Source organism: Pseudomonas sp. SCT (genome assembly GCF_003864275.1).
In the GTDB taxonomy this organism is placed as follows: Bacteria; Pseudomonadota; Gammaproteobacteria; order Pseudomonadales; family Pseudomonadaceae; genus Stutzerimonas; species Stutzerimonas stutzeri_AE.
This window is the reverse complement of record NZ_BDJA01000003.1, coordinates 112,581-221,478: the sequence shown is the minus strand read 5'-3', so window position 1 is coordinate 221,478 and position 108,898 is coordinate 112,581. Positions and strand designations below refer to the sequence as shown.

120 protein-coding genes, 1 tRNA gene, 5 pseudogenes and 2 riboswitches (2 of these 128 only partly in view) are annotated in these 108,898 nt (G+C 63.2%); of the genes and pseudogenes, 69 read left to right on the top strand and 57 right to left on the bottom strand.

What is annotated here, in order from left to right; all coding sequences use genetic code 11:
- Both nosP and nahK read left to right on the top strand, forming a co-directional pair.
- Positions 1-1,162: the 3' portion of a nitric oxide-sensing protein NosP gene (nosP, locus tag BHD08_RS09595; protein WP_015277164.1), read on the top strand. Its footprint begins 2 nt before the window's first position; the window shows 1,162 of its 1,164 coding nt (coding positions 3-1,164); the start codon is cut by the window's left edge — 1 of its three bases falls inside, at position 1; it ends in the stop codon at positions 1,160-1,162.
- On the top strand, positions 1,092-3,731 hold the full coding sequence (gene nahK / locus BHD08_RS09590; protein ID WP_177412662.1) for a hybrid sensor histidine kinase/response regulator NahK/ErcS': 2,640 nt from the start codon (positions 1,092-1,094) through the stop codon (positions 3,729-3,731). The genes nosP and nahK overlap by 71 nt, the downstream gene beginning before the upstream one ends.
- Positions 3,732-3,758: 27 nt before the next feature.
- Here the strand turns inward: nahK and BHD08_RS09585 are convergent, their stop codons facing one another.
- From BHD08_RS09585 to BHD08_RS09555, 7 genes are all read right to left on the bottom strand, one after another.
- Positions 3,759-4,778, bottom strand: coding sequence for a glutathione S-transferase family protein (locus BHD08_RS09585; RefSeq protein WP_125021821.1), 1,020 nt, complete (start codon positions 4,776-4,778; stop codon positions 3,759-3,761).
- Positions 4,779-4,860: 82 nt separating this feature from the next.
- Positions 4,861-5,844, bottom strand: coding sequence for a glycosyl transferase family protein (locus BHD08_RS09580; RefSeq protein ID WP_125021819.1), 984 nt, complete (start codon positions 5,842-5,844; stop codon positions 4,861-4,863).
- Entirely contained in the window at positions 5,841-6,173 is a 333-nt protein-coding gene (locus tag BHD08_RS09575; protein ID WP_125021817.1) for a TusE/DsrC/DsvC family sulfur relay protein, read from the bottom strand. Before BHD08_RS09575 ends, BHD08_RS09580 begins: the two co-directional genes overlap by 4 nt.
- Positions 6,170-6,472 carry a sulfurtransferase complex subunit TusB gene (gene tusB, locus BHD08_RS09570; RefSeq protein WP_125021815.1) on the bottom strand — a complete coding sequence of 101 codons (303 nt, stop codon included), beginning with the start codon at positions 6,470-6,472 and terminating at the stop codon, positions 6,170-6,172. Before tusB ends, BHD08_RS09575 begins: the two co-directional genes overlap by 4 nt.
- On the bottom strand, positions 6,472-6,831 hold the full coding sequence (gene tusC, locus BHD08_RS09565) for a sulfurtransferase complex subunit TusC (RefSeq protein WP_015277158.1): 360 nt from the start codon (positions 6,829-6,831) through the stop codon (positions 6,472-6,474). The genes tusB and tusC overlap by 1 nt, the downstream gene beginning before the upstream one ends.
- On the bottom strand, positions 6,831-7,223 hold the full coding sequence (gene tusD / locus BHD08_RS09560; RefSeq protein WP_125021813.1) for a sulfurtransferase complex subunit TusD: 393 nt from the start codon (positions 7,221-7,223) through the stop codon (positions 6,831-6,833). The genes tusC and tusD overlap by 1 nt, the downstream gene beginning before the upstream one ends.
- A gap of 90 nt (positions 7,224-7,313) precedes the next feature.
- Complete coding sequence (locus BHD08_RS09555; protein WP_015277156.1) at positions 7,314-7,982, bottom strand: Bax inhibitor-1/YccA family protein; 669 nt, start codon at positions 7,980-7,982, stop codon at positions 7,314-7,316.
- Positions 7,983-8,110: 128 nt separating this feature from the next.
- Between BHD08_RS09555 and BHD08_RS09550 the strand changes: the two genes are divergently transcribed.
- Positions 8,111-8,200 (top strand) — tRNA-Ser (locus tag BHD08_RS09550).
- Positions 8,201-9,121: 921 nt separating this feature from the next.
- Here the strand turns inward: BHD08_RS09550 and BHD08_RS09545 are convergent.
- Positions 9,122-10,123 (bottom strand): phage portal protein, encoded by a 1,002-nt coding sequence (locus BHD08_RS09545; protein WP_125021811.1) that lies wholly within the window; start codon positions 10,121-10,123, stop codon positions 9,122-9,124.
- A complete protein-coding gene (locus BHD08_RS09540) occupies positions 10,123-11,886 on the bottom strand; it encodes a terminase ATPase subunit family protein (protein ID WP_125021808.1) in 1,764 nt (587 codons plus the stop codon). The genes BHD08_RS09545 and BHD08_RS09540 overlap by 1 nt, the downstream gene beginning before the upstream one ends.
- A 154-nt stretch (positions 11,887-12,040) precedes the next feature.
- Between BHD08_RS09540 and BHD08_RS09535 the strand changes: the two genes are divergently transcribed.
- From BHD08_RS09535 to BHD08_RS23200, 27 genes and pseudogenes are all read left to right on the top strand, one after another.
- The gene (locus BHD08_RS09535; RefSeq protein ID WP_125021806.1) at positions 12,041-12,880 is read left to right on the top strand and encodes a GPO family capsid scaffolding protein; all 840 of its coding nucleotides are present in this window, start codon (positions 12,041-12,043) and stop codon (positions 12,878-12,880) included.
- Positions 12,881-12,898: 18 nt separating this feature from the next.
- Positions 12,899-13,909 (top strand): phage major capsid protein, P2 family, encoded by a 1,011-nt coding sequence (locus BHD08_RS09530; protein WP_125021804.1) that lies wholly within the window; start codon positions 12,899-12,901, stop codon positions 13,907-13,909.
- 3 nt (positions 13,910-13,912) lie between these two features.
- A pseudogene (gene gpM / locus BHD08_RS09525) lies at positions 13,913-14,593 on the top strand (phage terminase small subunit); the annotation flags it as partial.
- Positions 14,594-14,829: 236 nt separating this feature from the next.
- Positions 14,830-15,294 carry a head completion/stabilization protein gene (locus BHD08_RS09520; protein WP_125021800.1) on the top strand — a complete coding sequence of 155 codons (465 nt, stop codon included), beginning with the start codon at positions 14,830-14,832 and terminating at the stop codon, positions 15,292-15,294.
- Positions 15,294-15,482 carry a hypothetical protein gene (locus tag BHD08_RS09515; RefSeq protein WP_125021798.1) on the top strand — a complete coding sequence of 63 codons (189 nt, stop codon included), beginning with the start codon at positions 15,294-15,296 and terminating at the stop codon, positions 15,480-15,482. Before BHD08_RS09520 ends, BHD08_RS09515 begins: the two co-directional genes overlap by 1 nt.
- Positions 15,482-15,691, top strand: coding sequence for a tail protein X (locus tag BHD08_RS09510; RefSeq protein ID WP_125021796.1), 210 nt, complete (start codon positions 15,482-15,484; stop codon positions 15,689-15,691). The genes BHD08_RS09515 and BHD08_RS09510 overlap by 1 nt, the downstream gene beginning before the upstream one ends.
- Positions 15,682-16,140 (top strand): hypothetical protein, encoded by a 459-nt coding sequence (locus BHD08_RS09505; RefSeq protein WP_218567506.1) that lies wholly within the window; start codon positions 15,682-15,684, stop codon positions 16,138-16,140. Before BHD08_RS09510 ends, BHD08_RS09505 begins: the two co-directional genes overlap by 10 nt.
- Positions 16,133-16,447 (top strand): phage holin, lambda family, encoded by a 315-nt coding sequence (locus BHD08_RS09500; protein ID WP_125021794.1) that lies wholly within the window; start codon positions 16,133-16,135, stop codon positions 16,445-16,447. Before BHD08_RS09505 ends, BHD08_RS09500 begins: the two co-directional genes overlap by 8 nt.
- On the top strand, positions 16,444-17,265 hold the full coding sequence (locus BHD08_RS09495; RefSeq protein ID WP_125021792.1) for an N-acetylmuramidase family protein: 822 nt from the start codon (positions 16,444-16,446) through the stop codon (positions 17,263-17,265). Before BHD08_RS09500 ends, BHD08_RS09495 begins: the two co-directional genes overlap by 4 nt.
- A pseudogene (locus BHD08_RS23210) lies at positions 17,262-17,624 on the top strand (DUF2570 domain-containing protein); the annotation flags it as partial. The gene BHD08_RS09495 and the pseudogene BHD08_RS23210, both read left to right, overlap by 4 nt.
- On the top strand, positions 17,548-17,811 hold the full coding sequence (gene lysC, locus BHD08_RS23125) for an Rz1-like lysis system protein LysC (protein ID WP_218567505.1): 264 nt from the start codon (positions 17,548-17,550) through the stop codon (positions 17,809-17,811). The pseudogene BHD08_RS23210 and the gene lysC, both read left to right, overlap by 77 nt.
- Positions 17,808-18,293 carry a phage tail protein gene (locus BHD08_RS09485; protein WP_125021788.1) on the top strand — a complete coding sequence of 162 codons (486 nt, stop codon included), beginning with the start codon at positions 17,808-17,810 and terminating at the stop codon, positions 18,291-18,293. The genes lysC and BHD08_RS09485 overlap by 4 nt, the downstream gene beginning before the upstream one ends.
- Positions 18,286-18,747, top strand: a complete 462-nt coding sequence (locus tag BHD08_RS09480; protein ID WP_125021786.1) for a phage virion morphogenesis protein — start codon at positions 18,286-18,288, stop codon at positions 18,745-18,747. Before BHD08_RS09485 ends, BHD08_RS09480 begins: the two co-directional genes overlap by 8 nt.
- 68 nt (positions 18,748-18,815) lie before the next feature.
- A complete protein-coding gene (locus BHD08_RS09475) occupies positions 18,816-19,349 on the top strand; it encodes a phage baseplate assembly protein V (RefSeq protein WP_125021784.1) in 534 nt (177 codons plus the stop codon).
- Positions 19,346-19,699: a GPW/gp25 family protein gene (locus BHD08_RS09470; RefSeq protein ID WP_125021782.1), complete on the top strand. Its 354-nt coding sequence runs from the start codon at positions 19,346-19,348 to the stop codon at positions 19,697-19,699. Before BHD08_RS09475 ends, BHD08_RS09470 begins: the two co-directional genes overlap by 4 nt.
- Complete coding sequence (locus tag BHD08_RS09465) at positions 19,696-20,607, top strand: baseplate J/gp47 family protein (RefSeq protein ID WP_125021780.1); 912 nt, start codon at positions 19,696-19,698, stop codon at positions 20,605-20,607. The genes BHD08_RS09470 and BHD08_RS09465 overlap by 4 nt, the downstream gene beginning before the upstream one ends.
- Positions 20,607-21,221, top strand: a complete 615-nt coding sequence (locus tag BHD08_RS09460) for a phage tail protein I (RefSeq protein WP_125021778.1) — start codon at positions 20,607-20,609, stop codon at positions 21,219-21,221. Before BHD08_RS09465 ends, BHD08_RS09460 begins: the two co-directional genes overlap by 1 nt.
- 1 nt (position 21,222) lies before the next feature.
- Positions 21,223-21,690, top strand: a pseudogene (locus BHD08_RS23205) (phage tail protein); the annotation flags it as partial.
- Positions 21,691-22,303: 613 nt separating this feature from the next.
- Positions 22,304-22,885 carry a hypothetical protein gene (locus BHD08_RS09450; RefSeq protein WP_256678645.1) on the top strand — a complete coding sequence of 194 codons (582 nt, stop codon included), beginning with the start codon at positions 22,304-22,306 and terminating at the stop codon, positions 22,883-22,885.
- A gap of 152 nt (positions 22,886-23,037) precedes the next feature.
- Complete coding sequence (locus BHD08_RS09445; protein WP_125021774.1) at positions 23,038-24,228, top strand: phage tail sheath protein; 1,191 nt, start codon at positions 23,038-23,040, stop codon at positions 24,226-24,228.
- A 47-nt stretch (positions 24,229-24,275) separates the two neighbouring features.
- Complete coding sequence (locus BHD08_RS09440; RefSeq protein WP_125021772.1) at positions 24,276-24,791, top strand: phage major tail tube protein; 516 nt, start codon at positions 24,276-24,278, stop codon at positions 24,789-24,791.
- A gap of 84 nt (positions 24,792-24,875) precedes the next feature.
- On the top strand, positions 24,876-25,175 hold the full coding sequence (locus BHD08_RS09435; RefSeq protein ID WP_125021770.1) for a phage tail assembly protein: 300 nt from the start codon (positions 24,876-24,878) through the stop codon (positions 25,173-25,175).
- Positions 25,176-25,183: 8 nt separating this feature from the next.
- Positions 25,184-25,306, top strand: coding sequence for a GpE family phage tail protein (locus BHD08_RS09430; RefSeq protein ID WP_155550519.1), 123 nt, complete (start codon positions 25,184-25,186; stop codon positions 25,304-25,306).
- On the top strand, positions 25,296-27,875 hold the full coding sequence (locus BHD08_RS09425) for a phage tail tape measure protein (protein WP_125021768.1): 2,580 nt from the start codon (positions 25,296-25,298) through the stop codon (positions 27,873-27,875). Before BHD08_RS09430 ends, BHD08_RS09425 begins: the two co-directional genes overlap by 11 nt.
- Before the next feature lie 19 nt (positions 27,876-27,894).
- The gene (locus BHD08_RS09420) at positions 27,895-28,338 is read left to right on the top strand and encodes a phage tail protein (RefSeq protein WP_125021766.1); all 444 of its coding nucleotides are present in this window, start codon (positions 27,895-27,897) and stop codon (positions 28,336-28,338) included.
- Positions 28,335-29,597 carry a phage late control D family protein gene (locus BHD08_RS09415; RefSeq protein WP_177412660.1) on the top strand — a complete coding sequence of 421 codons (1,263 nt, stop codon included), beginning with the start codon at positions 28,335-28,337 and terminating at the stop codon, positions 29,595-29,597. Before BHD08_RS09420 ends, BHD08_RS09415 begins: the two co-directional genes overlap by 4 nt.
- A complete protein-coding gene (locus tag BHD08_RS23200) occupies positions 29,567-29,695 on the top strand; it encodes a hypothetical protein (protein WP_256678644.1) in 129 nt (42 codons plus the stop codon). The genes BHD08_RS09415 and BHD08_RS23200 overlap by 31 nt, the downstream gene beginning before the upstream one ends.
- A 94-nt stretch (positions 29,696-29,789) precedes the next feature.
- Here the strand turns inward: BHD08_RS23200 and BHD08_RS09410 are convergent, their stop codons facing one another.
- Positions 29,790-30,215 carry a hypothetical protein gene (locus tag BHD08_RS09410; RefSeq protein WP_125021764.1) on the bottom strand — a complete coding sequence of 142 codons (426 nt, stop codon included), beginning with the start codon at positions 30,213-30,215 and terminating at the stop codon, positions 29,790-29,792.
- On the opposite strand from BHD08_RS09410, the gene BHD08_RS09405 reads away from it, so the two are divergent.
- Positions 30,214-30,456 carry a hypothetical protein gene (locus BHD08_RS09405; protein WP_125021762.1) on the top strand — a complete coding sequence of 81 codons (243 nt, stop codon included), beginning with the start codon at positions 30,214-30,216 and terminating at the stop codon, positions 30,454-30,456. The genes BHD08_RS09410 and BHD08_RS09405 overlap by 2 nt on opposite strands.
- Positions 30,457-30,462: 6 nt before the next feature.
- On the opposite strand, the gene BHD08_RS09400 is transcribed toward BHD08_RS09405, so the two are convergent.
- The 5 genes and pseudogenes from BHD08_RS09400 to BHD08_RS23485 form a co-directional block, all read right to left on the bottom strand.
- Entirely contained in the window at positions 30,463-30,696 is a 234-nt protein-coding gene (locus BHD08_RS09400) for a helix-turn-helix domain-containing protein (RefSeq protein ID WP_003294380.1), read from the bottom strand.
- A 60-nt stretch (positions 30,697-30,756) separates the two neighbouring features.
- A complete protein-coding gene (locus BHD08_RS09395; protein WP_125021760.1) occupies positions 30,757-31,176 on the bottom strand; it encodes a WYL domain-containing protein in 420 nt (139 codons plus the stop codon).
- Between the two features lie 18 nt (positions 31,177-31,194).
- Positions 31,195-31,707: a hypothetical protein gene (locus BHD08_RS09390; RefSeq protein ID WP_031323579.1), complete on the bottom strand. Its 513-nt coding sequence runs from the start codon at positions 31,705-31,707 to the stop codon at positions 31,195-31,197.
- Between the two features lie 79 nt (positions 31,708-31,786).
- Entirely contained in the window at positions 31,787-31,930 is a 144-nt protein-coding gene (locus BHD08_RS23195) for a hypothetical protein (RefSeq protein ID WP_256678643.1), read from the bottom strand.
- An 81-nt stretch (positions 31,931-32,011) separates the two neighbouring features.
- Positions 32,012-32,230 (bottom strand): annotated as a pseudogene (locus BHD08_RS23485) (helix-turn-helix transcriptional regulator); the annotation flags it as partial.
- A gap of 74 nt (positions 32,231-32,304) precedes the next feature.
- Between BHD08_RS23485 and BHD08_RS09380 the strand changes: the two are divergent.
- The 18 genes from BHD08_RS09380 to BHD08_RS09300 all read left to right on the top strand — a co-directional run bounded on the left by BHD08_RS09380 (position 32,305) and on the right by BHD08_RS09300 (position 42,252).
- Positions 32,305-32,541, top strand: a complete 237-nt coding sequence (locus tag BHD08_RS09380; protein ID WP_003294388.1) for a hypothetical protein — start codon at positions 32,305-32,307, stop codon at positions 32,539-32,541.
- 36 nt (positions 32,542-32,577) lie between these two features.
- Positions 32,578-33,060: a YmfL family putative regulatory protein gene (locus BHD08_RS09375; RefSeq protein ID WP_177412659.1), complete on the top strand. Its 483-nt coding sequence runs from the start codon at positions 32,578-32,580 to the stop codon at positions 33,058-33,060.
- A complete protein-coding gene (locus tag BHD08_RS09370; protein WP_125021756.1) occupies positions 33,057-33,599 on the top strand; it encodes an antA/AntB antirepressor family protein in 543 nt (180 codons plus the stop codon). Before BHD08_RS09375 ends, BHD08_RS09370 begins: the two co-directional genes overlap by 4 nt.
- Positions 33,600-33,727: 128 nt before the next feature.
- A complete protein-coding gene (locus tag BHD08_RS09365; RefSeq protein ID WP_125021754.1) occupies positions 33,728-34,045 on the top strand; it encodes an ogr/Delta-like zinc finger family protein in 318 nt (105 codons plus the stop codon).
- Positions 34,042-34,410 carry a hypothetical protein gene (locus tag BHD08_RS09360; protein WP_125021752.1) on the top strand — a complete coding sequence of 123 codons (369 nt, stop codon included), beginning with the start codon at positions 34,042-34,044 and terminating at the stop codon, positions 34,408-34,410. Before BHD08_RS09365 ends, BHD08_RS09360 begins: the two co-directional genes overlap by 4 nt.
- Before the next feature lie 75 nt (positions 34,411-34,485).
- Positions 34,486-34,722: a hypothetical protein gene (locus tag BHD08_RS09355; protein ID WP_125021750.1), complete on the top strand. Its 237-nt coding sequence runs from the start codon at positions 34,486-34,488 to the stop codon at positions 34,720-34,722.
- Positions 34,719-34,955: a hypothetical protein gene (locus tag BHD08_RS09350; RefSeq protein WP_125021748.1), complete on the top strand. Its 237-nt coding sequence runs from the start codon at positions 34,719-34,721 to the stop codon at positions 34,953-34,955. The genes BHD08_RS09355 and BHD08_RS09350 overlap by 4 nt, the downstream gene beginning before the upstream one ends.
- Positions 34,952-37,708, top strand: a complete 2,757-nt coding sequence (locus BHD08_RS09345) for a toprim domain-containing protein (protein WP_125021746.1) — start codon at positions 34,952-34,954, stop codon at positions 37,706-37,708. Before BHD08_RS09350 ends, BHD08_RS09345 begins: the two co-directional genes overlap by 4 nt.
- 36 nt (positions 37,709-37,744) lie before the next feature.
- Positions 37,745-38,014, top strand: coding sequence for a hypothetical protein (locus BHD08_RS09340; protein ID WP_125021744.1), 270 nt, complete (start codon positions 37,745-37,747; stop codon positions 38,012-38,014).
- 21 nt (positions 38,015-38,035) lie between these two features.
- Entirely contained in the window at positions 38,036-38,647 is a 612-nt protein-coding gene (locus tag BHD08_RS09335; RefSeq protein WP_125021742.1) for a hypothetical protein, read from the top strand.
- Between the two features lie 2 nt (positions 38,648-38,649).
- Positions 38,650-38,790 (top strand): hypothetical protein, encoded by a 141-nt coding sequence (locus tag BHD08_RS22950; RefSeq protein WP_160128645.1) that lies wholly within the window; start codon positions 38,650-38,652, stop codon positions 38,788-38,790.
- Between the two features lie 62 nt (positions 38,791-38,852).
- Positions 38,853-39,149 carry a hypothetical protein gene (locus BHD08_RS09330; RefSeq protein ID WP_125021740.1) on the top strand — a complete coding sequence of 99 codons (297 nt, stop codon included), beginning with the start codon at positions 38,853-38,855 and terminating at the stop codon, positions 39,147-39,149.
- Positions 39,136-39,369 (top strand): hypothetical protein, encoded by a 234-nt coding sequence (locus tag BHD08_RS09325; RefSeq protein ID WP_003294399.1) that lies wholly within the window; start codon positions 39,136-39,138, stop codon positions 39,367-39,369. The genes BHD08_RS09330 and BHD08_RS09325 overlap by 14 nt, the downstream gene beginning before the upstream one ends.
- Positions 39,359-39,568 carry a hypothetical protein gene (locus BHD08_RS09320; RefSeq protein ID WP_125021738.1) on the top strand — a complete coding sequence of 70 codons (210 nt, stop codon included), beginning with the start codon at positions 39,359-39,361 and terminating at the stop codon, positions 39,566-39,568. The genes BHD08_RS09325 and BHD08_RS09320 overlap by 11 nt, the downstream gene beginning before the upstream one ends.
- Entirely contained in the window at positions 39,558-39,794 is a 237-nt protein-coding gene (locus BHD08_RS09315; protein ID WP_125021736.1) for a hypothetical protein, read from the top strand. The genes BHD08_RS09320 and BHD08_RS09315 overlap by 11 nt, the downstream gene beginning before the upstream one ends.
- Positions 39,787-40,179: a hypothetical protein gene (locus BHD08_RS09310; protein ID WP_125021733.1), complete on the top strand. Its 393-nt coding sequence runs from the start codon at positions 39,787-39,789 to the stop codon at positions 40,177-40,179. Before BHD08_RS09315 ends, BHD08_RS09310 begins: the two co-directional genes overlap by 8 nt.
- A 101-nt stretch (positions 40,180-40,280) precedes the next feature.
- A complete protein-coding gene (locus BHD08_RS09305; protein ID WP_307719193.1) occupies positions 40,281-41,462 on the top strand; it encodes an Arm DNA-binding domain-containing protein in 1,182 nt (393 codons plus the stop codon).
- A gap of 517 nt (positions 41,463-41,979) precedes the next feature.
- A complete protein-coding gene (locus BHD08_RS09300; protein ID WP_125021731.1) occupies positions 41,980-42,252 on the top strand; it encodes a DUF1652 domain-containing protein in 273 nt (90 codons plus the stop codon).
- Here BHD08_RS09300 and BHD08_RS09295 read toward each other — a convergent pair.
- The 3 genes from BHD08_RS09295 to glnT all read right to left on the bottom strand — a co-directional run bounded on the left by BHD08_RS09295 (position 42,241) and on the right by glnT (position 45,373).
- On the bottom strand, positions 42,241-42,861 hold the full coding sequence (locus tag BHD08_RS09295; RefSeq protein WP_125021729.1) for a TetR family transcriptional regulator: 621 nt from the start codon (positions 42,859-42,861) through the stop codon (positions 42,241-42,243). The two genes, BHD08_RS09300 and BHD08_RS09295, sit on opposite strands and share 12 nt — an antisense overlap.
- A gap of 64 nt (positions 42,862-42,925) precedes the next feature.
- Positions 42,926-43,993 (bottom strand): putative urea ABC transporter substrate-binding protein, encoded by a 1,068-nt coding sequence (locus tag BHD08_RS09290; protein WP_125021727.1) that lies wholly within the window; start codon positions 43,991-43,993, stop codon positions 42,926-42,928.
- Between the two features lie 15 nt (positions 43,994-44,008).
- Positions 44,009-45,373: a type III glutamate--ammonia ligase gene (glnT, locus tag BHD08_RS09285; protein ID WP_125021725.1), complete on the bottom strand. Its 1,365-nt coding sequence runs from the start codon at positions 45,371-45,373 to the stop codon at positions 44,009-44,011.
- A gap of 142 nt (positions 45,374-45,515) precedes the next feature.
- Between glnT and BHD08_RS09280 the strand changes: the two genes are divergently transcribed.
- Positions 45,516-46,538: an alpha/beta fold hydrolase gene (locus BHD08_RS09280; RefSeq protein WP_125021723.1), complete on the top strand. Its 1,023-nt coding sequence runs from the start codon at positions 45,516-45,518 to the stop codon at positions 46,536-46,538.
- Positions 46,539-46,540: 2 nt separating this feature from the next.
- Here BHD08_RS09280 and BHD08_RS09275 read toward each other — a convergent pair whose 3' ends face one another.
- The 20 genes from BHD08_RS09275 to BHD08_RS09180 form a co-directional block, all read right to left on the bottom strand.
- Positions 46,541-47,380, bottom strand: coding sequence for an ABC transporter ATP-binding protein (locus tag BHD08_RS09275; RefSeq protein ID WP_177412658.1), 840 nt, complete (start codon positions 47,378-47,380; stop codon positions 46,541-46,543).
- 2 nt (positions 47,381-47,382) lie between these two features.
- The gene (locus BHD08_RS09270) at positions 47,383-48,261 is read right to left on the bottom strand and encodes an ABC transporter permease (RefSeq protein WP_125021719.1); all 879 of its coding nucleotides are present in this window, start codon (positions 48,259-48,261) and stop codon (positions 47,383-47,385) included.
- The gene (locus BHD08_RS09265; RefSeq protein WP_125021717.1) at positions 48,258-49,067 is read right to left on the bottom strand and encodes a hypothetical protein; all 810 of its coding nucleotides are present in this window, start codon (positions 49,065-49,067) and stop codon (positions 48,258-48,260) included. The genes BHD08_RS09270 and BHD08_RS09265 overlap by 4 nt, the downstream gene beginning before the upstream one ends.
- Positions 49,064-49,846, bottom strand: a complete 783-nt coding sequence (locus BHD08_RS09260) for an N-acyl homoserine lactonase family protein (RefSeq protein ID WP_125021715.1) — start codon at positions 49,844-49,846, stop codon at positions 49,064-49,066. The genes BHD08_RS09265 and BHD08_RS09260 overlap by 4 nt, the downstream gene beginning before the upstream one ends.
- Complete coding sequence (locus BHD08_RS09255) at positions 49,843-50,496, bottom strand: cysteine hydrolase family protein (RefSeq protein ID WP_125021713.1); 654 nt, start codon at positions 50,494-50,496, stop codon at positions 49,843-49,845. The genes BHD08_RS09260 and BHD08_RS09255 overlap by 4 nt, the downstream gene beginning before the upstream one ends.
- On the bottom strand, positions 50,493-51,254 hold the full coding sequence (locus tag BHD08_RS09250) for a creatininase (protein ID WP_125021711.1): 762 nt from the start codon (positions 51,252-51,254) through the stop codon (positions 50,493-50,495). Before BHD08_RS09250 ends, BHD08_RS09255 begins: the two co-directional genes overlap by 4 nt.
- Entirely contained in the window at positions 51,251-52,135 is an 885-nt protein-coding gene (locus tag BHD08_RS09245) for a DMT family transporter (RefSeq protein ID WP_125021709.1), read from the bottom strand. Before BHD08_RS09245 ends, BHD08_RS09250 begins: the two co-directional genes overlap by 4 nt.
- The gene (locus tag BHD08_RS09240; protein WP_125021706.1) at positions 52,132-52,887 is read right to left on the bottom strand and encodes an SDR family NAD(P)-dependent oxidoreductase; all 756 of its coding nucleotides are present in this window, start codon (positions 52,885-52,887) and stop codon (positions 52,132-52,134) included. The genes BHD08_RS09245 and BHD08_RS09240 overlap by 4 nt, the downstream gene beginning before the upstream one ends.
- Positions 52,887-53,675, bottom strand: a complete 789-nt coding sequence (locus BHD08_RS09235) for an SDR family NAD(P)-dependent oxidoreductase (protein WP_125021704.1) — start codon at positions 53,673-53,675, stop codon at positions 52,887-52,889. Before BHD08_RS09235 ends, BHD08_RS09240 begins: the two co-directional genes overlap by 1 nt.
- Before the next feature lies 1 nt (position 53,676).
- On the bottom strand, positions 53,677-54,699 hold the full coding sequence (locus BHD08_RS09230; protein ID WP_125021702.1) for a fatty acid desaturase: 1,023 nt from the start codon (positions 54,697-54,699) through the stop codon (positions 53,677-53,679).
- A gap of 45 nt (positions 54,700-54,744) precedes the next feature.
- Positions 54,745-55,746 carry an ABC transporter substrate-binding protein gene (locus BHD08_RS09225; protein WP_125021700.1) on the bottom strand — a complete coding sequence of 334 codons (1,002 nt, stop codon included), beginning with the start codon at positions 55,744-55,746 and terminating at the stop codon, positions 54,745-54,747.
- 48 nt (positions 55,747-55,794) lie between these two features.
- Positions 55,795-55,897, bottom strand: a riboswitch (guanidine-I (ykkC/yxkD leader).
- 246 nt (positions 55,898-56,143) lie between these two features.
- Positions 56,144-57,115, bottom strand: a complete 972-nt coding sequence (locus BHD08_RS09220) for an aldo/keto reductase (protein WP_125021698.1) — start codon at positions 57,113-57,115, stop codon at positions 56,144-56,146.
- Between the two features lie 182 nt (positions 57,116-57,297).
- Entirely contained in the window at positions 57,298-59,100 is a 1,803-nt protein-coding gene (atzF, locus tag BHD08_RS09215; protein ID WP_125021696.1) for an allophanate hydrolase, read from the bottom strand.
- Between the two features lie 98 nt (positions 59,101-59,198).
- On the bottom strand, positions 59,199-62,798 hold the full coding sequence (gene uca / locus BHD08_RS09210) for an urea carboxylase (protein ID WP_125021694.1): 3,600 nt from the start codon (positions 62,796-62,798) through the stop codon (positions 59,199-59,201).
- A 158-nt stretch (positions 62,799-62,956) separates the two neighbouring features.
- Entirely contained in the window at positions 62,957-63,592 is a 636-nt protein-coding gene (locus BHD08_RS09205; RefSeq protein WP_015277136.1) for an urea amidolyase associated protein UAAP2, read from the bottom strand.
- 11 nt (positions 63,593-63,603) lie between these two features.
- Positions 63,604-64,332 (bottom strand): urea amidolyase associated protein UAAP1, encoded by a 729-nt coding sequence (locus tag BHD08_RS09200; protein ID WP_125021691.1) that lies wholly within the window; start codon positions 64,330-64,332, stop codon positions 63,604-63,606.
- A gap of 1 nt (position 64,333) precedes the next feature.
- Complete coding sequence (locus BHD08_RS09195) at positions 64,334-65,221, bottom strand: ABC transporter ATP-binding protein (protein WP_256678642.1); 888 nt, start codon at positions 65,219-65,221, stop codon at positions 64,334-64,336.
- Entirely contained in the window at positions 65,218-66,033 is an 816-nt protein-coding gene (locus BHD08_RS09190; RefSeq protein ID WP_125021689.1) for an ABC transporter permease, read from the bottom strand. The genes BHD08_RS09195 and BHD08_RS09190 overlap by 4 nt, the downstream gene beginning before the upstream one ends.
- Positions 66,034-66,162: 129 nt before the next feature.
- Positions 66,163-66,260: riboswitch (guanidine-I (ykkC/yxkD leader) on the bottom strand.
- A gap of 193 nt (positions 66,261-66,453) precedes the next feature.
- The gene (locus BHD08_RS09185) at positions 66,454-67,923 is read right to left on the bottom strand and encodes a methyl-accepting chemotaxis protein (RefSeq protein WP_125021687.1); all 1,470 of its coding nucleotides are present in this window, start codon (positions 67,921-67,923) and stop codon (positions 66,454-66,456) included.
- Between the two features lie 107 nt (positions 67,924-68,030).
- On the bottom strand, positions 68,031-68,837 hold the full coding sequence (locus tag BHD08_RS09180) for a TatD family hydrolase (RefSeq protein ID WP_015277131.1): 807 nt from the start codon (positions 68,835-68,837) through the stop codon (positions 68,031-68,033).
- 172 nt (positions 68,838-69,009) lie between these two features.
- Here BHD08_RS09180 and BHD08_RS09175 point away from each other — a divergent pair, with 172 nt between their 5' ends.
- Entirely contained in the window at positions 69,010-70,425 is a 1,416-nt protein-coding gene (locus BHD08_RS09175; protein ID WP_015277130.1) for a transglycosylase SLT domain-containing protein, read from the top strand.
- Here BHD08_RS09175 and BHD08_RS09170 read toward each other — a convergent pair.
- The 5 genes from BHD08_RS09170 to BHD08_RS09150 form a co-directional block, all read right to left on the bottom strand.
- The gene (locus BHD08_RS09170) at positions 70,422-71,444 is read right to left on the bottom strand and encodes a lipase secretion chaperone (protein ID WP_125021685.1); all 1,023 of its coding nucleotides are present in this window, start codon (positions 71,442-71,444) and stop codon (positions 70,422-70,424) included. The two genes, BHD08_RS09175 and BHD08_RS09170, sit on opposite strands and share 4 nt — an antisense overlap.
- Positions 71,445-71,509: 65 nt before the next feature.
- Positions 71,510-72,445 carry a triacylglycerol lipase gene (locus tag BHD08_RS09165; RefSeq protein ID WP_125021683.1) on the bottom strand — a complete coding sequence of 312 codons (936 nt, stop codon included), beginning with the start codon at positions 72,443-72,445 and terminating at the stop codon, positions 71,510-71,512.
- A gap of 310 nt (positions 72,446-72,755) precedes the next feature.
- Complete coding sequence (gene greB, locus BHD08_RS09160) at positions 72,756-73,253, bottom strand: transcription elongation factor GreB (protein WP_015277127.1); 498 nt, start codon at positions 73,251-73,253, stop codon at positions 72,756-72,758.
- Between the two features lie 39 nt (positions 73,254-73,292).
- Entirely contained in the window at positions 73,293-75,797 is a 2,505-nt protein-coding gene (locus tag BHD08_RS09155) for an ABC transporter permease (RefSeq protein WP_125021681.1), read from the bottom strand.
- Entirely contained in the window at positions 75,794-76,480 is a 687-nt protein-coding gene (locus tag BHD08_RS09150; RefSeq protein WP_102825805.1) for an ABC transporter ATP-binding protein, read from the bottom strand. The genes BHD08_RS09155 and BHD08_RS09150 overlap by 4 nt, the downstream gene beginning before the upstream one ends.
- A gap of 11 nt (positions 76,481-76,491) precedes the next feature.
- Between BHD08_RS09150 and BHD08_RS09145 the strand changes: the two genes are divergently transcribed.
- On the top strand, positions 76,492-77,097 hold the full coding sequence (locus BHD08_RS09145; protein ID WP_125021679.1) for an arylesterase: 606 nt from the start codon (positions 76,492-76,494) through the stop codon (positions 77,095-77,097).
- Between the two features lie 550 nt (positions 77,098-77,647).
- Here BHD08_RS09145 and BHD08_RS09140 read toward each other — a convergent pair.
- The 6 genes from BHD08_RS09140 to BHD08_RS09120 form a co-directional block, all read right to left on the bottom strand.
- On the bottom strand, positions 77,648-78,676 hold the full coding sequence (locus tag BHD08_RS09140) for a hypothetical protein (RefSeq protein WP_125021677.1): 1,029 nt from the start codon (positions 78,674-78,676) through the stop codon (positions 77,648-77,650).
- Positions 78,677-78,700: 24 nt separating this feature from the next.
- Positions 78,701-79,084, bottom strand: a complete 384-nt coding sequence (locus BHD08_RS09135) for a hypothetical protein (protein ID WP_125021674.1) — start codon at positions 79,082-79,084, stop codon at positions 78,701-78,703.
- 471 nt (positions 79,085-79,555) lie between these two features.
- Complete coding sequence (locus BHD08_RS09130) at positions 79,556-80,101, bottom strand: hypothetical protein (RefSeq protein WP_125021672.1); 546 nt, start codon at positions 80,099-80,101, stop codon at positions 79,556-79,558.
- A 639-nt stretch (positions 80,102-80,740) separates the two neighbouring features.
- On the bottom strand, positions 80,741-80,992 hold the full coding sequence (locus BHD08_RS22925) for a hypothetical protein (RefSeq protein WP_148098506.1): 252 nt from the start codon (positions 80,990-80,992) through the stop codon (positions 80,741-80,743).
- Between the two features lie 266 nt (positions 80,993-81,258).
- A complete protein-coding gene (locus BHD08_RS23480; protein WP_375708246.1) occupies positions 81,259-81,735 on the bottom strand; it encodes a Bro-N domain-containing protein in 477 nt (158 codons plus the stop codon).
- A gap of 147 nt (positions 81,736-81,882) precedes the next feature.
- Positions 81,883-83,205, bottom strand: a complete 1,323-nt coding sequence (locus BHD08_RS09120) for a tyrosine-type recombinase/integrase (RefSeq protein ID WP_160128639.1) — start codon at positions 83,203-83,205, stop codon at positions 81,883-81,885.
- Between the two features lie 208 nt (positions 83,206-83,413).
- Between BHD08_RS09120 and BHD08_RS09115 the strand changes: the two are divergent.
- From BHD08_RS09115 to BHD08_RS09105, 3 genes and pseudogenes are all read left to right on the top strand, one after another.
- Positions 83,414-83,704, top strand: a pseudogene (locus BHD08_RS09115) (SGNH/GDSL hydrolase family protein); the annotation flags it as partial.
- A 43-nt stretch (positions 83,705-83,747) separates the two neighbouring features.
- Positions 83,748-84,029: a hypothetical protein gene (locus tag BHD08_RS09110; protein ID WP_015277123.1), complete on the top strand. Its 282-nt coding sequence runs from the start codon at positions 83,748-83,750 to the stop codon at positions 84,027-84,029.
- Positions 84,030-84,095: 66 nt separating this feature from the next.
- A complete protein-coding gene (locus BHD08_RS09105) occupies positions 84,096-85,061 on the top strand; it encodes a L,D-transpeptidase family protein (protein WP_015277122.1) in 966 nt (321 codons plus the stop codon).
- Positions 85,062-85,124: 63 nt separating this feature from the next.
- On the opposite strand, the gene BHD08_RS09100 is transcribed toward BHD08_RS09105, so the two are convergent.
- Positions 85,125-85,379 (bottom strand): Lpp/OprI family alanine-zipper lipoprotein, encoded by a 255-nt coding sequence (locus tag BHD08_RS09100; RefSeq protein ID WP_003294452.1) that lies wholly within the window; start codon positions 85,377-85,379, stop codon positions 85,125-85,127.
- Positions 85,380-85,769: 390 nt separating this feature from the next.
- Here BHD08_RS09100 and BHD08_RS09095 point away from each other — a divergent pair, with 390 nt between their 5' ends.
- Entirely contained in the window at positions 85,770-86,063 is a 294-nt protein-coding gene (locus BHD08_RS09095) for a GNAT family N-acetyltransferase (RefSeq protein WP_015277121.1), read from the top strand.
- A 30-nt stretch (positions 86,064-86,093) separates the two neighbouring features.
- Here the strand turns inward: BHD08_RS09095 and BHD08_RS09090 are convergent, their stop codons facing one another.
- Positions 86,094-87,170: a 3-deoxy-7-phosphoheptulonate synthase gene (locus tag BHD08_RS09090; protein WP_015277120.1), complete on the bottom strand. Its 1,077-nt coding sequence runs from the start codon at positions 87,168-87,170 to the stop codon at positions 86,094-86,096.
- A gap of 261 nt (positions 87,171-87,431) precedes the next feature.
- On the opposite strand from BHD08_RS09090, the gene BHD08_RS09085 reads away from it, so the two are divergent.
- Positions 87,432-88,388 (top strand): putative 2-dehydropantoate 2-reductase, encoded by a 957-nt coding sequence (locus BHD08_RS09085; protein ID WP_125021668.1) that lies wholly within the window; start codon positions 87,432-87,434, stop codon positions 88,386-88,388.
- A 169-nt stretch (positions 88,389-88,557) separates the two neighbouring features.
- Positions 88,558-89,532, top strand: a complete 975-nt coding sequence (cysB, locus tag BHD08_RS09080) for an HTH-type transcriptional regulator CysB (RefSeq protein WP_125021666.1) — start codon at positions 88,558-88,560, stop codon at positions 89,530-89,532.
- 81 nt (positions 89,533-89,613) lie between these two features.
- Here the strand turns inward: cysB and BHD08_RS09075 are convergent, their stop codons facing one another.
- Entirely contained in the window at positions 89,614-90,348 is a 735-nt protein-coding gene (locus BHD08_RS09075) for a phosphoadenylyl-sulfate reductase (RefSeq protein WP_125021664.1), read from the bottom strand.
- Between the two features lie 190 nt (positions 90,349-90,538).
- Here BHD08_RS09075 and thrH point away from each other — a divergent pair, with 190 nt between their 5' ends.
- Positions 90,539-91,156, top strand: a complete 618-nt coding sequence (thrH, locus tag BHD08_RS09070; RefSeq protein WP_015277116.1) for a bifunctional phosphoserine phosphatase/homoserine phosphotransferase ThrH — start codon at positions 90,539-90,541, stop codon at positions 91,154-91,156.
- A gap of 37 nt (positions 91,157-91,193) precedes the next feature.
- Here the strand turns inward: thrH and pabB are convergent, their stop codons facing one another.
- The 4 genes from pabB to BHD08_RS09050 are packed head-to-tail and all read right to left on the bottom strand — an operon-like array spanning position 91,194 to position 95,654.
- The gene (gene pabB / locus BHD08_RS09065; protein ID WP_125021662.1) at positions 91,194-92,540 is read right to left on the bottom strand and encodes an aminodeoxychorismate synthase component I; all 1,347 of its coding nucleotides are present in this window, start codon (positions 92,538-92,540) and stop codon (positions 91,194-91,196) included.
- 58 nt (positions 92,541-92,598) lie between these two features.
- Entirely contained in the window at positions 92,599-93,582 is a 984-nt protein-coding gene (locus BHD08_RS09060; protein WP_015277114.1) for an alpha-L-glutamate ligase-like protein, read from the bottom strand.
- Between the two features lie 3 nt (positions 93,583-93,585).
- Positions 93,586-95,112, bottom strand: coding sequence for an inactive transglutaminase family protein (locus tag BHD08_RS09055; protein WP_015277113.1), 1,527 nt, complete (start codon positions 95,110-95,112; stop codon positions 93,586-93,588).
- A gap of 5 nt (positions 95,113-95,117) precedes the next feature.
- Complete coding sequence (locus tag BHD08_RS09050) at positions 95,118-95,654, bottom strand: ATP-dependent zinc protease (protein WP_041756639.1); 537 nt, start codon at positions 95,652-95,654, stop codon at positions 95,118-95,120.
- 266 nt (positions 95,655-95,920) lie between these two features.
- Between BHD08_RS09050 and BHD08_RS09045 the strand changes: the two genes are divergently transcribed.
- The 5 genes from BHD08_RS09045 to prpF all read left to right on the top strand — a co-directional run bounded on the left by BHD08_RS09045 (position 95,921) and on the right by prpF (position 102,738).
- Positions 95,921-96,646, top strand: coding sequence for a GntR family transcriptional regulator (locus BHD08_RS09045; protein WP_015277111.1), 726 nt, complete (start codon positions 95,921-95,923; stop codon positions 96,644-96,646).
- Positions 96,643-97,530 carry a methylisocitrate lyase gene (gene prpB / locus BHD08_RS09040; RefSeq protein ID WP_125021660.1) on the top strand — a complete coding sequence of 296 codons (888 nt, stop codon included), beginning with the start codon at positions 96,643-96,645 and terminating at the stop codon, positions 97,528-97,530. The genes BHD08_RS09045 and prpB overlap by 4 nt, the downstream gene beginning before the upstream one ends.
- A gap of 96 nt (positions 97,531-97,626) precedes the next feature.
- Entirely contained in the window at positions 97,627-98,754 is a 1,128-nt protein-coding gene (gene prpC, locus BHD08_RS09035) for a 2-methylcitrate synthase (protein WP_015277109.1), read from the top strand.
- Positions 98,755-98,828: 74 nt separating this feature from the next.
- Entirely contained in the window at positions 98,829-101,432 is a 2,604-nt protein-coding gene (gene acnD / locus BHD08_RS09030) for a Fe/S-dependent 2-methylisocitrate dehydratase AcnD (RefSeq protein ID WP_015277108.1), read from the top strand.
- 118 nt (positions 101,433-101,550) lie between these two features.
- Complete coding sequence (gene prpF, locus BHD08_RS09025) at positions 101,551-102,738, top strand: 2-methylaconitate cis-trans isomerase PrpF (RefSeq protein WP_015277107.1); 1,188 nt, start codon at positions 101,551-101,553, stop codon at positions 102,736-102,738.
- A 93-nt stretch (positions 102,739-102,831) separates the two neighbouring features.
- Here the strand turns inward: prpF and BHD08_RS09020 are convergent, their stop codons facing one another.
- Positions 102,832-103,650 carry a pyruvate, water dikinase regulatory protein gene (locus tag BHD08_RS09020; protein ID WP_015277106.1) on the bottom strand — a complete coding sequence of 273 codons (819 nt, stop codon included), beginning with the start codon at positions 103,648-103,650 and terminating at the stop codon, positions 102,832-102,834.
- A gap of 154 nt (positions 103,651-103,804) precedes the next feature.
- Here BHD08_RS09020 and ppsA point away from each other — a divergent pair, with 154 nt between their 5' ends.
- The 5 genes from ppsA to BHD08_RS08990 all read left to right on the top strand — a co-directional run.
- Positions 103,805-106,174 carry a phosphoenolpyruvate synthase gene (ppsA, locus tag BHD08_RS09010; RefSeq protein ID WP_015277105.1) on the top strand — a complete coding sequence of 790 codons (2,370 nt, stop codon included), beginning with the start codon at positions 103,805-103,807 and terminating at the stop codon, positions 106,172-106,174.
- Between the two features lie 165 nt (positions 106,175-106,339).
- Positions 106,340-106,828 carry a ribonuclease E activity regulator RraA gene (rraA, locus tag BHD08_RS09005; protein WP_125021658.1) on the top strand — a complete coding sequence of 163 codons (489 nt, stop codon included), beginning with the start codon at positions 106,340-106,342 and terminating at the stop codon, positions 106,826-106,828.
- 83 nt (positions 106,829-106,911) lie between these two features.
- Complete coding sequence (locus BHD08_RS09000) at positions 106,912-107,907, top strand: zinc transporter ZntB (RefSeq protein WP_125021656.1); 996 nt, start codon at positions 106,912-106,914, stop codon at positions 107,905-107,907.
- Between the two features lie 56 nt (positions 107,908-107,963).
- Positions 107,964-108,206 (top strand): hypothetical protein, encoded by a 243-nt coding sequence (locus BHD08_RS08995; protein ID WP_015277102.1) that lies wholly within the window; start codon positions 107,964-107,966, stop codon positions 108,204-108,206.
- 2 nt (positions 108,207-108,208) lie between these two features.
- Positions 108,209-108,898, top strand: the 5' portion of a protein-coding gene (locus tag BHD08_RS08990; RefSeq protein ID WP_015277101.1) for a mechanosensitive ion channel domain-containing protein. It continues 135 nt past the right edge of the window; 690 of the gene's 825 nt are visible here — the first part of the coding sequence; the start codon lies at positions 108,209-108,211; its stop codon lies off the right edge, out of view.

The following is a 108,898-nucleotide window of genomic DNA, read 5'->3' as shown; positions in this document are numbered from 1 at the left end:
GACCGATGAACAAGGCGAAGTAATCCGCACCGCGATGTCCGAGGCCCGGCTGCCCGAGACGGTGGCACAGGACCTGGCGCGCCAGCTGATGCATCCGCATCTGGGTTTCGTGCTGTTCTTCTGTTCGGCGGAATACGACCTGCCCGCGCTGGGCGATGCGCTGCGCCAGTACTTCGGTGGTGTACGCCTGGTTGGCTGCACCTCGGCGGGCGAAATCACCTCCCAGGGCTATGGCCGCAGCTGCGTGACGGCAGTCGGCTTCGACCATCGCAACTTTTCCATCGCCTGCGAGCTTATCGACGAGATGGACCGCTTCAGCCTGATCGAGGCCCAGCAGCTGGTCGAGCGGCTGGGTAGCGATTGCCGCAGCAACTCGTTGGCGCCGATCAAGGATCACAGCTTTGCGCTGACCCTGCTAGACGGGCTGTCCAGTCGCGAGGAGGTGGTGCTCTCGGCACTGAGCGCCGCCTTCGGCAGCATCCCTCATTTCGGTGGCTCAGCCGGCGACGACAACCACTTGAGCGATACCTATGTGTATTACGACGGCCGTTTCTACAGTGGCGCGGCGATCGTGGTACTGATCAATACCTGGCTGGATTTCGAGGTGTTCACCACCCATCACATCCTGCCCCTCGAAGACAAACTGGTGGTGACTCGCGCCGATAGCAACAGCCGTCGGGTCTACGAACTGAACGCCGAGCCGGCCGCCGAGGAATACGCACGGCTGATCGGTGTGCCGGTCAGCGATCTCGACCACCGCCTGTTCGCAGCCCATCCGCTGGCGGTGCGGATCAACGAGCACTACTACGTGCGCTCGATCCAGAAGGTCAACGAGGACATGAGCCTGACCTTCTATTGCGCGGTGGAGAACGGCATCGTGCTGACGGCCATGGAGCCGGGGCCATTGATGCCGAATCTGGAAGCCTTGTTCGAACGGCTGGAGCAGCGCCTTGGCCCGCCGCTGCTCACGATCGGCTGCGACTGCTTCCTGCGCCGCCTGGAAATCGAGGCCAACGATACCAGCGAGGAAACCTCGGCTTTTCTCCGACGCCAGCAGGTGATCGGCTTCAACACCTACGGAGAGCAGTTCAATGGCATGCACATCAACCAGACCTTCACCGGTGTCGCCATTGGCCGACCCGGAGGCCGGGCAGGTCGCTGAGCTGCTGGCACGGCAGGCCGAACTCGAGCGCGAAAACCACAAGCTCAAACGCATCAACGCTGCGCTGATCGAACGTGTCGAATCCAGCGGCGCGGGGCGGGATGCCTCCTATGCAGCCTTCCAGCATTCGGTTGAACTGGCCGAGCAGGTCCGCGAGCGCACCGACGCCCTGAATCAGGCGATGGCCGAGCTCAAGGGCAGCAATCAGCTGCTCAGCGATGCGCGGCTGCGCGCGGAAACCGCGCACCAGCACCTGGTCGACGCCATCGAGAGCATTTCCGATGCATTCGTGTTGTTCGACCGCGACCAGCGCATCGTCCTCTTCAACCGTCGTTTCAAGTCGCTGTGGACACGCACGCGCGCGCGTATCAACGCCGGCACACGGCTAGCGGAAGTGCGGCGGCTGGCCGAAAGTACCGGGCTGATTGTCGAGGAGCACCGCGGCAAGGGCGATGAACCCACGGTGTATCGCCTGAACAACGGGCGCTGGGTGCAGGTCAGTGAGCGCCCGACCCGCGAAGGCGGTCTGGTCATCCTCTACACCGACATCACCGAGGTGAAGGTCAGCGAAACCATGCGCCGCGAGCAGGCGCTGGCGCAGAAGTCGCGACTGTTGCAGCGCGCCGTGGACAACCTGTCCCAAGGCGTGGCGATGGTCAGCGCCGAAGGCGCGCTGGAACTGTGGAACCGGCGCTTTCTCGAGCTCTGCGGGTTGGCGCCGATCGAGGCGCACCGGCCGTTCGAGGAGGTCATGGCCGACAGCGAGCTGACCCTGCTCACACCCAATAGCCGTGACGCCCGCGGCCGGCCGATTCGCGAGCTGGAACAGCGCCTGTTCGATGGCCGGGTGCTGGAAATCCGTACCCACGCGCTGCCCACCGGTGGCTTCGTCAACACCTTCACCGATATCACCGAGCGCTACCGCCATGCCGAGGCGTTGCGTGAGAGCGAGCGCTGGATTCGCCTGATCACTGACCATGTTCCGGCGCTGATCGCCTATGTCTCGGCCGATCTTACCTACGAGTTCACCAACAAGGTCTACGAGGAATGGTATCGCTGGCCCAGCGACGGCATGCTCGGCCAGTCTCTGCGCGAAGTCCACAGCGGCGAGCATTGGCGGCAACTGGAGCCGTACATCGACCGGGCGCTGTCGGGCGAAAGCGTCAGTTTCGAGATGGCCGAGCGCAACCATGCGGGGCAGCAGCGCTATATGCTGCGCTCGTACGTACCGAACCGGCAGGCCAATGGTGAAGTGGCCGGTATCTTCGTGCTGATCCAGGACATCACCGATCGCCGCCGCACCGCCGAGGCGCTGCATCAGGCCTACCAGAACCTTGAGCAGCGGGTGCGCGAGCGCACTGCCGAGTTGACCAGCCTCAACGGCCAGCTGTTGCGCGAGATCGACGAGCGCAGTCATGCCGAGGCGCGTCTGCGCGAGGCCAAGCGCGAAGCGGAACTGGCCAACCTGTCCAAGACCAAGTTCCTCGCGGCCGTCAGCCACGATCTGTTGCAGCCGCTAAACGCTGCACGGTTGTTCACCAGCGCCTTGCTCGAACAGCCGGGCGCGCTCAATGGCGGGTTGATCCGCAATATCAGCAATTCGCTGGAAGACGTGGAAAACCTGCTTGGCACCCTGGTCGATATTTCCAAGCTGGATGCCGGCGTGATCAAGCCGGATATCGCCCCGTTCGCCGTCAGCGAGCTGTTGGAAAATCTCGCCATGGAGTTTCGCCAGATCGCCGGGGCCGAGCAGCTGCAGCTGGATTTCATTCCCTGTTCGGCACTGGTGCGCAGCGATATCCAGCTGCTGGCGCGCATCCTGCGCAATCTGCTGACCAATGCTATTCGCTACACGCCCAAGGGGCGCGTGCTGTTGGGCTGCCGCCGGCATCGGCAGAGCCTGTCCATCGAAGTGTGGGATACCGGCGTCGGCATCGCCTCGGACAAGCTCGAGGAGATCTTCCAGGAATTCAAACGCGGGGAGGGCGTACGTCCGAATCAGGATCGCGGGCTGGGCCTAGGCCTCGCCATTGTCGAGAAGATCGCGCGCATCCTCGGTCATCGCATTCGTGTCACTTCGCAACCGGGCCGTGGCTCCTGCTTCGCCATCGAGGTGCCGCTGGCCAAGCGCGCGCCCAAGGCACGCCCGGAGCCAAGCACCACGGAACTCGTACTGCAGCGCCTGCAGGGCGCCCGGGTGTGGGTGTTGGATAACGACACTGCGATCTGCGCCGGCATGCGCACGTTGCTGGAAGGCTGGGGTTGCAAGGTCATCACGGCGCTGTCCGAGGAAGACCTGGCGCGGCAGGTCGACAACTTCCATGCTGAAGCCGACCTGATGATTGCCGATTACCACCTCGACAACGGCCACACCGGCATCGACGTCGTCGCCACCGTCAACGCGCGACGCGCCAGCCCGTTACCGGCGCTGATGATCACCGCCAATTACAGCAACGAACTCAAGCAGCAGGTGCGCGAGCTCGGCCATATGCTGATGCACAAGCCGGTGCGGCCGATGAAGCTGAAAACCGCCATGTGCCACATGCTGGAACACGGCACGGCGGGGTAGCGACACGGCCGGTATTCGCACCGGTCGTCAAGCTTGCGAGGCAGCGCTGAGGTGGCGCGCCCATATGCCACGTCCCGGCAGGCGCTCGCGGTCATGCGGTCGGTGCAGCCCGAGGGCTGGCCCTTTGGGAATGATGCCGTTGCCGTTGATCTGCCGGTGGCTGGCGTAGTAGTGGCTCTTGATATGGGTAAAGTCCACCGTTTCGGCGATGCCAGGCCACTGGTACAGCTCGCGCAGCCAGTTCGACAGGTTCGGATAGTCCTCGATTCGGCGCAGGTTGCACTTGAAATGGCCGAAGTACACCGCATCGAAGCGCACGGCCGTGGTGAACAGGCGCCAGTCGGCTTCCGTCAGGTATTCCCCGGTCAGGTAACGCTGTTTGCCCAGCCGCCGTTCGACCCAATCCAGCTCGCGAAACAGCTCGTCGAATGCCTCTTCATACGCCTCCTGTGTGGTGGCGAAGCCGGCGCGGTATACGCCGTTGTTGATGGCCGGGTAGATCCGCGCATTCAGCGCATCGATCTCGCCGCGTAAGGGCTCGGGGTAGAAATCCAGGTGCGAGCCGGTTAGGTCGTCGAATGCGCTGTTGAGAATGCGGATGAGCTCGGAGGATTCATTGTTGACGATGCACTGGCGCTCGCGATCCCACAGCAGGGGCACGGTGACGCGTCCGGAGTAGCCGGAATCATCGCGGGTATAGCGCTGATGCAGGTAGTCGAGGTTGTCCAGCGCATCGCCGCTGGAGCCAGTGGCCTTGTCGAAGGTCCAACCATTTTCCGCCATCAGCCAGCTGACCACCGACACGTCGATCAGCTTCTCGAGGCCTTTGAGTTTGCGGTAGATCAGCGTGCGGTGAGCCCAGGGGCAGGCGAGAGAGACATAGAGGTGGTAACGGCCAGCGTCGGCTGGAAAGGCTGTCTTGCCACCCGGGCCCGGTGAGCCGTCCCGGGTGATCCAGTTGTGACGCTTGGAATGCTCTCGTTCGAATCTGCCGTCGCGGCTTGCGTACCAGCGGTCATGCCACTGGCCATCTATCAGTAATCCCATTTTGTCCTCCTGTTGCGGATAGGAGGCAGTCTAGGAAGCATGGTTCGATTAATGTGACCGAACGGTGGGTTAATCCTATCGCTTAAATCGATGAGTGGCGTGCCTGCCAGTAGGCTCGAGCCTGGGCGAATGCTGCCTCGCGCTCCATCCCCAAGCCGCGCAAGGCAAGCGCCATGGTGGCGATTACCGCCAGTTCGCCGTAGGCCTCTTCATGCGCGCCGGTCCAGACCGCGAGCAGCTGTTGCGAGTCGAGCTGTGTGGGCTTCACATGCCGGCGCTCGGACAGTGCTGGCCACTCTTCATCCCAGGGCAGTCCGTTGGTGGTGCCGTAGAGGTGGGAAATGTTGTCCGGGTTCATCTCGATCTCGCCGCCTTCGCCCTTGATGACGATGGCGTGGTCACCGAGCAGGGTACTGGCCTGGCGATGGGCATCCTGATAGCCGGGGTGGAAGATGCTCTGCAGGCCGCAGCGGGCACCCAGTGGATTGAGCAGGCGCGCCAGCGAATGCACCGGTGAGCGCAGGCCGAGCAGGTTGCGCATGTCGATCATGCGTTGCAGCACCGGCATCCAGGCGCCCAGCGGGATAAACGCGAGATTGCTCTGGTCCAGTGCAGCGCTGACCTGTTGCCAGTTCTCGCAGCGACGAATGCCCAGCAGCTCCAGCTGCTGTTCGGTATAGATGCGCCCTGCGGTGTGCGCGCCACCGCCATGCATGAGGATGCGCACGCCATTCGCCGCCAGGCATTTGGCTGCCAACAGATACCAGGGCAGGTGGCGCTTCTTGCCGGCATAGCTCGGCCAGTCGATATCGACGCTGATCGCCGGTGCCTGCACCCGTGCGCGTACCGCCTCGGTGAAGCCGGCCAGCTCTTCGGCGCTTTCCTCCTTGTGCCGCAGCAGCATGAGGAAGGCGCCTAGCTGAGCGTCCTCCACCTTGCCATCGAGCAGCATACCCATGGCTTCGCGAGCTTCTTCACGCGTCAGGTCGCGTGCTCCACGCTTGCCCTTGCCGAGAATGCGCACGAAGGCGGCGAAAGGATGTTCTGCAGGCGTTTCGAGGCTCATAGGCAGTTGCTCGGTTTTGGCAGCCCGGCCAGCTTGGCGGCCAGTTTCGCAGGAGTGCCCTTGAACAGGCGGTTGAGGTGCAGGCTGTTGCCTTTTTCCGCGCCCAGCTTGAGCGCGGTGTACTTGATCAGAGGGCGAGTGGCCGGAGACAGCTGGAATTCGCTGTAGAACTCACGCAGCAGCCGGAGGATTTCCCAGTGCTCGGCTTCCAGCGTCAGCCCTTCATGGTCCGCCAGCGCTTCGGCAACGGCTTCGCTCCAGTCCGCCAGATCGACCAGAAAGCCGTCCTTGTCCAGCGCGATCTCGCGCCCGTCGACTAACAGGCTCATAGCCAGCTGGTGACCCGCTGATAGCGGCAGGTCAGCTCGACGAAGCCGGCATAGTCCAGCAATTGCACACGAGCGGGCAGGGCACTGAGCGCACGGGCTTGCACGTCTTCCTCCAGCGCGAACACGGCGACCTGTTCCGGCAGGCGCTCCAGTTCGGCCGCAGGCTGTGTGCCTGCCGTCAGGGCGTAGGTCGCGTCGCCGGTCAGCAGCAGGGCGTCGGAATCGGCCAGCAGCGGCAGACAGCTGGCGAAGCGGCTATCGGCAAAAGGCGTGTGGGAAAGCAGATGCAGGGTTGCCATCAGATCGTGATCACATGGTCATAGCGGTTGATCAGGGCACTCAGGCCAGCGTCATCGAGTACCTCGACAGGCAGTGCCAGAGCGGATTCATCCAGGTTGCGCTCGGCCAGGCTGCGGCGTGCGGCGAACAGCGCATCGACACCGAACAGCGGCAGCGCCTGCAGATTCGCCGTCAGGTCTTTCTGCTCGAGTGAAGCAGCCCGCTGTGAAGCGACGAGCTGGAACACGCCGTCGTCGAGAAACAGCAGCCCCAACGGCAATTCGAAAGCGCCGCCGGCCAGCACGATATCCAGCGCTTCACGCGCCGATGGGCCGGCCCAGGGCGACTGGCGGCTGATGATGAGCATGGAGCGTGCCATCAATGACCTCCGAAGCAGACGAGGCGATCCGCTTGCTGCGCCGCTTCGTGCAGTTGTCCGAGTCCCGACAGCTCCCAGCCAGCGGCAAGATTCGCTGCCGGGCGCTGGTAGCGCTGCGCCTCGCCGGTATCCAGTACACCACGACGCAGGCCTGCGGCGATACAGACCACGCCGTCCAACTGGTTGTCGCTGACGAAACGGCTCCATTCGGCCGCCACGTCCAGTTCGTCCTGTGCCGCGACGACGTTCGCTGACGCGCTGTGCACGCCATCCTGATAGAAGAACAGCCGGACGATTTCATGTCCGCCGGCAAGCGCGGCTTCGGCAAAGCGCAACGCACGACGAGCGGCGGGCGAATGGGGCGGGGCGAACAGGGCGATTGCGAATTTCATCGGGGCACCATGGCAAAACAGTCGACATGATACGCCAGCTGCGGACATGAAAAAGCCCGCCGAAGCGGGCTCGTTCAAGCCAGTGGGCGATCAGTCGTCGCCACCGAAGATGCCCAGCAGCTGCAGCAGGCTGATGAACAGGTTGTACAGCGAAACGAACAGGCCGATGGTGGCCATGATGTAGTTGCGCTCGCCACCATGGATGATCGCGCTGGTCTGGAACAGGATGCAGGCCGAGGAGAACAGCACGAAACCTGCGCTGATCGCCAGTTGCAGCCCGGTGATCTGGAAGAAGAAGCCCGCCAGCATGGCGCCGATCAGCACGAAGAAACCCGCGGTGATAAAGCCGCTGAGGAAGCTCATGTCCTTGCGGGTGATCAGCACGTAGGCCGACAGGCCGAAGAACACCAGGGCGGTCATCGACAGCGCCGAGCTGATCAGCTCGCCGCCATTGGCCAGGCCCAGATACATGTTGAGGATCGGGCCGAGCGTGTAGCCCATGAAACCGGTCAGGGCGAAGGTGGAAACCAGACCCCATGCCGAGTTGCGCAGCTTGGCGGTGAGGAAGAACAGGCCGTAGAAGCCGATCAGCACCACGAAGATGTTCGGGTAGGCAGCGTTGGCCTGCATGGCCATGTAGGCAACCAGGCCGCTGAACGCGAGCGTCATGGCCAAGAGCCCGTAGGTGTTGCGCAGGACCTTGCTGACCTCGCGCTGTTCGACCTGCGTGTGGCTAAGCGCGTATTCGTGTTCGTGCATGGCGACACTCCTTGGATGAAATCAAGCCTGAGACGATTTGTCCCGGATCATAGCAGAGGCAAGTGAGATGCCTAGCATCAGTGTTTGACAGTGTATTTCTATCCGGTACTATTGCGCCCGCTTTATCCGGAAGTGTGGCCGAGTGGTTGAAGGCAGCGGTCTTGAAAACCGCCGAAGGGGAGACCCTTCCCAGAGTTCGAATCTCTGCGCTTCCGCCATCTGCAATCCTGAAGGCCCCGTATTCCGGGGCCTTCAGCGTTTCTGTGGTATGGAAAAGCGGGTGTGAGTGTTCCCATATTGTTCCCATCACGATCATGCGAGCGGCGCGGCAAGCACCCCGCCCAGGCACATCGCCGCGTTTTATCTTGACCCATCGAAAATGGGTAATTTTGGTAATCGATCCTCTGGAACGGACGTAAAGCCTTCAGAATCATAGCCTTACAGAGTTTTGTTAAAGGTAATAATAGGGTAATAAATAGGTAATCGAATTACCTAAAACACTGGTAAGTAGGCCGAAACCTAGAGGCCTTTAAAATCAGGCACTTGCAAAAAAATTACCTTTTGCCTTACCTCAAATTACCTTTCAAGGTAATTGCTCCAGCCCAGTAAATACGCAGCTTCCAGCCGTTTCAAAACCACACCTTACCGAAATTACCCATTTCTGAATTCGGCTCTGAATTTGGGGGCGGCGTAGGGCTTCGCTATCGGGCGCACCTTCGCAGGTATCCGCAGGTATTCCTCTCGCCGAGATCATGCCGCCAGCGCAAGCGCTGGGCCGTTTGCGGCGGGGTGCAGGGGTGCAGTGAAAGCGACCTATTTAGCCCGCAGGTGTGGTGGGGGGACAACGGCGCGCGCCGGGTGATGATCGGGTCCGGGGCAGCCGGCAGGCGGCCGCTGGACGGTTGGTGATGCTCCGCGGCGATGCCTTGGTGGGTGGTCGGCCGCTAGCGGTCCTGTCGGTGGGGCGGTACGGCTGAAACCCGCATGAATACTGGCTTTGCGGGCATATTCGAGTGGACGCGCGAGGCCCGTTTTGCTATCGTTTGATGGGGTTTTGCTTGCTTGAAGAACGGCGCGAATCAGGTCGCGCGGACATGAAAAAGCCGCCTCGAGGGCGGCTTCGGCACAGCGGCGATTCTTCAGTTCTTAGTGGGCAGCTCGAACGGCTTGAACCGCACCACCTCTTCCCCAATCCACTCATTCACCTGAGCCAGCCTCGCCTGGATCGGCTCCAGTTCGTTGACCGCCCACACCTCAGCGGCCTCGCGCAGTGAGCCGAAGCCGCCGGCGTTCTGCGGCACGATGCCCATCAGCTGGGGCGGGATCCGGAGCGCCGCCAGCAGATCGTCGCGGCTGATGTTCTTGATCGAGCCGAACTCATCCTTCGCCGCCACCTCGCTCACCGGCATCAGCTGGATGCCGTCCTTCTTGCCACCCGGTGCGTACATGAACAGGTTGCGGAAGTTGCCCGGCCCCTTGGCCGATTTCAGCGCGGTCCGTAGGGCGTCGACGTCTTCTTCTTTCTGTGCCGCGTCGGTCATGTACATGATGAAGCCGGCGTGGCTGCCGTTCTGGTAGTAGCGACGGCGGAAGAGGGTGGCCGACTCATTCAGCAGCGCCGATTGCAGCGCTGACAGCCACTCCGGCAGCCCGTACACCTCCTGATTGATATCCGCCTCGCGCAGATGGCAGATCGTCCCGGGCTTGAACTCATGCTCATCGCGCCACCCGCGCACCTGGTAATAGGTTTCCAAGTCGGCGCCGCGGCGCATGTACTTCGCCAGCGTTGGCTGCAGGCTCAGCGGCTGGCCGAGCATGTTCTGCCGCCGCTCCAGGTACGCATTGCCACACCACAACCAATCCAGCGCGAATTGGCCGAACGCCTGCCGGCTCAGCAGGCGATGCGGGATAAAGGTGCGCTCCAACATGTTGCGCTTGAAGTTGAGCCCGCTCTGCAGGAACACGCTCGCCCTGGTCGACTTCGCCAGCCCATCCAGCGACAGCGGCGGTTCGTACCAGCGGCCGTTGAGCCAGCATTCCAGATAGTCCAGCAGCTCGCGCCCGTCGAGCACCGGCATCGGGTCGCCGAAAGTGAAAGCCTCGATACCGGGAGCAGGGGCGGCGGCAATGTCGGTAGTCATCAGTAAATCTCCATGAAGCTGGTGTTCTGGGCGGTCATGCCCTCGAGGGGCTCGTTGTGCAGGGCATGGAACAGCGCCCAGGCCAGATCGGCGTGGCCGGTTTCATCGGTGCGGCCGGCGGTGTAGGTCATCTGTCGACCGCTGGCCGTGGTGGTTTTGCGGATCGCCATCAGCGAGGAGGCAAGGTCCGTCCAGCCGGCGTCGAATTCCAGCCGGCCCTTGTGGATCACGTCGTAAGCCTTCAGCACCAGGCGCGTTTTCACCTCGGGCGAGTAGCTGAAGGTGGTCAGGTTCGGGAAAAACTGCTTTACCAGCTGCGCCACACCCGAGCCCATGCCCGTCATGTCGATGCCGATGTACGTCACCCAATAGCGCAGCGTCACCCGGCGGATGGCTTCGGCCTGGGCGGCGAAGTCCATCCCGCGGAACTGATGGCGCTCGAGCACGCGGAACTTCCCGCCCGGTACCAGCGGCGGCGCCGCCACGATCAGGCCAGCGCTATCGCCCGTCTCGGCCGGGTCATAGCCCACCCACACCTGACGGTCACCAAACGGCCGATCGGCGAACGGCTTGTAGTCCTCGTTCCACTCGATCCAGCTATCCACCATGCACGGCTGCAGCACCGCCAGCGGGAAGATCGAGGCCCCGTCGTCGACGAACTGGCACATCAGCAGGTTCGCGTAGGCCTCCGCGCTGTACTCCAGGCGCAGCTCCTCGATGTCGAACAGATCGCAGCCGCGCTCCTCGGCATCCAGGATGGTCACAATCTGCCGCCAGAGCCGGTCCTCGCAAAGCCGCCCCTGCTGCAGCGCGTCATGCGAAACATCGATGCTGATCCGCTGCGCCGCCGGCTTGCCCTTGTTGAAGCGCTCACCCGTCCAGAACGAATAGGCCTCATGTGCCATCGAGGAGGGCGTCGAGAAGTAGGTGCGGCGGTATTGCTTCTGCATCGCCATGCCGCTGGCGACCTTGTTCAGCTCGTTGAACTTGAACGTCCAGAAGAATTCGTCGAAGTAGAAATTGCCATGATAGCCCTGCGCCGTCCGCGCGTTGGTACCGAGGAAGTGCAGCTCCGCACCGTTGCTCAGAATGATCGGGTCGCCCGTCAGCTCCACCTGGCACACCTCACGGGCGAACGCCTGGATGTACGCCTTGAAGATGTGCGCCTGATTCTTCGACGCAGACAGGAAGATCTGATTGCGCCCCGTCACCAGCGCATCGAGCAGCGCCTCCCGGGCGAAGTAGAACGTCGCACCGATCTGCCGGCTCTTCAGAATCGCCCGCGTCCGCTGATTGCCCGCCCGGTACCAGTCCAGCTGGTAACCGAAGCAGCCGTCGCGGAACGCTTCCTCGAGCTGCTCGATGTGCTCCTCGGCGAACTCGTTGCGCTTCGGCGCCTTCTTCGGCCCGGCGTTGCGCTTGTCCAGGTTCGGATTGAGCTCCGCCTCGGTGCCGCCGCCCTTGAATCGCTCGATTCGCGCCTGCCGCTCCAGTTGGCGGTGCAGCAGGTCGATTTCCTTGAAGTCGCCGCCCGTCTTGCCGTCCTTCAGGATCAGCTGCACCAGGCGGGCCTCCAGCGCGCCGCCGATGCGCTCGACGTTGTCCGCCCGGTCCCACTCGTCCCGGGCCTTCCAGCTGTGGACGGTCTTTTCCTTCTCGCCCAGGTAGTCGGCGATATCCGTGATGCGCCAACCCGTCCAGTACAAAAACTTGGCCTGGCGGCGGTTGTCGCGTTGAGCGGGGAGTTCGGCGGGTGCATTCATGGCGCCGATGCTGCCGCTCACGCGCGCGAGCCGTTACTCCGACGCCCTGTACGTCCAGCCAGTACAGGGTGCGCGAATTGCCCGCAGTTCGCCGGCTGCCGACCATGCCCTCACAGCAACTGCACCCAGCAGCTACCGACTGAGGACAGACCGCATGGCCGGCACCACCACCCCCGCCAAGAAATTCCGCTCCAAGTGGACCCGCATCGCCGTCGAAGGCGCGACCACCGATGGCCGCACCATCGAGCGCAGCTGGATCGAAGACATCGCAGCCCAATACAACCCGGCCACCTACGGCGCCCGCATCAACTGCGAGCACATCAAAGGCATCGCCCCGGACACCCCGTTCGGCGCTTACGGCGACGTGCTCGCGGTCAAGGCCGAAGAGGTCGAACTCAACGGCGAGAAGAAGCTCGCGCTGTATGCGCAGATCGAACCCAACGACGCGCTGCTGGCCCTGAACAAGAAGCGCCAGAAGGTCTACACCTCCATTGAGGTGCAGCCCAAGTTCGCCGACACCGGCAAGGCCTACCTCATCGGCCTGGCCATCACCGACAGCCCCGCCAGCCTGGGCACCGAAGCGCTCGAATTCAGCGCCAAGCACGGCACCCTGGCCAATCGCAAACAGCATCCGGACAACCTGTTCACCGCGGCCGAGGAAGTCGAGCTGCAGTTCGAGGAGGTCACCGACCAGCCCGGCGCCTTCAAGGACTTGGCCGCCCGCGTCAAGGCGCTGTTCACCAAGGGCAAGGAAACCGAGGGCCAGTTCAGCGAGCTGGGCGAAGCCGTCACCTCCCTGGTCGATTTCGCCGAAAAGCAGCAGACCAGTCTGGATGCGTTCCGCACCGAGTCCACCGCGCTGGGCGAGAAGGTCACCAAGCTCGAGGAAACCGTGGCGGATCTGACCACCAAGCTCGGCCAGACCCAGGACCACAACCAACAGCAGCGCCCGCCGGTTCCCGGCAACAGCCAGCAAGTCCTCACCCAATACTGACCGACGCCGGAGCACCCCATGCGTAACGAAACCCGCAAACTGTTTAACGGCTACCTACAGCAGGTGGCCAAGCTCAACGGCGTGGACAACGCCACCGAGAAATTCAACGTCACCCCGACCGTACAGCAGAAGCTGGAAACCGCCATCCAGGAAGCCAGCGGTCTGCTCAAGAGCATCAACATCATCGGCGTAGAGCAGCAGGAAGGCGAAGCGCTGCTGCTGGGCGTCAACGGCCCGATCGCCAGCCGCACCAACACCAAGACCGGCGGCCGTCGCAACCCGGCCGACCGCAGCGACCTGAGCAAGGACACCTACAGCTGCAAGCAGACCAACTTCGACAGCGCGTTCCCCTACGCGCTGATCGATGCCTGGGCCAAGTTCCCCGACTTCCAGGTGCGCCTGTCCGGCTCCATCACCGAGCGCCAAGCGCTGGACCGCATCATGATCGGCTTCAATGGCACCAGTGCCGCTGCCACCTCCGACATTGCCGCCAACCCGCTGCTGCAGGACGTCAACGTCGGCTGGCTGCAAAAGATCCGCACCGGCGCGGCCGACCGCGTGCTCGACGAAGTCGTCGACGCATCTGGCAAGGTGACCGTGGGCGCGACTGGCGACTACAAGACCCTCGACGGCGTGGTGTTCGACGCCGTGCAGATGCTCGATCCATGGCACCGCAGCCACCCCAACCTGGTAGTCATGGTTTCCCGCGACCTGCTGCACGACAAGCTCCTCGCCGCAGTCGAGAAGGGTGCCGCTTCCAACCAGGAAGAGAACGCTGCCGACCAGATCGTCACCAAGGCCCGCCTCGGTGGCCTGCCGATCGTCGACGCGCCGTTCTTCCCGACCGGTACCGTGCTGGTCACCACCCTGAGCAACCTGTCCATCTACTTCCAGGAGGGCGCGCGCCGCCGCCATGTGAAGGACGAGCCGGAGTACGACCGCATCGCCGACTACCAGTCGAGCAACGATGCCTACGTGATCGAGGACTTCGGTCTGGTCGCCCTGGTCGAAAACATCGAGGCGGTGTAAGCCATGCTCAGCCCAGCCCAACGCAACCAGCTGCGCAAACGCGCAGCCCTGCAGGCAGCTGAGGTAGCCCCGGCCATGTCCATGGCCGGCGCCACCGCCTACGAACAGCAGCTGCTGCAACTCAACCAGGACCGGCTGCGCCTCAAGCAGGTGCAGTCGGAGCAGGGCAAGGCTGAGCTCAAGCGTTTGCTCATCCCGGCCTATCAGCCCTACATCGAAGGCGTGCTGGCTGCCGGCAACGGCGCCCAGGACGATGTGCTCACCACGCTTATGGTCTGGTCCATCGACGCGGGCGACTTCGCCGGCGCTTTGGCCATCGGCCGTTACGTGCTCGAGCACAGCCTCAAGATGCCCGACCGCTTCGCGCGGACCACTGGTTGCCTGCTGGCTGAAGAAGTGGCCAATGCCGCCCTCAAGCAGCAGAAGGCCGGCGCACCGTTTGACCGTTTCGTCCTGTCGCTGGCCGCAGACATCACCGCCGAGCACGACATGCCCGACGAAGCCCGCGCCAAGCTGCACCTCGCCCTGGGCAAGGCCTACCTGGCCGAGCTGGACGAAGCGGCGCCGAACGCTGAAGGCATGGAAGAAGCACGCGCCCACCTGGCGCGTGCCATCGACCTGCACAGCAACTGCGGCGGCAAAAAGGATCTGGAGCGCGTCGAGCGCCTCCTCAAGAAACACGCGGAAAGCAAGCCAACCGAATCCGGTACCGGCGAGCCCACCGAGCACGACCCGCCGCCGTCCGACACGGATGAAAGCCAGCCGAGCGAAGAGGGCGCCCCGAGCACCGACACCGGTTCCAGCGAGCCACCCGCTAACTGAGCGTCCCCCACGCACTCGGCGGCTCGGGGCTGATCGACAGGCTTTCTCCTTGGCCTTGTCGTGAAGCCCCGACCACCGCCGAACTAGGGCAAGAATTCATGAGCGCATTCATCGCAGCAGGCGGCAGCACTGCGCCGTACCCCATTACCAACGATGGCTGGTTTCCTGATCTGGACGGCCAGCACCTGCGCGAATCCCTGCGTTTGGACGGCAGCATTACCGATGCCCGTCTCGAAACCGCAGCCGTCAACGCGGTAATCGAAGTCAACCGCGAACTCAAATCCTGGAAGGTCCAACAGCTCGCTGCCGGCAACGCCAGCCTGGCCGATGTGCCGGCAGATGAGATCCAGGGCGAAAGCCAGCTGCTGCACCTCTACCGCCGCGCCATCTATTGCAGCGCAGGCGCCGAGCTGGCCGAGCGCATGCGCGACTACAGCGCCACCGGCGACGGGGCCGAACGCGCCGAAGCACTTACCCCCACCGCCGACGAATACCGTCGCGATGCCCGCTGGGCGATCCGAAGCATCCTCGGCCGGGTGCACACCACCGTGGAGCTGATCTGATGGAAACGATCGACTGGAACGAGATCAGCCGCCGCGGACTGCTTGAGCGAATCAACCGCGAAATCATGCACCCGCTCGGGTTGGCCGTTTGCCGAGTCGTTGAAACTGGCGTCTCGCCTGGCGCGCTGGTCTCCGAGGATGGCCCATTCGTGTATCCCGACGAAGGCACCGCTGAGGCGCACGACTGATGGCCAGCCTGCGCGCCCAGCAGGGCGACACCGTCGACGCAATCTGCTGGCGGCACTACGGGCGCACCGCTGGCGTGGTCGAGCAGGTGCTCGAAGCCAACCCAGGCCTGGCCGACCTCGGCCCGGTCATCCCACACGGCACGCAGGTTCTGCTGCCGGAACAGGCCGTGCGCGCCGAACAACGCCAAATGGTGAACCTATGGGACTGATCTACCTCGCCCTCTACAAGGGCCGCGGCACGCTGTTCAACCGCCTGATCCGTCTCTGGACGCGCTCGATCTACAGCCACTGCGAACTGGTCCTGGCCGATGGCCGCTGGCTCTCCGCCTCGGCCATGGACAGCGGCGTGCGCGCCAAGCACATCGAACTCAACCTCGAGCACTGGGACCTGATCCCACTGCCATGGGCGGACTACCGCCAGATCGCCCGCGTGTTCCGCGCCAACGCCGGGCAGGGCTATGACTTCTTCGGCCTGTTCGGCAGCCAGCTGCTGCCGGTCGGCCTGCACAGCCGTCGCCGTTGGTTCTGCAGCGAGTTCTGCGCCGCCGCGCTCGGCTTCCCCATGCCGCAACGCTACAGCCCGGCACAGCTGGGCGAAGTGGTCCAGCACATCAACACCCTCACAGCCAACGGACAGTGGAATGAAGCGCATGCCTGACAGAGCCGAAACCTGGGCGTGGCTCGCCACGTGGGCACAGGAAAACTACCCGGTGATCTACGCCGCCGCGTTGTCGGCTGCCATCGCTGGCTCCCGGCTGATGCTTGGCGGTGGCGAGCTTCGTCGCATTGCGGTCGAGTCGTTCGTCTGCGGGCTCATCACCCTCGCATTCAGCAACGGGCTGTCGCTGTTCGGCATCGCGGTAGAAACCGCACCGTTCTTCGGCGGCATCATCGGCTTGGTGGGTGCAGAGGGCGTGCGCGCTGCGGCCAAGCGTCTTTTTGATCGCAAGGCGGACCAACTATGACCCAGCTCCTTCGCAACGGCGCCCGCGGCCTCTCCGTGCGCAACCTGCAGGCCGCACTCACGCTGGCCGGCTTCGCTGTAGCCGTGGACGGCGACTTCGGTGAGCAGACCGAGCGCGTCGTTGTTGCCTTCCAGCGCCGCGCCGGCCTGGTGGACGATGGCGTCGCGGGTCCGAAGACGCTGGCGGCGCTCCACGGCTACGACACCTCGCGCTACCTCAAGCGGAAGGACTTGCAGCAGGCCGCCGACCGCCTCGGCGTGCCGCTGGCCAGCGTCATGGCCATCAACCAGGTGGAGAGCCGCGGCGAGGGCTTCGCCAGCAATGGCCGCCCGGTGATCCTGTTCGAACGGCACGTCATGCACGCCCGACTCCAGACCAATGGCCTGAGCGAGGCTGAGTCCGATGCACTGGCCGCCAAGCATCCCGCCCTGGTCAACCGCAAGTCCGGCGGCTACATCGGCGGCACCGCCGAGCATCAACGCCTCGCCCAGGCCGCGCAGATCCACTACGCCGCCGCGCTGGAATCCGCCAGCTGGGGCCTGTTCCAGATCATGGGCTACCACTGGCAGCGCCTTGGCTACCACGACGCGCAGCACTTCGCGGACACCATGGCCTTGAGCGAGGCCGCCCAGCTCGACGCCTTCGTCACCTTTATCGAAACCGACCCCGCGCTGCACAAGGCGCTCAAGGCGCGCAAGTGGGCCGAGTTCGCCAAGCGCTACAACGGCCCGGCCTACGCCAAGAACCTCTACGACGTGAAGCTCGCCCGGGCCTATGGCCAGTTCGCCGCAGAGCACGCCCAGGAGCAGGCAGCATGACCAGCTGGAAAGTTTGGCTTGGCGTAGCGGGGCTGGTCGTTGCGCTGCTGGTGGCCTTGAACATCCAGGCTCAGCGGATCGACGCGGCAAACGCCCGCACGGATCTCGCCACCGAGCGCCTGAAAACCGCCAAGCAGCGCAACGCCAACCAGGCCGCCACCATCACCCGCCTCACTGGCGAGGTCGCCACCCAGCGCCTGGACCAGCTCGCCCTGCAGCAGACGCTCAGCGACATGCGCCAGGCCCAGGCCACCGATCAGCTCAAGAAGAAGGAACGCCGCCGTGAAGACCCAACCCATGCGACTTGGGCTGCTCAGCCTATGCCTGATGCTGCTCGCCGCCTGCACCAACGTCCCGCTATCACCGGAGCAGACGGTTACCGTCAGTGGCTGTCCGGTCGTGACGCGCTGCACGCTGGACCCGGCGGCGCCGGCCAGTAACGGCGAACTGAGCGACGACGCCGACTACCTCATGGGCGCCTGGGGTGAGTGCGCCGCCAAGGTCGACCTGGTGGTGGACCACAACGCGCGCAGCACCCAGCCATGAACAAGCCCGAATCGCTGCGCGCACACCTCACCGCCGCCATCCCCGAGCTCAAGCGCAACCCGGACCGCCTGCTGGTGTTCGTCGATAACGGCAGCATGCGCAGCACCGCCGCGCCTGGCCTGTCGTTCGAATACAGCTACACGCTCAACCTGATCCTGACGGACTTCGCCGGCCATCCGGACGCCGTCGCCATTCCGCTGTTCGCCTGGGTGCTGGTCAACCAGCGCGAGCTGATGGAGAACCTGGAGCGGGGCAGGGACGCCATCAAGTTCGAGGCCGACATCCTCGACAACAGCAAGGTGGACCTGTCCATCACCCTGCCGCTCACCGAGCGCGTGATCGTCAAGCGCCAGGCCGATGGCACCCTGCAGGTCAGCCACCCGGCAGAGCCAGTGGTCGACGACGAACTGTTCCTGGTGCCGGCGATGCGCGTGGAAACGCCAGACGGCGAGCTGCTCGCCGAGTGGGGCGGCAATGGCTGATGACCTGCGCGCCCTCGAGGACTGGGCCGGCGCGCTGCTCAACCAGCTGCAGCCGGCCGAGCGCCGTAAGGTTACCAGCACCATCGCCAGCGACTTGCGCCGCAGCCAGCAGCAGCGCATCGCTGCGCAGCGCAACGCCGACGGCACTCCTTTCGCCCCGCGCAAACCCCGGCAGGAGCTACGCGCCAAGGCCGGGCGCATCAAGCGCAAGCGGCAAATGTTCAGCAAGCTGCGCACCGCTCGTTACCTGCGCCTGCAGAGCGACGCCAGCACCATCGCCATTGGTTTCGCCGGTCGTGTCTCGCGTCTGGCGCGCATCCACCAGTACGGATTGCGCGACAAGCCCGCCCGCAACGCAGCGGATATCCAGTACGCCAAGCGGGAGCTGATCGGCTTCACCGATGCGGATCTGGAGTTGATCCGCGACCGCCTGCTCGAGCACCTGGTGCGCTAACCCTGTAACGCCCGCCGCTTCACAGCCCCGCGAATGCGCCCCGCGCGCGCGAACGCCAGCATGGGGCCATGAATATCACCGACCTCCTGCGCCGCCTCGAGAACCTGATCCGCCTCGGCACCATCGCCGCGGTGGACCATCAGGCCGCGCGCTGCACCGTCCGCACCGGAGGGCTCAGCGTGCCGAACCTGCCGTGGCTCGCCCTGCGTGCGGGTGACAGTAGCGACTGGGACCCGCCAACGGTCGGCGAGCAGTGCATCCTCATCGCGCCAAGCGGCGAACCGGCCCAGGGCATCGCCCTGGTCGGCCTCTACTCACAGCAACGTCCGGCGCCGTCGAATAGCGCCACCGTGCGCCGCCGGAAATACCCGGACGGGGCTGTGATCGATTACGACCACGACACCCACACCCTGAGCGCCACGCTGCCCGACGGTGGCAAGGCGCAGCTCACCGCGCCGGGTGGTGTCACCATCCTCGGCAAAGTCGACATCACCGGCACCGTGACCGTCAGCGAAGACGTGCTTGCAGCCGGCATCAGCCTGGTCAACCACGTACACGGCGGCGTTCAGAGCGGCCCGAGCACCACGGGGGCGCCGCAATGATCGGCATGTCCGCCACCACCGGCCGCACCATCACCGGCGCAGCGCATCTGGCGCAATCCATCGCCGACGTGCTCACCACACCCATCGGCAGCCGCGTGATGCGCCGCGAATACGGCAGCCTGCTGCCGGACCTGATCGACGCCCCCTTCAATGACGCCACCCGCCTGCAGGCCTACGCCGCCGTGGCCATGGCACTGATGCGCTGGGAGCCGCGTATCCGCCTCAGCCGTGTGCAGCTCAGCCTCGGCGAGCAGCCCGGCCAGGCTTACCTGGACGTGGAAGGCAGCCGCACTGACAGCAACGAGCCGCTCAGCCTGCGCGTGCCGCTCGCCCTGGGAGCCGCCGCATGAGCACCTTTACCCCCATCGATCTGGCCCAGCTGCCGACGCCTGACGTGGTCGAGCCGATCGACTACGAAGCCATCCTCGCCGAGCGCAAGGCCTTCGCCATCAGCCTCTGGCCAGCCGAAAAGCAGGCCGAGGTCGCCGCCACCCTGGCGCTGGAATCCGAACCGCTCACCAAGCTGCTGCAGGAGAATGCCTACCGCGAAACCCTCTGGCAGCAGCGCGTCAATGAAGCCGCATTGGCCGTCATGCTGCCGTTCGCCCAGGGCGCGGACCTGGAGCAGATCGGCGCACGCTTCAACGTCGAGCGCCTGACCATCACCCCGGCCATCCCCAGCGCCGTGCCGCCGGTGGCCGCCGTGATGGAGGATTACGAAGCCATGCGTGAGCGCATCCAGATGGCCATGGAGGGGCTGAGCACCGCCGGCCCGCGCAACGCCTACATCTTCCACGCCCGCAGCGCCGACGGACGCGTGGCCGACGCCTCCTGCATCAGCCCCAGCCCGGCCGAGGTCATCGTCACCGTGCAGAGCGCTCTGGGCGATGGCAGCGCCGCGCCCGAGCTGCTCGCCGCAGTAGATGCCTACCTCAGCGACGAGGACCGCCGCCCGGTCGCCGACCGACTCACCGTGCAGGGCGCGGAGGTGCTGCCCTACAGCGTCAACGCCGTGCTCTACCTCAACACCGTCGGCCCCGAGGCTGAGCCAATCCGCGCTGCTGCCGAGGCCCGCGGCCTTGCCCTGGTCAGCCAGCGCCGTCGCCTTGCGCAGGAGGTCAACCGCTCCGCCCTGGACGCCGCCCTGCACATCGAGGGCGTCAAGCGCGTCGAGCTGCCCGGCTGGGTCGACGTGGTCGCCACTGAAACCCAGGCACCGTACTGCACCGGCTTCACCGTCACGGTGGCGGAGGCCTGATGGCGAGCCTGAGCCTGCTGCCACCCAACGCCAGCGAGCTGGAGCGGCTCGCCGCCGAAGCCCTCGCGCAGATCGAGCGCGTGCCGGTACCGCTGCGCGAGCTCTGGAATCCGGACACCTGCCCGGTGGAGCTGTTGCCCTACCTCGCCTGGGCGTTTTCCGTCGATCGCTGGTCCAGCGCCTGGCCCGAGCGCGCCAAACGCGCCGCCATCAAGGCCGCGTACTTCATCCACGCCCACAAGGGAACCATCGGCGCGCTGCGCCGGGTGGTTGAACCGCTGGGCTACCTGATCGAAGTGCGCGAATGGTGGGAGGAGGCCCCGCTGGGCACGCCCGGCACCTTCCGCCTGCTGGTGGGCGTGCTGGACACCGGCATCACCGAAGAGATGTACCAGGAACTCACCTGGCTGATCGACGACGCCAAGCCCGTCAGCCGCCACCTGGTGGGCCTTGCCATCGGCCTGGACGTCACCGGCACAGCCCACATTGGCGCCGCGCTCACCACCGGCGACGAACTCACCGTCTACCCACCCGCATCGCGTGACATCGAGGTCGGCGGCACGCTGGCCTGGGGCGCGCGTGAACACGTCATCGACACCATGGACATCCGCTGATATGGCAGACCAGAACTCGCAATACATGGCCATGCTCACCGCAGTCGGCGAGGCCAAGCTGGCCAACGCCACCGCCCTGGGCGTCAACTTGAACATCACCCAACTCGGCGTGGGTGATGCCAATGGCGTCGAGCCGATGCCCAGCCGCACCCAGACGGCGCTGATCAATGAGCGGCGCCGCGCACCGCTCAACCAGCTCAGCATCGACCCGAACAACAGCGCCATCATCATCGCCGAGCAGGTCATCCCCGAGGACATTGGCGGCTGGTGGATCCGCGAGATCGGCCTGTATGACGAAGCGGGCGACCTGGTCGCAGTCTCAAACTGCCCGCCGACCTTCAAGCCCGAGCTTGCCCAGGGCAGTGGCCGCACCCAGGTGGTGCGCCTCAACATCCTGGTGAGCAGCACCCAGAACATCCAGCTGAAGATCGACCCGAGCGTGGTGCTGGCGACGCGAAAATACGTCGATGACCTCACGGTTCGCGCGGCTCAGGCCGATGCCGAAACTGGCACTGACAACTCGAAAATCATGACGGCACTGCGGGTCTGGCAAGCCATAACCAAGCGCTTCTCCAGCCAAACGCAGGCGGAGGGAGGCGAAGACAACAGTACGGCGATGACACCGCTTCGTGTGCTGCAGGCGATTCGCTCGGTCGTAGCAGTAGCGAGCGAAACGCTGCGCGGCGTGCTGCGTATAGGAACGCAGGCCGAAGTCGATGCAGGTGTGCTCGATGACGTGGCGGTGACACCGAAGAAATTGCGCATGGGTTTCGCGGGCAACATTGGCGTTAACGGCTACATCGCGTTTCCGTCGTGGCTCCTCGGCTTCATCATCCAGTGGGGGCTTCAGGCCACTCCGTCGCTGGCCAGCGGCGAAACGACATCGGGTGCGGTTACGCTCCCTGTGGCCTTCCCCAACGCCATGCGTGGCCTGGCTCTTACATACAAGTCAGTCGGTGCTAACGGGGCTATGGGCTACAACGACCCGAAACTCGGAGGGTTCACATATACGTTGCGCGCTCTGTCGACCCTCGCGGCGTCGGAGTTCTTCTTCATTGCGGTAGGCCGATAGGAGAGATCGCATGTTCTATTCAGAGAAAGCTGGCGCGTTTTATGACCCGGCGATTCATGGTGAAGCGCTACCCGCTGACGCGATCGAGATAACCCGTCAACGGCATGGTGAGCTATTGGGCGGGCTGGCCAGGGGGCAGCGTGTTGTCGTCCAGGCCGGGTTGCCCATCCTTATCGACCCACCGGCCCACGTGCCGACTGTGGAGGAAGTCTGCACCCGTATCGATACCGCCGCCGATACCGCACGTGCTCGCGTCGCCGGCGATCCGCTTCGCGCCGTCGAATACGACCGCGCCCGCATCGAGGCGCAGGCCTTCGCCGACGCCGGTTACCCAGCCGATGCGGTGCCTCGCACTGTCGCCGCCTGGGCCATCAACGGGCGCACCGCGCAACAGGCTGCGGACAGCATCCTGGCCGAGGCCGCGGCGTACACCGAGGCGCTGTACGTCATCCGCGAAACCCGCCTGGCCGCCAAGGAGCAGATCCGCACGCTGATGGCCGCTGGCGAGGTCGAGCAGGCGCAGCAGCTGGCCGAGCAGACCATCGCCGCGATCGAGGCGGCAGTGGCAGGCGTCGGCAACGCCGCGGCGTGATTCATTGTTGGAAGAACAGCCCCGCAAGCCGGGGCTTTTTCTTGTTCGTGCTGTAGCCCCCGCCGCTACACAGCCCGCCGCGTGCGCCTCTTGCGCGCGCGCGTCACCCTCAAGGCTCACTGATCCGGCACTCGCCCAGGAGCCTCTACCCCATGGCCACCGAATACCATCACGGCGTCCGCGTCCTCGAAATCAACGAGGGCACCCGCCCCATTCGCACCGTTTCCACCGCCGTGGTGGGCATGGTTTGCACCGCGTCCGATGCCGATGCGGTCAAGTTCCCGCTCAACAAGCCCGTGCTGCTCACCGACGTGCTCACCGCCTCCGGTTCGGCCGGTGAGCTGGGCACCCTCGCTCGCAGCTTGGATGCCATCGCCGACCAGGCGTCGCCCGTTACCGTCGTGGTGCGTGTGGCCGATGGTGAAGGCGTCGACGATGCCGCCAAGGAAGCGGACCAGGTCAGCAAGATCATCGGCGGCGTGAGTGCCACCGGCGAATACCAGGGCATGAAGGCCCTGCTGGCCGCTGAGGCCCAGCTCGGCGTCAAGCCGCGCATTCTCGGCGTGCCCGGGCTGGATTCGCTGCCGGTGACCACCGAACTGATCTCCATCGCCGAGAAGCTGCGCGGCTTCGCCTACGCCAACGCTTACGGCTGCGAGACCGTCAGCGATGCCATTGCCTACCGCGCCGGTTTCGGTGCGCGTGAGCTGATGCTCATCTGGCCGGACTTCGTCTCCTGGGACACCGTGGCGAACGCCAACGCACCGGCCAGCGCCATCGCTCGCGCCCTGGGCCTGCGCGCCAAGCTGGACGAGCAGGTCGGCTGGCACAAGACCCTCTCCAACGTGCCGGTCAACGGCGTATCGGGCCTGTCCAAGGACATCTACTTCGACCTGCAGAACCCAGCCACCGACGCCGGCCTGCTCAACGCCGACGAGGTCACCACCCTGATCCGCCGCGACGGCTTCCGCTTCTGGGGCTCGCGCACCTGCAGCGCCGACCCGCTGTTCGCCTTCGAGAACTACACCCGCACCGCCCAGGTGCTGGCAGACACCATGGCAGAGGGACATTTCTGGGCTGTGGACAAGCCCATGCACGCCTCCCTGGTGCGCGACATCGTCGAGGGCATCAACGCCAAGTTCCGCGAGCTCAAGCGCGGCGGCTACATCATCGACGGGCAGTGCTGGTTCGATGAGGCGGCCAACGACAAGGACACCCTCAAGGCCGGCAAGCTGTTCCTGGACTACGACTACACCCCCGTACCGCCGCTGGAAAACCTGCTGCTGCGCCAGCGCATCACCGACCGTTACCTGGTCGACTTCGCCGCCGGCATCACCGCCTGACCCCATTGACCCGCGCGGCCCCGGCCGCGCCGTAGGAGAGCCCAGCCATGGCCCTGCCCAAAAAGCTGAAACACATGAACCTGTTCAACGACGGCGGCAGCTACGTTGGTCAGTGCAAATCCGTCACCCTGCCGACCCTCAGCCGCAAGCTGGAAGCATGGCGCGGCGCTGGCATGGACGGCCCGGTGAAGGTCGACCTGGGCCACGGCGACGATGGCATCCAGATTGAATGGACCCTCGGCGGCTGGGACCTGACCGTGCTGCGCCAGTTCGGCGCGGTGAAGGCGGACGGCGTGATGCTCCGCTGGGCAGGTTCCGTGCAGCAGGACGACACCGGCGCGGTATCCGCCGTTGAGATCGTGGTACGCGGCCGGCACGAGGAGATCGATTTCGGCGACGCCGAGTCCGGCGAAGACACCGAGCACTCCATCACCACCGCCTGCACCTATTACAAGCTCAGCGTGGACGGCAATGTCGAGATCGAGATCGACAACCTGAACTTCGTTTACACGATAGGCGGCGTTGACATGCTCGCCGAGCACCGCAAGGCCATCGGCCTGTAAGCCATGCACGGCCAGCACCCACCGTTTCGCAACCCGCCGCAGTCGCCAAGCGCTGCGGCAACCCCAACCCCAAGGAGCACACCCATGAGCAAGACCAGCGAGCCCATCGTCCTCGAGCAGCCGATCCAGCGCGGCGAAAAGACCACCATCACCGAAATCACGCTGCGCAAGCCGGCTGCCGGTGAGCTGCGCGGCCTCAAGCTGACCGACCTGCTCAACGGCGACGTCAACGCCACCATCCGCCTGGTGCCGCGCATCAGCCAGCCGACTCTGACTGAGCAGGAAGCCGCCGCCCTGGACATCGCCGATCTGCTCATGTGCGCGGATACCGTAGCGGGTTTTTTGCAGAAGACGGGCAGCACGGCGGAATCCCCCGCCGCGTAGACGACGTGATGGCGGACATCGCCCTGGTGTTCCACTGGGGGCCGGAGCAGATGAACGCCATGCCCCTGCATGAACTGATGGACTGGCGCGAGCGCGCCATCGAACGATGGGAGCGCACGCATGGCGCGTGATCTGAACCTCAAGGTCAACCTACAGGCACTGGACAACTCCACGCGCCCGCTGCGCACCATTGCCAGCGGCGCGACCAGCCTGGGGCGCGCCCTCAAGGACACCCGTGGCGAGCTCAAGGGCCTGCAGGCCCTGCAGAAGGACGTCAGTTCATTCCGCAACCTCAAGGGCGCCGCCGACCAAACCGGCGGCGCCCTGCAGGCCAACCGAGAGCGCGTCAAGGCGCTGTCCCGCGAGCTGGCCAGCACCGCCACGCCCACCAAGGCGCTGACGCGTGAATTCCAGAGCGCGGTCCGCCAGGGCCACGCCCTCAAGCAGAAACACAACGAGCAACAGCGCGAGCTGCAGGGCCTGCGCGGCAAACTGGGCGAGGCGGGCATCAGCACCCGCAACCTCGGCCAGCATGAGCGCGAGCTGCGCCAACGTGTCGAGAGCACCAACAAAACGCTCGCGCAGCAGGAACAGCGCCTCAAACAGCTCACCACCCAGCAGAAGCGCCTTGGCCAGGCCAAGGCGCAGTACGAGCGCACCCAGCAACTGGCCGGCAGTATGGCCGCGACGGGGGCGGGGGGGCTGGCGACCGGCAGCGGCATTCTCTATGCCGGCGCGAAGGTCATGGCGCCTGGGCTGGAGTTCGACACCAGCATGAGCAAAGTGCAGGCGCTGACAAAGCTCGACGCTGGTAGTGAAGAGCTCGGCGCGCTGAGGAAGCAGGCACGAGATCTAGGCGCCAGCACCCAGTTCACTGCCGGGCAGGCCGCCGATGCCCAGGGTTTCCTGGCCATGGCCGGCTTCAAACAACAAGCGATCATCGCGGCGATGCCGGGCATGCTCGATTTGGCCAAGGCGGGCGACACCGATCTTGCGGCCACCGCGGATATTGCGTCGAACATCCTCAGCGGACTGGGCATGCAGGCCACTGAAATGGGCCGCATGGGCGATGTGCTGACAGCCACGTTCAGCAACTCGAATACCAACCTGCAAATGCTCGGCGAGACGATGAAATACGCCGCGCCAATTGCCAAAACCTACGCCGTAGACCTCGAAACCGTCTCTGCCATGGCTGGAAAGCTGGGCGATGCGGGTATCCAGGGCAGCATGGGCGGTACCGCTCTTTCGTCCATCATGAACAGGCTGGCCGCACCGCCCAAAGCAGCGTCCAAAGCACTGGACGAGCTCGGTGTGAAGACTGCAGATGCCGCAGGCAACTTGCGGCCAATGCCCGATATCCTCAAAGAGATCTACGAGAAGACCAAGAACCTCGGCACGGCAGATCGCGGCGGCTTCCTAAAGGCGATTGCCGGCGAGGAAGCGGTCAAGGGCATGTCGCACTTGGTCGATCAGGCGGGGAGCGGGGAGCTGCAGGCCTTCATCGCACAGCTACAGAACGCGGAAGGCAGTGCAAGCCGTGTATCGAAGGTTATGGCCGATAACCTGCGCGGCGATCTGTCCGCCATGGGCAGCGCTTGGGAGGATCTGGGCATCCAGCTGCAGGAGCAGCAAAACGGCCCCATGCGCGAGATCACCCAAACGCTCACCGGCATCATCGGTGGTGTGAAGGGCTGGATCGCCGAGAATCCCAAGCTGGCCGCCAACATCGTCAAGACCGCCGCCGGCGTGGGCATCCTCATGGCTGGCATGGGCGGACTGACGTTGGCGATTGCCAGCATCCTCGGCCCGTTCGCCATGCTGCGCTACGGCATGATGCTGTTCGGCATCAAGGGCGCTGGGCTGGCCGGCACGCTGTTCAACCTGGGCAAAACGGCGCTGCCGCTGGTGGGCAAGGGCATCCTGTTCATTGGCCGTGCGTTAGCGATGAACCCCATCGGCCTGGCCATCACCGCCATCGCCGGCGGCACCTATCTGATCTACCGCAACTGGGACAAGGTCGCCCCGTACTTCCTCGGCCTCTGGGCAGAGATCAAAACCGGGTTCAGCGGCGGGCTCAGTGGCATTGCCGCCACCATCGTCAACTTCAGCCCCCTGGGCCTGTTCTACCGCGCGTTCGCCGGTGTGCTCGGCTATCTGGGTGTGGATCTGCCCGCCAAGTTCACCGACTTCGGCGGCATGCTCATGCAGGGGCTGGCGAACGGCATCAAGAACGCGGCCGGTGCGGTCAAGGGTGCAGTGGTCGGCGCGGCGGACAGCAGCATCGGCTGGTTCAAGGACAAGCTCGGCATCCACTCGCCGTCGCGCGTATTCGCCGAGCTGGGCGGCTTCACCATGGCCGGCCTCGCGCAGGGCCTGCAGGCCGGTGAACGTGGCCCGCTGTCGCAGCTGGGCGACACGGCAAAACGGCTGACGGCAGCAGGTGCGATCGGCCTAAGCGCCGCGGTCGGTGCCATGCCCGCGGCAGCAGAGCCGGTCGCGTTCGATACACGCCCACCGCTGGCCGCCCGTGCGGCTTCGCCAGCTGCTGCGCAGAGCGGCCCCGCCAGCATCAAAATCACCATCAACGCAGCCCCCGGGCAGGACGCCAACGCCATCGCACGCGCCGTAGCCGCCGAGCTGGACAAGCGCGAGCGCGAGAAGGGCGCCCGTGCGCGCTCATCCCTATTCGACCAGGACTGATAACCAGGAGTAACGGACCATGATGATGGCCCTTGGCATGTTCGTCTTCAGCCTGGAGACCCTGGCCTACCAGGAATTCCAGCGCCAGACGGAATGGCGGCACGGCAGCACCTCGCGCATCGGCACCAACCCGGCGCGCCAGTACCTTGGCCGCGGTGATGACAGCATCACCCTGCCGGGCGTGCTGCTGCCCGCGCTGGCCGGCACCCAGCTCAGCCTAGACACGCTGCGCACCATGGCCGACACCGGCAAGGCCTGGCCGCTGGTCGAAGGCACCGGGAAAATCTACGGCACCTGGATCATCGAATCCTTGAGCGAAACCCGCACGCTGTTCTTCCGCGACGGCCAGGCGCGGCGCATCGAGTTCACCCTCACGCTCAAACGCATCGATGACGGCCGGGTGGATCTGCTCGGCAGCGCCATCAGCGCCGGCGGCAACATCCTGCGGAGACTGCTGTTGTGATCGACACCATCATCGCCCAGGGCAAAAGCCTGCTCGGCCAGGCCGCGGACAAGTACCGCGACGCCACCGCCTACCCGCAGCCGATCTGCCGCGTGATGGTCAACGGGCAGGACATCACCAGCGCCATCGAGCAGCGGCTGATCAGCATCGAGCTCACCGACAACCGCGGCATGGAGGCCGACCAGCTCAGCATCAGCCTCAGCGACCACGACGGCCTGCTGGCCATCCCGCCACGCGGCGCCGTGGTGCGCCTCTGGCTCGGCTGGCATGACACCGGCCTGGTGGACAAGGGCAGCTACACCGTGGACGAGGTCGAGCACAGCGGCGCGCCGGACATGCTCACCATCCGCGCCCGCAGTGCAGACCTGCGCGAGGGGCTCAAATCCAAAAAGGAACGCAGCTGGAGCGGGCAGACGCTCGGCACCATCGTCCAGACCGTGGCCGCTGCCTACGGGTTGAGCCCGGTGATCAGTGCGGCGCTGGAAACCATCGAGCTGGTCCAGATTGATCAGGCCAACGAATCCGACGCCAACCTGCTCAGCCGCCTCGGCCAGCAGTTCGATGCGATATCAAGCATCAAGGCCGGGCGCCTCTTGTTCATGCCGGCCGGGAAGAGCATCACCGCCAGCGGCGCTGCGCTGCCGCACATCACGCTCACCCGGGCCGATGGTGACGGCCACCGCTATCTGCAGGCGGACCGCGACAGCTACAGCGGCGTGCGCGCCTACTACTACGAGCTCAACAGCGCCGAGAAGAAGGAGGCCATCGCCGGCGGTGGCGATAACCTCAAGGACCTGCGCCACACCTACACCGACCAGGAAGCCGCCCTGCGCGCCGCCCGCGCCGAGTGGTCCCGCCTGCAGCGTGGTACGGCCACGCTCAGCTACACCCTGGCAAAGGGCCGCCCGGAGCTGATCCCCGAACTCACCTACAGCCTGATCGGTGTGAAGGCCGATATCGACGCCGTGGTCTGGCTCGGCGCCAACGTGCGCCACAGCTTCACGCCGGATAGCTACACCACCGCCCTGGAGCTGGAATCCAAGCTGCCGGACGCCGACGACGTCGCCGACCTGGCGGAGGCCGGCAACTACACCGGCGTGCTGGCCTGGTACCGGGACGAGAAGGCTGGCGAGCAGAAGAAACTCACCGAAGGTGACCAGACCAGCCCCAAGCGGCTGCTGCACCTGTACGCAGGAAAGAGCAGCGCCCAGCGCGCAGTGGAGCGGGAATGGAAGCGGATCCAGCAAGCGAACGCGTAAGCGAGCCACAGCCTGCGCCGGCAGAGCCGCAGCGCTCGGCCTGGGAGCTGATCGACGAGGAGTGGGGCGAGCAGGGCGAGGCACCGATGTGCATGTGAAGGCGTGCAAGCGCAAAGACGGGAGGTAACGATGAAACGAAAAGTGGCTGCAAACAGCCGATCAGCGGTAATCCACAAGCACGACCAACCTGGGCTAGTTCACCATCAAGTTCACACCGGCGCTCAACACCTGCGATACCAGCGCACGCAGTCCCTCCCGGCCTTCCGTCGCAGCCACTTCGCCCAGGCGCTCGCCGAACGAACCGCCCAGGCTGTCGGGTATTGCTTTCAACAGCTCCAGCCCTTTGGCGGTGAGGACAGTGTTGGCGAAACCATGCAGCTGCGTTGGGTCAAGCGCTTCGTAGCGCAGATAGCCAGCTTCAGCCAGCCACGACACCGTTGCGGTGAAGAACTTTGTATCGCGGCTGGCTACAGGCGCGCCTATATGCTCATTCGTCACCCACCACTCAGCAACGAACTTGTCCGGGCTTAACCGGATAGGCATGGGGAAGTCCGCGTAAAGCGCGGCCAGCACCTGGCCCGTCAACTCATCAAACCGCTCGATATTGGAAACCGCCATGATCACTCCAGAACTACGCAAGCAAAGGGAAGAAAAACAGAGCCAGATGGATATCGTGCGCAAAGGCATTGATATGCAGCTGAGTGGTGCAGTCTCTCGCGCCGAAGCCGCTCGCTACTGGGCCGGCCACCTGGCTTCCTTGCCCGTGGAGGTGGTGGCGCAAGCGTTGGCGAACCACCTGCCCACCACTCAGCAAATCGAGCATGCACTGATGAAAGAGCTGCTTCTCAGCAAGCGCTGATTTAGGTCAATCGCCGCCCTTCAGGCCCGTGATGACGTACAGCACATCTGCCTCGGTACGCGCCGCCAGCGCCTGCAGATAGTCGATCGGAATCACAGAAGATCCATTCTCGAAGCGCTTCTGCTTGTAGTCGGTGATGCCGGCGAGGTGGGCCAGTTCGTGGATGGCCAAGCCGAGGCGTTCGCGTTCTTCGGTCAGGCGGGCGCCGAAGGCGTGGTCGAGGGTTTCGTCGGTAAGCATCGGACAATCCTTTTGTCATTGGCGGAAGCGCAGGCGTAGACCGCCAGGCAACGCTGCTGTTCAGGCGAAGTGGCGCGCCAGGCTGCGCGGCCGGATAAGCTCGCCGCTCTCCAGGTCGACCACCTCTCCGATCATTCGGTCAATGCGGAAAGTCCGCTCCGCATTGCGGTCATGGCACTCACCCTTGAGGTAGGTAGGCGTCACCGAGTGCACGGTTATGGTGCGGCTGGTGACATCGCCGTTCGAGTCCTGATAGGTGAAGGAAACGGTGCCAAGGCTCCAGCCAGTGCGCATCGCGCGGCTCGGCTTGGCTGTTCTGTCCGGCGTGCGGCGGATAGGTGAGGGGGAGGCGGTACTAGGGTTCGTATATTGGCTAATCATGTCCCGCTGGGCTTGCTCGTCGCGCTTTGCTTTGCGAACAAGGCGCACGAATAATGCAACACCTGCGGCAACTACCATCAGTGCGGCGAAGTAATCCATGTGCTGCGCTCCTGCCTATTACAGCCGCCCAGGGCGCGCCCTGACATCCAATATCTGCTCGGTCACCGGGTTGTAGTCGCACTCATACACGTGCGGCTGGAAGGCGCCGAAGCCGTTTTGTAGCTCGATCTTGTCGCCGATCAGGGTCAGGGTGCCCTGCTGCTGGTTGAGCCAGCGGAAGTGGCTGAACTTGGTTTCGAAAGTGCCGTCGGTCCACTTGAAGGAGTATTTCGCCAGCTTCTCTACGAACGGCTTGCAGCGCATGCCGCCTGCGATGGACTGACGGTCGCCCCAACACTGCAAATCTTTCATGCAAGTGGCGTCGTCGACTTTGGCCTCAGCCTGGGCGCTCGGCTCGTCGCTGTCGCTTGAGCACATGGAGAACGCAAACACTACGATCACCGCGAGAATGATCAGCCCCATGAACTGTTGCTTGGCCGTTATGCCAGGGTTGGCAATGCCGCAATGTGGGCAGGTTTTCGCGGAGGTATCGACTTGCTGTTTGCAGGATTTGCAGGAAGTAAGCGCCACTGGTCGGTCCTTGACGTTGAGGGGGAATAGCGCCAAGGCAGCAATTTGCTAGGCGCTGAGTGTTCCATGTTGGAACACTTCAGGGCGCAAGATTAAGGCGTTGAAGGACAGCCGCCAACTCCTGTAGTTGCATTTCGATATCGCGAAGCCGCTTCTTATCGCGCGCAACGGCCTCGACAGCCCTTTGGCCGTCTTCGTCCAACTCACGGTACAGCTCAAGCATGGCGCGCTCAGGCGGTGGCATGCCGTAGCCGCCTCGATCTTCGTGCTGAGGGTGCGGCGCGTCATTTCGCCGCATTTCACCCTCGCCAGTCAGTAGCCAGTCGAGAGAGATGCCTCGGCTAACCGCTATGTCTACACAATATGTGTAAGGAACGGAGTTCCGAGACCGCCAGTTTCCGAGAGTTGAGCGGTTTACATCCAACCTCTCACCCAGCTGATTGTCGTTCTTAACCCCAAAAACGACCTGCAATCGGTCGAGTACGGCGGCCGCTGATTTATTTCCCAATTTTGGAAATTCCACGTTGACTTACCATTTGTGGGAAACTACGATTGCTCACAACGGGAACATATTAGCCAACCGGGGACCGCCGAACCATGAACAAGCGCCAAATCCACGCTCGCCTCATCGAGCAGGGCCTCACATTCCGCCAGTTCGCCCTCACCAAAGGGTATGACCCGCGCACCGTCACCCAGACCGTGGCCCGCTGGGCAGGTTCCCAGACCATGCCGAATGGCCGGATTGCGTTCTCCATCATGCGCGACCTGTCGCAGCAGATCGGCGTGGAGCTGATCCCCGGCCTGCTCGCACATCCCTTTGCCAAAGCCAGTTAAACCGTAACCGGCTTAAGCCACAGGGAAAACTAGAAGATGAAGCGCGAAGTTCTAGCCAGCCGCCGCCAAGTGATGACCGCCACGCTAGCTGCATACCCCGGTGGCCGCGAATGTGCTGCGGCCCGCTTGGGCCTCCCGCCGAAGAAGCTGGACAACCACGTTTACGAGAACGCCGGTAGCCGCCCGCTGAGCGATGAACAGATTCATCAGCTCGAACAAGAGGCGTGCACCACCCATCTGCCTGATTACATCGCTGCGCTGTACGGCGGCGTGTTCGTACCGCTCGCCAACCCGGACGAACTCGACAACATCGACCTGTATGCCCGCGCCCTAGTGACCACAACCAAACGTGGCGCCGTGGACCAGTTCATCGCCGACGCGCTTGCAGACGGCGTGATCGATGCACTGGAGGTAGAGGCCATCCTGGCGGCGCACCGCAAGCACATCGCGGCGCGCCATGAGGAAGTACAGGCGGTGCTTCTGCTTCACACCAAGCGGCAACAAGGAGAGCAACAGTGACTACCAACCTCATCCCGGTGTTACAGGGCGAGATCGAAGGCCGAACGCAGCAGCTGTGCGATGCGCGCGACCTTCATCAATTCATGCAGGTCGGGCGCGATTTCAGCAACTGGATCAAGGGCCGAATCGAGCAGTACGGCTTCGTTGAAGGCGAGGACTTTTCGCCCGTTTTGGCGAAAAGTACCGGTGGCCGACCAGGCCTGGAGTACCACCTCACACTCGATATGGCGAAGGAATTGGCCATGGTCGAGAACAACGACCAGGGCCGCCAGGTGCGCCGCTACTTCATCGCCATGGAGCGCCAAGCGCGGGAAAGCCGAGGGGCTTCTTACCTCAGCATGAACCACCAGCTGGCCATGCACCGGCAGATCCCGAAGCTGATCGCCCAGCTCAAGGCGGAAACGGTGCCAGCCATCCGCGCCACGCTGTATGCGCAGCTCACCCAGCACTGCCATCAGCTCGCCATTCCGGCCCCGGCAATGGACTGTGTGGGCCGTAGCGTTCAGCCGGCAGCGGACCTGTTCGACGGAAAACTGTAAGCACACGCAATACAGCTCCATGCCCACCGACGGTGGGCTGGAGTCTGGCAAACAGTAGTAGGCGCCTCGGCGTCGATCTTTACCGGCATTGGCCGGGCCGGCTTTACGGCAACAGGGGAGGGGAACCAGTGAGCGTAGCCAACAACGGCGGATACAAATGCCTATGCCCGGCCTGTGGCCAGCGCATGCGCATCCGCAACAGCGAGGCGCAGACGCCGACGTTCAAGACGATGTACGCGCAGTGCCTGAACATGGCTTGCGGCGCGACCTACGCTGGGTCACTGACCTGGGACCACGAACTCAGCCCGTCCGGGTTAGACAGGCCGCGGGTGCGGCTGCCGGTCGCCCCGTCAGTCGCACGCATGCAGGCCCTGCGCGACAGCAAACCGAAAACCGATCAGCTCGACATGCTCGACCAAATGGAACCGGAGGTAGCAACCGCATGAACGTCTCGACCATCAACGACGCCCAGGAATACCGGGCAAGCATGCAGCGCGCGGCGCTGACCTTTCTGCAGCGCCACCAGGGCGAGCACCTGACTGATGACGGCCATCTGTTCGAGCGTGCCGTCGGCTACTTGGTCAACTCGCTGGAGGTTCCTGCGTTCATGGCTGACCGCCTGGTGCACCTCGCCATGGGCGAGCTGGAATGCCTCAAGCGCCCGGTGATCGGCATTGATTACGGCACCACGGATGTGACCCGCGTTGCCCTTATCAATTTTTTTTCGGGTGAGGCGGTATTAATCCCCCTGCGCCACTTGCCGGCGCGCTTGCAGCCGCCCGCGGCCCTGGCTGCAGCAGCCACTCACTGATCACCCCCTGAATTGACCCAAGCCCATGCCCGCCTTTGCGCGGGTAGGGGAAAGTTGCGCCCGAACGGTGGCCCCATGAGTACAGACGTTTCCATCCAAATTCAGCTGAAGCCCGCCCAGGCCGAGGCCTACCTGCGCTGGCTGACCAGCCAGTATGAGCAGCTGATGGCTGCCTGCTGGTACGACGACCGCTACCGCTACACCCCGCAGGGGCTGCGCGGCCCGAAGATCCTGGCCGACCACCCGCACATCGCCGGCCTCAACCGCACCATGCGCGAGCTGGTGAAAGCACGCCAAGGAGCCAAGGCATGAGCACTCAACCGATGCCCGCCTGCGAGGCGCTGGCGGCTGATCCGGCGCGGCACATCTTCAAGCTGCACCTGCAGCGCCTGGTTCTGTCGCCCAGCTACGAGCTGCGGCTGCACGAGGGCATCCGCATGGCCGGATATCTAAGCGCCCTGCAGGAAAGCGCGCTGATCACCGAGGCGCAGCTCGAAGCCGTGAATGACGAGATTCATGCTTTCGTTTGGGGGGCGCGCTCATGAAAGACATGGACCGCCATATCCGCGAAGAGGTGCTGCGCCGTTTCGAGGGTGACTTCGGCCTCAAGCGCCGCGCCGGTACCGACTACATGCGCGGCGGCACCTGCCCGAGCTGCGGCAAGAAAGAGCTGTATTCCCGCTACGACCAGCCGTGGTTCATCAAATGCGGCCGGGAGAGCAAGTGCGGCGAGCAGTGGCACGTGAAAGAGCTGTTCGACGACCTGTTCGACGACTGGAGCAAGCGCGCACCGAGCACCGAACAGGCGCCGGCCGCCAGCGCTGATGCCTACCTGCAGTTCGCCCGTGGCTTCGACCTGGGCATGATCCGCGGCTGGTACAGCCAGGAGAACTACTGGAGCCGCGAACTCGCCCAGGGCAGCGCCACGGTGCGCTTCACCCTGGAGAAGGGTGGCTACTGGGAACGGCTGATCGACCGCCCGCACCGCTTCGGCAAGCAGAAGGCACGCTTCGCCCCCGGCCAGAGCATGAAAGGCTACTGGTGGTGCCCGCCGACCGTGGACCTGTTCGAGGTCGACGAGCTGTGGATCGTCGAGGGCATCTTCGACGCCATCGCGCTGCTGCATCACGAACTCGACGCCGTGTCGGCCATGAGCAGCAACGCCTTCCCGGCCGAGTCGCTCAAGGCGCTGGTAAAGGCCCGCGCCGAGGCCGGGCGCAAGCTGCCGCGGCTGGTCTGGGCGCTGGACAATGAGCCGGGCGCGCATCGCTACACCCGTCGCTGGGCGAAGATGGCCCGCGAGCTGGGCTTTACCTGCGAGGCCGCGCAGATCCCGCAGCGCGACCGCAAGGTGGACTGGAACGACCTCCACCAGCGCTGGGCCTTTATCGAGGGTGACGACAAGCGCGAGGAGCAGATCGAGCGCGACCTGCGCGAGGCGCGTTATCACGGCAGCCTGCTGCTGGCCGAAAGCGCGGCGGAGAAGGGCGCGCTGATGTACGAATGGCGCGAGCGCCACGAATTCCACTTCGCGTTCGAGAACCGCCTCTACTGGTTCAAGATGGACCTGGAGAAGTTCAACAAGGCCATGCAGCACCTGGAGGAATCCGAGCGCCAGGAAGATCAGCTGCTGAACGACCGCCAGCGCCGCGACAAGGCCCTGCGCCAGTGCGGCGCCGTGGTGGAGATCGCCAACTGCTACCCGCAGGCGCTGTACTTCCAACGCAATGAGGTGACGGACGAGTCCTGGTACTACTTCCGCGTGGACTTCCCCCATGACGAGCCGACGGTGCGCAACACCTTCACCGGCGGCCAGGTGGCAGCGGCCAGCGAGTTCAAGAAGCGCCTGCTCGGCATGGCCGCCGGCGCGGTGTTCACCGGTACCGGCGCGCAGCTCGATCGCATCATGCGCGACCAGCTCTACGGCCTGAAAACCGTCAAGACCATCGATTACATCGGCTACAGCAAGGAGCACAGCTGCTACGTGTTCGGCGACCTGGCCGTGCGCGGCGGAGTGCTCGAGCAGGCCAACAAGGAGGACTACTTCGAGTTCAAGCAGCTGCGTTTGAAGACGCTGCAGAAGTCGATCCGCCTGGAGATCGCCCGTACCGACGAGGGCTACCGCGCCGAGTGGCTCGAATGGCTGTGGACCTGTTTCGGCACCCAGGGCATCGTCGCGCTGGCGTTCTGGTTTGGCTCGCTGTTCGCCGAGCAGATCCGCGACGAGTACCAGAGCTTTCCCTTCCTGGAAGTGACGGGCGAGGCCGGCGCGGGCAAGTCGACGCTGCTGATGTTCCTCTGGAAGCTGTTCGGCCGCCCGGACGAGGAGGGCAAGGACCCTTCGAAAATGTCCAAGGCTGGCCTGCGCCGGTGGATGGGGCAGGTATCCGGCATGCCACTGGTACTGCTCGAGGCGGACCGCAGCGACAACGACCGCGGCGCCGCCAAGGCCTACGACTGGGACGAGCTGAAACCGCTGTTCAACGGCGGCACCCTGGGCGTGACCGGCGTGAAGACCGCCGGCAACGAGACCTATGAGCCACCGTTTCGCGGCACCATCGTTATCAGCCAGAACGCCACGGTGATGGCCAGCGAGGCGATCCTCACCCGTATCGTCAAGCTGCACTTCGTGCGCCCCGAGGTCACGGCCGCCAGCCGCGCCGCAGCGGACAACCTCAACCACCTGAGCGCGATGGACGTCAGCCACTTCCTGCTGATGGCCGCCCGGGCCGAGGGCAAGGTGCTGGAAACCTTCCGCGCCCAGGTGAAGGTGCACGAGCAGGCGCTGCGCGAGCTGAAAGAGATCCGCATCGAGCGAATCATCAAGAACCACGCGCAGCTGCTCGCCCTGGTGGACTGCCTCAAGCTGATCATCCCGCTGACCGATCGGCAGCACGCCGGTGCGCAGCGCGAGCTGGTGGCCATGGCGCTGGCTCGCCAGACCGCCGTCAACGCCGACCCGGCCGAGGTGGCCGAGTTCTGGGAGGCCTTCGACTACCTGCAGGGCCTGAGCGAGGACCCGGTGGTCGACCACTCGAAGAAGCCGGACGTGATCGCCGTGAACCTCAACGAGTTCTGCGAGCGCGCCGCCGACCACAAACAGAAGATCGCCGACATCGGCACGCTGCGCACCCTGCTACCCAACAGCCGCTCCCGTAAATACCTCATGCACAACAAGGGCGTGGACAGCGCCGTGCGCGCGGCCTTCAACCGCCGCAACCACCTCAGCCAGCGCGGCACCACGGTGAAGTGCTGGATTTTCCAGAACCCCGACCCGACCGGGCGCGGCAACGCCTGATCGGTCGAGCAACACCCCAACCCAAGGAGAAGCACCATGCAACTAGAAGTAATCCGCGGCCCTGCCGCATCAGGCAAAACCACTCAGCTACGCCGGATTGCAAAGGCAGACGGGCAAGACGAGGGGCACATCCTCCTAGCGAAGGAATTCACTCACGCGGCACTTAAGAGCCGAATCCACTTCCTGGCCGCCCGTGGCGCCAGAGTCGTGTGCATCGACGAGTGCTCCGAGGAGCAGATCGAGCTGCTCCGGCGGCTGAGCGCGGCGCTTCCGAACATCCACATCCACGCAGCTGTCGCCGCCTGACCTGGGCCAAGGAGAAGCACGATGCGTTACTACCTCAGATCTAAAGACCCGTTGCACGTCGCCACTTTCCGGGCGCTCAAGGACATGGCAGACGGTCGGTTCCGGTTCTTTATCGCCCTAGCCCGTGAGTGGGGGTTCGATGAGATCGGCATGCACCAGTTCGGCGAGCCTCACTTCTTCTGCAAGCTGGCCGGTGATAACCAGGACCGAAAGGGGCCGGTCATCGAAGGTTTCAAGGGCGGGGAAGTCATTGGCCACGAAGGGAAGAGCTACTTCCAGTACACCCTTCACGGGCGAAACAAGCGCGCCGCCGAGCTGCGGACGCAATTCAAAGAAGCACCGCCACTTCCGCCAGAGCTGCTGGCCGAGCAATACAACTTCGGTCGCCGTGACGTCGACACCGTGTTCACCAAGCGCATGGGCCTTCCGAACGGTGTGTGGGAGGGCAACCGGATCAGCTTTGCCTTGTGCCACCTGCTGGACGGCGACGTGTTGGTCTGCAGCCTCCCGTTCAACACCCGCACCGACAAAGAGGCGGCACCGGCCGTCATCCCCGAAGGCTTCGAGGAAATCACCGAGCGCGCCTGGGTGGCCGAGATCGACCGGCACAACGCAGCGAACAAGGCGGCATGACCATGAACCACTACGACGATGACGAACCCAGCATCAGCCTGCGCGCCCGACTGGCCATGACCGGCTGGATCGGTACCGGCCTGGCCGGCCTGCTCACCGCGGCCAACCACCTGCCGGACCTGTTCCTGCTGATCGCACGCTGAAAACAAGAAGGCCCCGGTGAGCGGCAACTCACCAGGGCCTGACCAACCCAAGGAGAAGCACCATGCAAGCACATCACACCCAGGGAGGCGGGGCACAGCATAACCCAGCTTGCCACCCGCACCTGATGACCATAGCCGACGTCCCGGAGAAGCTCTGCCGCAAGTGCGGCGACACCTGGCCGGCCGACACCGAGTTTTTCTACCGCCAGGCCGCGAAGTCGGACGGCCTCGGCAGCGTCTGCAAGGCCTGCTACGCCGAAACGCCCAGCGTCGTTGCCCGCAACCGCGACAGGGCCGGGCGTATCAGCTCGGATTGGGAGCGGCTGTTCCAGGAGGAGGTGCGCCATGCTCACGCGTGACGAAGCCGATGGTGCCGCGGAGGTCATGTTGACCGCCTACTGCCGAGCGTGCGGCTGCGCTACACCGGACGAAGTGCGCAAGGCCTGCGAAATGATGATCAGCAAAGCCGCCCGCGCGATCGAGAAGTACAACGATGCCGGCACGGCTATTGAAGTGCTGCAGCGCACCGCACGACATGTGGCACGTGTGCCAGCGGAGGAGGTGGCCAATGTCCACTAAAGCCCGCATTCGCCCGACCATGGCCAGCCAGAAGCTGGACCTGCCCAGCCTCTGCGATATCTGCGGCAATGCCCGATCCACCCGCAAGCACGCGTCCTGCAGCCGCATCCGCCAACAGATCAAGCAGAACGAGTGGGCCAGCTACATGGCCAACGTCTACGCAAAGAAAGCCCAGGGAGGCCGCCGCTATGCCCGTTGAAATCCGTACCCGCTTTGCCGGCATGACCTATGTGGCCACCGTACGCGGCGAGAAGCGTACCGCCAGCAACACCATCGGCGCCCGGCAGGCCGCCGAAGCCATGGCCCGCAAACTGGGCCTCGATCCGGCGCTGCTGCGCGAAACCCAGCGCGACCTGCGGCGCAGCGGGGTGGAGTTGTTTGTGCATCCGGAAACGCCGAAGGCGAAGGAGGTTGCCCATGGATGACCACACCAGTGCGCAGTGCGATCTTTTCTCTCCCGAGAATAAGGCTTCGGTTGCCCGCTTCCCGTCGGCGCCGGCGCTCATCGCCTATCGCTGGCCATATCCCGGGTTGAGCGGTGAGGACAGCGCGCGCTCTTCGCTCGCGCAATCCGCGCAGTTCGTCGAGGTCATCGCCCTGACGATCAAACGCAAGCAGGCGTCGGTGATAACTGACGCCGAGGTGAAGGCTCTGCTACCGGCAGACTGGAAGCACATCCTCGGCCGCTGGGTGCACGCCACGCTGGCCAAGTGGCAGGGCGAGCAGCACGGCATCCAGGTTGAGCACGTCAGCCACGGCGATGGTGGATACCACTGGCAGTACCGCATGGCCGATAGCCAGTCCGGGTGACCAACTGACCTAGAAAACACACCAACCAATTCGAGGCCCGGCAACGGGCCTTTTTCTATTGCTGCGGGTGTGGCACCGGTACCTTGCCCGCTGGGTTTCGCGTGGGGACGCATATGGCAGATGGAGTCGAGGTAAGAGGCCGCTCGATCAGGGTCTACTTCCGCTACGAGGGGAAGCTGTGCAAGGAGCCGTTCGCCGGCGAGCCAACGCCCGGCAACCTGGAACGGGCGGAGCGGCAGGCGGCGATCATTCGGCACGAGATCCAGGCCGGGACGTTCAACTATGCGCGCTGGTTTCCTGATTCGGCGCGGGTGAAAGAGGCGAACTTCGGCCACTGGATTGACCTCTGGCTGGATATCAAGCGCAACGAACTAGCGCTATCAGCGATCAGCAGCCACGAAAGCAAGATTCGTTGCCACATCCGGCGGCAGTGGGCCGATCGACAGGCCGAGGACATAACGTTCGTGGAGATGCAGCAGTGGGTGCAGAAGAAGCTGATGCCCAAGCTGCACAACAAGACGGTGCGCGAGATCGTGGCGATCGTGCGGCAGATCTATCAGCTGTACCGCACCACGAACCAGGTGGCGTTCGATCCAACGGAGGGCATCGTGATCCGGATGCCGGACGATGAAGACCCGGACCCGTTCGAGCGCAAGGAGATCGATGCGATCCTCGGCACGCCATCGCCTGGCCGCGAGCAGGAGCTGGCTTTGATCAAGTTCATGATCTGGACAGGGCCGCGGGTGAGCGAGGCGATCGCGCTGGCCTGGGAGGATGTCGATCTGGAGCGGGGTGAGGTGATCTTCCGCCGCGCCCGGGTGCGCAGCGCCTACAAGGTGACGAAGACCAAGCGCTCGACGCGAAAGCTGAAGCTGCTGAAGCCCGCCCTCGAGGCGCTGCGCGAGCAGGCGGAGCGGACGAAGGATCGGCCGGCTGTGGAGATCGAGGTGACGGACCGGGACAACCGGACGATCCGCAAGCAGAGCGTGCGCTTCGTTTTCCACAACTCGCACACCGATCAGGCGTATTCAACGGCAGACAACATGCGAAACGGCTGGTGGAACGCGCATCTGAGGGCGGCGGGTGTCCGCCATCGTGGCCCGAACAACTGCCGGCACACCTTCGCCAGCCAGATGCTCACCAGCGGCGTGGTGCCGCTCGATTGGATCGCCGAGCAGATGGGGCACACGTCCACGGCGATGATCCACAAGCACTACGGCACCTGGATCAACGAGGACGCCGCGGACATGACCAGCCTCATCGAGCGACAGCTGAAGCTGTAACGACGCTCATTCCCACGCCGAAAACCGCTGGAAGCCCCGTGATTCGGGGCTTTCGGCTATCTGGCGGTTCCCAAAATGTTCCCATTTCGTTCCCATCAGCCGCTCGCGCAACGCTGCAGGTCAGTAAATACGAGCCTCTATAGTCGGCAGACGTTGATTTCGAATCTCTGCGCTTCCGCCATCTGCAATCCTGAAGGCCCCGTATTCCGGGGCCTTCAGCGTTTCTGGGCTTGGAAAAATGGCTTATACGGTTCCCATAATGGGCCTATCGCCGGCAGCTGAGCGCTAGTAGCCCTTGTCTACCGCCGTGGCATTTGGCGCCTGTGATCACCTCTGTTTGTTCCCTCGCTGACGCTGGCATCAAGCACTGTTCTGGTGCGCCTGATCGCAGCGGCGCCTTTGGCGATCGTGTCTTAACAAAAATCGATTATGCCTGTGGCGGAGTTGGCAATTGCCACAGAGGCCAAGGCGTCAGCCGCTGCTAGAATCCGCCGCCTGACAAATGGAGTTGTCCTTCATGAAACGCTTCAGGCAACCCGAAGCCTTCGCGATGGTGCAGCAGTACTACGCGCCGTTGGTGTTCAGCGCGCGAATGGATTCACCTTCGACGATTCGTGTGATGCTGATAGACGAGACAGCCGGTGAGTCGCTGCTGCTGACTGGTCTGCCATGTCGCATATCCCTTTCCCAAGCCGACATCACCGGTCTGATCAATGCCATTGATCTGGATGCGGCGGCGCTCCGGCCGGCGTTGCTGAGCAAGCTCAAGCGCCCGCGGCTACTGGGATAGCCCATCTGATGTAAGGCCTGGCTTGACCAGCGCCAACAGGCTGAGCGCCATGCAGGGCGCCTGTTCCCTGAGTGAAAACAGCTTCGGCGACAGCAGCCAGGTGTGGGTGATGCCCATCAGGCTCGAATAGAGCAGCAGGGCCAGCGAGCGCGCCGGCCGTTCGTCCTCGTGCACCTTGGCGATCAACTCTTCCAGCAACTGCACCATGGCGCGTGTCAGCTTGCGTTCGCGTTTCAGGATGCTCGCCATCTGCGCGGTGAGCTCGGTCTTGTTCAGCAGGATCTCGAAGGATTGGCGATACCAGCGCTCGTCCAGCAGCAGGCGAAACCATTCGCTGATGAAGTGCTCCAGCGCCGCGCGCGGATCGGCAGCGCGTTCTCGGCTTTGTTCGATCAGCCGCTCCAGCGGCTCCTGGGAATAGGCCAGCACCGCTTCGTACAGCTCGTCCTTGCTCTTGAAGTGCCAGTAGATCGGGCCACGGCTGAAGCCGGCGGCCTCGGCGATCATCGCCAGCGTGGTGTTCGAATAGCCGTTGCGGCTGAACAGCTCCAGCGCCGCGGCGATGACCTTGAGGCGGGTCTGTTCGGCGTCTTCTTTGGTACGGCGCATGAGGCTCCTCGAAATGCGCGGCGGCCACGCAGCGTGCCGGCAACGCCCGCTGCGTGGCAATCCCTCACAGGGCGCCGTCGGCGGCCATCTGCATGTAGGTGGTGTCGAAGCGCAGCTTGAGATTGCCCTGATCACCGAGCGCGCCGGCCGGCATGGCGATACCGACGAAGTCCGCCGAATCGGCACCGTCGCCCAGCAGGCCGTGGTCGAAGGAGAACGTGCGCACGCTATCCATCGCCGCGTGGGCCGGTTCGCCGGAGATGAAGGCGATCGCTTCGGCTGGCTGATAGAACATGTGGGTGCCCTTGAGTTGCGCCTCGTAGCCCGCCTGGTCGGTGCCGGAGGCTGCGCCCAGCTGGGCGCGCAGCTCGGCGCCTTGCGGCGTGTCGCTGGCCATGATCGCCATCACCTCGTACCAGGCGCCGGTGACCGCCTTACCGAAGGCCGGGTTGTCGGCCAGCGTCTCGCTATTGACGATCAGCAGGTCCTTGACGTGCCCTGGCACGCTGGCGGAGTCGAACACCTGATGCGCGTCCGGGGCGGCGGCGACTTCCTGCAGCAGCGGACTCCAGGTCGCCACGTTACGCACGTCGGCGGTGCTGAAGGCGGCGACGATGTCGGCGTCCGAGGTGTTGACCACCTGCACGTCCTTCTCCGACAGGCCCACGCTGTCCAGCGCCTTGGCCAGGATGTAGTGCGACACCGACAGCTCGACCAGGTGCACCTGCTGGCCCTTGATCTGCTTGAGATCATCGGTGCCCTTCATCACCAGGCCGTCGTTGCCGTTGGAGTAGCTGCCGACGATCAGCGCGGTGGTGTCGACGCCGCCGGCCGCCGGGATTGACAGCGCATCCATGCTGGTGGCGACCACGCCGTCGAACTGGCCGGCGCTGTACTGGTTGATGGACTCGACGTAGTCGTTGATCTGGCTGATGTTCACCTCGATCCCGTACTTGTCGGCCCACTTCTTCATGATTCCGGACTCGTCGGCGTACTTCCAGGGCATCCAGCCGACGTAGATGGTCCAGGCCAGGTTGAAGGTCTTTTTCTCCTCCGCCTGGGCCAGCGGGGCGAGGGCGGCGAAGGCAATGGCCCCGGCGCAGAGCAGCTTTTTCATCATGGTGCCGTGCATGGCGGTACTCCCGGTTCAGAAGAACTTCAGATAGCGCTGGATTTCCCAGTCGGAAACGTGGGTGTGGTAGGCATTCCATTCGTCGCGCTTGAACTCGACAAAGGCCTGGTACATGGCATCGCCTAACACCTGGCGCGACAGCGGGTCGGCCTCGAAGGCGTCGATGGCTTCGCTGAGGGTGCGCGGCAGGGTCTCGATGCCCATCTGCGCCACTTCCTGTTCGCTGTAGTGATACATGTTCTCGCGGTGCGGCTGGCCGGGATCGAGCTTGTCGCGGATGCCCTCGAGGCCTGCGGCGAGGATCATCGCGGCACCGAGGTAGGGGTTGCAGCCGATGTCGGCGGCGCGGCATTCGACCCGCGCGCCCTGGGACGGAATGCGCAGCATGTTGGTGCGGTTGTTGTTGCCGTAGCAGCAGAACACCGGCGCCCAGGTCGAGCCGGACATGGCGCCCTTGCGGATCAGCCGCTTGTAGCTGTTGACCGTAGGCGCGATGACCGCGCAGATGGCCTTGGCGTGTTTCAGCACCCCGGCGATGAAGTGATAGGCCAGCGGGGTCACGCCGCAGCCGTAGGGGTCTTCGCCATCGACTTCGAACAGGTTCTTGCCGGTCTCGATATCGGCGAGCGACATGTTGTAGTGCGCGCCGCTTCCGGTGCGGTTGGCCGAGGGCTTGGGCATGAAGGTGGCGAAGGCGCCGTGCTTGCGGGCGATCTCGCCCGCCATCATGCGGAAGAGCACGAAGCGGTCGGCCATGCCGAGGGCGTCGGTGTACTTGAAGTCGGTTTCGAACTGGCCGTTGGCGTCCTCGTGGTCGAAGGAGTACACGCCCCAGCCCATCTCGTTCATCGCCTGCACCAGTTCGTCGACGATGGGCAGGTTGTCCATCAGCAGGCGCGGGTCGTAGCAGGGCTTGGCCATGTCGTCGCGCTCGGAAATGGGCGCGAAGCCGCCATCCGGGGTGTCCTTGAACAGGAAGAATTCGGTCTCGATGCCGAGGTTGAAGGTGTAGCCCAGCGCCGCAGCGGCTTCGGTCTGGCGCTTGAGAATGCCGCGCGAGCAGGCGTCGAAGGGCTTGCCGTCCAGGTAGAGGTCGCTGGCGAACCAGGCGAGATCGCGGTTCCAGCTGCACTGGGTGGCGGTCGCCGGGTCTGGCATCGCGGCCACCTCGTTGTCGCTGATCTCCTGCGGGACGCCGTCCAGCGCCGCGCCGGTGTAGAGCTCGGAGCCGCGGAGCATCTGGCCAAGATGGGCGATGGGGACGAACTTGCCCTTGATCACGCCGTGGATGTCGACGTAGCTGGCCATCGCGTACTTCACACCCTTGTCCTGCAACTGCTGTTTCAACTCCTCGACGGAGGAGAGGGGAAAGCTGGTCATTGGCTTGCGCTCCTTGGAGTCATGAATGGCGGCCGGGGCCGCTGGCACGATTCCTTCATCCAATATACATGCCAGCGTGTATAGAAATGGGCTACGGCTGGTGCCACTGCTTGCCCGTTTCGCAGATGTGGGAGTCATGCAGATGCTTGAAATAAAAAGGGAAAAGAAACTTCACGCGCTGGGCGAAATGCGCCTCGAAAACGGCGAACGCCTGCGCAATGCGCGGCTCTGCTATCAGGTAGTGGGCACGCCGAACCGCGCGCGGGACAACCTGGTGCTGATTCCGAGCTACTACGGCGGCACACATTGGGGCAGCCTGCCCCTGCTTGGTGCGGATGGCCCGCTGGCAGGTGGCGATTACTGCGTGGTGCTGACCAACCTGTTCGGCGCAGGCTGGTCGACTTCGCCGAGCAACGCGGCGCCCGGTCAGGGCGCAGCGGACTTCCCGCGGGTCGGCCTGCTGGACAACGTGAGGGCGCAGAAGGCGTTGCTCGATCGGCTGTATGGTGACGACTGGCAGCTCGCCCTGGTCAGCGGCTGGTCCATGGGCGGCATGCAGACGCTGTTCTGGGCAATGGCCTATCCGGAGCGGATGCGCGCCATCCTGCCGTTCTGCTGCACGGCACACTGCTGGCCGCACAACCGGGTGTTTCTCGAAGGGGTGAAGGCGGCGCTGTGTGCCGACGCGGCCTGGCAGGGCGGTCGCTACGCCACGCCGCCGGAACGCGGCCTGCGTGCCTTTGGCCGCGTCTATGCCGGCTGGGCCTATTCGCAGGCGTTCTATCGTCATGAGCTGTGGCGCGAGCTGGGCTTCGAGCGCCTCGAGGCGCTGCTCGATTACTGGGAACAGGATCATCTGGAGCAGGACGCCAACGACCTGCTCTGCGTGCTGCACACCTGGCAATCGGCCGACCCGGCCCGCAGTTTCGCTGCCGGCTCGCTGGCCGAAGCGCTGGGTCGCATCCGTGCGCGGTCCATCCTGATGCCCGGCAGCAGCGATCTGTATTTCACCGTCGAGGATGCCCGCCACGAGGCCGCGCTGATTCCGGGTGCCGAGTTACGGGTGCTCGAATCGGACTGGGGGCACTGCGCCGGTGGGCCGGGCCGCAGCGCGCCTGCCATGCGTCAGGTGTTCGCGGCAATGGCCGAACTGCTTGGCCGCTAACCTCAGCCGGCCACGGCGCTGAGTTTGGCCAGCTGCTCGAGGTCGGTCTGCATGCCAGAGGTTTCGCGGATGCGGACAAGGATCTCGCGCTTGAGCTCGGTGAATTCCGGCGCGAGCTTCATGTCCTGGTGGCGCTGGGCCGGCAGCGGCACCTCGTAGATCGAGTCGATGCGCCCGGGGCGGGGCGCCATCAGCACGATGCGGCTGCCCAGATAGATGGCTTCCTCGACATCGTGGGTCACGAACAGGATGGTGCTCTTCTCCAGCCGGTGCACGTGACGGATCAGGTCGTGCATGACTTCGCGGGTCTGCGCATCCAGTGCGCCGAACGGCTCATCCATCAGCAGCGTCGCGGGCTTGGGGAGCAGGGCGCGGGCAATGGCGACGCGTTGCTGCATACCACCGGAGAGCTGGCTGGGATAGGCATCGGCGAAGCGCGTCAGGCCCATCAGGTTGAGCAGGGCGTCGGCGCGGCCGGCGGCGGACTCCACGTCACCGTCGTTGCGCACGGTGTCGCCGATCACCTTGAGTTGGCGGCAGAACTTGATGTTCTGCATCACCGTCAGCCAGGGGTAGAGGCTGTAATGCTGGAAGACCATGGCGCGGTCGACGCCAGGGCCGTCGATAGGCTTGCCGTCGAGCAGGATTTCGCCGCGGCTCAGCGTTTCCAGCCCGGCGATGATGCGCAGCAGCGTGGATTTACCGCAGCCCGACGCCCCGACGAAGGTGACGAACTCGTTGGGCTGGATGTCCAGGTCGATCGACTGCAGCGCCTGCACCTCGCGGCGCTCGCTGACGAAGGTCTTGCCGACCTGGCGGACACGAATCTTGGCATCGGACATGGTCATTTCCTCATCCAGGGGAAGGTGCGGCGGTGCAACCAGCGGAAGGCCTGGTCGGTGAGCAGGCCGATCAGGCCGATCAGCAGGATGCCGGCGAAGATCTTGTCGGTGTGCATGTAGCGCTGCGCCTTGAGGATGGCGTAGCCCAGGCCGGAGTTCGCCGCGACCAGTTCGGCCACCACCAGATAGGTCCAGGCCCAGCCACAGGTGATACGCAGGGTGTCGAGCAGCGCCGGCTTGGCCGACGGCAGGATCACCAGCTTGACGATCTCGCCCCGATTGGCGCCCATGGTTTGCGCCGCCTCGATCTGCGCCATGGGCACACGGCGCACATCCTCGGCGACCATCAGCACCATCTGGAAGAAGGTACCGATGAAGATGATTAGCACCTTGGAGCCCTCGTCGATGCCGACCCAGAGCATCACCAGCGGAATGAAGGCCACGGCCGGCATGTAGCGGATGAAATCGGTGAGCGGTTCGAGAAAGGCCTGCACCGGCCGGTAGGTGCCGATGTACAGCCCCAGCGGCAGGGCAATCAGTGCCGAGGCACCGAAGCCCGCCATGACCCGCCAGACGCTGATACCGATGTCTCCCAGCAGCCCCTCGCTGGTCCACCAGCGGCCGATGCGCTCGAGCACTGCGCCGGGGCTGGGCATGAACATCGGGTCGGCCAAGCCGAGGGCGGTCCACAGCCACCAGATGATGAAGGGCAAGCTCAGCCCGGCGCCAGTGAGCAGCCAGGCGCTGCGTCGGGATATCTCGCCGCGAATTCGCCAGAAACTGCTTTTGCGCACCACCTGTTCGGCCCGTGCCGCGGGCGCTGGCGGTTGCGTCTGCTGCGCGGCGCTAGCAGCGGAGGGGATGCTGAGCTGCGCTGTCATGCGGGAACCTCCTGTGAAACGGTGGGCACATCGAGTTCTACGCGTTGCCAGCCACCGGCCGCCGGATAACGACCGAGCGCGGCGAGATCTGCGGCCGGCAGACTGTTGGGGTCGGCGAAGTTCCAGTAGCTGGACAGCAGCGCGTCGCCGACACGACCCGGTAGCGTCGAGTGGCTGATCTGCCACGGTGTGGCGCCGTTGCGATGGCGGCCGAAGGAGAGTTCGAATGCCAGCAGCTTCGGCCGCAGCGCAGGGTCGACGGCGGCTAGTTGCTCGCGCAGGTGCTTGTCGCCCGCTGAAAGCGGCAGCGGACGATCGGCGGCGAACAGGAAGTAGTCGCCGGCCACCAGCAGGCAGGCCTGGCGCGAAGGCTGCTCAGCAGCGCTCAACCAGACTCCCCAATTGACGCCAGCGGATTCGGGCAGGCGCTGCCAGATCTCGTGATAGCTGCCGTCCAGCCCGTCTTCCAGCAGCCGCTCCGGGGTTTCGAAGTGCATCAGGCCGATATCCGCCGGCCCGCCCGGTGGCTGGAAGTCGATCAGCCGATGCCACTGGCAGATATCATCGTTGACCTCGGTGACGCCGGCGAAACCGGCCTGTTCGCTCAGCGCCAGCTGCTGGGCATGGCTGCAGGTTTCCAGCGAGGCGGCTGGCGGCAGCGCTTGCGGCCGCGGCAGGCGCAGGTCGGCGTGCAGGCTGGCGGTTTGCAGCCAGTACACCTCGCTGGTTTCGTCACGCAAGCCGGCGGTGGTGGCCAGCAGGCGCCGGCGCCACACGCCGAGATAGGCATCGGGAACGGTCTTCATGCGTGGTACTCCGGAAAGCGTTTGAGGGTGCGCCAAAAGGCCATGTCGTGATTCGGCCAGATAGCGGCGTCGGTTTCGGCAGCGGTGGCTTTGAGCTTGCGGATGCTGGCCAGCGCCAGGTCTTCGCGGTCCTGCCAGCAGAGGCCGGGCGCGACTTCGTCGAACAGGTTCTCGCTCAGGTCCGCAGCGTCCCCGGCGAGAATCACCGGCTTGCCGTGCGGCAGTTCGATAAGCAGCGACATGTGGCCGGCCGTGTGCCCGGGGGTATTGATCGCGCGCAGTCCGGGCAGCAGCTCGTATTCGTCGCGCTGCAGCTTCCAGCGATGTTCGCCGGCAAAGTCATCGGCGAAGTAGGCGTCGTCCGCCTGGGCGCGGGCGGCGGCGAGTTCCGCTTCGTGTACATGCACGTCGCAGCCGCACAACTCGCAAAGGCCGCCGGCGTGATCGAAATGAAGATGGCTGAGGAAAACCAGGTCGATATCCGCTGGCGTAAGCCCATGCCGGGCGAGGTGGACGGGTAGCCGCTGCTCCTCGGTCATCTCGGGCGGGCCCATGGGAAACTCCACCGGATCGAACCAGCGTGCCCGCAGTAGCGGATCGCTGAGCTTGGCGTAGTCGCAGCCGACGTCGAACAACACGCGACCCTGTCGGGTTTCGATCAGGAAGGCGAGGATCGGCGCGTCGATCAGCGTGCCCTGGCCGCGATTGCGGGTGGAAATCGATTTGTCGTAGCGATGCGTAGCGGTCAGCAGCGGCCAGAGCTTCAGCGCATCGGTCATGCGGCACGCTCCAGGCGCCGCAGCAGGTCGGTGCTGTCGGTCACGCTGCCGAACAGCCCGCCTTCGACTTCGATCATCGCCAGTGCAGCCGCATGCAGCTGTGGATCGGACGAGGCGCAGGCATCGCTGATGCTCACGCAGTCGAAGCCAAGATCGATAGCCTGGCGCAGCGTCGAGGACACGCAGACCTCGGTAGTCACGCCGGTCAGGATCAGCCGCTCGATACCGCGGCGGCGCAGGATCAGCTCCAGATCGGTGTAGGCAAAGGCGCTGTAGCCGGGCTTGTCGATCACCGGCTCGCCGGCGCGTGGTTGCAGTTCGTCGATCAGGTCATGGCCGAATTCGCCGCGCACCAGCAGGCGGCCGAGGGGGCCGGCGCTGCCGATGGGGGCGCCGGTCGCTTCGGCACGGCGGCGTTTGGGCTCGGGCAGGTCGGAAAGGTCCGGACGATGGCCTTCACGGGTGTGCACGACCAGCATGCCCAGGCTGCGTGCGCGATCCAGTAGTGCCTGGATCGCCGGGATCGGCGCGCGCAGGCGGCTGACGTCCATGCCGGCCTGATCGGCGTAACCGCCCAGCGCGCAGAAGTCGCGCTGCATGTCGATCACCAGCAGCGCAGTGCGCGCGGGGTGCAGGTCTTTCAGGCTCACAGGGCAAACTCCTTGCACACCGCGGCGGCGATGCCGTCGACGATGTCTTCGGCCAGCCGCTGGCCTTTCGCCGCGCTGGAGCCTTTGGCCGAGGACAGCACCCCGGAGGGCGGCACCCATTCGGTACGGGTGGGGTACATGTCGTAGGGCGGAAAGTCAGCCGGAGCGTCGTCGGGAATCTTCTCCAGCGCCACCAGTTGTGGGTGGAAGTGCAGCATCAGCGAGGTCTCGATCACCGCGGCATGCTCCAGGGCGAAACCGGGGAAGCCGTCGGGGAAGACGTCAGTGAGAGTCTGCTCACGGCAGAAGTCCCAGTGCTCCAGGCGCATCACCTCCAGCCCGGCGTTCGGCCCGAGGTCGCGCAGCGCCAGCTGGATGCCCTCGGCGACGAACCACTGATTCTCGTAATGGCCGAGCACCAGCACCAGGCGGCGCACGCCGTGGCGGTGGAACTCCCGCACGGCGTCGCGCACCAGCGCGCTCAGGGTCGCGCCGTCCAGGCTGGTGGTACCGCAGAAATGCTGACCGCCGCCGCATTTCGGTTGCGACTTGTAGCCGTAGGAGAGTGCCGGCGCGACCAGCCCGCCGACCCGCGCCGCCACTTCGGCGCTGATGGCGCTGGCCAGCAGCGCGTCGGTGCCCAGCGGCAGGTGCGGGCCATGCTGCTCGGTAGCGCCGCAGGGCAGGAAGACCACGGCGCCTTCACCGATGCGACGCTCGTAATCGATCCAGCTCAGTTGATCCATGTGCACGCTCATGCGCAGCTGCTCCTTGTCGCAATGGGAAGGGGACGTTCCGGCCAGCCGGCGATCAGCGCGGCGGTGGTGATCAGGGCAGCTCCGAGCCATTCGTTCGGTCCGATGGCGTGGCTGCCGAACCAGGCCGAAGACAACACCGCGGCAATCAGTTCGAAAACCACCAGCACCGCAGCACGGCCGGCTTCAAGATGAGTGAGGCCGTACTGCACGGCGGCCATGCTGACCAGCCAGCCGAGGGCCAGCAGGGCGATCTGCCAGGTCAGGGTCAGATCCAGCGGTGGTATCGACTGACGAAACAGTAGGCAGAACAGTCCGCCGAGCAGCGCACTGCCGATGAAGCTGACCAGCGCCTTGCTCGCCAGCGGCACCTGGTCAGCGGCGCGAGTGGCGAGGTTGTTGAGGCTGAAGGCGAGGCCGGCGGAAAGCGCCAGCCAGTCATTCGCGCCTGGCGCATCCAGGGCTTCGCCGGTGATGCCGAGGGTCAGGCCGATGCCGAGCATCGCCAGCCCGAGGGCGAACAGCCGCGTGCCGCTGAAGCGTTCGCCTAGCAGCAGCCAGCCGCCGACCATCGCCCACACCGGTGCCAGGTAGAACAGCAGCATCACCCGCACCACGTTGCCGTCAGCCAGCGCCGTGACCAGTGCTGCGGTGGCCCAGCCGCCGCACAGGCCCATGGTGAGCACCTGGCGATATTGGCTCGCCCACTGCCGGCGCTGCTGCCAGAGCACCGGTAGCGCCAGCAGGCTGAGCAGCGAATAGGTCAGCAGCACCAGCGGCATGCCGGCCAGGCCGCGGGCGGCGAAGAACTGCAGCGGCAGCCAGCCCAGGCCCCACATGATGGCGCCGCCGATCAGCATGCCCTGCGGCATCAGGCTGTTCATGCGCCCATCCAGGAGCCGCCATTGGGCCCGAGCAGCTGTCCGGTGAAATAGCTCGCCTGTGGCGAAAGCAGGAAGACGATGGCCGCCGCGACTTCCTCCGGCGTGCCCAGGCGCGCCATGGGGATCGCCAGCTCCTTGGCCATCCACTCGTCGCTCATGTGCTCCGCGCTGACCATCGTCGTGGCGATGGGGCCGGGCGCGACGCCGTTGATGCGAATGCCGTCTGCAGCAAATTCGCGGGCCAACGAGCGGGTCAGGCCGATCACCCCGGCCTTGGCTGTGCAGTAGGCAACGTACTGTTCGCGGCCGAGAAAGCCGAGGTCCGAGGAGACATTGACGATGGCGCCGCTGCGCCGCGGCTGCATCTGTGCCAGCGCATGGCGACAGCAGCGGTAGACGCCGGCGAGGTCGACGCCCAGCACCATTGTCCAGTCCGCCTCGCTGGTCTCGAGAAAGGGCTTTTCCAGGATCACCCCGGCGTTGTTGACCAACAGCTCCAGCGGCCCGTGCGCCTCGATGGTCTCGAACATCGCCGCGACCGCGGCCGGGTCGCTGACATCCGCCTCGATGGCGCAGGCGTCGCCACCATTGGCGGTGATCTGCTCGACCACTCGTTCCGCCAGCTGGTGTTGGCCGCGATGGTTGATCCAGACCCGTGCGCCTTCGGTGGCCAGCGCGAGCGCGGTGGCGCGGCCGATACCGGTCGCCGCGCCGGTGACCAGGGCGGTCTGGCCCGCAAAGATGGCAGCCATCAGTGCATCACCTCGCCATGGCTGACCGACAGCGCCTGGCCGGTGAGGGCGGAGGCCAGCGGCGAGCCGAGAAACAGAAAGGTGCCGCCCAGGTCCGCGGGCGTCAGCAGCTCCGGGATGGCCTGGTTGGCGAGGATCGCCGCCAGCTCGGCGCTGTCGCTACGGCCGTTGGCGTCGGCCATCACCTGCAGCGAGCGCATGGCCGCATCGGTGCCGATCCAGCCGGGGCACACCGCGTTCACCCTGATGCGCCGCGGGCCCAGTTCCCAGGCCAGCGAGCGGGTCAGGCCGACCACCGCGTGTTTGCTGGCGACATAGGCGGAAAAGCCCGGCACGCCTTTGAGGCCCCAGATTGAGGCCTGATTGATCACGCTGGCGCCGGCACGCAGGCGTGGCAGCAACGCACGGGTCAGGCGCTGCATGGAGCCGACGTTGTTCTCCAGCAGGGCCGACCAGCGCTGGTCGGCCTCGAAGCTGCACTCATCCAGCGGCGTGGCGTATTCGACACCGGCGTTGTTGACCAGCACATCGGCATTGAGGCCGCGGCAGGCGAGGTCATCGGCGTACTGCTGCACCGTCTGCCGATCGCCGAGGTCCAGTGCGGTGCAGTGCAGCGGCGTCTCGCCAGCGACTTCGTCGGCAAGTCGGGCGAGGGCTTCCGCGTCGCGATCGAGCAATTCCAGCGTTGCGCCAGCGGCGGCGAAGCTCTTTGCCAGGCCACGGCCGATGCCCCCGGCGGCGCCGGTGATGACCACGCAGCGGCCGCGATAATCCAGTGCCTTGTGCATATCACACCGCCGTCAGGAAGGAGACGCCCACGGCGCCGTAGAAGTTGTCGGCCTTGCCTGGCCCTTCGCTGACCACGCCGTAGTCATCGTCCAGCACGCGGCGTACGCGGTAGCGGTGGAAGCTGCCGAGCAGCTTGCGCATTGGGATGACCTGGTTGTAGGTGCTGCCGTACAGCTCGGCGTGCAGCTTGGGCAGGCGATACCAGGGCGCCACCGGCTTCTCGTGGTGGGCGTTGTGGAAGGAGAAATTCAACAGCAGCAGATTCAGCACCGGCCAGCGCTCGGAAACCACGTTGCTGTAGGTGTTCTGCTGCTCGTAGCTGCGGTCGCGGCGCTTGTCCTCCGGTAGCTTGCCGCCATCTTCCAGCACGGCGAAGGCCTCGTAGGTGTGCTGATAGGCATCGGCGAAACGCAGCACGCTGAGCATGATCATCCAGGCCACTGCGTAGAGCAGCACGGCCTTCAGCGAGAGCGCCGCGAGCCCGGCAAAAAGCAGCGTGCGAACGACCAGCACAGCGGCGACCTTGCCACGGCGGGCGCGGTGCCTGTCGTTGTCGGTGATGAAGGGCAGGGCGATCACATAGAAATGCATGATCAGCTCCACCGCCGGCACGTAGGCCCATTCCAGCGCCAGCACCAGCTTCTGGAACCACAGCGGGCGTGCCTTGAGAAAAGCCTTGCTGTCGAAGGTGATCACGTCGGCGCGGTCGACGTGGTGGCGCATGTGCTTCTTGCGCAGATCCTGGAACTCGGCGTAGCAGCTGCCGCACAGCCAGCTGCAGACGTTGCCGGCCCATTCGTTGTGCTTGGGCACGCTGAAAATGGCGCCGTGGGCGAATTCGTGGATCAGGTAGGCCGCGATGATCATGCCGTGGGCCAACAGCAACGTGCCCAGCGCGTTCAGCCAGCCATTCGGGGCGAACAACAGGGCCAGGCCACCGCCGTAGGCGAGCACGGTATAGACGATCGCCAGCGTGTTGGGCAGACGGCCATCGGCATAGCGGTACAGAGGTTTTGCGTTCATGGTCTTCTCCAGCACAGGCGGGCTACGGCCCGCCCGGCGTCCGGCTTACTGGGCGAGCGCTTCGGTGAACTGGGCGTCGTAGGTCTTGCTGAAATCCGGGATGGTCGGGATCTGCCCGTTGTCCTTGAGCAGCTTGGCGATGATCGCGCCGCTGCCATGGAAGGAATGGGTGTCGTCGCCTGGGGTGAAGCTCTTGCCCATCTCCGCAAGCGGGATGTTGTAGGCGCCGGCCATCTGCTCGACGGCTTCTTCGGCGCTGACGCCGAGCACCTCGCCGATGATCTCAGCCGACTCCTCGGGGTGCGCCTGCATGTAGGCCAGGCCGTCCAGATAGCCCTGGATCATTGCTTTGATGGCGGCAGGCTTCTTGGCGATCACCGCCTCGTCGAAGACCAGTACGTCGGTGATCAGGCCTGGCGCGTCCTTGGACGAATAGACCACCTTGAATTTGTCGCCGCCGCCCATGGAAAGGATCTGCGAAACGTTGGGCTCGTAGGTAACGCCAATCGGCAGATTGCCCGAAGCCATGGCGCCGGGAATGCCTTCCGGGGTCATGTTGACGGCATTGATGTCCTTGTCGCTCATGCCGTTCTGTTGCAGCGCATAAGCGAGCAGGAAGTCCGACGGCGACAGCGGGTTGAAGCCGACCTTTTTACCCTTGAAGTCGGCGACCGACTGAATCGAGGCATCGGCGACGATGGCGTCACCGCCGTTGGAGAAGTCGATGGGCATCACCACCCGATGCTTCAAGCCCTTGGCGACCGAGGCCACTACCTGGTCGTAGGTAAGCATGCCGCCGTCCAGCGCGCGGCTGAGCATGGCGGTGGGGATCAGCGCAGGGTCGTTGAAGAATTGCAGGTCCACGTTTAGACCATGGGGCTTGAACAGGTCTTTCTTGTCGGCGACGTAGAAGGGGCCGTATCCGGCCCAGACCACGGTGCCGATCTTCAGCTTTTCGGCGGCCTGGCTGGCCAGCGGTGAAAACAATGTCGCGACGGCCAGGCCGGCGGCGAGGAGGGTCTTGTTCAGCGAGCGCAGTGTGGACATGGTGTGATTTCCCTACACATTGGAATGACAGGCACGGGATGACATCGCGTCTCCCGGGCTTTTATCCCTCCGTGTAGTCCCGTCCCTGGGACCGGAGAACTCTCGGACCAGCACCCACTCCCTGTGAGCCGGAACCCTAGTTCTCCTTGAAGTTGCTCCTGATTGTGCCAAGCGTCATGAGTGCCGGTGGCGACTCATCCCGTTCACTGTGGATAGAGCAGGTTGCGTGCCAGATGCGGTGGCTGGCAGCGAACTCGTGAAGTTTCAATGAGTTGAGCTAGCACCTGGGCCGCCGCGAATGGCAGGCCCAGCACGGCGCTGCTCACTAATGGGGAGGCTTGCTCTGAGATAGTGCGGAGCAAGGCTGTGTGGTGGGAGGCCAACGGCGGTGAATGAATCAGGTCGGTACTGGTGCATCCTCGCGGAGCAGTCCCTCGCGCTTGAGCGTCTGCCAGAACTCGCGGGGCACCTGAGTATTGGAATAGTCCATGTACTGCCGGGGACGCTCTGGATTGGCCGTGCCGGGGATGACCGAGGCCACCACCGGGTTGGCCAGGCAGAAATGCAGGGCGGCGGCGCGCAGATCGACGCCGCAGCGCTCGGCAGCGGCCTTGAGTTGCTCCCTGCGCTGGGCGATCTGTGGTGGGATCTGGTCGTATTCATAGTGATCGCCGCCGGCCAGCACCCCGGAGTTGAACGGCCCGCCAACGACAACGCCAACGTCGCGTGCCTGGCAGGTCGGGAACAGCGTGTCCAGCGCCTCGTCGTGCTCCAGCAGCGAATAGCGCCCGGCCAGCAGGAACAAGTTCGGATCGCTCTGCTCCAGCGCCATGCGGCACGGTTCGACCAGATTGACCCCTAAGCCCCAGCCGCGAATCACACCCTCATCGCGCAATTGCGTCAGAGCTTTCGCCGCGCCGTTCATCGCTTGCTGGAAGTACTCCTTCCACTGCGGGCCCCATTGATCCTCGGAAACGTCGTGAATGAACACCACATCGAGGCGATCGACGCCCATGCGCTCCAGGCTGTCCTCGATGGAACGGCGTGCGCCGTCGGCCGAATAGTCCGGGACGCGCTTGTTCGGCAGTTCGTCGACGAAAGGCTTGGCGTTCTCCGGCTGGCCGGCCGGCTGCAGCAGTCGACCGACCTTGGTACTCAGCACGTAATCATCGCGTGGCTTGCCGCTGAGCAGGCGACCGAAGCGCTGCTCGGCCAGCCCTGCGCCATAGTGCGGCGACACGTCGTAATAGCGAAATCCGGCGTCCCAGGCCGCGTTGAGCGTCGCGTCGGCGGTTTCCTCGCTGAGGGGATGGAACATGTTGCCTAGCGGCGCGCCGCCGAGGCCGATGCGTGGCAGGGTGATACGCATGGAGTCCTCCTTCGGATGCAGGTGGTGCCGACCGAGATCGGCATGGCTCTGCATCGGAGGTCGGCCGGAACGGGGATGTTCCGGCGATGCGACGGAATGGCTATAGCGGTTATTGCAGGGTTGGGTAAGGCGCCGGGACTGCTGGTTGCATGCCACCGTGGCGCCCCGTGTGCTGCCGCCGTTTAGCCACGGCTTTTCAGATAGGTGCGCCAGCTGCCCAGCTCGGTGATGTCCTGGGCGCCCTGCAGGCCGTAGGGCTCGCAGATGAACCCCGTCTCCCAGCGACCATCGGCCAGCTGCACCTTGCCCAGACCGAGCGGTGCCGGAATGCCGGTGAGAAAGGAGCCGAGCTCCAGGCTCGGCAGCTCCCAGACTTCAACCTCGACGGCCGCTCCGCCTTCGGCGACGCGAACCATGCCAGGGCGCAGCGGCGGCCCGCCGGCCAGGGCGTAGAGCTTGTAGTCCGGCGAGCTGCGGGTGGTTTCCAGCAGCCGTCCGCCGCGCTGCCTGAGTTGCCAGTTCAGCGGCAGCCCGTCCAGATGCGCGCCGCAGACCACTACACGGGCACGGTCGTTGCGCGCCGGGTTTTGCGGAGCGGGCGAGGTGATCGATTGGCCGCCGGTTAGCGCGATGCCATGTTGCCGCTGCAGCGCGTCGGCCAGGCTCAACAGGTACTGGTCAGTGAACACCCGGCCGAACAGGGTCACGCCCCAGGGCAGGCCGTTGCGCATCACACCCGCCGGCACCGCCACGGCGGCGTAGTCCAGCATGTTCATGAAGTTGGTGTAGTAGCCCAGGTCCGAGTTGCGCTTGACCGGCTCGGCGTGAAGCTCGGCGAGTGTCACCGGGCGCGGGTAGGCGGGCGTCAGCACGCAATCGACTTCGGCCATGATCCGGTCGCAGATGGCCTTGAGCTGTTGTAGACGGTACTGAGCCTGGAACAGCTGCACGGCGGTGGTGCCGGGTGCCTTTTCCAGCACCGCCTTTATCACCGGTAGCACGGCGTCGGGCTGGTGTTCGATCAGCTCGCCGGCGACGCTGTAGCGTTCGGCAACCCAGGGGCCTTCATAGAGCAATCGCGCGGCTTCGAGGAAGGGTGCGAAGTCCACATCCACCGGCTCGCCGCCAATGGCTTTCAGCTGTTCGATGGTGGCGGCGAACAATGCCGGGCCTTCCGCGCAGCCGAGAAATTCCAGCTGCGATGGCACGCCGAAGCGGAAGGATTTCACCTGACCAAAAGCCGAGCCGTCATTCCACAGTGGATTGGCGCGGCTGTATTCGTCACGTGGATCGAGCCTGGCGGTGAGTGCCAGCAGCTGACTGGCTTCGGCCGCTGTGGCGGTGAAGAAGGTCACGCAATCCAGCGTGCGGCAGGCGGGCACCACCCCGGCGGTGGAGATCAGCCCCTTGCTCGCCTTCAGTCCAATAAGGTTGTTCAGCGCCGCCGGCACCCGGCCAGAGCCAGCGGTATCGGTACCCAGGGCGAAACTTGCCAGCCCCAGCGCCACGGCGAGCGATGAACCGGCGCTGGAGCCGCCGGAGGGGTAGTCCGGGTGCACGGAGTTGCGGCATTCGCCATAGGGCGAGCGGGTGCCGTTGAGGCCGGTGGCGAACTGATCGAGGTTGGTCTTGCCCAGCGGCACCGCGCCGAGTGCGATCAGCTGCTCGACGATGGTGGCGCTGACTTCGGGCGTGTAGACGAACGCTGGACAGGCGGCGGTGGTGTGCACGCCGGCCAGGTCGATATTGTCCTTGATGGCGAAGGGGATGCCGTAGAGCGGTAGCTCGGCGGGCGTCTTGGTTTCCAGCGCGGCCAGGTAGGGCTCGAGTTCCTCGGCACTCAGCAGGTGGATAAAGGCATTGAATTCGCCGTTCAGCTTGGCAGCCTTGGCGCGCAGGGCAAGGATCAGTTGGCGCGGGGTCATTTCACCGGCGGTATAGGCGGCGCGCAGTGTGGCCAGGCGCAGGTCGAATGTCGTGGTCATCTCATGTCCCTCGTAGGGTGGAAAACGGCGAAGCCTTTTCCACCGCGATGTTTGTTGCCGGCCCGGTGGGCCGGTTGGTGGATACGGTTGCTTCGGGCTCACGCCTCCTCGATCACCACCACTCGCTGGCCGGCGCGCACCGGCGAGCCGGGCTGGGCGCGGACCTCTTTCACCACCCCGGCGACCGGTGCGGTGAGCGGGATTTCCATCTTCATGCTCTCGAGGATCACCAGTACGTCGCCGGCCTCGACCCGCGCGCCTTCGGCCACCGACACCTGCCAGAGGTTGCCGGCGATATGACTTTCGATGCCGTGCAGTCCGCTGCCGAGCGGAGCATCTTCGCCGAGGTCGGCAGCGACTTCCTCGCTCTCGAAATGCGCCTGGCCGGACGCGATCCAGCGCTGGCGCTCGGCATCGAACGCGGCGCGCTGCTGGCGGCGGAAGGCGTCGATGCCTTCGGCCTCGGCGGCGAGAAAGTCCTGGTAGTCCGACAGGCGAAGCACGGTCTGCTCGATCTTCAGCGGGTAGCGCCCCAGCGGGAAGTCGCGGCGGATCTTCAACAGCTGCTCTGCCGAGACCGGATAGAAGCGGATTTGGTCGAAGAAACGCAGCAACCACGGCTGGCCACCGAACGCCTCGACCGTGCGGTAGCGGTTCCACATCTGCAGGGTGCGGCCGACGAACTGGTAGCCGCCTGGGCCTTCCATGCCGTAGACGCACATGTAGGCACCACCAATACCGACCGAGTTTTCCGCGGTCCAGGTGCGCGCCGGGTTGTACTTGGTGGTGACCAGCCGATGGCGTGGGTCCAGCGGCGTGGCAACCGGCGCGCCGAGATAGACGTCGCCCAGGCCCATCACCAGATAGCTGGCCTCGAAGACCGTGCGGTACACCTCATCGAGGTCCGGCAGGTCGTTGATGCGGCGGATGAACTCCAGGTTGCTCGGGCACCAGGGCGCGTCCTTGCGCACCGTGGTCATGTACTTCTCGATGGCAAGCGTGCAGGCCGGGTCGTCCCAGGACAGCGGCAGATGGACGATGCGCGATGGCACCTTCAGATCCTGCGCGGCGCACACGGCGTCCCAGTCACCGGCGACGATGTCGAGCAGCGTCTGCAACGCCAGTGTTTCCGGCTGGTAGTGCACCTGCAGGGAGCGGATGCCGGGGGTGAGATCAACGACGCCGTCGAGCTGCTTGGCCTCCAGCGCCTGCATCAGCGCATGGCCACGGAAGCGCAGCACCAGGTCCAACTCCGGTTGGCCGATTTCCAGCAGGAGGTGGGTGTCGCCGGAGAGGCGCGCGACCAGGTGCGTATCAGCCTCGCCGATATCCAGCACGATGGGCGATTGCAGCGCCACCGGCACGCACGGCACCGGCGCGGCGGCAAGACGGGCGCACTCGATGTTGGCTGCCTTGGCCAGCTCGCGTGCGCTAGCCACGTCCACCGGTACGAAACGCACTCTGTCGCCGGCCTTGAGCTGGCCGAGCTGCCAGAGATCGGCCTCGATGATGGTCACCGGGCAGACGAAGCCGCCCAGGCTCGGGCCATCCGGGCCGAGGATCACCGGCATGTCGCCGGTGAAGTCCACCGCGCCGATGGCGTAGGGGTTGTCGTGGATGTTCGACGGGTGCAGGCCGGCCTCGCCGCCGCTCTCGCGCACCCACTCGGGCTTGGGTCCGATCAGGCGCACGCCGGTGCGGCTGGAGTTGAAGTGCACTTCCCAGTCGGTGGCGAAGAAGGTCTGGATATAGCCCTCGGTGAAATACTCCGGCGCGCCGTGCGGGCCGTAGATCACCCGCAGCTCGCGGACCGCCGGCAGGGCGCTGCACAGCGCAGCCGGCAGGCTCGCGCCGCAGTCGCTGTCAGTGAGCGGGGCGAGGTGCAGCACGTCGCCGGCACGCAAGGCGCGGCCGGCGTGGCCGCCGAACTGGCCGAGGGTGAAGGTGCTCTTGCTGCCGAGATAGTCCGGCACCTGCAACCCGCCGCGCACGGCGAGATAGCTGCGCGCACCGGCCCCGACGATGGTGCCGATGGCGAGGGTGCTGCCGGCCTTGACCAGAATCGCCGTGCACATGGGTTGCGGGGCATCATCCAGCTTCACCGGGATCTCCGCGCCGGTAATTGCCACCACCGCATCGGTGTTGAAGCGCAGGATCGGCCCGCTCATGGTGATTTCCAGGCCGGCTGCATCCTCCGGATTACCCAGCAGTGCATTGCCCATGCGCAGCGCGCGGTTGTCCATCGGGCCGGAAGGAGGCACGCCGACAGCCCAGTAACCGAGGCGGCCAGGAAAGTCCTGCACGGTGGTCTGGGTGCCGGCGCTGATCACTTCGAAGGTAGTGGCTCTATAGGTCAGGCCTTCCAGGCAGCGGGTCCAGGGTCTGCCTTCGGCGAACGGCGCATAGCCGAGGATCTGGCGCAGGTAGGCGCGATTGCTTTCCACGCCGTAGAGCAGGGTTTCGTCCAGCGCGGTATCCAGCGCGGCCCGGGCGCTCTCGCGATCTGGCGCCCAAGTGATCAGCTTGGCGACCATCGGGTCGAAATAGGGCGGGATCTCGCAACCAGCCTCGACCCAGGTGTCGATACGCAGGGCTTTGCCGTCGCCCTTGGGAAAATCCACGACGGTGAGCAGGCCGGGGCTGGGCTGAAAATCCCGGCCCGGGTCTTCGGCATACAGGCGCGCCTGGATCGAATGGCCCGACGGCTCCAGCGTTCTCGCCAGCTCGGCCAGTGGGGGTAGATCGCCAGCCGCCAGCTCGATCATCCAGCGCACCAGATCGACGCCCCAGACCTGCTCGGTAACGCCATGCTCGACCTGCAGGCGGGTGTTCACCTCGAGGAAATAGAACTGCTCGGCCTCGGCGTCGTAGACGAACTCGACCGTGCCGGCGCTGCGGTAGTCGACCGCCTTGGCCAGCGTGATAGCCGCTTCGCACAGTGCCTCGGCCATGCCGGCCGGCAGGTTCGGTGCCGGAGTTTCCTCCAGCACCTTCTGGTTGCGCCGCTGCACCGAGCAGTCGCGCACGCCGAGGGCGATGACGTTGCCGGCACCATCGCCGAACACCTGCACTTCCAGATGGCGGGCGCGCTCGATGTACTTCTCGATGAACACGCCGGCGTCGCTGAAGTTGTTCTGCCCCAGGCGCTTGACCGCGTCGAAGGCCTCGGCCAGTTCAGCCGCCGAGCGGCACACGCGCATGCCGATACCGCCACCGCCGGCGGTGCTTTTCAGCATCACCGGGTAGCCGACCTGCTCGGCGGCGACCAGTGCCGCATCGAGAGTCTCCAGCAGCTCAGTGCCCTCCAGCATCGGTACGCCGCGTTGTTTGGCCAGGGCGCGGGCGGTGTGCTTCAGGCCAAACACCCGCAGCTGTTCTGGCGTCGGGCCGACAAAGGCTATGCCGGCGGCTTCACAGGCTTCGGCAAAGGCGGCGTTTTCGGAAAGGAAACCGTAGCCGGGGTGGATGGCGCTTGCGCCGGTTTCCCGGGCGATGCGGAGAATCTTCTCCACCACCAGATAGGTCTGGGCTGCCGGGCCTTCGCCCAGGCTGTGGGCCTCGTCGGCCTGCTGGATATGCAGGCTGGCGGCGTCGGCCTCGGAGTAGACGGCCACACTTTTCACATCCAGGCCGCGCAGCGTACGCAGGATGCGGCAGGCAATGGCGCCGCGGTTGGCAATCAGGAGTTTGTCGAACATCTTCAGTAACCCTCGAAGGGCTGGCGGGCCGTCCCGCCTTTATTCATCTGCGCCACGGCCGTCCGTGGTTGGAGAGGGTTTCTTCGCTGCCGGCAACTTGGGCCGCTGCCCGGCGCGCGCCTGCAGCAGCGGCAGCAAGTGGCGTCGCAACAGCGGCATCAGTCCCACACCAGCACCTCGGCCGGGGTCGGGTTCCAGCCATTGCAAGGGTTGTTCAGCTGCGGGCAGTTGGAGATCAGCACGATTACGTCCTGCTCCGCTTTAAGCTCCACGTACTTGCCTGGCGCGGAAATGCCGTCGGCAAAGGTCAGCCCACCCTCGGGCGTCACCGGTACGTTCATGAAGAAGTTGATGTTGGCGCCGATGTCACGCTTGCTCAGGCGGCCGTCGTGCAGGCTGGCGCGCAGGAAGTTATCGCGGCAGCTGTGCATGTAGCGCTTGTCCAGCGCATAGCGCACCACGTTGCTTTCCTGGGCGCAGGCGCCGCCGAGGGTGTCGTGGCGACCGCAGGTGTCGGCGACGATGGTCAGCAGCGGATTACCAAGGTTCGAATAGAGCACCGTGCCGGTGGTGAGGTAGACGCGGTTCTGCTTGCGCAGGGTGCGTTGCGGGTCGTAGCGCTCGCGCGGATTCCTCGCGCTGAAGAACAGCGTATCCACCGCCTGGTTGCCTTCGAGATCGAGCAGGCGCAGGGTCTGGCCGGCCTTCACTTCGAACAGATACGGCTCGCCAGCAGGGATTTCGTGGCGGAACACGGCGGTTTCAGGGTGCAGGTTGCTTGCAATGATCGTCATCTCGGCACTCCTCAGACGTACAGCCGTTCGGTGTTATGGAAGGCGCGGCCATTCTCTGGTCGCGAGGTGCGGCAGAGCACACTGATGCCGTCGCTGGCGACGCTGTGCCAGCTGAGCTGCACCGGTTTTGGCGCGTAGTCGGGAGTCGGGTCCAGCGGATGCTGTAGCGCGGTGAGGATCACCAGGGTGTCCATTGGTGCGTACAGCTCGACGTAGTCGCCGGGCTGGCTGTTGCCGGGCTGAAAGGCGAAAGCGCCGTCGGCATCGACGTCCACCCGGCTGAACAGATTGAGCACCATCAAGAGGTCCTGCAGGTTCAGGTCCCACTTGCCCATTTCTACCAGCAGGTTGTCCGTGCCATTGCGGAAGAAGCCGTTGCGCAGTTCCTGGTAGCGTCCTTCGCCGTACTTTTCGGTCACCTCTTCAGCGTTGAGCACGCCGCCGAAGCTGTCGTGCCAGCCGCAGGTATCGGCGGTGATGGCGGCGAGCACGCGGCCCATGTCCGAATAGAGGCAATGCCCGGCGCTGAGCTTGGCGGTGTGCTGGCCCTTGAGCGTGTCCGGCAGGTTGAGGCGTTCGCTCTTTTCATTGGCGTTGAGCAGCATGACGCTGACGTTGGCGCCGCCTTCGAGATCGGTCAGGCGCAGCAGTTGGCCGCGCTTGAGAACGAAGGAGGTGTGGCCGCCGCCGGGAACAGTTTCCTCGTACAGCGTGGGGCGGATCGCGAGTGAAGCGCTCATGTCAGGCTCCTTGGTAGGCAGTGCGAAAAGTGTCGGCGAGGGCGGCCGGCAGGCCTGCGGACGCGCCGGGAGCGTGGCGGCCCTCGTGCAGCGGAATGTCGTAGGTCACTCGCGCGCCATAGGCGCCCGGTGCATGGGGATCGATGCGCGGCTTGTCGAAGACCAGGATGCGGCTGCCGAGGGTGAAGCCTTCCGAGAGGTCATGGGTGACCATGAACACCGTCAGTCGGGTTTCCCGCCACAGCTCCAGCAGCAGCGCGTGCATGTCCTTGCGAATACCGGGGTCGAGGGCGCCGAAGGGTTCGTCCAGCAACAGCACGCGCGGCTTCATGATCAGCGCCTGGGCAATGGCGAGGCGCTGTTGCATGCCGCCGGACAGCTGCGCCGGGTACTTGTCCAGCGCATGGCCGAGGCCGACCTTGTGCAGCATCTGCGCAGCCTGCTCGCGTGCTTCGCGTTTGTGGCGCCCGAACAGGCGGCCAAGCAGCGGGGTGCGCGGCAGCTCCAGGCCGAGGGCGACGTTGTCCAGCACCGTCAGGTGCGGAAAGACCGAGTAGCGCTGGAAGACCACGCCGCGGCTGGCATCCGGTTCGTTGGCCAGTGGCTGGCCATCGAGCAGGATCTCACCACGGCTGGGCGCTTCCTGGCCGAGCAGCAGGCGCAGGAAGGTCGATTTGCCGCAACCGGATGCACCAACCAGGGTGCAGAACTCGCCTTCGGCGATGTTCAGGTTCAGTCGCTCCAGCACCACCTGGTCGCCGTATTCCTGCCAGACATTCTTGACCTGAATGAATGGTGTGGAAGTGTCCGCAGTGTGATTTTCACGCGCGTTGTGCACAAGATTTGCCAAGGCCTCGCTGGTGACGACTCCGCTTTGTTTGGCGCTCATGCCTTGGCTCCTTCGTACCAGGGGAACAGCAGCTGGGTCAGGCGCCGCAGCAGGTAATCCATGGCCCAGGCCAGCAGGGTGATCCAGGCGACGTAGGGCAGGATCACGTCCATCGCCATGTAGCGGCGCACGAGGAAGATGCGGTAGCCGAGCCCGTCCGTGGAGGCGATGGCCTCGGCGGCGATGAGGAACAGCCAGGCCGAGCCGAGCACCAGGCGCAGGCTGATCAGCAGGCGCGGCAGCAGCTGCGGCAGGACCAGGCGCAGGATCAGCGTCCAGGTGTTGGCGCCGAGGGTCTGCGCCTTGATCAGCAGCTCGCGGGGGACTTCGCGAGCACGCTGCTCGAGGTCGCGCGCCAGGATTGGGGTGATGCCGATGACGATCAGCATCACCTTGGACAGCTCGCCCAGGCCGAACACGATGAACAAAATCGGCAGGATGGCCAGTGGCGGCACCATCGAAAGCATCGTGAGCAGCGGCGAAAGCGGCGCGCTAAACAGCGGCAGAGTGCCGGCGGCAATACCCAGGCATAGGCCGGCGACTGCCGCGATGGCCAGGCCGATACCGAGGCGCTTGAGGCTGGAGGCGGTGTCCTGCCAGAACAGATAGTCGCCGGAGCGTTTGTCAGGGGTGAAAGCGAGGCGTTCGACGGCGGCGCTCATCTGGCCGAAGCTGGGCAGCAGCTTGTCGTTGGGGTTCAGTTCCAGGCGTTGGGTGGAGCTGGTCAGGTACAGCGCCAGCAGCAGCGCGAAGGGCAATATGGCCAGGGCGAGCCAGCCGCTGCGACTGGGTGAGCGATTGATCAGGCGCATGGGCAGGCGCCCCGGTTTGCGACGGCCTTGAGAACGGGCAGGGCGGTGAACGGCAGAGCCGATTCGAACGGGCACATGGCAAACCCTCCAGTGTTTGAGATAGCGCAGGAGCTGCGTGCAATCACGCTGTTCTCCCGGGCTTTTATCCCGCCGTGTAACCTCACTGGAGGTCGCCAACTCTCGGACCAGTCACTCGCAGGCGAGTCGGAACCCTAGTCGGCTATTTCGAATTTTGCAGCAGCTTGGCCTGCCCTGTCAGCAAAGCAAGAGCGATGCCAACGCACGACAATCGCGCATGGTAGGGGCTGGAGAAGGGGCGTTGGACGGTGGCCGCCCCGTCATGGGGCGTTGCCGGGATGTGATGCATGCTTTTCGAGCGCGCGCCGCGTTGTGGCATTCAACGCGGCGGCGAGGAGCGGCTCAGAGCTTGAGCTGGCCAATGGCGCGACTGAGGTCAGCGGAAAGCGCTGCCAGCTCGGCGCTGGTGCTGGCGGAGCTGACGGTCTGCTCCACCGTGCGCTCGGTGACGTCGCGAATGCCGGTAACCGAGCGGTTGAGCTCCTCGGCTACCTGGCTTTGCTGTTCGGCCGCCACGGCGATCTGCGTGTTGCTTTCACGCATCTGCGCGACCGCATCGGCGATGGCCTCCAGCGCCTGCGCTGCGTCATGGGCTTCACGCACGCAGTCGTCGGCCTTGAGCGAGCTTTCCTGCATGAACTCCACGGCGTCGCGGGTCATCGACTGCAGGCCGGAGATCATCTGGGTGATCTCGTCGGTGGAATCCTGCACGCGCTTGGCCAGGTTGCGCACCTCATCGGCGACCACCGCGAAACCGCGACCCTGTTCACCAGCGCGGGCTGCTTCGATGGCGGCATTGAGCGCCAGCAGGTTGGTCTGTTCGGCAATGCTATGGATCACATTGACCACGCCGTTGATCCTCTGGCTGTCGGCAGCCAGCTGCTCGATCATCTCACCGGTCTGCTGCACGCCCTGGGACAGGCTGGAAATGGATTTCTCCACCCGGCCGACCACCCGATGGCCGTCGCCGGCCAGGCGGTCGGCATTTTGCGACTGATCGCGGGTTTCGCGCGCATGCTCGGCGATCTGATGCACCGTGGCGCTCATCTCGTTGATGGCGGTCGCTGCCTGATCGGTTTCGCCCTGTTGCCCGCGCATGCCCTTGTGCACGTCGTTCATGCTCGTGGCGAGGCGGCTGGCACCTTCGTCCAGACGGGCTGCGGCCTGGGCAACGGTGCTGACCACGCGCTGATAGCCGCCCTGCATGGCATTGAACGCGCTGGCCATCTGGCCGACTTCGTCGCGGCTGTCCAGCGGTACCCGTGCCTGCAGATCGCCGCTGCGCTCGACATGCAGCATGACGTCCTTGAGCGTGTTGAGGTGGCTTAGCAGAAAGCGGATCAGCAGCTGGGAGGCGGCGAGCAGACCAAGCATCAGCACGGCGACTGCGGTGGCGTAGCTGAAAAAGTGCTGTCCCAGCACTTGCATCACGCTCGGCGTGCGCGCCAGTACCGCAAGGCTGGAGCCATCGCCGCGCGGAACAACCTGCGTTCCGACCACTGGATTATTGGCGAACAGGCGGTCGTGTGTGAGGGCGGTCCAACCTCTGTCGGCCACTGGCTTGCCCTCGATCGACGCGCGCTGGCTTGCCTGGAACAGCAGCAGATCCGGCGCTTGCGGCAGCGCAGCGGAATCCGGCCAGGCGGCCAGCAGCGAAGCGCGCGCCTGCGCAGCCAGCTGGGCGTCGGCCCTGCGGGCGGTTTGTTCCAACTGCACGGCATAGAGCACCAGCAACAAGGCGATGACGAAGGTCACCATGTTGAGTGCCCAGAATTTGTACTTGAGCGACAGATCGCGAATCCAGACGGCCATGACTGCTCTTCTTCTATTAGGAGGTTGCCGGAGCGCGGCAAAAGCGCTCTGCGGCGCGACTAACAATTAACGGCCGCGGTTCGCAGAGCTTGAGCAGATTTTGCGAATCAGTCGAGGTCAGGCAGGCCGAAGAACGAGCGGGCGCAGCGGGTCGTGTGTTCAGCCAGTTGATCAGCGCTTTCGCCACGATGCTGCGCGACTTCGCGCAGGACTTCCGGCAGATAGGCCGGTTCGTTCTGGCCGCTTTTGGGCTTCGGCCGCAGGCTGCGAGGCAGCAGGTAGGGGGCGTCGCTTTCCAGCATCAGCCGCCCCTCGGGAATGTCTCTCACCAGCGGGTGCAGGTGCGTGCCGCGGCGCTCGTCGCAGATCCAGCCAGTAATGCCGATATGCAGGTCAAGATCGAGATAGGCATACAGCGCCGCCTTCTCGCCAGTGAAGCAGTGCACCACAGCGGCTTTAAGGTGGTCGCGGAACGGTCGCAGGATAGCCGCGAGGCGCTCGCTGGCATCGCGCTCGTGGAGGAAGACTGGAAGCTGTAGCTCGACGGCCAGCTGCAACTGTTCTTCCAGTGCACGCTCCTGCTGCGGCCGGGGTGAGAAATCGCGATTGAAGTCCAGGCCGCATTCGCCAACCGCACGCACCGGCGGTTCGCGCAGCAGACCGCGCAACTGGCCGGCGCTGTCGGTCGACCACTGGCTGGCATCGTGTGGATGCACCCCAGCGGTGCTGAACAGCCGTTGGCCGGATTCATCCAGTTCCCGACAGAGCCCGAGGGCCGCTTCGCTTTCAGCAAGGCTGGTTCCGGTAAGCACCATCTGCACCACGCCTGCCGCCTTGGCACGCTCGACCACCGCGGCCGGATTGGCGGCAAACGTTGGATGAGTCAGGTTGACCCCGATGTCGATCAGTTGCATGAAGACCTCGAAAACATAAAGCCTACTTAAATCAATAAGATACAGGATATATCTAAACCGCCTTTAGAGCCGAAACTGGCGCAAATGCGCGACCTGTGAGAGGCTTTGCCACCTTTGCGGGCAGGGAGCACCGCGTTAGCGTTCTCTGCGTCTTCAGACCGGTGCGTTCTCGATGCCACGATTGCTGCCACTTCTGTTCTGCCTGCTGCTGGCTTTCCTGCCGGGGTTGGCGAGCGCGCGTGTGGCCGGGCCGGAGGTCTGGCAATCGACCGACAAGGTACGTGATCTGGCCGAAATTCGCCGCAGTGGCGTGTTGCGGGTGCTGGTCAACCAGAGCCGTAACAGCTCCGGTGAGATCAAGGGCGAGGCGATCGGGGTCGAGTACGCGCGGCTGCGCGCGTTCGAGCAACACCTGAATCGCGATGCCGCCTCCGGAAAGTCGATCACCCTCAAGATCATTCCCAAAGCCAAGGATCAGTTGCTCGGCGCGCTGCAGCGCGGCGAAGGCGATCTGGTTGCACCCGGTGAACTGCTGCCGCTCGCCGGCATGAAAGGCATCAGTCGCAGTAGGCCGGTGGTTCGCGACGTGTCGCTGGTGCTGGTCGGCCGCCAAGGTGGGCCGCGCTATCAGCGTCTGGAACAGCTCTCCGGTCGCAGCCTTGCCTTGCCGCCGGGTAGCGCCGCGGGGCCGGCATTGGCGCGGCTGAACAAGCAGCTCATGGAGCGCAAGCTGGCGCCCATCGTAGTCGAATGGGTCGATCCGACGCTGGCGGTCGAAGATGTGCTGGAGATGGTGCAGGCTGGTGTCTACCCGGCGACCGTGGTCGAGCAGACCATTGCGCAGCGCTGGGCCAAGGTGATGCCGAAACTGCGTATCGAGCAGAACCTGAGTCTGGGCGACAAGGCCAGCATGCACTGGTTCGTACGCAAGGACGCCAGCATGCTGCGGGCTAGCGCGGACCGCTTTCTCAAGGATTTTGCCTTGCCGGCTAACCAGGATGCGGCTTTCGAACGCGTCTACCGGCGTCTTTACAAGGTGCAATATCCCCTTGATCGGCTTGGTCGGCAGCGTCTGGAAAAGGTTAGGCCAACCCTGCAGCGCTACGCCGAGCAGATCGAACTGGATTGGCTGAACCTTGCTGCGCTGGCATTCAAGGAGTCCACGCTGAATCCGGCTGCGAAGGGAGCCGGCGGCGCGACCGGGCTGATGCAGGTAACGCCCGCCACAGCCCGCGCGATGGGCGTAAGCAACATTCAACAGCTGGACAATAATGTGCAGGCCAGCGCGAAGTACCTGGCGAATATCCGTCGCAACCATTTCGCCAGCCCGCGGTTGAACGAGCGTGAGCGCATGGCCTTCATTCTCGCGGCATACAACCTCGGGCCGCAGCGGGTGCAGAGCATGCGCGCCGAGGCCCGTCGACGCGGCCTCAATCCGGACCAGTGGTTCTTTCAGGTTGAGCGTATCGCCATGGAAACCGTCGGCATGGGTGTGGTGGGCTACGTCAACAGCGTCAACAAGTACTACCTGGCCTACCACCGCGAGCGCTATCTGCTGGAGGCTGACCGCAAGACCGCGGCCAACTAGCGTTCCGCGTCACCAACTTGTTTCTGCTGAGCGACGGCGAGCAGGCGCAGGCGCTCGCTGGCGTTGAAATGCTGCTCCTCCAGTCGTTCGATGGCGGCTTGCCGCTCGACGTCGTCCAAGCCGCGAGTGGCCTCGATGTTCGCCCGTGCCTGCTGGTAGGTCGTGACGCGCTGCTGCCACTGCTGGCGCTGGCGGTCCAGTGCATCGAGCCTGTCGGCTGCAGCGCTGCCTACCAGCTGTTGCCGTAGCTGCCGGACTTGCTCAGGCCCGGCGCCGCTTTGCACGAGTGCATTGGTCTGCTCGCGCAGCTCGGTCTGCAGCTGTGGCATCAACAACTCCTGCAGCTCAGCCGGCAGTCCGGCACGTAACTGATCGACGGCGCGGCCCTTGGCGTCACTGTCCAATCCGGAATCGAAGCGAATCGCCAGACGCTCCAGGCTGAAACGATCATAGGCCTCATCGAGTGCAAAGAAGGCTTGGTGGACGGCGGGATCGAGCACGCGTGCGCGTAACGCCTGTACTGCATGCAGCCGTTGACGCAATGCCGCCAGGTCCGGTGCGCGGGCATAAGAGGCTTCCAATTCAAGTAGTTGCCGCTTGTAGCTCAGATATTGGTTGAGAACTGACAGTGCCTGGCCGCGGGCGGGCTCCGCCAGTTCTTCGATGATGTGGCGGCGCAACCGCTCGATGCTGTTCTTGAGCGGCTCCTCGCCGATCGCTGCTAGAAAGTAATCGAAAAGCTGGCGGATCTCGGCACCGACGATGAGGTTGCCCGCAGCGTCCACTCGCAATTGGCCATCGACCTGGGTGCCCTGGAATGACGTGGGTAACCTGGCCGAAACCTGCGGCTGCGGTTTGCTCACCGCTGCTTGGCCGACCGGCGTGACGCTTGCCGAGGGCGCTGACAGAGCAGGAGGGGATTGCTGGGCGACTGGAGTCGGTGCGGTGGCGGATCGGCTCAGGATGATGGTCAGGCTTAGCCCAGCGGCCAGTACCAACAAAAGAATGTATCGGCTCATGAAAGTGCCCAGCGGTGAAGGCCGGGGTCATCGATCCCGGCCTTGGTACATGAGTGGATGAAGGGCTACAGACCTGCGTTCTTCATTCGATTCGCGTGCTGGCGATAGACGCTGACCGGATCGGTTTCGAACAGGCTGGTCAGGCCCATGAACTGGTTGACCTCGTCCAGGTGATTCATGCGGTAGTTGTCGCGGATCACCATGCCCAGATGCGAGCTGCAGCGTCCGACCAGACCATCGTTGGGCCCGCTGAAGGCCAGTGAGCCAGCACCCATCATGGCGTCACTGATATCCAGCGCATTGGTCAGTGGGCTGGTGCCGCTCCACGAGTAGTAGTGCACACCGTTGACCTTGTAGGCCCCCTCGCCGCAGGCGGTCGTTGGAATGCCTTGGGGGAACTTGGCATTGAAGCGGGCAGCACCTTCACTGTTGAGCGATTCCAGTGAGCCCAGCGCATCCTGCGGAGCGCTGCTGGAGCTGCCGGAAAGGAAGTTGATGAACGTGCCCATGGCGTTCACCAGCCCGGCGACAATCGCCTCGCCGGAAGACCCCTCAGGAATCTTGCGGATCAGGTCGGCCACGTCCGAGCCTTTATGCGGCGCGCCGACACTGGTTACCGAGGCAATCAGGTCCGGTCGAACGCCGGCGACATAGCGCACCGTAGGGCCGCCGTGGCTGTGGCCGATCAGGTTGACCTTCGGTTTGCCGCTGATCGCGACGATCTCCTCCACCTGCGCCAGCAGCTCTTCGCCGCGCAGCTCGGAGGTATTGAGTTGGCTGACTTCCGTCACATAGACCTGGGCACCGTCCCGGCGTAATGCTTTCGGAATGCCATACCAGTAGTCGATGCCGAGCAGACTGTCGAAGCCGAGCATGCCGTGGGCAAGCACGATCGGATACTTCGTAGCGGTGTAGCCGCTGCCAGAAGCAGCATAAGCCTGACCGGTTAGCGCCAGGGCGCTACCGAGACAGAGGGCGAGCAAGGTTTTGTTCTTGTTCATGGACGCACTCTTCGAATGTGAATCGGGCTGTGGGCAGTCCGTTGCCGTTCACCGCGCGGGGCGCGTACTGCGCATGGGCTAGCGCAGCATTCGTGCCAGAACCACCGCGTTGCGCCTGTGGCGCTCTAGCTGGCGGAGTCTGGAAAGAGTGATGTCGCGATGAGATCAACGCAGCGCGGCGCGGCTGTTACCAAGCGAAACGCTGAAGTGGGTTGGAAGGTGATGGTCGCGCTTTTTATCGATTATTGCTGGATTTACGCGGCATGATCGCTGCAAATCGTGACTTTATATTCTAGGTTTGACTGTGTGGTCATGGGTAGTCGATGGCCACTACGTACCAGAGTTTGTTGCCAGTAGGCGTCTGCACCTGAACCTCCGCATCAAGCGTTTTACCCACCAAAGCACGCGCGAGCGGAGAGTCGATGCTGATCAACCCTTGGCGCAGGTCGAGTTCATCGGGGCCGACGATTCGATAGCGGGCCTCTTCACCGTCTTCATCCTCCAGCGTCACCCAGGCGCCGAAATACACCTTGTTTGGATCGCTTGGGCGCTCGCTGACGACCTTTAGCTTTTCCAATCGCTTGGTCAGAAAACGTACACGACTGTCGATTTCGCGCAGCATCTTCTTGCCATAGGTGTATTCGGCGTTCTCCGAACGATCGCCCTGTGCCGCCGCTTCGCTGACTGACTGGGTAACCTGCGGACGTTTGACGTGCCAGAGTTCGTGCAGCTCGGCGCGCAGCCGGGCTTCGCCTTCGGGTGTGATCAGCGGCGTGCCGGCTGGGCGGGGCGGGCGATAGCGGCTCATGGGCTTCGAGACCTTTTGAAAAGCGCCGATTGTAGCGCTTCAGCTCTCGCGCAGTACGGTCAGCGGGCTGGCATTGAGTGCCCGGCGTGTACCGATCAGCCCGGCACCACCCACCAGCAAGGCGCCGATCAGAGGCAATACCAACAACCAGGGATGCGGCTGCCAGCGCAAGTCGAATGCGTAGTGATAAAGCAGAGCGCTAACCAGCTCGCAACCGAGCGCGGCCAGCAGGCCACTGGCGGCGCCCAGCAGGCCGAACTCGGCGCGACGCGCGCGTAGCAGGAGTCGACGTTCCGCACCGAGGGCCCGCAGCAGCGCGCCCTGGCGAATGCGTTCATCCAGCGTTGCCTGCAGGCCGGCGAACAGAACCGCCAGTCCGGCCGCGAGGACGAACAGCAGCACGTACTCCACCGCCAGCGACACCTGCGCAAGAATGCTGCGCAACTGAGCCAGCAGCGCCTCGACCTGCAACAGCGTGACCGAGGGGAACGCGCGAGCCAGCTCCACCAGTTCGCGCTCCTTGCCGGGCGGCAGGTGAAAGCTGGTCATGTAGGTCGCGGGCATTCCCTCGAGCGTGTCGGGCTCGAAAATCATGTAGAAGTTTGGCTGGAAACTGTCCCAGTTGACCTCGCGCAGGCTGGTGACGCTGGCTTCGCGGGTCAGCCCGCCGATGGTGAACGAAAGGCGATCACCAAGTTTCAATTGCAGGCTTTCGGCGAGTTCGGCCTCGACGGATACGCCGGGAACGTCCGTCGCCTTCCGCTCGGCCCACCACTGCCCGGCAACCAGGTGGTTGTCCTTCGGCAGGTCGGCCGCCCAGGTCAGGCTCAGGTCTCGGCGGATCGCGCGTTCGCCCTGAGATTCCTTGCTGACCAACTGGCGGACCGGCTCGTCGTTGATGGAAATAAGCCGGCCCGGCACCACCGGATACAAGGGGGCGGCGTGACTGGAAAGCGCCTCGATACGCTCGGCAAAGGCATTCTTCTCCGCGGGAAGCACGTTGAGCACGAAGTGATTGGGTGCGTTGTCGGGGAGCTGGTCCTGCCAGGTGTCGAGCAGCTCGCCACGTAGCAGGGCGATCAATGCCATAGCCAGTAGGATCAGGCCGAAGGCAAGGGCTTGTCCGGCTGCGGCCAATGGGTGGCGCAACAGTTGCCCAAGCCCGAGACGCCAGCTCAACGAGGCTCCGGCCAACAGGCGTCGCATCCCCTTCAGGCCGAGCAGTAGCAAGCCGCCCAGCAGCAGCGTGGCGAGCAGGCCGCCGCCAAGCAGTGCCAGCGTGATCTTCAGATCGAGGCTCAGGCGCCACATGATCAGGCCGAGGGCGAAGATCGCGGTGCCGTACACCAGCCAGGCACTCGGCGGTACGGGCAGCATGTCGCGGCGCAGCACGCGGAGCGGCGGCACACGACCCAGGGCAGCCAATGGCGGCAGGGCGAAGCCGGTCAGCGCTACCAGACCAGTGGCAATGCCCGCTGCAGCAGGCCAGACGCCACCGGGCGGAATCTCCTGCGCCAGCAGGTCGCGCAGAAGAAAGAACAGTCCGTGCTGCGCTGCCCAGCCAAGCAGGGCACCTGCCAGGCTGGCCAACAGGCCGAGCATGGCAAGTTGCAGCGTGTATAAGAGCAGGGCGTCATTGCGTGACAATCCCAGGCAGCGCAGCAGTGCGCTGGCGTCGAAGCGGCGCGTGGCGAAGCGGGCAGCGGAGAGGGCGACCGCGACGCCAGCCAGGAGGATCGCGGCGAGGCTGGCCAGGTTCAGGTAACGCTCCGCGCGGCCAAGCGCACCACCGATCTGTCGATTGCTGTCATTGGCCGTTTCGATGCGCTGGTGTGCCTGCAATTCGGCCTGGATCGATTGCTGATAGGCCGCCAGGCCCGTCGCCTCTCCGCGCCACAGCTCACGATAGCGGACGCGGCTGCCGGGCTGCACGACGCCCGTTGCTTCCAGATCGTCCAGATGCATCAGCACGCGCGGTGTCAGGCTATAGAAGTCGCCGACGCGATCCGGCTCGTAGGTCAACACACGGGTCAGGCGCAGCAGTTTGCTGCCGACCTCTATGTTGTCGCCGATCTGCAGGTCCAAGGCCGCAAACAGCCGCGCTTCGGCCCAGGCTTCGCCGGGCGCAGGGCCCGGGCCTGGTTGTTCGGCCTCGTAAGGTTGCGCTGCACTACGCAGCGTGCCTCGCAGCGGATAGCTGCTGCTGGCTGCCTTGACGCTGGCAAGCTGCAGATCCTGCTCGGTCGCGATAACGCTGGAGAACTCGACAACCTGTGCGTGATCGAGGTCCAGCTGCTTGCCGGCTTCGATCTGCTCCGGCGAGGCGGGCGCGCTTCCGCTCAGTACCATGTCGGCGCCGAGGAACTCGCTGGCACGCAGCAGCATCGCATCGTTCAGACGTGCGCCGAAATAACCGATCGCGGTGCTTGCAGCGACCGCCACCACAAGGGCAAAGAACAGCACGCGCAGCTCGCCCGCTCGGGCGTCACGCAGCAGCTGGCGATAAGCCAGGGCGAGCAGGCGGGCTTTGGGCATGCGCATCATTCGGCTGTCTCGGCAGCAATCTGCCGTCCGCCTTCGAGGCGAATCATCCGATGGCAGCGCTTGGCCAGACGTTCATCGTGTGTCACCAGCACCAGCGTGGTACCACGCTCACGGTTGAGCTCGAACAGCAGCTCGGTGACGTGCGCACCGGTATGGGTATCGAGGTTACCGGTCGGCTCGTCGGCAAACAGTACGTCCGGCTCGGCGGCAAACGCGCGGGCTAGCGCGACACGTTGCTGTTCGCCGCCCGAGAGTTGGCGCGGATAGTGATGCAGGCGTTCGCCCAGCCCGACCCGGGCCAGCAATTCGGTTGCCCGCTCGCGCGCATCGCGGCGGCCGTCCAGCTCCAGTGGCAGCATGACGTTTTCCAGGGCGTTCAGACTGTCCAGCAGCTGGAAAGACTGGAAGACGAAACCGACGTGTTCGGCGCGTACTCGTGCCCGCTGGTCTTCATCCAATGCCGCAAGCGCGTGGCCGGCCAGGTGCACTTCACCAGAACTGGGCAGATCCAGTCCTGCCAGCAGGCCCAGCAGAGTGGATTTGCCAGAGCCGGAGGTGCCGACGATCGCAAGGCTGTCGCCCTTGGCCAGCTGAAGCGAGAGGTCGGCCAGGATGCTCAGCTCGCCTTCCGCGCTGGGTACCACTTTGTTAAGGTTCCGGGCGTCGAGAATGTTGCCGCTCATGAGGGGATCCGATGCGTAGTTGGCTGAAGTGCGGGGCTCTGGTTCTGCTGTGCTGGGCTCAGGGAGCGCTGGCCGGAACCGTGCTGGTGGTCGGCGATAGTATCAGCGCCGCTTTCGGGCTGGAAACCAGCCAGGGCTGGGTGCATCTGCTGCAGCAACGACTGGTTGAGGAGGGCAAATCGGTACGCGTTGTGAACGCGTCGATCAGCGGCGACACCACGGCTGGCGGGCTCGCACGGCTCGACCCGTTGCTCGATGAGCATGCGCCTGAGGTGGTGATTCTCGAGCTAGGGGGCAACGATGGCCTGCGCGGTCAGTCGCCGATGCAATTGAAACAGAATCTTGCGGGTATGGTTCGGAAGTCCCAGGAGGCAGGGGCCAAGGTGCTCATTTTGGGGATGCGCCTGCCGCCTAATTACGGTCAGCGCTACACGACAGCATTCGCCGAAGTGTTCCCCAAAGTTGCCCAAGAGACCGGCGCTGCTTTGGTGCCTTTCGTGCTGGAGGGCGCTGCTGGCGTGCCTTCCATGATGCAGGGTGATGGCGTCCACCCAACCGCTGAAGCCCAGCCAGTCCTCCTTGAGAACGTCTGGCCAGCCCTCGAACCGCTGCTCTGATTCAACCGTAAGGTATCAGTGAGAGGTGCCAAGCGTAGCGGCCCGACGCCTCGAATGTCTAACAGTGATTGAACAGAGTTCTAACACCCCCCCCCTCAAGGTGCCTCACTCGGAAAAGGGCCTTCGATTCCCAGCGGGACAGAATTGTTTTTTGAGGTGACATTTATTTTCCCAGTCGGGCTTTTTCTAAAGATTCCCCAGGGCATAAATCCGCTGGGGGCACGGGGGTTTTACCCACGTTTTTCTTTATTAGATGGGGTCTCAGATTTTTCCCCCAGATTCTTAAAGGCCACCCGTAGGGCCGGTGCGACAACCAAGGAAAAAACGACCAGTACCCAGTAAACAGCCTGTAGCTTTCCCAAGGTATGTCCTACTGCTTTACTCAAGTATTGCAAAAAGAAGCCCCAAGACCCGAAGGCCAAGGAGCTTAAAAACTGATCCTCAAAGAAAGAGGAACCAATTGACCGCCAGTTGTCGGCATGTGGTCTGGTTGGTAGGACGGCCCCAGGGATCACCCAGGGCTCATTCCTTAATGACGGTAAGCGGTGCCTTACGGAGCCGCTGGGGCATCGCTGAGCAATAGCTGTTTGATGATCGGAAGGGCTACCGTAGTGGTCTCCCATTCGGCACCACCCAGCTTCACCTCAACCATCGCAGTGGCCATCACGTCTACCACAGCGGAGACCTCAAGGTCCCAGCTCTGAGTCGAAGCGTTGCGGCTCAGCTCAATACGCCAGACATCACCGTTCTGGTCCTCACGGAAGGACAGCAGGGCGAATGCCTTGGGAACCAAGAAGATTCCACGGTCATCACCGCTGTAAACCTGAACACGGGTCCCCACCAGCTCATCAATGTCCTCAAGGCCAGCCCGTTGGGCGGCACGGTTGAGCATTGGACGAAGGCCCACGGGGATCAACACTCCGAACTCAGAGACATCCCGACCCCAGTAGGTGTCGAGGTGGGTCGCCAGGATGTCCAGCAGGTCCTCAGCTTGGGCAGCGGGGGAGCCGCTCAGCGAACCGGCATAAGCCGTAGTGACCGAGGGTTGCCCTTCGAGGCTCTCAGCGATCTTACCGGCCAGGGTTAGCTCAAGGTCTCCCAGGAGCTTCTCTCCGGTCTGGGTCATGCTGCGCTCAGTGAAGCCAAACATGACGGTGTGATCGAAGATCGACACACGCCCCGATACCAGGATGCCGACCTCTGGGGCCTCCATGGAGACCAGCGAGCCAGCCGAAGCGGAGCCCTTGCCCACGGTGCGACCATCGTAGGTCTGGCGGGGATCGAAGGTAACGGAGCGGTCCTCCATTAAGGCGACCTGAGGCGCAGTCGGCTGGGAACCGAAGGGGCGAACCTCGGAGGGAAAAGCGGTGTTCATGTTCTCCCGCCACTCCTCACCATTAAGGTGCTCGTCTGCGGCCTCATACATAGCCTGGGCATAGACCGCCGGGTCAGTAGCCGCCATGTGGTCCGCTCGGATGTCTGAGGTGTGGAAGGTGGCCTGGGTAGCAGTCTGGCCGTGCGCCGTGGTGATGCTCTGGGTGTAGACGCTATCGGGTTTCTTGTACTGGAAAGGTTTCATTGTCTGGGTAACTCCTTTTGATGTTTAGGCGCGCTGGGTGCGGACACGGGCGAAGTGCTCACGAATCTCGCGGGCCTTGCGTTCCTTCTCTGCGTGGTAGTCGGCAAGCTCTTGGCGGGACGGCTCACGGCATCGCTCAGCGTTAGCGCGGGCCTCAGCTTGCAGGCGCTCCTTTTCCCGCTGCTGTTCGAGCAAGTGGCCCCGATAGATTCGGGATGCCTCAGTGGTCGCCTCAAGGCTCAGCCCAGCGTTATCGAACGCCTCAGCTACCTTGATGACCGCTGCATGGTTCTGGCCTTTAGAGGCCACCATCAGGGGCAGCAGGATCGACTCAACGTAGCTACGGGCCAGCTCTTGGCCGTTCACGTTGGCGGTCTCGGGAGTTACGGCTGTGATGTTGATGTTCATTTTGGGTAGGTCTCCTATCCCATAGAGCAATCCCCCAGTCCGCACGGCAGGCGCGACAAGACACAAGGAGACGTGAACACGCCGACCCTGAGGGTTTGCTCTATGGATTCTTGGTTTCGGTTAGATGCCCAGCGGTGGGCAGTTGGGCCTCAGGTGGGGAGCTGAGGGTGTTGCAGGTGGATCAGCTCACTGGTTCGCAGCGGGCAGTCATATCGAACATGACAGGCAAAAGCATGGCTTGGCGGAAGTCCAAGGAGGCACGCTCAAGGATGGCTTCGAGTTCACCAGCGGGGAGCTTTTGCTTGTCTGTGAGGTACGCCAGGAAGCGCTCTTGGAAGTGGTCCTTCCCGGCTCGGTAGGCGCTCTTGGCGGCATGGAAGACACGACGGGCGCAGGGTGTACTCAGGGCAGCATTGAGCCGCTCACAGAGGTCCGAGGGGCACCCAGGGCCAGGAACAAGGCGGTAGCGCATTAGCAGCCCTCCCGGTTGGTGTTACGGCGTCCCAGTGCGGCCAGCTTGGCTTCCTGAGCCTTGCGCTGACGGTATGCCTTAGCGGCTGGGGTCTGGGACTGAGGGCCTCGCTTTAGGGCCTTCCAGTCGCACTTATCGTTGAAGGTCATGCGCTTGAGGATCGCGGCGCTATGGCTACGGCCAAGATCGGTCATCACCTCAGCGACTATCTCAGCGACCTCGGGACGCTCAAGGACGGCCTCGAAGGCATCGAAAACCATATCTTTGAAGTCATCTGAGACCCAGCCGGCATACTCAATTGTTGCCCGTTTTGTCGCTAAGATTCGATGGCCAGTCTTACCCAGGTTTTGCACGTCCAAATTTTGGCTTTGCAAAAGGCGGTCTTTGTCCTTGCCGCGCCAGCGTCCCGGAGCCTTGCCCTTGGGCAGCTTCAATGCCTGCCAGATGTCCGTCAAATCCCATTGGCCCGCATTGTTCGCCTTGAAGGCTTGGCCCTCAATGACGATCAGGTGGCCAGCGTGCTTGTGCTTGATGTCGATATTCATTTTGTCTGTTTTCCTTTTGGTAGCGCCCTTCAGGTCGCACCCACAGCCGGTCATCCAGACCCCAGACAAGGGAACCGGCGTGGCATGAAAGGCGCTATCAGAAAGACTGGATTGATGACTGCCCAGCGACGGGCGAGGGGACAACCTGGGTGGGTGTCCTATCAGTGAGGGTTTTAAATGGGTGACTCTGGGTTGCCCTGAAGGTAGTCGGGATCATGGTCTGCCAAGACCTGGCCCCACCTAAGGACACTCAATGTCCAAGGGATAACCAAAAGACCACTTAGAGTTAAAGATTGATAAAAGATATAAGAATATGATCCCTTAGAATCTTTAGGTTCTTAATGCCACCCGTGTGTCTGCAAGCATCACTGGGGCCACCACCTCCCAGGGACGACCGGGACACACCCGGCTTACTTGCAGCTCACCCCGGCTCGACTACCGGGTCCACGGCTCTGGGTCCCTACGCTGAGTCAGCAACGGGTCATGCCAGTGGAAACAAAAGGGTCACCCCTGGCGCTCAGCTTTTGGCTGGCGTCCTTCTGGGGAAGTCGATTGGGTTGCCAGCGGACTGGCGGTAGGAGGGGCATCGTGTGTCCTCTCCTATTAGTGAGGGCTTTTGGGAGCCCCGTGGCACTAAGGCTACAGAGGAGGTGCTGGCGAATCCCAGTGGGCAGTCATCGCCAGAATGCTGGCCTCCTTCTTCTCGTACCGCTCACAGAATCGCTGGGACCACTCAGGGTGCAGGCTGAACGTGTTCCCTTCGCAATTCGTCACGATCAACTCTGAGCACTCCATAACCAGCTCAAGGAGGCGGCAGGCGGTCTTTCCCTGGGTGTCTGTGATCGGCTGCTTTGCGGTGCCCAGCATTAGATAGCTCAGCGCCTCGCTCACGGGGACGACCCCTTGATGCTCTACGAGGAGGCGGAGGGTCCGCTTTAGGACGCTACGGGCAAGGGCTTCGACTGTCAGCTTTGACTTGGGAAGGCTTGTGTCTTGATTGAGGGCTTGGACATAGCGAGGCACAAATGCGGCAGTGAGCGGCTTATAGCTGGCTTGGATGACACGAGGGTGGAACGGAGGGAGTGCGGCAATAGCGGTGTGCATACGTGAAGCTCCTACTGAGGAATCTTAGGATTGAGTGCTTACGTTGCATTGCATTACGTTGGGGACCCGGTGGCCTTTGGCCTGGGTGCTCTTACCAAGGGAGCTGGCGAAAGCGGGGCCATCATAGGGCTACTACGGATTAAGTCCAGTGTTTTTGCGAACTGACCAGCGAAGTCCTGAGAGGTCTGGTCCTGGGCCTCATTTACGTCGAACTTGCCGGTCTTGCGGATGGATGGCAGGACCACCCCGGTGACCCACTTGCGGAATGGCTCGGAGGCCGGTGCGTGGCCCCGTAGGAGCATCTGGTAGACCACAGACTCAGGGAACAGCCATGCGTCTCGCCACCTTGTCCCAACATTACGAAGGGGAGCCAAAGTAGGGAGATTCCCCGCCATGACTTCAACATCGCGCCCCCGCAGGGTTCCAGCGGCTTTCTTATGGTTCTGAGTGGACCACTTAGGGTCCTTTAGGCCAGCCGCTCGTGCCACCTGGGTAGCGATGAACAGCAAGGGATGCTCTGGGTGACCCACGAGGATGTCCAGCTCGATGCCGCTACGTTCGGTAGTCGATCATCAGCAGAAACACCACAAGGGCGACAACTCCACCCGTGATGAACCACTCTCGAAAGTTGAGTGTGTTAAACCAATCCAGCGTGGCGACGATGGCGTCCATGTCATTTACTCCTTGGTGGTGGTCAGGCAGTCCCTGAGAACGGCTATCAGCTTCGATACTGGCACACTGCTTCCATAAGCGTCATACGAGATTGACCCGGAGGCATGCCCAAGGATCGCCTGTGTGAACGGGAGAGGCGTTCCCTTGGACTGGAGTCTGGAGGCCATAGAGTGACGCAGGGAGTGGAGCGTCTGGTTTTTCTCCCGGTCCTCGCCAAGCGCCTCCTTGAGCAATGCTCCCAGACCACGGCTGGCGTTCATTGCGTTGATCCCGTTGTCAGACGGCAGGGCACCCGCTTGGACTGCTCCAAGGAAGGCCGTCAGGTCAAACCCGAAGGCCCCATCGACCAGAGGGACCAGACGGTTGCTGTAACGGTTCTTTAGGCTTTTCCCTGGGCCATTTTCGTTAATGTCGATACACCAGTAGCCGTCTATCTGCTTGATGTCTTCCTTGGTGAGCTGTGCGATTTCACCCACACGAGCCCCAGTGATCGCCAGAAGGGACAGGCCCCAGCGTTGCCAGGAGGTCGCAGGGAGTCCGTTGGCGTGGCTCATGGCCTTCGCTACCTGGGTCTCGGTGAAGCCCTCTCGCTTGCTCGTGGTGTTCTTGGTGAGCTTGAGCTTGGCGGTATACGCCTTCTTGATCAGATCATTCGCCTCGGCCCACTTGAGGACCGTGGTCAGCGCAGCCAGCAAGGTGTTCACGGTGGACGCCTCGCGGGACTCAAGAAGGTTCGTCCTCACAGCTATCAGGTCCTCCCGCTTGTGCTTGCTGAGGTCGGAGACCCCGACAGCCTCGAAGGCCCGCCCGATGACCGTATGGGCAGTCCGCAGGGCTCCCACGGTGGAAACCTTCACGTTTACCGAGTGCTCCGCCATGTAGCTATCCGCCAAGTCCTCCCAGGACAGTGGCGTGGCTTCTCCAACGAGGGCACTCATAGCGGCTTGAGGTGCGCCTACAGATAGAGACGGAGAGACGCTCGCTTCTCTATCGAATGCCTTGTCCTGATCGATTTCATCTATGATATCGGCCAAGCCCTTAGGGTGACCTTGAAGGCGTCTTTCTGCTGCTCCCATGATCTTACGACCCAACTCGACAGCCTTCGCTTGAGGTGGCGTGAGCGATGCCGTGCAAGCGATCATGTGCAGCTCTTCACGGATATCCGAATAGACGAGCCCCTGGGTGTCCAGTAGCTCCCAGTCGGTAGGAGTCGCCAGAGCGTCCTCTGCGATGGACCTGAGGTGGTCGCGGAGTTCTCCCCAGGTAGCGTCGGGATTCTCAAGGTGGAAGGCCCTGAGCGTCGATAGGAGCTGCTTGCTGGTGGTCATGGCTGTTGATCTATCACTGGAGCGAAGGGAAAGCGTACACGAGCCCGTAGAGCGCAGGGGGCGGACCCTGAGGTAGTAGACGCCTGAGCGCCTGTAGTGCCAGGGCTTGGCGAGCGGGACTTCTAACACGGTTCTAACAATTGGCGACGCTGCTTGAGTGTCCATCGGCTGAAACCCTTGTAATTGCTGGGTCTCACGTCCTTTCTTCCGATTGAAACAGAATCTTGCCGAGATGATTGATCGCAGCCGAGACGCTGGAGCCGAGGTGCTGCTGTTGGGTATGCGTATGCCGCCAAACCTCGGGCAGCGTTACACCCGCGCTTTCGCCGACGCGTTCGACTCGCTCGCTGCGGAGAAACCTGTGGCTTATGTGCCGTTCCTGCTGGAGGGTGTCGGTGGCGTTGCGGGCATGATGCAGGCTGATGGTATTCATCCGACTGCAGAGGCGCAGACCCAGTTGCTGGAGACCGTCTGGCCAGCGCTCGAACCCTTGCTTTGAGGCGTGGGCGCAGCTACTGTCGCGCCCTCGATTGGAGCCTCAGATGTCGCGCTCAGCCAGGACCCTTTACGCTTATCGAATCATCGTGCCGGACGAGCAGTACGACATGTTCGCCTGCCGCGAAAATCGACTGCATCTGGCGTTGCGTCAGCTTGAGCTGAGCGGCAGTGCAGACCGGACCCTCTGTGGTGGTCTGTTGCCAGCCCAACCTCGCTGGAAGGAGCTCGAGCGCGCCACATTGAAGGACCGGCAACTATGCCCGAACTGTCGGCAGTTGCTGGAGGCTCGACGCAAAGGCCTTCCGTCTGCCGTTGCGGCCTGGTAGCTCAATTTTTCACCAGTTCAAGTACAATCGCACCATTTCCATAGCTCAAGTTTCAAGGATCTCTGAATGCCCTCGCGCGCGTTTGCAGTCGCCTCCTGTTTGTCATTCGCTGCTTTGCTTTCGGCAGGCACCAGTGCGGCCCTCGAGCTGCCACTGCCGCCCGAGGGTGAGGACATCGTTGGTCAGATTCAGGTCATCAAGGCCAAGTACGAAGACACCTTCGCAGCAATTGGTGAAACCCATGATCTCGGTTATCTGGAGCTGGTTGCGGCCAATCCGGGAGTCGATCCGTGGTTGCCGGGCGAGGGCACCGACATCATCCTGCCGACCCGTTTCATCCTGCCGCCGGGTCCGCGTGAAGGCGTCGTGATCAATATTGCCGAGTACCGCCTGTACTACTACCCGCAAGGCGAGAATGTCGTGCATACCTTCCCGCTTGGAATCGGGCGCGAAGGATGGGGCTCGCCGGTCGGTAACACGCGTATCTCAGCGATGACCAGCAACCCTGCCTGGTACCCGCCGCAGTCCATTCGTGACGAGCACGCCGCCGATGGCGATCCGCTGCCGACGGTGGTTCCGCCGGGGCCGGATAATCCGCTGGGCCCGTACAAGATGAGCCTCGCGCTTCCCGGTTACCTGATCCATGGCTCGAACAAGAAGTTCGGTATCGGTATGCGGGTGAGTCACGGTTGTTTCCGCATGCTCAATCACAACGTGCTGGAGCTGGCGAAGATGGTCAAGGTGGGGACACCGGTGCGGATCATCGACGAGCCCTATAAATTCGGCGTGAGCGAGGGCAAGGTCTACCTGGAAGCCCATGCACCGCTGGAAGATGGCGAACAGAAGACGCTCACCCTGATGGACAAGCATGCAGTCGTCATCAATACGCTGCTCAAGCGTGACGAGGCTGCCGGTAAGCTGCATCTGGACTGGGAAATGGTCCGCGAGATCATCGCTGGGGAGGATGGCTTGCCGATTCAGATCGCCGAGCAGCGGACGGAAGTGGCCGTCCATGAGGAGCAGTTGTTCTAACTGCTTTTCTGCGAGAATAAAAAAAGCCGACCTTGCAGGTCGGCTTTTTTATTTTCTACAAGCTTACTTGCGGCTGGCGCGTTCCAGCATACGCAGAGCACGCTCGTTGGCTTCGTCAGCAGTCTGCTGAGCCTTCTGAGCGGCGGCCAGAGCTTCGTCGGCCTTGCTGTACGCTTCGTCAGCGCGAGCCTGGGCGCGAGCAGCGGCGTCTTCGGTCGCGGTCAGGCGAGCTTCGCTTTCTTTGGTCATGCTGTTGCTGCAACCGGTAGCCAGTACTGCGGCCAGAGCCAGAGCAGAGAATTTCAGAACGTTGTTCATCTTGTTCCCCTTAAGGTGGAAATCCATAAAGCAACTTCCGTTATGGAAAGTTTGCGCGCACATACTACCTATAACTTAGCTTAAGTAAACTGAGCTGGCTGCGGTACTACAGGTTTTTTTTCAAACCGCCTTTGCTTTAGCTCTCATCTCCGCAAGTTGGATAAAAAACATCCAGCGAGCCTGGTTTACATAGCGTCCTAGTTGCCAGATCCCTCTGCCAGTCAAAAGTTCCGGCCGCGCCGTGCACAAATAATGCGCAACAGGAGGCTGGTCGAATCGGAGCGAAACAGGTAGAAAAGACACCTGTGTATGTTTGGGTTACGGATATAGCGCGATCTGCCGTAGCCCGCCGAGAACAAGAAGACAGGGCGATCCTGCTGAGGAGTCGAAATGAGCGACACGGTGCGCGTCCGCCATGATCTGGCGGGTCATCGCTTCGAGGCCGATATCGATGGCCACTGCGCCTACCTGGCGTACATGGACCTGGGCAAACAAACGCTGGATATTTACCGTACCTTCGTACCTGACGCGCTGCGTGGCCGCGGAATTGCCGCGGTGCTGGCGCAACATGCGCTCGATTACGCCGAGCGCGAGGGATACCAAGTCATTCCGTCGTGCTCCTATGTCGAGCGCTATATCGAGCGAAACCGGTTGAAGCCGGAAGACACCTGCTCGAAAGCATAAAAAAACGCCGCAGAGCGGCGTTTTTTCGTTTCAGGTGCGCTGCCGCTTGGGCAGAACGTCCTTGAGCTTGTCGTGCATGCTCATGACCGCTTTCTCGGTGGTGTCCCAGTCTATACAGGCGTCGGTGATGGACACGCCATACTTCAGATCGCACAGATCTTTCGGGATCGCCTGGTTGCCCCAGCCAAGGTGGCTCTCGACCATGAGCCCAACGATGGAGTCGTTGCCTTCCAGGATCTGGTTGGCGACGTTGTCCATCACCAGCGGCTGCAGCGCGGGGTCCTTGTTCGAATTTGCATGGCTGCAATCGATCATGATGTTCGGGCGGATACCAGCCTTGGTCAGCTCCTGCTCGCACAGTGCAACGCTGACCGAATCGTAGTTAGGCTTGCCATTGCCGCCGCGCAGCACGACGTGGCCGTAGTTGTTGCCCTTTGTGGTGACGATGGAGACGCCGCCGGACTGGTTGATGCCAAGGAAGCGATGCGGGCTGGAAACCGACTGCAACGCGTTGATCGCGACGGTCAGGCTGCCGTCGGTGCCATTCTTGAAGCCAACTGCCGAGGACAAGCCTGAAGCCATCTCGCGGTGCGTCTGTGATTCCGTGGTGCGGGCGCCGATGGCCGACCAGCTGATCAGATCCTGCAGGTACTGCGGCGAGATGGGGTCGAGTGCTTCGGTCGCAGTCGGCAGGCCCATTTCGGCCAGGTCGAGCAGCAACTTGCGGCCGATATGCAGGCCATCCTGGATCTTGAACGAGTCGTCCATGTACGGATCGTTGATCAGGCCTTTCCACCCAACGGTGGTGCGTGGCTTCTCGAAGTAGACCCGCATGATCAGAAACAGGCTGTCCGATACCTTCTCAGCCAGCACCTTCAGGCGCTCGGCATATTCATGGGCGGCCTTCAGGTCATGGATGGAGCAGGGGCCGATCACCACGAACAGGCGGTGATCCTTGCCATCGAGAATGTCACGGACCACCTGGCGACCGTGGGAAACGGTGTGCAGTGCGGAGGCGGTCAGCGGAATTTCACGCTTCAGTTGCTCCGGCGTGATCAGGGTCACGTTGGAGGCAACGTTGAGGTCGTCGATCGGTAAATCAGCCATTTGTTACTCGTCAGGAATCACGGGAGCCGTCCGCCAGCGATCCCGGTGCGGCGGAACATAGCCTGAGGGCGCAGCGGGGAAACGGAACCTTAGCGCTAAAGGGCTGGCTCGACAACGAGATTGATGGCCTATTGAGGCGATCGGCATGCTGCGCCTGGTGTGGTAGGTGGAGGCGCTGTGCCAGGCACTGCCGGGCTGCTATCGTTCGAGTTTTCAACTGGTTGGCGCCGGGTGCAGCCAGCCCATGGATCTGGAGTGCGTATGTCTGCAGCAAGTCCACGTATCGGCATCGTTGGTACCGGTGCCATCGGCGGGTTCTATGGCGTGATGTTGGCCCGCGCCGGTTTCGATGTGCATTTTCTGCTGCGCAGTGAGTACGCCGCCGTTCGTGAGCGAGGGCTGCAGGTCAACAGCGCTGTGCACGGCCCGCTGCCACTTGCGCAGCCTCAAACCTACTGTGATGCGGCGCAGATGCCTGCTTGCGACTGGCTGCTGGTCGGCGCCAAGAGCACCAGCAACGATGCGCTGGGCCCCATCATCGCGCAGCTGGCGGCGCCTGGTTGCAAAGTCGTGGTGCTGCAGAACGGGTTGGATGTGGAGGATGCGATCAGGCCGTACTTAGCTGATAGCGTGCATCTGCTGGGTGGGCTGTGCGCGATCTGTGCACATCGCTCGGCGCCTGGTGTGGTTGAGCATCAGGCCCTGGGCGGGGTGAACCTCGGCTATCACTCCGGACCCGCAGGCGATGATGCGCAAGCACAGCTCGCCCTGCTGAACGAGATGGTTGAGATGTTCCGCCAGGCGGGCGTGGATTCATCGGCCATGCCCAGTCTGGCGCAGGCGCGCTGGATGAAGCTGGTGTGGAACGTACCGTTCAATGGTCTCTCGGCGCTGCTTGATGCAGGTACAGAGGCCCTGCTTGGCAATGAAGACTCGCGCTCGCAGATCAAGGCCATCATGCAGGAAGTCTGCGCGGCGGCGCAGGCGCTGGGGCATACGATGCCGGAGGATTTCACCGAAAAGCTCCTGATGGGCACCGCGCGGATGCCTGATTATCTTCCCAGCATGTACCACGACAGGTTCCAGCGTCGACCGATGGAGCTCGACGCGATCTATGCTGCCCCGCTTGATGCTGCCGCTCGCGTAAATGTGGCCATGCCCAAAACGGAACTGCTGTACCGCGCGCTCCGCTTTCTGGACGCACGCGCCTGCGGATGATGAGGAATGCAAAAGCGGCGTCCGTCGCGCAGGTCGCTTGCTGGCTGAGCCAACCAGACCAAAGGTCGCACAGCAAAAAACCGACGGAAGGCCTATCATCAGAGGCACACCGTTCATATGGTTATAAGTGCGGCAGGCGCAGCGGTGCCTTTAGCCTTGAGGGATTTCTATGAAGCTTCAGCAACTGCGTTACATCTGGGAAGTGGCGCACCATGACCTCAACGTTTCGGCAACCGCCCAGAGCCTTTTTACCTCTCAGCCCGGTATCAGCAAGCAGATTCGTCTACTCGAGGACGAGTTGGGCGTCGAGGTCTTTGCCCGTAGCGGCAAGCATCTGACCCGGGTGACGCCCGCGGGGGAGCGCATCATCACTACCGCAGGTGAAATCCTGCGCAAATGTGAAAGCATCAAGCAGATCGCCCAGGAGTTCTCCAATGAAAAGAAGGGCACTCTGAGCATCGCCACCACTCACACCCAGGCACGCTATGCGTTGCCGCAGGTAATCAGCAGCTTCATCAAGCAGTATTCTGACGTTTCCCTGCACATGCATCAGGGGACGCCGATGCAGATTGCCGAAATGGCTGCCGACGGGACGGTTGATTTTGCGATTGCGACCGAGGGGCTGGAGCTGTTCGGCGATCTCGTAATGATGCCCTGCTACCGCTGGAACCGCTGCGTGATCGTGCCCCAGGGCCACCCGTTGGCGAAGCTCGACAAGCTCACTCTGGAGGCATTGGCCGAACACCCGATCGTCACCTACGTGTTCGGCTTTACCGGGCGGTCCAAGCTAGACGAGGCATTCGGCCATCGCGGTCTCGTACCGAAGGTCGTGTTCACGGCGGCCGATGCCGATGTGATCAAGACTTACGTGAGGCTCGGGCTCGGTGTGGGCATCGTCGCGCGTATGGCAGTCGACCCCAAGCTGGATGCGGATCTCGTCGTGCTCGATGCCAGTGAGCTGTTTGAATCCAGCGTGACCAAGATCGGCTTCCGTCGCGGCACTTTCCTGCGCGGCTTCATGTGCGACTTCATCCAGCAGTTCGCCCCGCATCTGGATCGCGACATGCTGGAGAAGGCCATTCAATGCCGCAACAAGGTGGAGCTGGATGAGCTGTTCGACGGAATGGAACTCCCCACCTATTAGTTTCTGATGTCCAGGTTGGGCTACAGTCCCGACCTGCAGCGGTTCAATGTCTCGTCCTCGTGATCGATGCAGTCGAGCGGGTCAACTCTTGGCGATCAGATTGCCGGCGTGCAGGCCGCATTCCTTGTGAGTCGCTTCCTCCCACCACCAGCGGCCTTCGCGTTCGTGCTGGTTGGGCAGTACCGGGCGGGTGCACGGCTCGCAGCCAATGCTGACAAAGCCGCGCTCGTGCAGGCTGTTGTAGGGGATTTCCAGCATGCGGATATAGCCCCAGACTTCCTCACTGCTCATCTGCGCGAGCGGGTTGAACTTGTACAACGTGTTTTCCGGGGTAGAGAACGCAGTGTCCACTTCCAGCACGGAAACCTGGCTGCGCGTGCCAGGGCTCTGATCGCGGCGCTGACCGGTAGCCCAGGCGCGGACGGTAGCGAGCTTGCGCCGCAGCGGCTCGATCTTGCGGATGCCGCAGCACTCGCCGTGACCGTCGCGGTAGAAGCTGAACAAGCCCTTCTCGCTGACCAGCGGCTGCAGCAGTGCCGGGTCCGGCGTCATGATCTCGATGGTGATGCCGTAGTGCTCGCGTACCTGTTCGATGAAGCGGTAGGTTTCGCTGTGCAGGCGGCCGGTGTCGAGGGTAAACACCTTGACGTTCTTGTTCAGCTTCCAGGCCATATCCAGCAGGACAACGTCCTCGGCGCCACTGAACGAGATCCACAGGTCATCACCGAATAGATCGAAGGCGAGCTTGAGTATGTCTTGCGGAGACTTATCGGCGTAGGCGGCAGCCAGCGCGGCGACATCGATGGATTGGCTCATCAGGCGGCTTCCTTATGGTTGCATCGGCGCTTTGGCGCTCTGAGGCGGCGGATGGTAGCAAAAGGTATTTATGCTGCTAAATAACCTTTAAGTGCCGCATTCAGCTGTTTCGGGTATAAGCCTTGCGTTGCTTCGGTCGCGCGCTGCCGCTAGAGTGCCGCCTTCAATTTTCTGCATTGAGGAGTGGCCCGTGGAAATAGCCTGTCTCGACCTGGAAGGTGTTCTGGTTCCGGAAATCTGGATCGCCTTTGCCGAGGCCACCGGAATCGAATCGCTCCGGGCCACCACGCGGGACATCCCCGATTACGACGTGCTGATGAAGCAGCGTCTGCGCATTCTCGATGAGCATGGCCTGAAGCTTGCCGACATCCAGAAGGTCATCGCGACCCTGAAGCCGCTGGAAGGTGCGCCGGAATTCGTCGACTGGCTGCGCGAGCGCTTCCAGGTGGTGATTTTGTCCGACACGTTCTACGAGTTCTCCCAGCCGTTGATGCGCCAGCTGGGTTTCCCGACGCTGCTCTGCCACCGTCTGATCACCGACGAGACCGATCGCGTCGTGGATTATCAGCTGCGTCAGAAGGACCCCAAGCGTCAATCGGTCATCGCGCTGAAGAGCCTGTATTACCGCGTGATCGCTGCGGGTGACTCCTACAACGACACCACCATGCTCAGCGAAGCCCATGCCGGCATCCTGTTCCATGCGCCGGACAATGTGATTGCCGAATTTCCGCAGTTCCCGGCAGTGCACACCTTCGACGAGCTGAAACAGGAATTCCTCAAGGCGTCGAATCGCAAGCTGGCGTTCTGAGCCCCGCGGGGTTGAGCGACTGGCTACGCTGGTCGCTCTAGCCTGGCAGCTGCTCCAGGGTTTGCAGCAGCACCTTCACCTTGTCGATCGATTCCTGGTATTCCGCCTGCCAGTCGGAATCGGCGACGATGCCTCCGCCGCCCCAGCAACTGACCTGTCCGTCACGGATGAGCAGGGTGCGAATGGCGATGGAGCTGTCCATTTCGCCCCTCACGTCAATGTAGAGCAGCGAGCCGCAATAGATGGCGCGCCGCGTCGGCTCAAGTTCGTCGATGATCTGCATGGCGCGGATCTTTGGTGCACCGGTGATCGAACCACCCGGAAAGCTGCCAGCGAGCAGATCGAACGCATCGTGATGATCGGCCAGCTCTCCAGTCACGCAGCTCACCAGATGATGCACGTTGGGGTAGCTTTCCAGGGCGAAAAGCTCCGGCACGCGCACGCTGCCGATCCGGCAGCTCCGGCCCAGGTCGTTGCGCAACAGATCGACGATCATCAGATTCTCGGCGCGGTCCTTTTCGCTGGCGAGCAAGGCTTGCGCTTGCTCGGCATCGCTATGCTCGTCCCCACCGCGTGGTCGAGTGCCCTTGATCGGGCGGGTTTCCACGTGGCCCTGATGCAGGCGCAGGAAACGCTCGGGCGAGAGGCTGGCGATAGCGCCATCATCCAGGGCAACGAAGCCAGCGTAGGGTGTAGGGCAAGCCTCGCGGAGCGCGCAGTAGGCTGCCCAGGCGTCACCTGAGTATCCGGCGCGGAAGCGCTGCGTGAAGTTGACCTGATAGCAGTCGCCGGCCTGGATGTATGCCTGAATGCGCTCGATGCCGTGGCGGTAAGCGTCGATGCTCAGGTCTGCACGGAAGCGATCCAACAGCCGGAAGGTCGCGCTTTCGCCAACGCCCGCTGAATCGAACAGGTGTATCAGTCGCTCACGCTCGGGTTCGGCCAAGGCCGGGTGGAACATCAGCTGACTGGTTTGCCGCTGATGGTCAGTGATCAGTGCCCAGTCATAGAGGCCGAAGCGTGCCAGAGGCAGGCCGCTGTCGTCTTCGGCTTGCTGTGGAAGAGTCTCCAGGCGCGAACCGAAGTCATAGCTCAGAAGACCGATCAGGCCTCCAGTGAACGGCAGTTCACTGTCGTCAGGCAGTTCGGCATCACCGAGTTCGCGCAGCTTCTGGCGCAGTCGCTGGAAGAATGTACGCCCCGACTCCTTTTCGTCAGGCTCAAGCACGCTCAATGGCCAGGCACTGAGAATGTCGAAGCGTCCTCGCGTGGCCTTCGGCCTGCCTGAGTCGAGCAGGACGGCGCCCGGGGCGTGACGGATGCGTTCGAACCAGTAAGCGGGATCAGCCTGATAGGGCAGGGCGTGCAGCGTGCAGATGGGCATGGGTCGAATCGGTGCAAGGGCAGCCCGTGAGGATACGCGGCTGCCCGGTTTGCGTCATTCAGGCATGTGGTGGCACGTGCCCGAACAATTCCTGGGAGAACTTCACGCGCTCTTCGGGCGTTTCCTGAATGCCTTTTTCCTTGAGTTCCGCGATGCGGTTCTCGACGGCGTGCGCGCGGTGCGTCAGGCCGCAATCGTTGGCAATCTGGATGTTCAAGCCCGGGCGAGCATTCAGTTCAAGGATCAGCGGGCCCTTGTCCTGATCGAGCACCATGTCGACACCGATGTAGCCAAGTCCGCAGAGCTCGTAGCAGCCAGCGGCAAGCTTCATGAAGCCGTCCCAGTTGGGTAGTTGCACGCCATCCACCGCATTGGTGGTGTCCGGGTGCTTGGTGATCTTGTTGTTCAGCCAGGTGCCACGCAGGGTGATGCCGGTAGCCAGATCCACGCCGACCCCGATGGCGCCCTGGTGCAGGTTGGCCTTGCCACCCGACTGGCGGGTCGGCAGGCGCAGCATGGCCATGATCGGGTAACCCATCAGCACGATGATGCGAATGTCCGGCACGCCTTCATAGCTGATGCTCTTGAAGATCGGGTCGGGTGTGACACGGTACTCGATCAGTGCACGGTCGCGATGGCCGCCCAGAGAGTAGAGGCCGGTAAGGATGTTGGAAATCTGATGCTCGATCTCGTCGTGCGACATGATCTTGCCGGACACCGTCTTGTAGCGACCTTCGAAACGGTCGGCGATCACCAGGATGCCGTCGCCGCCAGCGCCTTGGGCCGGCTTGACGACGAAATCGGTGTGGTCCTTGACGATGTCCTTGAGCTTGTCGATGTCCTTTTCGGTCTCGATGATCCCGTACATCTCCGGCACGTGAATGCCGGCCTCGATCGCGCGCTGCTTGGTGATGATCTTGTCATCGACAATCGGATACAGATTGCGCTTGTTGTACTTGAGCACGTAGTCCGCGTTGCGGCGGTTGATGCCCATGATGCCCTTGGCTTCCAGGGCCTTCCACGTCTTGATCAGACCGAACATGGCTCAATCCTTCAGAAAGGCTTTGAAGCGGAACAGCTCGGTCAGGCGGTAGCCGCGATAGCGACCCATCGCCAGCATGAAGCCCACCATGATCAGCAGCACGGCCGGGAAGGTGAAGATGAAGTAGGTCAGCTCCCGGATGTTCATCAGCATGAAGGCCAGGCTCGCAGCGATCAGCGTGCCGACCGCCACCTTGAAGGCATGACCACCGCCGCGCTCTTCCCAGGTGATGGACAGGCGTTCGATGGTCATGGTCAGGATCACCATCGGGAACAGTGACACCGACAGGCCGCGCTCGAGGCCGAGCTTATGGCTGAGCAGGCTGATCACCGCGATCAGCACCACGACGAAGGTCAGCACCACCGACAGGCGCGGCAGCATCTGCAGCTTCAGGTGCTCCAGATATGAGCGCAGCGACAGGCCGAGCGCGGTGATCAGGGTGAACAGGATGATGCCGAAACCGATCTGGGTTTCGCGGAAAGCCAGGGCGATCAGCACGGGGGTAAAGGTGCCGAGGGTCTGCAGGCCGCCGAGGTTGCGCAGGATCAGGATTACCAGCACGCCGATCGGGATCATGATCATGATCTGGTAGGTCTGCTGGGTCTGCAGCGGCAGGCCGTAGAGCGAATACTCGAGGAAACCGGCTTCGGTGTTCTCATCGGTCAGCTTGGCCAGGCGAATGGCGTTCATCTCGCTGTTGTTCAGGGTGAAGGTCACCTGCGGGTTGCGCCCGCCCTCCAGGCTGATCAGCGGCTCGTCGCCGGTCCACCAGACCAGGCGATCATTCGGCAGGCCCTGCTCGCCGGTGCCTGGGTTGAAGAACAGCCACTTGTCGCCATTGAAGCTGCGCAGCCAGAGCTCCGGTGTCTGCGGCTGGTCGGCGTTCAGGCGGATGGTGTGTACGCGCTCCATCGGCACATGGGCGATGGACAGCAGCAGCTCGATGACGCGGGCCTTGTTCGGGATCGAGGTGTCGCCGCCCAGTAGCAGCTTGACGTTGTCATCGTTGGGGTTGTTGACCCGCTTGATGGCCTCGCTGATGAACGTCTCGACGTCGGCCGAATGCTGACGGATCGGCGAGAGCAGGGCTTCGGCAGCGATCTTTTCTGCGCCTTCGACCGGAATGCTGTCGCGGAAGATCGGCCCGGTAGCCTTGGTCTGTTCGCCGCTGTAGCGCTTGGTCAAAACCAGGCGGTAATAAAGTGTCTGGTTGCCGCTGGCGCGACGGGCGGACCAGGTCACACGGCGGTTGCCGTCGACGCGATTGACGCTGACACCATAGTTGTTGGAGATGAAGCTCTCGTTGAGGCTGACGAATTCCTGATTCAGCGGCGGCACGTACATCTGCAGCTTCACGGGCTCGCGCGGGCTGGCCTGGAATTCGACCTTGGCGTCGATGTTCCACAAGTCATCGGTTTCGTCTTCGGTAACCGGGATGCCCAGTACGAAGATCTGGTAGGCGGTAATCGAAATTCCCAGGGCGACGAGCAGGAAAATCAGGACTTTCAGATGCAGTGTGAGAGCGCGCATGGGTATTACTCGTCAGCGTCAGATTCGTTGAGGCAGCCGGGTTTGCCGGCAATAAAGGTACGACTTGGGTCCACCAGGGCGCCGAAGCGGGTGAGAGCGTCGGAACCGATCAAAAGTGGGTATTGGAAAGCGGTTCGGTCGGTGAGGTTCACTTCGATGGTGCGTTTAGCTTTCCCCATGCACAGATCGAGCTCGATCACCGGCCGTGCCGTATAGGTTTTTTCCTCTTCCGGGTCGTAGTCGCCGGCGCGGCGCTTGATCCTGCTGATACGCGCCAGCGGGCGTTCGATGGGGTGCGCGTGGGCGCTGTCGACGGCCAGATAGAAGCGTACCCAGGATTCGCCCTTGCGTTTGAATCGCGTGATGTCACGGGCACTAAGTGACGCGGTCTGCGCGCCGGTGTCGAGTTTGCCTTCGACTTCCAGGCCGAAATCCGGCAAGCCGACGTTTTCGGTCAGGCCATAGATCGTCTTGTTTCCAGCCAGGCTGGCGGTGGGCAGGGTCAATACGCAGAACAGCAGGAAGAAGGCTTTAACTCTCATGGAACCTGTTGTCGTGAGGGAAGGGAAGAAACGACTGGGTACGACGCTGATGCGGCAGGCGGGCGTCCACGGCGCGAAAGGCTGGCATTCTAGCATGCGCCTTTCCGCGCTAGGCAACGGCGGCCGCGGCCTGGCATGTCCGCGTGCGTTGTAGTCGCCCTCGTACGACTTTAGTAAAGGTGTCGACAATCCAGGGTTGCAGACTGTTGACGAGTTGGCTTATCGGGCGTAGTTTCGCGCCATCGAAACCTGAATTGTCGACAATCATGCTGGATACCGTTGAACTTCCCCCATCCGTGCAGCAGCTTGATAGTGGAACACTGTCGGAGCACGTGTTTCGCCTGATTCAGGCCGCTATCGTCAAAGGCGAGATTGCGCCGGGAAGCAAGATATCCGAGCCGGAGCTGGCGCGTACCTATGGCATCAGTCGCGGGCCGCTGCGTGAGGCGATTCATCGGCTGGAAGGGCAGAAGCTGCTGGTTCGCGTGCCGCATGTCGGTGCGCGGGTGGTTTCGCTGAGCCATGCCGAGCTGATCGAGCTCTATGAGATTCGTGAATCCCTCGAAGGCATGGCCTGTCGTCTTGCGGCCGAGCGCATGAGCGAGGCAGAGATCGATGATCTGCGCCGGGTGCTGAGCACCCATGAGCGCGACGAAGCGTTCCAGGCCGGCGTCGGTTACTACCAGCAGGAAGGCGATTTCGACTTTCATTACCGGATCATTCAGGGCAGCGGCAATCGCACGCTGGCCAAGCTGCTCTGCGACGAGCTTTACCAGCTTGTGCGCATGTATCGCATCCAGTTCTCCACCACACCGAACCGGCCGCACCAGGCCTTCGCCGAACACCATCGAATTCTCGACGCCATCGCCGAGCGCGACGGTGAGCTGGCGGAGCTGTTGATGCGGCGGCATATCGCTGCTTCCAAGCGCAATGTCGAGCGCCATTTCAAGGGCGCTCTTGAACAAACACCACACAAAAGGGGTAATGCATGACTCTTCCTTCTGCCGGTCAGCGTTTCCGTGACGCCGTGGCCAGTGAGCATCCGCTGCAGGTCGTCGGCGCGATCAATGCCAACCACGCGCTGCTGGCCAAGCGTGCCGGCTTCAAGGCCATCTACCTGTCCGGTGGTGGTGTCGCGGCGGGTTCCCTAGGGCTACCGGATCTCGGCATCACCGGTCTTGATGATGTGCTGACCGACGTACGTCGTATTACCGACGTCTGCGATCTGCCGCTGCTGGTGGATGTCGACACCGGCTTCGGTTCATCGGCCTTCAACGTGGCGCGCACCGTCAAGTCGATGATCAAGTTCGGCGCGGCGGCGATCCACATCGAAGACCAGGTCGGCGCCAAGCGCTGCGGTCATCGTCCGAACAAGGAGATCGTTTCCCAGCAGGAGATGGTCGACCGCATCAAGGCCGCCGTCGATGCGCGTACCGATGACAGCTTCGTGATCATGGCGCGTACCGATGCGCTGGCCGTGGAAGGTCTCAATTCCGCACTGGATCGTGCCGCCGCCTGCATCGAGGCCGGTGCTGACATGATCTTCCCGGAGGCCATCACCGAGCTGGCGATGTACAAGACCTTCGCCGATCGCGTGAAGGCGCCGATCCTGGCCAACATCACCGAATTCGGTGCCACGCCGCTGTACACCACCGAAGAGCTGGCTAGCGTCGACGTTTCTCTGGTGCTCTATCCGCTGTCGGCCTTCCGCGCCATGAACAAGGCGGCCGAGAACGTCTACACCGCGCTGCGCCGTGACGGTACGCAGAAGAATGTGATCGACACCATGCAGACCCGCATGGAGCTCTACGATCGCATCAACTACCACGCCTTCGAGCAGCACCTCGATTCGTTGTTTGCGCAGAAAAAAAGCTGAGTAAGCAGGCCCCGCCAGTTGTTGGTGGGGCTTTAGCGACCCATTTTTCCAACGTGATTTTGCAGTATCCAGAACAAATCCAAGAAGGAGATAGCAATGGCTGAAGCAAAAGTACTGAGTGGTGCTGGTCTGCGTGGACAGATCGCCGGACAGACTGCCCTGTGCACCGTCGGCAAGACCGGCGCTGGCTTGACCTACCGCGGTTACGACGTGCGTGATCTGGCCGCCGAGTGCGATTTCGAGGAAGTTGCCTATCTGCTGTTCTACGGTGAGCTGCCAACTGCCCAGCAACTGGCGGACTACAAGAATCGCCTGAAAACCATGCGTGACCTGCCTCAGGCTCTCAAGGAAGTGCTCGAGCGTATTCCGGCAAATGCCCATCCGATGGATGTCATGCGTACCGGTTCTTCCGTGCTCGGTACTCTGGAGCCGGAAGTCAGCTTCGAGCAGCAGCGTGATGTGGCAGAGCGCCTGATGGCCGCCTTCCCGGCGATCATGTGCTACTGGTATCGCTTCACCCACGACGGTGTGCGTATCAACTGCACCAGCGATGAAGACACTCTGGGTGGTCATTTCCTCGCGCTGCTGCATGACAAGAAGCCGAGCGACCTGCACGTCAAGGTCATGAACGTCTCGCTGATCCTCTACGCCGAGCACGAGTTCAACGCCTCGACCTTTACCGCCCGTGTTTGTGCTTCGACGCTGTCCGACCTCTATTCCTGTGTGACCGGTGCCATCGGTTCGCTGCGCGGCCCGCTGCATGGCGGCGCCAACGAAGCGGCGATGGACATGATCGAGCAGTGGACGAGCCCGGAAGAAGCGCGTGAAGCGATTCTCGGCATGCTCGAGCGCAAGGACAAGATCATGGGCTTTGGCCACGCGATCTACAGCGTTTCCGATCCGCGCAACGAGGTCATCAAGGTCTGGGCCAAGAAGCTCGCTGACGAAGTGGGCGATACCGTGCTCTATCCGGTCTCGGTCGCCGTCGACGAAACCATGTGGGAGCAGAAGAAGCTGTTCCCGAACGCCGACTTCTACCATGCCTCCGCCTATCACTTCATGGGCATCCCGACCAAGCTGTTCACGCCGATCTTCGTCTGCTCGCGCGTCACCGGCTGGGCGTCCCATGTGTTCGAACAACGCAGCAACAACCGGATCATTCGGCCGAGCGCCGAGTACATCGGTCCGGAACAGCGCAAGGTTGTCCCGATCGCCCAGCGCTGATCGGAGCTGGGGGCTCGCAACACGGGCTCCCAGGCCTTGCCCCTCGAATCATTACTGGATTGAGTTCTTCCGGCATGAATACAGAACACCGCAAACCTTTGCCAGGTACTGGGCTTGACTACTTCGACACCCGTGAGGCGATCGAAGCCATCCAGCCCGGTTCCTACGACAAGCTGCCCTATACCTCCCGCGTACTTGCCGAACAGCTGGTGCGTCGCTGTGAGCCCGAAGCGCTGACCGATTCGCTGAAGCAGATCATCGAGCGCAAGCGCGACCTCGATTTCCCCTGGTACCCGGCGCGCGTGGTTTGTCACGACATCCTCGGCCAGACTGCGCTGGTCGATCTCGCCGGCCTGCGTGATGCGATCGCAGAGCAGGGTGGCGACCCGGCGAAGGTCAATCCGGTGGTGCCGACGCAGCTGATCGTCGACCACTCGCTGGCGGTGGAATTTGCCGGTTTCGATCCGGATGCGTTCGAGAAGAATCGCGCCGTCGAGGAGCGTCGCAACGAGGACCGCTTCCACTTTATCGAGTGGACCAAAACGGCGTTTAAAAACGTCGACGTGATCCCCGCCGGCAACGGCATCATGCACCAGATCAACCTGGAGAAGATGTCGCCGGTGATCCAGGCGCGCGGTGGCGTGGCCTTCCCGGATACCTGTGTCGGCACCGACTCGCACACCCCGCACGTCGATGCGCTGGGCGTCATCGCCATCGGTGTCGGCGGCCTGGAAGCCGAAACCGTGATGCTTGGCCTGCCGTCGATGATGCGCCTGCCCGACATCGTCGGTGTGCGTCTGACTGGCAAGCGTCAGCCAGGTATTACCGCGACCGATATCGTCCTCGCGCTGACCGAGTTCCTGCGCAAGGAACGTGTGGTCGGAGCCTGGGTCGAGTTCTTTGGTGAAGGCGCCGACAGCCTGACCATCGGTGATCGCGCGACCATTTCCAACATGTGCCCGGAATACGGCGCAACTGCTTCGATGTTCTACATCGATCAGCAGACCATCGACTACCTCAAGCTGACCGGCCGTGAGCCGGAGCAGGTCGCCCTGGTCGAGCAGTACGCTAAGGAAACTGGCCTGTGGGCAACCGCTCTCGAAGGTGCCGAGTACGAGCGCGTGCTCGAGTTCGATCTGTCCAGCGTCGTGCGCAACATGGCTGGCCCTTCCAACCCGCACAAGCGCCTGCCGACTTCGGCGCTGCACGAGCGCGGCATTGCCGATGAAGACAAGCTGGCTGCAGCGCGCGCCGAAGAGGCCGAAGGTCTGCTGCCCGATGGTGCCGTGATCATTGCCGCCATCACCAGCTGCACCAACACCTCCAACCCGCGTAACGTGGTGGCCGCCGGTCTGCTTGCGAAGAAGGCCAACGAGCTGGGTCTGGTGCGCAAGCCTTGGGTGAAGACCTCCTTCGCGCCGGGCTCCAAGGTCGCCAAACTGTATCTGGAAGAGGCCGGTCTGCTGAGCGAGCTGGAAAAGCTTGGTTTCGGCATCGTCGCCTACGCCTGCACCACCTGCAACGGCATGTCCGGTGCGCTGGATCCGGTGATCCAGCAGGAGATCATCGAGCGCGACCTGTATGCCACCGCGGTCCTCTCTGGCAACCGCAACTTCGATGGCCGTATCCACCCTTACGCCAAGCAGGCATTCCTTGCCTCGCCGCCACTGGTGGTTGCCTACGCCATCGCCGGGACCGTGCGCTTTGACATCGAGCAGGATGTGCTGGGCACCGACAAGAACGGCAACCCGATCACCCTGAAGGACCTCTGGCCGTCCGACGAAGAGATCGACGCCATCGTCGCGTCCTCGGTAAAGCCTGAGCAGTTCAAGCAGATCTACATCCCGATGTTCGATCTGGGCACCATCGAGGAAGCCAAGAGCCCGCTGTACGACTGGCGTCCGATGTCCACCTACATCCGTCGTCCGCCGTACTGGGAAGGCGCGCTGGCTGGCGAGCGTACGCTCAAGGGTATGCGTCCGCTGGCGATCCTGCCAGACAACATCACCACCGATCACCTGTCGCCATCCAACGCAATCCTGCTGGATTCGGCCGCCGGTGAGTACCTGGCGAAGATGGGCCTGCCCGAGGAAGACTTCAACTCCTATGCCACCCATCGCGGCGACCACCTGACTGCGCAGCGCGCGACGTTCGCCAACCCGCAGTTGGTCAACGAGATGGCGGTGGTCGACGGCAAGGCGCAGAAGGGTTCGCTGGCCCGCGTCGAGCCGGAGGGCAAGGTGATGCGCATGTGGGAAGCCATCGAAACCTACATGAACCGCAAGCAGAACCTGATCATCGTCGCCGGTGCCGACTACGGTCAGGGCAGCTCGCGCGACTGGGCGGCCAAAGGCGTACGCCTGGCCGGTGTCGAGGTGATCGTCGCCGAAGGCTTTGAGCGTATCCACCGCACCAATCTGGTCGGCATGGGCGTGCTGCCGGTCGAGTTCAAGCCAGGCACCACGCGCCTGACGCTTGGCCTCGATGGCACCGAAACCTTCGATATCGAAGGCGAGCTGTCGCCGCGCTGCGATCTGACCCTGGTCATTCACCACATGAGCGGTGAAGAAACCCGCGTCCCGGTCACCTGCCGTCTCGACACCGCGGCCGAAGTCAGCGTGTATCAGGCTGGCGGCGTGCTGCAGCGTTTCGCCAAGGACTTCCTCGGTCAGGCGTGACTACCAATCGGCCGCTCTGCTTCGGTGCAACCTCATGTACTGAAGCGGGGCGGCGATTGCATCTTTCATCTGCGCTGCGGCCAGCCGGTGGCAGCGGTTTCATGAGGACGAGATTTCCATGGCTCATGTATCCCAGGTCAGAATTCCCGCGACCTATATGCGTGGTGGCACCAGCAAGGGCGTGTTCTTCCGGCTGCAAGACCTTCCGGAAAGCTGTCAGGTGCCCGGCGCGGCGCGCGACAAGCTGTTCATGCGCGTGATCGGCAGCCCCGATCCGTACTCGGCGCATATCGACGGCATGGGTGGCGCCACGTCCAGCACCAGCAAGTGCGTGATCCTGTCAAAAAGCACTCGGCCTGATCACGATGTCGAGTACCTCTATGGTCAGGTGTCGATCGACAAGCCGTTCGTCGACTGGAGTGGCAACTGCGGCAACCTTTCGACCGGTGCTGGTGCGTTTGCGCTGCATGCAGGGCTGGTGGATGCCGAGCGTATTCCGCAGAACGGTACCTGTGTGGTGCGGATCTGGCAGGCCAACATCGGCAAAACCATCATTGCCCATGTGCCGGTCACTGATGGCCAGGCGCAGGAAACTGGCGATTTCGAGCTGGACGGCGTGACCTTCCCGGCTGCCGAGATCGTGCTCGAATTCCTCGATCCGTCGGATGATGGCGAGGAGGGCGGCTCGATGTTCCCTACCGGCAATCTCGTGGATGAGCTGGAGGTGCCTGGGGTCGGTACGCTCAAGGCGACCATGATCAGCGCCGGCATCCCGACGGTGTTCGTCAATGCCGAGGATATCGGCTACCAGGGCACCGAGCTGCGCGAGGACATCAACGGCAACCCCGAGGCGCTGGCGCGGCTGGAGGCGATTCGTGTGGCCGGTGCCTTGCGCATGGGTTTGATCAAGACCGCTGAAGAGGCACTGACCCGGCAACACACGCCAAAGGTCGCCTTTGTTTCCCGGCCGAAAAGCTATCGGGCCTCCAGCGGAAAGACCATCGATGCAGCTGAGGTCGATCTGCTCGTGCGGGCGTTGTCGATGGGCAAGCTGCACCACGCGATGATGGGTACCTGCGCGGTGGCCATCGGCACAGCGGCGGCCGTTCCCGGTACGCTGGTCAATCTTGCTGCAGGCGGCGGTGAACGCCAGGCCGTGCGCTTCGGGCATCCGTCCGGCACGCTGCGGGTTGGGGCCGAGGCGAAACAGGTCGACGGCCAGTGGACCGTTACCAAAGCGATCATGAGTCGCAGCGCGCGGGTATTGATGGAGGGCTGGGTTCGCGTGCCAGGCGACGCGTTCTGATGGACTTCCGAGCGCCGACAACTGAATTCTTCTAGCTGAAAAACGCAAAAAGTCCGCACCAAGCGGACTTTTTGTTGTCTAGCGAAGCGGCGGTTATTTGAGTCGACGCTCGACGCCTTTCTCCACGAGGATCTTTGCGGAGATTTCCTCGACAGAGAAATGGGTCGAGTTGATGTAGTTGATGTTCTCGCGGCGGAAGAGATTTTCCACTTCGCGAACTTCGAACTCGCACTGGGCGAAACTGGCGTAACGACTGTTGGGTTTACGCTCGTGGCGAATGGCAGCCAGGCGGTCGGGATCAATGGTCAGGCCGAACAGCTTGTCCTTGTACTCCTTGAGCACGCTGGGCAGCTGCAGGCGCTCCATGTCGTCCTCGGTCAGCGGGTAGTTGGCGGCGCGGATGCCGTACTGCATCGCCATGTACAGACAAGTAGGCGTCTTGCCGCAGCGGGAAACGCCGACGAGGATCAGGTCGGCCTTGTCGTAATAGCGGGTGCGGGCGCCATCGTCGTTATCGAGCGCGAAGTTGACCGCGTCGATACGCTCCATGTAGTTGGCGTTGTGGCTGATGGAGTGGGATTTACCAACGGAATACGAGGAACGTGACATCAGCTCATGTTCCAGCGGAGCAAGGAACGAAGAGAAGATGTCGATCATGAAGCCATTGGATTCGGCCAGAATGTCACGGATTTCCTGGTTAACCAGCGTGTCGAAGATGATCGGCCGGCCACCGTCCTTTTCCGCGGCATTATTGATTTGCTGTACCATGGCCCGCGCTTTTTCCGCGGTGTCTATGTACGGGCGGGTCAGTTTCGTGAAGGTTATGTTCTCGAACTGTGCCAGAAGACTCTGGCCCAGGGTTTCTGCGGTGATGCCTGTGCCGTCCGAAATGAAGAAAGCAGTTCGTTTCATGTGCCTTGGGCCTTAAGTCGAGAACGGTTCCCAGCTATAGTAGGCCCTTCGCCGAGCCCGGTTGACGGGCATTGTTACTTATTTTGCAGGGTCGGGCCACAGTCGTGCGGCCAGGCCCCGGTTGAGTTTCCAACACTAATGTGGAGAGATCACCTTGGTAGAGTACGTAGTTTCCCTCGATAAGCTCGGCAATCATGACGTTGAGCGTGTAGGGGGCAAGAACGCCTCCCTCGGCGAGATGATCAGCAACCTCGCGGGCGCGGGTGTTTCGGTGCCTGGCGGTTTCGCCACTACGGCCCAGGCCTATCGTGATTTCATGGAGCTCAGCGGTCTCAATGAGCAGATCCATGCGCTTCTCGATGCGCTGGACGTGGATGACGTCAACGCCCTTGCCAAAGCCGGCGCGCAGATTCGCGGTTGGGTGATGGAAGCACAGTTCCCGCCGCAACTGGATGCCGATATCCGCACCGCCTTCGCGGAAATGTCCGGCGGCAATGACAACATGGCAGTCGCGGTGCGTTCCTCGGCTACCGCAGAAGACCTGCCGGATGCTTCGTTCGCCGGTCAGCAGGAAACCTTCCTCAACATCCGCGGCGTGGACAACGTGATCCGCGCGACCAAGGAAGTGTTCGCCTCGCTGTTCAATGACCGTGCCATTGCTTACCGCGTGCACCAGGGCTTCGATCACAAGCTGGTCGCCCTGTCTGCCGGTGTGCAGCGCATGGTGCGTTCGGAAACCGGCACCGCTGGTGTCATGTTCACGCTGGATACCGAATCCGGCTTCCGTGACGTGGTGTTCATCACCGGTGCCTACGGCCTGGGTGAGACCGTCGTTCAGGGCGCGGTCAATCCGGACGAATTCTACGTGCACAAGCACACTCTGGAAGCCGGCCGTCCCGCCATCCTGCGCCGCAACCTGGGCAGCAAGGCGATCAAGATGGTCTACGGCGCTGAAGCCAGTGCCGGCAAGTCGGTCAAGACTGTCGATGTCGACCAGGCCGATCGCATGCGCTTCTGCCTGACGGACGAAGAAGTGACCAACCTCGCCAAGCAGGCGATGACCATCGAGAAGCACTACGGTCGTCCGATGGACATCGAATGGGCCAAAGATGGCGATGACAACCAGCTGTATATCGTCCAGGCGCGTCCGGAAACCGTTAAGAGCCGCAGCAGCGCCAATGTCATGGAGCGCTACCTGCTGAAGGAAAAAGGCACCGTGCTGGTCGAAGGCCGTGCCATCGGTCAACGCATCGGCGCTGGCCCGGTCAAGGTCATCCACGACGTCAGCGAAATGGACAAGGTCCAGCCGGGCGACGTGCTGGTTTCCGACATGACCGACCCGGATTGGGAGCCGGTGATGAAGCGCGCCAGCGCCATCGTCACCAACCGTGGCGGGCGTACTTGCCATGCGGCGATCATCGCCCGCGAACTGGGCATTCCCGCTGTGGTGGGTTGCGGTAATGCTACCGAGCTGCTGAAAGACGGCCAGCGCGTGACCGTTTCCTGCGCCGAAGGCGACACCGGCCTGATCTTCGATGGTGAGCTGGGCTTCGACATTCGCCAGAACTCCATCGACGCCATGCCGGAACTGCCGTTCAAGATCATGATGAACGTCGGCAATCCTGACCGTGCCTTCGACTTCGCGCATCTGCCGAACGAAGGCGTCGGCCTGGCGCGTCTCGAGTTCATCATCAACCGCATGATCGGCGTGCACCCCAAGGCGCTGCTGAACTTCGAAGGCCTGCCAGCCGATGTGAAGAGCAGCGTCGAGAAGCGCATTGCAGGCTACGACGATCCCGTCAATTTCTACGTCGAGAAGCTGGTCGAGGGCGTAAGTACCCTGGCAGCCGCCTTCTGGCCGAAGAAGGTCATCGTGCGCCTGTCGGACTTCAAGTCCAACGAATACGCCAACCTGATCGGCGGCAAGCTGTACGAGCCGGAAGAAGAAAACCCGATGCTGGGCTTCCGCGGTGCCTCGCGTTACATCAGTGACTCGTTCCGCGACTGCTTCGAGCTCGAATGCCGCGCGATGAAGAAGGTCCGCGACGTCATGGGTCTGACCAACGTCGAGCTGATGGTTCCCTTCGTGCGCACCCTGGGCGAAGCCTCGCAGGTCATCGATCTGTTGGCGAAGTACGGCCTCAAGCGTGGCGAGAATGGCCTGCGCGTCATCATGATGTGCGAGCTGCCGTCCAACGCTCTGCTGGCGGATGAGTTCCTGGAGTTCTTCGATGGTTTCTCCATCGGCTCGAACGACATGACTCAGCTGACCCTGGGTCTGGACCGCGACTCCGGCATCATCGCCCACCTGTTCGACGAACGTAACCCGGCGGTGAAGAAGCTGCTCGCCAACGCCATCCAGGCCTGCAACAAGGCCGGCAAGTACATCGGTATCTGTGGTCAGGGACCATCGGATCACCCTGACTTGGCCAAGTGGCTGATGGAGCAGGGCATCGAGAGCGTATCCCTCAACCCGGATTCGGTTCTCGACACCTGGTTCTTCCTCGCCGACCGTGAGATCTAACGGTTGAGTTGGTAACAAAAACGGGGCGTCAGCCCCGTTTTTGTTGGTGCTGATAATCGTCATTCCAGCGATTTCGTTCCGCCTAGGGCGTTCAGCGGCTAATATGCGCGCCTATATGGCTGTACGCTGGATGTCGCCGTAATTTCCAAGCAGAAGGAGCTTCCCATGCAATACGTCACGCCTGATCTGTGCGACGCCTATCCGGAACTCGTGCAAGTCGTCGAACCGCTGTTCAGCAACTTCGGTGGCCGCGATTCCTTTGGTGGTGAGATCGTGACCATCAAATGCTTCGAGGACAATTCCCTGGTCAAGGATCAGGTTGATGTCGACGGCACCGGCAAGGTGCTGGTGGTCGATGGTGGCGGCTCGCTCCGTCGCGCCTTGCTGGGCGACATGCTTGCAGAGAAAGCGGCACGCAACGGCTGGGAAGGTCTGGTCATTTATGGCTGTGTGCGGGATGTCGATGTCCTCGCGCAGACCGAGCTTGGCGTTCAGGCGCTGGCCAGTCATCCGATGAAAACCGACAAGCGCGGCATCGGTGATCTCAATGTTCCGGTGACCTTCTGTGGCGTGACGTTTCGCCCGGGCGAGTACGTGTATGCCGATAACAACGGCATCATCGTATCGCCTGAGCCGCTGTCGATGCCGGAGTAGAAGGCCGCGTAAACGGCTGCGTCAGTCATTACCCTTGAGCCCGGCGATGCCGGGCTTTTCATGAGCAACGACGGAACGGATAAATGCGGGAAACCGAAAACGACCAGTGCGGGTTGATCCATGCCTTCGTTTTAGATGGCAGCGGTGGTGCGCGGCAGGTCGGTTACAGCGATCTGGCCGAGCTGCAGCTTGCCGCTTGCGAGAGCATCTGGTTGCACTGGGATCGTGGGCAACCGCAGGCGCATGAGTGGCTACGTAGGCACAGCGGGCTCAGTCCTTTCGCCTGTGACGTTCTGCTCGAGGAAAACACGCGGCCGCGCATGCTGACGCTTCCACATGAAGAGCTGCTGCTGTTTTTGCGCGGGGTGAACCTGAATCCCGACGCGGAGCCGGAGGACATGGTTTCCGTGCGCGTCTTCGCCGATCGGCAGCGGGTCATCTCCCTTCGGCTGAGACCGCTGCGCTCAACTGAAGTGGTCATTCGGTTACTGACGGAGGGTAGGGGGCCGAAGTCGGCGTCCGAGCTTCTTCTTTATCTGGCTGAGGCGATGACGGACCGCGTAGACGATCTGGTCATGCAGCTGGGTGAGCGAATCGACGACGAAGAGGAGGCGCTTGAAAGTAACGAGCGCTATACGCCGGAGCACGATTCGATGCTCTCCCTGCGCCGGCAGGCGGCAGGGCTGCGTCGCTTCCTGCTGCCCCAGCGAGAGCTTTACGGACAGCTGACGCGCCATCGGCTGAGCTGGTTCGCCGAGGACGATACCGAGTACTGGAATGAGCTGAGCAACCGGCTAACCCGCTATCTGGAAGAGCTCGATATGGTTCGTGAGCGGATAAACCTTGTGCTCGAGTCGGAGCACCGCAGGCTCAGCGAGCGAATGAACCGCACCATGTACCTGCTTGCTATCATTACCGGCTTTTTCCTGCCGCTGAGCTTTCTGACCGGGTTGCTCGGGATCAATGTCGGGGGCATCCCCGGCGCCGATTTCCCGTATGGATTCGTCGTGGCCTGCGTGCTGATCGGCGGTGTTGCGCTCCTTCAGTGGTGGATCCTGCGTCGGCTGCGTTGGGTTTGAATGTGACTCCTGCCCGGTCACAAGCCGTCTAGCCGACATACTTTAGCGAGGTTTGCATGCGCGATCCCTTCGAAGAATCCTTGCGCGACCTGCTTAACAAGCCTTCTGTCCATGACGACGATGCTTGCCTGGGTCGCGTTCTCAAAACGGCCAACCGCCAAGTCGGCGCAGGTGACCTTTTCGCGCTGATCGGGCATTGGCTGCAAGCGTTGATGATGGCCGTCAATAGCGGCAAGGGGCATCTCGCTCCCGTCTCTCGTCGAGAAACCTCCAACCGTTCATTCGATAAGGCTGACTGATCATGGAATTCGATCCCTGGACCCAAAGTCTTCTGGCAGCGATGAGTTCGCTGTGGGCTTCTGTCGCAGGCTTCATCCCCCGGCTTTTCGGCGCCCTGGTCGTGGTATTGCTGGGCTTTGTGGTGGCCAAACTGCTCGATACGCTGCTCTCTAAGGTGCTCGCCAAGGTAGGGTTGGATCGGTTGATGGCGGGCACTGGTCTTACCAAGCTGCTCGGTCGAGCAGGAATACGTATTCCAGTCTCGGCCCTGATCGGCAAGGTGGTGTACTGGTTTGTGCTGCTCATTTTCCTGGTTTCGGCGGCCGAGTCCCTGGGCCTGGAGCGTGTGTCAGCAACGCTGGATATGCTTGCGCTCTACGTACCCAAGGTATTCGGCGCAGCTTTGATTCTGCTGGCTGGTGTGCTGTTGGCGCAGTTGCTCAGCGGCCTGGTTCGTGGCGCCGCAGAAAGCGTCGGGCTGGACTACGCAAACGGCCTGGCACGAATGGCGCAGGGGCTGGTGATCATCATCAGCATTTCCGTCGCGATCGGACAGCTAGAGGTCAAGACAGAGCTTCTCAACTACGTTATCGCCATCGTGTTGATTACGGTCGGCCTGGCCGTGGCGCTGGCTTTTGGTCTCGGCAGTCGAGAGCTTGTCGCGCAGATACTGGCGGGTATCTATGTTCGCGAACTATACGAGGTGGGGCAG

Excerpts from the sequence above, each read along its gene's own strand:
- BHD08_RS09225 (WP_125021700.1), bottom strand. The coding sequence starts at position 55,746 with ATGTCCACACTGCGCTCGCTGAACAAGACCCTCCTCGCCGCCGGCCTG.
- BHD08_RS09350 (WP_125021748.1), top strand. The coding sequence starts at position 34,719 with ATGAGCACTCAACCGATGCCCGCCTGCGAGGCGCTGGCGGCTGATCCG.
- prpC (WP_015277109.1), top strand. The coding sequence starts at position 97,627 with ATGGCTGAAGCAAAAGTACTGAGTGGTGCTGGTCTGCGTGGACAGATC.
- uca (WP_125021694.1), bottom strand. The coding sequence starts at position 62,798 with ATGTTCGACAAACTCCTGATTGCCAACCGCGGCGCCATTGCCTGCCGC.
- BHD08_RS09585 (WP_125021821.1), bottom strand. The coding sequence starts at position 4,778 with ATGGGATTACTGATAGATGGCCAGTGGCATGACCGCTGGTACGCAAGC.
- BHD08_RS09165 (WP_125021683.1), bottom strand. The coding sequence starts at position 72,445 with ATGAACAAGAACAAAACCTTGCTCGCCCTCTGTCTCGGTAGCGCCCTG.
- BHD08_RS23200 (WP_256678644.1), top strand. The coding sequence starts at position 29,567 with ATGGAAGCGGATCCAGCAAGCGAACGCGTAAGCGAGCCACAGCCTGCG.
- BHD08_RS09580 (WP_125021819.1), bottom strand. The coding sequence starts at position 5,844 with ATGAGCCTCGAAACGCCTGCAGAACATCCTTTCGCCGCCTTCGTGCGC.
- BHD08_RS09510 (WP_125021796.1), top strand. The coding sequence starts at position 15,482 with ATGGCCAGCCTGCGCGCCCAGCAGGGCGACACCGTCGACGCAATCTGC.
- BHD08_RS09460 (WP_125021778.1), top strand. The coding sequence starts at position 20,607 with ATGGCGAGCCTGAGCCTGCTGCCACCCAACGCCAGCGAGCTGGAGCGG.
- tusB (WP_125021815.1), bottom strand. The coding sequence starts at position 6,472 with ATGGCAACCCTGCATCTGCTTTCCCACACGCCTTTTGCCGATAGCCGC.
- BHD08_RS09450 (WP_256678645.1), top strand. The coding sequence starts at position 22,304 with ATGTTCTATTCAGAGAAAGCTGGCGCGTTTTATGACCCGGCGATTCAT.
- BHD08_RS09085 (WP_125021668.1), top strand. The coding sequence starts at position 87,432 with ATGTCTGCAGCAAGTCCACGTATCGGCATCGTTGGTACCGGTGCCATC.
- prpF (WP_015277107.1), top strand. The coding sequence starts at position 101,551 with ATGGCTCATGTATCCCAGGTCAGAATTCCCGCGACCTATATGCGTGGT.
- greB (WP_015277127.1), bottom strand. The coding sequence starts at position 73,253 with ATGAGCCGCTATCGCCCGCCCCGCCCAGCCGGCACGCCGCTGATCACA.
- BHD08_RS09535 (WP_125021806.1), top strand. The coding sequence starts at position 12,041 with ATGGCCGGCACCACCACCCCCGCCAAGAAATTCCGCTCCAAGTGGACC.
- BHD08_RS09405 (WP_125021762.1), top strand. The coding sequence starts at position 30,214 with ATGATCACTCCAGAACTACGCAAGCAAAGGGAAGAAAAACAGAGCCAG.
- BHD08_RS09170 (WP_125021685.1), bottom strand. The coding sequence starts at position 71,444 with ATGAGCCGATACATTCTTTTGTTGGTACTGGCCGCTGGGCTAAGCCTG.
- BHD08_RS09055 (WP_015277113.1), bottom strand. The coding sequence starts at position 95,112 with ATGCGCGCTCTCACACTGCATCTGAAAGTCCTGATTTTCCTGCTCGTC.
- BHD08_RS09150 (WP_102825805.1), bottom strand. The coding sequence starts at position 76,480 with ATGAGCGGCAACATTCTCGACGCCCGGAACCTTAACAAAGTGGTACCC.
- BHD08_RS09090 (WP_015277120.1), bottom strand. The coding sequence starts at position 87,170 with ATGGCTGATTTACCGATCGACGACCTCAACGTTGCCTCCAACGTGACC.
- BHD08_RS09410 (WP_125021764.1), bottom strand. The coding sequence starts at position 30,215 with ATGGCGGTTTCCAATATCGAGCGGTTTGATGAGTTGACGGGCCAGGTG.
- BHD08_RS09190 (WP_125021689.1), bottom strand. The coding sequence starts at position 66,033 with ATGCGCCTGATCAATCGCTCACCCAGTCGCAGCGGCTGGCTCGCCCTG.
- BHD08_RS09145 (WP_125021679.1), top strand. The coding sequence starts at position 76,492 with ATGCGTAGTTGGCTGAAGTGCGGGGCTCTGGTTCTGCTGTGCTGGGCT.
- BHD08_RS09315 (WP_125021736.1), top strand. The coding sequence starts at position 39,558 with ATGCCCGTTGAAATCCGTACCCGCTTTGCCGGCATGACCTATGTGGCC.
- BHD08_RS09430 (WP_155550519.1), top strand. The coding sequence starts at position 25,184 with ATGGCGGACATCGCCCTGGTGTTCCACTGGGGGCCGGAGCAGATGAAC.
- acnD (WP_015277108.1), top strand. The coding sequence starts at position 98,829 with ATGAATACAGAACACCGCAAACCTTTGCCAGGTACTGGGCTTGACTAC.
- BHD08_RS09275 (WP_177412658.1), bottom strand. The coding sequence starts at position 47,380 with ATGTCCGATGCCAAGATTCGTGTCCGCCAGGTCGGCAAGACCTTCGTC.
- BHD08_RS09075 (WP_125021664.1), bottom strand. The coding sequence starts at position 90,348 with ATGAGCCAATCCATCGATGTCGCCGCGCTGGCTGCCGCCTACGCCGAT.
- BHD08_RS09100 (WP_003294452.1), bottom strand. The coding sequence starts at position 85,379 with ATGAACAACGTTCTGAAATTCTCTGCTCTGGCTCTGGCCGCAGTACTG.
- BHD08_RS09470 (WP_125021782.1), top strand. The coding sequence starts at position 19,346 with ATGATCGGCATGTCCGCCACCACCGGCCGCACCATCACCGGCGCAGCG.
- BHD08_RS09380 (WP_003294388.1), top strand. The coding sequence starts at position 32,305 with ATGAACAAGCGCCAAATCCACGCTCGCCTCATCGAGCAGGGCCTCACA.
- BHD08_RS09060 (WP_015277114.1), bottom strand. The coding sequence starts at position 93,582 with ATGTTCGGTCTGATCAAGACGTGGAAGGCCCTGGAAGCCAAGGGCATC.
- BHD08_RS09480 (WP_125021786.1), top strand. The coding sequence starts at position 18,286 with ATGGCTGATGACCTGCGCGCCCTCGAGGACTGGGCCGGCGCGCTGCTC.
- BHD08_RS09290 (WP_125021727.1), bottom strand. The coding sequence starts at position 43,993 with ATGCACGGCACCATGATGAAAAAGCTGCTCTGCGCCGGGGCCATTGCC.
- BHD08_RS09220 (WP_125021698.1), bottom strand. The coding sequence starts at position 57,115 with ATGCGTATCACCCTGCCACGCATCGGCCTCGGCGGCGCGCCGCTAGGC.
- BHD08_RS09180 (WP_015277131.1), bottom strand. The coding sequence starts at position 68,837 with ATGCAACTGATCGACATCGGGGTCAACCTGACTCATCCAACGTTTGCC.
- BHD08_RS09020 (WP_015277106.1), bottom strand. The coding sequence starts at position 103,650 with ATGAAACGAACTGCTTTCTTCATTTCGGACGGCACAGGCATCACCGCA.
- BHD08_RS23195 (WP_256678643.1), bottom strand. The coding sequence starts at position 31,930 with ATGCTTGAGCTGTACCGTGAGTTGGACGAAGACGGCCAAAGGGCTGTC.
- BHD08_RS09515 (WP_125021798.1), top strand. The coding sequence starts at position 15,294 with ATGGAAACGATCGACTGGAACGAGATCAGCCGCCGCGGACTGCTTGAG.
- BHD08_RS09440 (WP_125021772.1), top strand. The coding sequence starts at position 24,276 with ATGGCCCTGCCCAAAAAGCTGAAACACATGAACCTGTTCAACGACGGC.
- BHD08_RS09105 (WP_015277122.1), top strand. The coding sequence starts at position 84,096 with ATGCCCTCGCGCGCGTTTGCAGTCGCCTCCTGTTTGTCATTCGCTGCT.
- BHD08_RS09500 (WP_125021794.1), top strand. The coding sequence starts at position 16,133 with ATGCCTGACAGAGCCGAAACCTGGGCGTGGCTCGCCACGTGGGCACAG.
- BHD08_RS09295 (WP_125021729.1), bottom strand. The coding sequence starts at position 42,861 with ATGCGCCGTACCAAAGAAGACGCCGAACAGACCCGCCTCAAGGTCATC.
- rraA (WP_125021658.1), top strand. The coding sequence starts at position 106,340 with ATGCAATACGTCACGCCTGATCTGTGCGACGCCTATCCGGAACTCGTG.
- BHD08_RS09235 (WP_125021704.1), bottom strand. The coding sequence starts at position 53,675 with ATGCACAAGGCACTGGATTATCGCGGCCGCTGCGTGGTCATCACCGGC.
- BHD08_RS09520 (WP_125021800.1), top strand. The coding sequence starts at position 14,830 with ATGAGCGCATTCATCGCAGCAGGCGGCAGCACTGCGCCGTACCCCATT.
- BHD08_RS09095 (WP_015277121.1), top strand. The coding sequence starts at position 85,770 with ATGAGCGACACGGTGCGCGTCCGCCATGATCTGGCGGGTCATCGCTTC.
- BHD08_RS09140 (WP_125021677.1), bottom strand. The coding sequence starts at position 78,676 with ATGAAACCTTTCCAGTACAAGAAACCCGATAGCGTCTACACCCAGAGC.
- tusD (WP_125021813.1), bottom strand. The coding sequence starts at position 7,223 with ATGAAATTCGCAATCGCCCTGTTCGCCCCGCCCCATTCGCCCGCCGCT.
- BHD08_RS09320 (WP_125021738.1), top strand. The coding sequence starts at position 39,359 with ATGTCCACTAAAGCCCGCATTCGCCCGACCATGGCCAGCCAGAAGCTG.
- BHD08_RS09495 (WP_125021792.1), top strand. The coding sequence starts at position 16,444 with ATGACCCAGCTCCTTCGCAACGGCGCCCGCGGCCTCTCCGTGCGCAAC.
- BHD08_RS09280 (WP_125021723.1), top strand. The coding sequence starts at position 45,516 with ATGCTTGAAATAAAAAGGGAAAAGAAACTTCACGCGCTGGGCGAAATG.
- BHD08_RS09230 (WP_125021702.1), bottom strand. The coding sequence starts at position 54,699 with ATGAACGCAAAACCTCTGTACCGCTATGCCGATGGCCGTCTGCCCAAC.
- BHD08_RS09155 (WP_125021681.1), bottom strand. The coding sequence starts at position 75,797 with ATGATGCGCATGCCCAAAGCCCGCCTGCTCGCCCTGGCTTATCGCCAG.
- BHD08_RS09395 (WP_125021760.1), bottom strand. The coding sequence starts at position 31,176 with ATGGATTACTTCGCCGCACTGATGGTAGTTGCCGCAGGTGTTGCATTA.
- BHD08_RS09260 (WP_125021715.1), bottom strand. The coding sequence starts at position 49,846 with ATGACCGATGCGCTGAAGCTCTGGCCGCTGCTGACCGCTACGCATCGC.
- BHD08_RS09310 (WP_125021733.1), top strand. The coding sequence starts at position 39,787 with ATGGATGACCACACCAGTGCGCAGTGCGATCTTTTCTCTCCCGAGAAT.
- atzF (WP_125021696.1), bottom strand. The coding sequence starts at position 59,100 with ATGACCACGACATTCGACCTGCGCCTGGCCACACTGCGCGCCGCCTAT.
- BHD08_RS09485 (WP_125021788.1), top strand. The coding sequence starts at position 17,808 with ATGAACAAGCCCGAATCGCTGCGCGCACACCTCACCGCCGCCATCCCC.
- BHD08_RS09375 (WP_177412659.1), top strand. The coding sequence starts at position 32,578 with ATGAAGCGCGAAGTTCTAGCCAGCCGCCGCCAAGTGATGACCGCCACG.
- BHD08_RS22950 (WP_160128645.1), top strand. The coding sequence starts at position 38,650 with ATGAACCACTACGACGATGACGAACCCAGCATCAGCCTGCGCGCCCGA.
- BHD08_RS09435 (WP_125021770.1), top strand. The coding sequence starts at position 24,876 with ATGAGCAAGACCAGCGAGCCCATCGTCCTCGAGCAGCCGATCCAGCGC.
- BHD08_RS09120 (WP_160128639.1), bottom strand. The coding sequence starts at position 83,205 with ATGACCACCAGCAAGCAGCTCCTATCGACGCTCAGGGCCTTCCACCTT.
- BHD08_RS09445 (WP_125021774.1), top strand. The coding sequence starts at position 23,038 with ATGGCCACCGAATACCATCACGGCGTCCGCGTCCTCGAAATCAACGAG.
- BHD08_RS09530 (WP_125021804.1), top strand. The coding sequence starts at position 12,899 with ATGCGTAACGAAACCCGCAAACTGTTTAACGGCTACCTACAGCAGGTG.
- BHD08_RS09300 (WP_125021731.1), top strand. The coding sequence starts at position 41,980 with ATGAAACGCTTCAGGCAACCCGAAGCCTTCGCGATGGTGCAGCAGTAC.
- BHD08_RS09540 (WP_125021808.1), bottom strand. The coding sequence starts at position 11,886 with ATGAATGCACCCGCCGAACTCCCCGCTCAACGCGACAACCGCCGCCAG.
- BHD08_RS09355 (WP_125021750.1), top strand. The coding sequence starts at position 34,486 with ATGAGTACAGACGTTTCCATCCAAATTCAGCTGAAGCCCGCCCAGGCC.
- cysB (WP_125021666.1), top strand. The coding sequence starts at position 88,558 with ATGAAGCTTCAGCAACTGCGTTACATCTGGGAAGTGGCGCACCATGAC.
- tusC (WP_015277158.1), bottom strand. The coding sequence starts at position 6,831 with ATGGCACGCTCCATGCTCATCATCAGCCGCCAGTCGCCCTGGGCCGGC.
- BHD08_RS09545 (WP_125021811.1), bottom strand. The coding sequence starts at position 10,123 with ATGACTACCGACATTGCCGCCGCCCCTGCTCCCGGTATCGAGGCTTTC.
- BHD08_RS09195 (WP_256678642.1), bottom strand. The coding sequence starts at position 65,221 with ATGAGCGCCAAACAAAGCGGAGTCGTCACCAGCGAGGCCTTGGCAAAT.
- BHD08_RS09110 (WP_015277123.1), top strand. The coding sequence starts at position 83,748 with ATGTCGCGCTCAGCCAGGACCCTTTACGCTTATCGAATCATCGTGCCG.
- BHD08_RS09425 (WP_125021768.1), top strand. The coding sequence starts at position 25,296 with ATGGCGCGTGATCTGAACCTCAAGGTCAACCTACAGGCACTGGACAAC.
- prpB (WP_125021660.1), top strand. The coding sequence starts at position 96,643 with ATGACTCTTCCTTCTGCCGGTCAGCGTTTCCGTGACGCCGTGGCCAGT.
- nahK (WP_177412662.1), top strand. The coding sequence starts at position 1,092 with ATGGCATGCACATCAACCAGACCTTCACCGGTGTCGCCATTGGCCGAC.
- BHD08_RS09245 (WP_125021709.1), bottom strand. The coding sequence starts at position 52,135 with ATGAACAGCCTGATGCCGCAGGGCATGCTGATCGGCGGCGCCATCATG.
- BHD08_RS09330 (WP_125021740.1), top strand. The coding sequence starts at position 38,853 with ATGCAAGCACATCACACCCAGGGAGGCGGGGCACAGCATAACCCAGCT.
- BHD08_RS09505 (WP_218567506.1), top strand. The coding sequence starts at position 15,682 with ATGGGACTGATCTACCTCGCCCTCTACAAGGGCCGCGGCACGCTGTTC.
- BHD08_RS09475 (WP_125021784.1), top strand. The coding sequence starts at position 18,816 with ATGAATATCACCGACCTCCTGCGCCGCCTCGAGAACCTGATCCGCCTC.
- glnT (WP_125021725.1), bottom strand. The coding sequence starts at position 45,373 with ATGACCAGCTTTCCCCTCTCCTCCGTCGAGGAGTTGAAACAGCAGTTG.
- BHD08_RS09135 (WP_125021674.1), bottom strand. The coding sequence starts at position 79,084 with ATGAACATCAACATCACAGCCGTAACTCCCGAGACCGCCAACGTGAAC.
- BHD08_RS09345 (WP_125021746.1), top strand. The coding sequence starts at position 34,952 with ATGAAAGACATGGACCGCCATATCCGCGAAGAGGTGCTGCGCCGTTTC.
- BHD08_RS09400 (WP_003294380.1), bottom strand. The coding sequence starts at position 30,696 with ATGCTTACCGACGAAACCCTCGACCACGCCTTCGGCGCCCGCCTGACC.
- BHD08_RS08995 (WP_015277102.1), top strand. The coding sequence starts at position 107,964 with ATGCGCGATCCCTTCGAAGAATCCTTGCGCGACCTGCTTAACAAGCCT.
- BHD08_RS09130 (WP_125021672.1), bottom strand. The coding sequence starts at position 80,101 with ATGAATATCGACATCAAGCACAAGCACGCTGGCCACCTGATCGTCATT.
- BHD08_RS09335 (WP_125021742.1), top strand. The coding sequence starts at position 38,036 with ATGCGTTACTACCTCAGATCTAAAGACCCGTTGCACGTCGCCACTTTC.
- BHD08_RS09185 (WP_125021687.1), bottom strand. The coding sequence starts at position 67,923 with ATGGCCGTCTGGATTCGCGATCTGTCGCTCAAGTACAAATTCTGGGCA.
- BHD08_RS09205 (WP_015277136.1), bottom strand. The coding sequence starts at position 63,592 with ATGACGATCATTGCAAGCAACCTGCACCCTGAAACCGCCGTGTTCCGC.
- BHD08_RS09265 (WP_125021717.1), bottom strand. The coding sequence starts at position 49,067 with ATGAAGACCGTTCCCGATGCCTATCTCGGCGTGTGGCGCCGGCGCCTG.
- BHD08_RS09340 (WP_125021744.1), top strand. The coding sequence starts at position 37,745 with ATGCAACTAGAAGTAATCCGCGGCCCTGCCGCATCAGGCAAAACCACT.
- BHD08_RS09420 (WP_125021766.1), top strand. The coding sequence starts at position 27,895 with ATGATGATGGCCCTTGGCATGTTCGTCTTCAGCCTGGAGACCCTGGCC.
- BHD08_RS09250 (WP_125021711.1), bottom strand. The coding sequence starts at position 51,254 with ATGAGCGTGCACATGGATCAACTGAGCTGGATCGATTACGAGCGTCGC.
- BHD08_RS09325 (WP_003294399.1), top strand. The coding sequence starts at position 39,136 with ATGCTCACGCGTGACGAAGCCGATGGTGCCGCGGAGGTCATGTTGACC.
- BHD08_RS09575 (WP_125021817.1), bottom strand. The coding sequence starts at position 6,173 with ATGAGCCTGTTAGTCGACGGGCGCGAGATCGCGCTGGACAAGGACGGC.
- pabB (WP_125021662.1), bottom strand. The coding sequence starts at position 92,540 with ATGCCCATCTGCACGCTGCACGCCCTGCCCTATCAGGCTGATCCCGCT.
- BHD08_RS09200 (WP_125021691.1), bottom strand. The coding sequence starts at position 64,332 with ATGAGCGCTTCACTCGCGATCCGCCCCACGCTGTACGAGGAAACTGTT.
- BHD08_RS09045 (WP_015277111.1), top strand. The coding sequence starts at position 95,921 with ATGCTGGATACCGTTGAACTTCCCCCATCCGTGCAGCAGCTTGATAGT.
- BHD08_RS09465 (WP_125021780.1), top strand. The coding sequence starts at position 19,696 with ATGAGCACCTTTACCCCCATCGATCTGGCCCAGCTGCCGACGCCTGAC.
- BHD08_RS09270 (WP_125021719.1), bottom strand. The coding sequence starts at position 48,261 with ATGACAGCGCAGCTCAGCATCCCCTCCGCTGCTAGCGCCGCGCAGCAG.
- BHD08_RS09175 (WP_015277130.1), top strand. The coding sequence starts at position 69,010 with ATGCCACGATTGCTGCCACTTCTGTTCTGCCTGCTGCTGGCTTTCCTG.
- BHD08_RS09555 (WP_015277156.1), bottom strand. The coding sequence starts at position 7,982 with ATGCACGAACACGAATACGCGCTTAGCCACACGCAGGTCGAACAGCGC.
- BHD08_RS09000 (WP_125021656.1), top strand. The coding sequence starts at position 106,912 with ATGCGGGAAACCGAAAACGACCAGTGCGGGTTGATCCATGCCTTCGTT.
- BHD08_RS09240 (WP_125021706.1), bottom strand. The coding sequence starts at position 52,887 with ATGGCTGCCATCTTTGCGGGCCAGACCGCCCTGGTCACCGGCGCGGCG.
- BHD08_RS09360 (WP_125021752.1), top strand. The coding sequence starts at position 34,042 with ATGAACGTCTCGACCATCAACGACGCCCAGGAATACCGGGCAAGCATG.
- BHD08_RS09050 (WP_041756639.1), bottom strand. The coding sequence starts at position 95,654 with ATGAGAGTTAAAGCCTTCTTCCTGCTGTTCTGCGTATTGACCCTGCCC.